The 113,027-nt window shown below is 65.6% G+C and carries 106 protein-coding genes and 2 pseudogenes (2 of these 108 cut by a window edge); 33 read left to right on the top strand and 75 right to left on the bottom strand.

Annotated elements, in window-relative coordinates; translation table 11 throughout:
- On the bottom strand, positions 1 to 18 hold the 5' portion of the coding sequence (locus C7H84_RS07560) for a hypothetical protein (RefSeq protein ID WP_121858212.1). Its footprint begins 351 nt before the window's first position; 18 of the gene's 369 nt are visible here — the first part of the coding sequence; its start codon is at positions 16 to 18; its stop codon lies beyond the left edge, outside the window.
- Between the two features lie 81 nt (positions 19 to 99).
- On the opposite strand from C7H84_RS07560, the gene C7H84_RS07555 reads away from it, so the two are divergent.
- On the top strand, positions 100 to 567 hold the full coding sequence (locus C7H84_RS07555) for a MarR family transcriptional regulator (protein ID WP_121858211.1): 468 nt from the start codon (positions 100 to 102) through the stop codon (positions 565 to 567).
- Positions 568 to 585: 18 nt separating this feature from the next.
- Here C7H84_RS07555 and C7H84_RS07550 read toward each other — a convergent pair whose 3' ends face one another.
- Positions 586 to 1,179 carry a TetR/AcrR family transcriptional regulator gene (locus tag C7H84_RS07550; RefSeq protein ID WP_121858210.1) on the bottom strand — a complete coding sequence of 198 codons (594 nt, stop codon included), beginning with the start codon at positions 1,177 to 1,179 and terminating at the stop codon, positions 586 to 588.
- Positions 1,180 to 1,297: 118 nt separating this feature from the next.
- Here C7H84_RS07550 and C7H84_RS07545 point away from each other — a divergent pair, with 118 nt between their 5' ends.
- A complete protein-coding gene (locus C7H84_RS07545; RefSeq protein WP_121858209.1) occupies positions 1,298 to 2,353 on the top strand; it encodes a saccharopine dehydrogenase NADP-binding domain-containing protein in 1,056 nt (351 codons plus the stop codon).
- Positions 2,340 to 3,107 (top strand): isocitrate lyase/phosphoenolpyruvate mutase family protein, encoded by a 768-nt coding sequence (locus C7H84_RS07540; protein WP_121858208.1) that lies wholly within the window; start codon positions 2,340 to 2,342, stop codon positions 3,105 to 3,107. The genes C7H84_RS07545 and C7H84_RS07540 overlap by 14 nt, the downstream gene beginning before the upstream one ends.
- Before the next feature lie 152 nt (positions 3,108 to 3,259).
- Here the strand turns inward: C7H84_RS07540 and C7H84_RS07535 are convergent, their stop codons facing one another.
- On the bottom strand, positions 3,260 to 4,471 hold the full coding sequence (locus C7H84_RS07535; RefSeq protein ID WP_121858207.1) for an MFS transporter: 1,212 nt from the start codon (positions 4,469 to 4,471) through the stop codon (positions 3,260 to 3,262).
- A gap of 70 nt (positions 4,472 to 4,541) precedes the next feature.
- Between C7H84_RS07535 and C7H84_RS07530 the strand changes: the two genes are divergently transcribed.
- Complete coding sequence (locus C7H84_RS07530; protein WP_121858206.1) at positions 4,542 to 5,576, top strand: AraC family transcriptional regulator; 1,035 nt, start codon at positions 4,542 to 4,544, stop codon at positions 5,574 to 5,576.
- 162 nt (positions 5,577 to 5,738) lie between these two features.
- On the opposite strand, the gene C7H84_RS07525 is transcribed toward C7H84_RS07530, so the two are convergent.
- The 3 genes and pseudogenes from C7H84_RS07525 to C7H84_RS37090 form a co-directional block, all read right to left on the bottom strand.
- A complete protein-coding gene (locus tag C7H84_RS07525) occupies positions 5,739 to 5,906 on the bottom strand; it encodes a hypothetical protein (RefSeq protein WP_162999231.1) in 168 nt (55 codons plus the stop codon).
- 74 nt (positions 5,907 to 5,980) lie between these two features.
- A complete protein-coding gene (locus tag C7H84_RS07520) occupies positions 5,981 to 7,894 on the bottom strand; it encodes a DUF3857 and transglutaminase domain-containing protein (RefSeq protein ID WP_121858304.1) in 1,914 nt (637 codons plus the stop codon).
- Between the two features lie 142 nt (positions 7,895 to 8,036).
- Positions 8,037 to 8,159, bottom strand: a pseudogene (locus tag C7H84_RS37090) (DUF1840 family protein); the annotation flags it as partial.
- A gap of 431 nt (positions 8,160 to 8,590) precedes the next feature.
- Between C7H84_RS37090 and C7H84_RS07510 the strand changes: the two are divergent.
- The gene (locus C7H84_RS07510; protein ID WP_121858204.1) at positions 8,591 to 9,454 is read left to right on the top strand and encodes a crotonase/enoyl-CoA hydratase family protein; all 864 of its coding nucleotides are present in this window, start codon (positions 8,591 to 8,593) and stop codon (positions 9,452 to 9,454) included.
- Between the two features lie 56 nt (positions 9,455 to 9,510).
- Here the strand turns inward: C7H84_RS07510 and pdeR are convergent, their stop codons facing one another.
- From pdeR to C7H84_RS07490, 4 genes are all read right to left on the bottom strand, one after another.
- Positions 9,511 to 11,514 (bottom strand): cyclic di-GMP phosphodiesterase, encoded by a 2,004-nt coding sequence (gene pdeR, locus C7H84_RS07505; RefSeq protein WP_121858203.1) that lies wholly within the window; start codon positions 11,512 to 11,514, stop codon positions 9,511 to 9,513.
- Between the two features lie 720 nt (positions 11,515 to 12,234).
- Positions 12,235 to 15,873 carry a hydantoinase B/oxoprolinase family protein gene (locus C7H84_RS07500; protein ID WP_121858202.1) on the bottom strand — a complete coding sequence of 1,213 codons (3,639 nt, stop codon included), beginning with the start codon at positions 15,871 to 15,873 and terminating at the stop codon, positions 12,235 to 12,237.
- 123 nt (positions 15,874 to 15,996) lie between these two features.
- The gene (locus C7H84_RS07495; protein WP_121858303.1) at positions 15,997 to 17,301 is read right to left on the bottom strand and encodes an MFS transporter; all 1,305 of its coding nucleotides are present in this window, start codon (positions 17,299 to 17,301) and stop codon (positions 15,997 to 15,999) included.
- A 216-nt stretch (positions 17,302 to 17,517) separates the two neighbouring features.
- A complete protein-coding gene (locus tag C7H84_RS07490) occupies positions 17,518 to 18,291 on the bottom strand; it encodes a putative hydro-lyase (RefSeq protein WP_121858302.1) in 774 nt (257 codons plus the stop codon).
- Between the two features lie 206 nt (positions 18,292 to 18,497).
- On the opposite strand from C7H84_RS07490, the gene C7H84_RS07485 reads away from it, so the two are divergent.
- Positions 18,498 to 19,430: a LysR family transcriptional regulator gene (locus tag C7H84_RS07485; protein WP_121858201.1), complete on the top strand. Its 933-nt coding sequence runs from the start codon at positions 18,498 to 18,500 to the stop codon at positions 19,428 to 19,430.
- Between the two features lie 136 nt (positions 19,431 to 19,566).
- On the opposite strand, the gene C7H84_RS07480 is transcribed toward C7H84_RS07485, so the two are convergent.
- The 5 genes from C7H84_RS07480 to C7H84_RS07460 all read right to left on the bottom strand — a co-directional run bounded on the left by C7H84_RS07480 (position 19,567) and on the right by C7H84_RS07460 (position 24,757).
- The gene (locus C7H84_RS07480) at positions 19,567 to 19,893 is read right to left on the bottom strand and encodes an antibiotic biosynthesis monooxygenase (protein WP_121858200.1); all 327 of its coding nucleotides are present in this window, start codon (positions 19,891 to 19,893) and stop codon (positions 19,567 to 19,569) included.
- A 65-nt stretch (positions 19,894 to 19,958) separates the two neighbouring features.
- Complete coding sequence (locus C7H84_RS07475; RefSeq protein ID WP_121858199.1) at positions 19,959 to 20,945, bottom strand: YkgJ family cysteine cluster protein; 987 nt, start codon at positions 20,943 to 20,945, stop codon at positions 19,959 to 19,961.
- A complete protein-coding gene (locus C7H84_RS07470; RefSeq protein WP_121858198.1) occupies positions 20,939 to 21,751 on the bottom strand; it encodes a MetQ/NlpA family lipoprotein in 813 nt (270 codons plus the stop codon). Before C7H84_RS07470 ends, C7H84_RS07475 begins: the two co-directional genes overlap by 7 nt.
- Positions 21,748 to 22,797 carry a formylglycine-generating enzyme family protein gene (locus C7H84_RS07465; protein ID WP_121858197.1) on the bottom strand — a complete coding sequence of 350 codons (1,050 nt, stop codon included), beginning with the start codon at positions 22,795 to 22,797 and terminating at the stop codon, positions 21,748 to 21,750. The genes C7H84_RS07470 and C7H84_RS07465 overlap by 4 nt, the downstream gene beginning before the upstream one ends.
- A gap of 10 nt (positions 22,798 to 22,807) precedes the next feature.
- Positions 22,808 to 24,757, bottom strand: coding sequence for an arylsulfatase (locus tag C7H84_RS07460; RefSeq protein ID WP_121858196.1), 1,950 nt, complete (start codon positions 24,755 to 24,757; stop codon positions 22,808 to 22,810).
- 307 nt (positions 24,758 to 25,064) lie between these two features.
- Here C7H84_RS07460 and C7H84_RS07455 point away from each other — a divergent pair, with 307 nt between their 5' ends.
- The 3 genes from C7H84_RS07455 (at position 25,065) to C7H84_RS07445 (ending at position 27,843) form a co-directional block, all read left to right on the top strand.
- On the top strand, positions 25,065 to 25,355 hold the full coding sequence (locus tag C7H84_RS07455; RefSeq protein WP_006760092.1) for a co-chaperone GroES: 291 nt from the start codon (positions 25,065 to 25,067) through the stop codon (positions 25,353 to 25,355).
- Between the two features lie 12 nt (positions 25,356 to 25,367).
- Positions 25,368 to 27,008, top strand: a complete 1,641-nt coding sequence (gene groL, locus C7H84_RS07450; RefSeq protein WP_121858195.1) for a chaperonin GroEL — start codon at positions 25,368 to 25,370, stop codon at positions 27,006 to 27,008.
- Between the two features lie 220 nt (positions 27,009 to 27,228).
- Positions 27,229 to 27,843: a LysE family transporter gene (locus C7H84_RS07445; protein WP_121858194.1), complete on the top strand. Its 615-nt coding sequence runs from the start codon at positions 27,229 to 27,231 to the stop codon at positions 27,841 to 27,843.
- 102 nt (positions 27,844 to 27,945) lie between these two features.
- On the opposite strand, the gene C7H84_RS07440 is transcribed toward C7H84_RS07445, so the two are convergent.
- The 32 genes from C7H84_RS07440 to C7H84_RS07290 all read right to left on the bottom strand — a co-directional run bounded on the left by C7H84_RS07440 (position 27,946) and on the right by C7H84_RS07290 (position 58,991).
- Positions 27,946 to 29,958, bottom strand: a complete 2,013-nt coding sequence (locus C7H84_RS07440) for a family 2A encapsulin nanocompartment cargo protein cysteine desulfurase (RefSeq protein ID WP_121858193.1) — start codon at positions 29,956 to 29,958, stop codon at positions 27,946 to 27,948.
- Positions 29,933 to 30,865: a family 2A encapsulin nanocompartment shell protein gene (locus tag C7H84_RS07435; protein ID WP_121858192.1), complete on the bottom strand. Its 933-nt coding sequence runs from the start codon at positions 30,863 to 30,865 to the stop codon at positions 29,933 to 29,935. The genes C7H84_RS07440 and C7H84_RS07435 overlap by 26 nt, the downstream gene beginning before the upstream one ends.
- A gap of 135 nt (positions 30,866 to 31,000) precedes the next feature.
- Positions 31,001 to 31,222: a helix-turn-helix transcriptional regulator gene (locus C7H84_RS07430; protein ID WP_121858191.1), complete on the bottom strand. Its 222-nt coding sequence runs from the start codon at positions 31,220 to 31,222 to the stop codon at positions 31,001 to 31,003.
- A complete protein-coding gene (gene epsC, locus C7H84_RS07425) occupies positions 31,219 to 32,196 on the bottom strand; it encodes a serine O-acetyltransferase EpsC (RefSeq protein WP_121858190.1) in 978 nt (325 codons plus the stop codon). The genes C7H84_RS07430 and epsC overlap by 4 nt, the downstream gene beginning before the upstream one ends.
- 28 nt (positions 32,197 to 32,224) lie before the next feature.
- Positions 32,225 to 32,695 carry a rhodanese-like domain-containing protein gene (locus C7H84_RS07420; RefSeq protein WP_121858189.1) on the bottom strand — a complete coding sequence of 157 codons (471 nt, stop codon included), beginning with the start codon at positions 32,693 to 32,695 and terminating at the stop codon, positions 32,225 to 32,227.
- A gap of 425 nt (positions 32,696 to 33,120) precedes the next feature.
- Complete coding sequence (locus C7H84_RS07415) at positions 33,121 to 34,524, bottom strand: amidase family protein (protein WP_121858188.1); 1,404 nt, start codon at positions 34,522 to 34,524, stop codon at positions 33,121 to 33,123.
- Between the two features lie 55 nt (positions 34,525 to 34,579).
- Positions 34,580 to 35,371, bottom strand: coding sequence for an alpha/beta hydrolase (locus C7H84_RS07410; RefSeq protein ID WP_121858187.1), 792 nt, complete (start codon positions 35,369 to 35,371; stop codon positions 34,580 to 34,582).
- Between the two features lie 82 nt (positions 35,372 to 35,453).
- A complete protein-coding gene (locus C7H84_RS07405) occupies positions 35,454 to 35,819 on the bottom strand; it encodes a DUF4148 domain-containing protein (protein ID WP_121858186.1) in 366 nt (121 codons plus the stop codon).
- Between the two features lie 283 nt (positions 35,820 to 36,102).
- Complete coding sequence (locus C7H84_RS07400; RefSeq protein WP_121858185.1) at positions 36,103 to 36,642, bottom strand: cytochrome P460 family protein; 540 nt, start codon at positions 36,640 to 36,642, stop codon at positions 36,103 to 36,105.
- On the bottom strand, positions 36,642 to 37,685 hold the full coding sequence (locus tag C7H84_RS07395; protein ID WP_121858184.1) for an alpha/beta hydrolase: 1,044 nt from the start codon (positions 37,683 to 37,685) through the stop codon (positions 36,642 to 36,644). Before C7H84_RS07395 ends, C7H84_RS07400 begins: the two co-directional genes overlap by 1 nt.
- A 50-nt stretch (positions 37,686 to 37,735) precedes the next feature.
- The gene (locus tag C7H84_RS36275; RefSeq protein WP_162999230.1) at positions 37,736 to 37,957 is read right to left on the bottom strand and encodes a hypothetical protein; all 222 of its coding nucleotides are present in this window, start codon (positions 37,955 to 37,957) and stop codon (positions 37,736 to 37,738) included.
- A 15-nt stretch (positions 37,958 to 37,972) separates the two neighbouring features.
- Positions 37,973 to 39,250, bottom strand: coding sequence for an epoxide hydrolase (locus C7H84_RS07390; RefSeq protein WP_121858183.1), 1,278 nt, complete (start codon positions 39,248 to 39,250; stop codon positions 37,973 to 37,975).
- Between the two features lie 169 nt (positions 39,251 to 39,419).
- On the bottom strand, positions 39,420 to 40,022 hold the full coding sequence (locus C7H84_RS07385; RefSeq protein WP_121858182.1) for a pyridoxamine 5'-phosphate oxidase family protein: 603 nt from the start codon (positions 40,020 to 40,022) through the stop codon (positions 39,420 to 39,422).
- Positions 40,023 to 40,109: 87 nt separating this feature from the next.
- Positions 40,110 to 40,307: a hypothetical protein gene (locus C7H84_RS07380; protein WP_121858181.1), complete on the bottom strand. Its 198-nt coding sequence runs from the start codon at positions 40,305 to 40,307 to the stop codon at positions 40,110 to 40,112.
- A 10-nt stretch (positions 40,308 to 40,317) separates the two neighbouring features.
- Complete coding sequence (locus tag C7H84_RS07375) at positions 40,318 to 41,517, bottom strand: PLP-dependent aminotransferase family protein (protein WP_121858180.1); 1,200 nt, start codon at positions 41,515 to 41,517, stop codon at positions 40,318 to 40,320.
- Between the two features lie 198 nt (positions 41,518 to 41,715).
- The gene (locus C7H84_RS07370) at positions 41,716 to 41,904 is read right to left on the bottom strand and encodes a hypothetical protein (protein ID WP_121858179.1); all 189 of its coding nucleotides are present in this window, start codon (positions 41,902 to 41,904) and stop codon (positions 41,716 to 41,718) included.
- A gap of 60 nt (positions 41,905 to 41,964) precedes the next feature.
- The gene (locus C7H84_RS07365) at positions 41,965 to 43,149 is read right to left on the bottom strand and encodes a thiolase family protein (protein ID WP_121858178.1); all 1,185 of its coding nucleotides are present in this window, start codon (positions 43,147 to 43,149) and stop codon (positions 41,965 to 41,967) included.
- Between the two features lie 167 nt (positions 43,150 to 43,316).
- The gene (locus C7H84_RS07360) at positions 43,317 to 43,502 is read right to left on the bottom strand and encodes a rubredoxin (RefSeq protein WP_121858177.1); all 186 of its coding nucleotides are present in this window, start codon (positions 43,500 to 43,502) and stop codon (positions 43,317 to 43,319) included.
- Positions 43,499 to 44,422, bottom strand: a complete 924-nt coding sequence (locus C7H84_RS07355; protein ID WP_121858176.1) for an alpha/beta fold hydrolase — start codon at positions 44,420 to 44,422, stop codon at positions 43,499 to 43,501. Before C7H84_RS07355 ends, C7H84_RS07360 begins: the two co-directional genes overlap by 4 nt.
- Complete coding sequence (locus tag C7H84_RS07350) at positions 44,422 to 45,519, bottom strand: fatty acid desaturase (RefSeq protein WP_121858175.1); 1,098 nt, start codon at positions 45,517 to 45,519, stop codon at positions 44,422 to 44,424. The genes C7H84_RS07355 and C7H84_RS07350 overlap by 1 nt, the downstream gene beginning before the upstream one ends.
- Positions 45,520 to 45,532: 13 nt before the next feature.
- The gene (locus C7H84_RS07345; RefSeq protein WP_121858174.1) at positions 45,533 to 45,853 is read right to left on the bottom strand and encodes an acyl carrier protein; all 321 of its coding nucleotides are present in this window, start codon (positions 45,851 to 45,853) and stop codon (positions 45,533 to 45,535) included.
- 55 nt (positions 45,854 to 45,908) lie between these two features.
- Positions 45,909 to 46,892, bottom strand: a complete 984-nt coding sequence (locus tag C7H84_RS07340; RefSeq protein ID WP_121858173.1) for an acyl-CoA desaturase — start codon at positions 46,890 to 46,892, stop codon at positions 45,909 to 45,911.
- Between the two features lie 25 nt (positions 46,893 to 46,917).
- On the bottom strand, positions 46,918 to 47,859 hold the full coding sequence (locus C7H84_RS07335; RefSeq protein WP_240461998.1) for an acyl-CoA desaturase: 942 nt from the start codon (positions 47,857 to 47,859) through the stop codon (positions 46,918 to 46,920).
- A 78-nt stretch (positions 47,860 to 47,937) separates the two neighbouring features.
- Positions 47,938 to 49,737 (bottom strand): fatty acyl-AMP ligase, encoded by a 1,800-nt coding sequence (locus tag C7H84_RS07330; RefSeq protein WP_240461997.1) that lies wholly within the window; start codon positions 49,735 to 49,737, stop codon positions 47,938 to 47,940.
- Between the two features lie 79 nt (positions 49,738 to 49,816).
- Positions 49,817 to 51,247 (bottom strand): MFS transporter, encoded by a 1,431-nt coding sequence (locus C7H84_RS07325; RefSeq protein WP_121858171.1) that lies wholly within the window; start codon positions 51,245 to 51,247, stop codon positions 49,817 to 49,819.
- Positions 51,248 to 51,251: 4 nt separating this feature from the next.
- A complete protein-coding gene (locus tag C7H84_RS07320) occupies positions 51,252 to 52,139 on the bottom strand; it encodes a hypothetical protein (RefSeq protein ID WP_121858170.1) in 888 nt (295 codons plus the stop codon).
- The gene (locus tag C7H84_RS07315; RefSeq protein WP_121858169.1) at positions 52,136 to 53,140 is read right to left on the bottom strand and encodes an aromatic ring-hydroxylating dioxygenase subunit alpha; all 1,005 of its coding nucleotides are present in this window, start codon (positions 53,138 to 53,140) and stop codon (positions 52,136 to 52,138) included. Before C7H84_RS07315 ends, C7H84_RS07320 begins: the two co-directional genes overlap by 4 nt.
- A gap of 79 nt (positions 53,141 to 53,219) precedes the next feature.
- Positions 53,220 to 54,302, bottom strand: coding sequence for a fatty acid desaturase (locus C7H84_RS07310; protein ID WP_121858168.1), 1,083 nt, complete (start codon positions 54,300 to 54,302; stop codon positions 53,220 to 53,222).
- A 108-nt stretch (positions 54,303 to 54,410) separates the two neighbouring features.
- A complete protein-coding gene (locus tag C7H84_RS07305; RefSeq protein ID WP_121858167.1) occupies positions 54,411 to 55,805 on the bottom strand; it encodes an NAD(P)/FAD-dependent oxidoreductase in 1,395 nt (464 codons plus the stop codon).
- Between the two features lie 170 nt (positions 55,806 to 55,975).
- Complete coding sequence (gene fabF / locus C7H84_RS07300; protein ID WP_121858166.1) at positions 55,976 to 57,268, bottom strand: beta-ketoacyl-ACP synthase II; 1,293 nt, start codon at positions 57,266 to 57,268, stop codon at positions 55,976 to 55,978.
- Positions 57,269 to 57,431: 163 nt separating this feature from the next.
- A complete protein-coding gene (locus tag C7H84_RS07295) occupies positions 57,432 to 58,091 on the bottom strand; it encodes an acyl-homoserine-lactone synthase (RefSeq protein ID WP_121858165.1) in 660 nt (219 codons plus the stop codon).
- Between the two features lie 396 nt (positions 58,092 to 58,487).
- Positions 58,488 to 58,991 carry a DUF4902 domain-containing protein gene (locus C7H84_RS07290; protein WP_240461996.1) on the bottom strand — a complete coding sequence of 168 codons (504 nt, stop codon included), beginning with the start codon at positions 58,989 to 58,991 and terminating at the stop codon, positions 58,488 to 58,490.
- 277 nt (positions 58,992 to 59,268) lie between these two features.
- On the opposite strand from C7H84_RS07290, the gene C7H84_RS07285 reads away from it, so the two are divergent.
- From C7H84_RS07285 to C7H84_RS07250, 7 genes are all read left to right on the top strand, one after another.
- Positions 59,269 to 60,012 (top strand): LuxR family transcriptional regulator, encoded by a 744-nt coding sequence (locus C7H84_RS07285; RefSeq protein WP_240461995.1) that lies wholly within the window; start codon positions 59,269 to 59,271, stop codon positions 60,010 to 60,012.
- 198 nt (positions 60,013 to 60,210) lie between these two features.
- On the top strand, positions 60,211 to 61,557 hold the full coding sequence (locus C7H84_RS07280; protein WP_121858163.1) for an MFS transporter: 1,347 nt from the start codon (positions 60,211 to 60,213) through the stop codon (positions 61,555 to 61,557).
- 258 nt (positions 61,558 to 61,815) lie between these two features.
- Positions 61,816 to 62,379 (top strand): PAS and helix-turn-helix domain-containing protein, encoded by a 564-nt coding sequence (locus C7H84_RS07270; RefSeq protein WP_240461994.1) that lies wholly within the window; start codon positions 61,816 to 61,818, stop codon positions 62,377 to 62,379.
- Between the two features lie 297 nt (positions 62,380 to 62,676).
- Positions 62,677 to 63,573 (top strand): LysR substrate-binding domain-containing protein, encoded by an 897-nt coding sequence (locus tag C7H84_RS07265; RefSeq protein ID WP_121858299.1) that lies wholly within the window; start codon positions 62,677 to 62,679, stop codon positions 63,571 to 63,573.
- Between the two features lie 195 nt (positions 63,574 to 63,768).
- Positions 63,769 to 65,100 (top strand): MFS transporter, encoded by a 1,332-nt coding sequence (locus C7H84_RS07260; protein WP_121858161.1) that lies wholly within the window; start codon positions 63,769 to 63,771, stop codon positions 65,098 to 65,100.
- Between the two features lie 90 nt (positions 65,101 to 65,190).
- Positions 65,191 to 66,399, top strand: a complete 1,209-nt coding sequence (locus C7H84_RS07255) for a CoA transferase (protein WP_240461993.1) — start codon at positions 65,191 to 65,193, stop codon at positions 66,397 to 66,399.
- Positions 66,396 to 67,367: a hydroxymethylglutaryl-CoA lyase gene (locus tag C7H84_RS07250; RefSeq protein WP_121858160.1), complete on the top strand. Its 972-nt coding sequence runs from the start codon at positions 66,396 to 66,398 to the stop codon at positions 67,365 to 67,367. The genes C7H84_RS07255 and C7H84_RS07250 overlap by 4 nt, the downstream gene beginning before the upstream one ends.
- Before the next feature lie 90 nt (positions 67,368 to 67,457).
- On the opposite strand, the gene C7H84_RS07245 is transcribed toward C7H84_RS07250, so the two are convergent.
- From C7H84_RS07245 to C7H84_RS07220, 5 genes are all read right to left on the bottom strand, one after another.
- Positions 67,458 to 67,859, bottom strand: coding sequence for a hypothetical protein (locus tag C7H84_RS07245; protein ID WP_121858159.1), 402 nt, complete (start codon positions 67,857 to 67,859; stop codon positions 67,458 to 67,460).
- A gap of 295 nt (positions 67,860 to 68,154) precedes the next feature.
- The gene (locus C7H84_RS07240) at positions 68,155 to 69,327 is read right to left on the bottom strand and encodes an FAD-binding oxidoreductase (protein WP_121858158.1); all 1,173 of its coding nucleotides are present in this window, start codon (positions 69,325 to 69,327) and stop codon (positions 68,155 to 68,157) included.
- Between the two features lie 210 nt (positions 69,328 to 69,537).
- Entirely contained in the window at positions 69,538 to 70,689 is a 1,152-nt protein-coding gene (locus C7H84_RS07235) for a branched-chain amino acid ABC transporter substrate-binding protein (RefSeq protein WP_121858157.1), read from the bottom strand.
- Between the two features lie 408 nt (positions 70,690 to 71,097).
- Complete coding sequence (locus C7H84_RS07225; protein ID WP_121858155.1) at positions 71,098 to 71,310, bottom strand: CsbD family protein; 213 nt, start codon at positions 71,308 to 71,310, stop codon at positions 71,098 to 71,100.
- A gap of 160 nt (positions 71,311 to 71,470) precedes the next feature.
- Positions 71,471 to 73,027 carry a helix-turn-helix transcriptional regulator gene (locus tag C7H84_RS07220; protein WP_121858154.1) on the bottom strand — a complete coding sequence of 519 codons (1,557 nt, stop codon included), beginning with the start codon at positions 73,025 to 73,027 and terminating at the stop codon, positions 71,471 to 71,473.
- Positions 73,028 to 73,430: 403 nt separating this feature from the next.
- Between C7H84_RS07220 and C7H84_RS36270 the strand changes: the two genes are divergently transcribed.
- The 3 genes from C7H84_RS36270 (at position 73,431) to C7H84_RS07210 (ending at position 74,278) form a co-directional block, all read left to right on the top strand.
- A complete protein-coding gene (locus tag C7H84_RS36270) occupies positions 73,431 to 73,595 on the top strand; it encodes a hypothetical protein (RefSeq protein WP_162999229.1) in 165 nt (54 codons plus the stop codon).
- A 72-nt stretch (positions 73,596 to 73,667) separates the two neighbouring features.
- Positions 73,668 to 74,027, top strand: a complete 360-nt coding sequence (locus C7H84_RS07215; RefSeq protein WP_121858153.1) for a BON domain-containing protein — start codon at positions 73,668 to 73,670, stop codon at positions 74,025 to 74,027.
- A 53-nt stretch (positions 74,028 to 74,080) separates the two neighbouring features.
- Entirely contained in the window at positions 74,081 to 74,278 is a 198-nt protein-coding gene (locus tag C7H84_RS07210) for a CsbD family protein (protein ID WP_121858152.1), read from the top strand.
- 231 nt (positions 74,279 to 74,509) lie between these two features.
- On the opposite strand, the gene C7H84_RS07205 is transcribed toward C7H84_RS07210, so the two are convergent.
- A complete protein-coding gene (locus C7H84_RS07205) occupies positions 74,510 to 75,538 on the bottom strand; it encodes a DUF1338 domain-containing protein (RefSeq protein ID WP_121858297.1) in 1,029 nt (342 codons plus the stop codon).
- Between the two features lie 230 nt (positions 75,539 to 75,768).
- Here C7H84_RS07205 and C7H84_RS07200 point away from each other — a divergent pair, with 230 nt between their 5' ends.
- Both C7H84_RS07200 and C7H84_RS07195 read left to right on the top strand, forming a co-directional pair.
- The gene (locus C7H84_RS07200; protein WP_121858151.1) at positions 75,769 to 76,722 is read left to right on the top strand and encodes a LysR family transcriptional regulator; all 954 of its coding nucleotides are present in this window, start codon (positions 75,769 to 75,771) and stop codon (positions 76,720 to 76,722) included.
- Between the two features lie 460 nt (positions 76,723 to 77,182).
- Positions 77,183 to 78,811 carry an NADP-dependent glyceraldehyde-3-phosphate dehydrogenase gene (locus C7H84_RS07195; RefSeq protein WP_121858150.1) on the top strand — a complete coding sequence of 543 codons (1,629 nt, stop codon included), beginning with the start codon at positions 77,183 to 77,185 and terminating at the stop codon, positions 78,809 to 78,811.
- A 94-nt stretch (positions 78,812 to 78,905) separates the two neighbouring features.
- Here C7H84_RS07195 and C7H84_RS07190 read toward each other — a convergent pair whose 3' ends face one another.
- Positions 78,906 to 79,538, bottom strand: coding sequence for a LysE family translocator (locus C7H84_RS07190; RefSeq protein ID WP_121858296.1), 633 nt, complete (start codon positions 79,536 to 79,538; stop codon positions 78,906 to 78,908).
- On the opposite strand from C7H84_RS07190, the gene C7H84_RS36265 reads away from it, so the two are divergent.
- Entirely contained in the window at positions 79,537 to 80,124 is a 588-nt protein-coding gene (locus C7H84_RS36265) for a hypothetical protein (protein WP_162999228.1), read from the top strand. The two genes, C7H84_RS07190 and C7H84_RS36265, sit on opposite strands and share 2 nt — an antisense overlap.
- Before the next feature lie 24 nt (positions 80,125 to 80,148).
- Complete coding sequence (locus C7H84_RS07185) at positions 80,149 to 80,472, top strand: DNA-binding protein (protein WP_121858149.1); 324 nt, start codon at positions 80,149 to 80,151, stop codon at positions 80,470 to 80,472.
- 36 nt (positions 80,473 to 80,508) lie between these two features.
- Here the strand turns inward: C7H84_RS07185 and C7H84_RS07180 are convergent, their stop codons facing one another.
- Complete coding sequence (locus tag C7H84_RS07180) at positions 80,509 to 81,744, bottom strand: NADH:flavin oxidoreductase/NADH oxidase family protein (RefSeq protein ID WP_121858148.1); 1,236 nt, start codon at positions 81,742 to 81,744, stop codon at positions 80,509 to 80,511.
- Between the two features lie 80 nt (positions 81,745 to 81,824).
- Here C7H84_RS07180 and C7H84_RS07175 point away from each other — a divergent pair, with 80 nt between their 5' ends.
- On the top strand, positions 81,825 to 82,304 hold the full coding sequence (locus tag C7H84_RS07175) for a MerR family transcriptional regulator (RefSeq protein ID WP_121858147.1): 480 nt from the start codon (positions 81,825 to 81,827) through the stop codon (positions 82,302 to 82,304).
- A gap of 335 nt (positions 82,305 to 82,639) precedes the next feature.
- Positions 82,640 to 82,960 carry a DUF1330 domain-containing protein gene (locus tag C7H84_RS07170; protein WP_121858146.1) on the top strand — a complete coding sequence of 107 codons (321 nt, stop codon included), beginning with the start codon at positions 82,640 to 82,642 and terminating at the stop codon, positions 82,958 to 82,960.
- Positions 82,961 to 82,994: 34 nt separating this feature from the next.
- Here the strand turns inward: C7H84_RS07170 and C7H84_RS07165 are convergent, their stop codons facing one another.
- Positions 82,995 to 83,831, bottom strand: coding sequence for an NAD(P)-dependent oxidoreductase (locus tag C7H84_RS07165; protein ID WP_121858145.1), 837 nt, complete (start codon positions 83,829 to 83,831; stop codon positions 82,995 to 82,997).
- A gap of 135 nt (positions 83,832 to 83,966) precedes the next feature.
- Here C7H84_RS07165 and C7H84_RS07160 point away from each other — a divergent pair.
- Positions 83,967 to 85,031, top strand: a pseudogene (locus C7H84_RS07160) (LacI family DNA-binding transcriptional regulator).
- A 119-nt stretch (positions 85,032 to 85,150) separates the two neighbouring features.
- Here the strand turns inward: C7H84_RS07160 and C7H84_RS07155 are convergent.
- Positions 85,151 to 86,443, bottom strand: coding sequence for an MFS transporter (locus C7H84_RS07155; RefSeq protein WP_121858144.1), 1,293 nt, complete (start codon positions 86,441 to 86,443; stop codon positions 85,151 to 85,153).
- Between the two features lie 404 nt (positions 86,444 to 86,847).
- Between C7H84_RS07155 and C7H84_RS07150 the strand changes: the two genes are divergently transcribed.
- Positions 86,848 to 87,387, top strand: coding sequence for a methylated-DNA--[protein]-cysteine S-methyltransferase (locus C7H84_RS07150; RefSeq protein ID WP_121858295.1), 540 nt, complete (start codon positions 86,848 to 86,850; stop codon positions 87,385 to 87,387).
- Between the two features lie 32 nt (positions 87,388 to 87,419).
- On the opposite strand, the gene C7H84_RS07145 is transcribed toward C7H84_RS07150, so the two are convergent.
- Positions 87,420 to 87,923, bottom strand: a complete 504-nt coding sequence (locus tag C7H84_RS07145; RefSeq protein ID WP_121858143.1) for an Lrp/AsnC family transcriptional regulator — start codon at positions 87,921 to 87,923, stop codon at positions 87,420 to 87,422.
- A gap of 156 nt (positions 87,924 to 88,079) precedes the next feature.
- Here C7H84_RS07145 and glmS point away from each other — a divergent pair, with 156 nt between their 5' ends.
- Entirely contained in the window at positions 88,080 to 89,909 is a 1,830-nt protein-coding gene (gene glmS, locus C7H84_RS07140; RefSeq protein ID WP_121858142.1) for a glutamine--fructose-6-phosphate transaminase (isomerizing), read from the top strand.
- A 319-nt stretch (positions 89,910 to 90,228) separates the two neighbouring features.
- Here the strand turns inward: glmS and C7H84_RS07135 are convergent, their stop codons facing one another.
- The 5 genes from C7H84_RS07135 to C7H84_RS07115 all read right to left on the bottom strand — a co-directional run bounded on the left by C7H84_RS07135 (position 90,229) and on the right by C7H84_RS07115 (position 95,177).
- Positions 90,229 to 92,619 carry a heavy metal translocating P-type ATPase gene (locus tag C7H84_RS07135; RefSeq protein WP_205611406.1) on the bottom strand — a complete coding sequence of 797 codons (2,391 nt, stop codon included), beginning with the start codon at positions 92,617 to 92,619 and terminating at the stop codon, positions 90,229 to 90,231.
- Between the two features lie 290 nt (positions 92,620 to 92,909).
- The gene (gene cueR, locus C7H84_RS07130; protein ID WP_121858294.1) at positions 92,910 to 93,311 is read right to left on the bottom strand and encodes a Cu(I)-responsive transcriptional regulator; all 402 of its coding nucleotides are present in this window, start codon (positions 93,309 to 93,311) and stop codon (positions 92,910 to 92,912) included.
- A 509-nt stretch (positions 93,312 to 93,820) separates the two neighbouring features.
- Entirely contained in the window at positions 93,821 to 94,477 is a 657-nt protein-coding gene (locus tag C7H84_RS07125; protein ID WP_121858140.1) for an isoprenylcysteine carboxylmethyltransferase family protein, read from the bottom strand.
- Positions 94,461 to 94,721 carry a DUF2933 domain-containing protein gene (locus tag C7H84_RS07120; RefSeq protein WP_121858139.1) on the bottom strand — a complete coding sequence of 87 codons (261 nt, stop codon included), beginning with the start codon at positions 94,719 to 94,721 and terminating at the stop codon, positions 94,461 to 94,463. Before C7H84_RS07120 ends, C7H84_RS07125 begins: the two co-directional genes overlap by 17 nt.
- A 24-nt stretch (positions 94,722 to 94,745) precedes the next feature.
- Positions 94,746 to 95,177 (bottom strand): hypothetical protein, encoded by a 432-nt coding sequence (locus C7H84_RS07115; RefSeq protein WP_121858138.1) that lies wholly within the window; start codon positions 95,175 to 95,177, stop codon positions 94,746 to 94,748.
- Positions 95,178 to 95,488: 311 nt separating this feature from the next.
- Here C7H84_RS07115 and C7H84_RS07110 point away from each other — a divergent pair, with 311 nt between their 5' ends.
- From C7H84_RS07110 to C7H84_RS07100, 3 genes are read left to right on the top strand one after another with little or no spacing between them, the layout of a single operon-like run.
- Positions 95,489 to 96,151, top strand: a complete 663-nt coding sequence (locus tag C7H84_RS07110) for a LemA family protein (RefSeq protein ID WP_121858137.1) — start codon at positions 95,489 to 95,491, stop codon at positions 96,149 to 96,151.
- A complete protein-coding gene (locus C7H84_RS07105; RefSeq protein ID WP_121858136.1) occupies positions 96,148 to 97,002 on the top strand; it encodes a YgcG family protein in 855 nt (284 codons plus the stop codon). Before C7H84_RS07110 ends, C7H84_RS07105 begins: the two co-directional genes overlap by 4 nt.
- A gap of 2 nt (positions 97,003 to 97,004) precedes the next feature.
- Positions 97,005 to 97,502 carry a TPM domain-containing protein gene (locus tag C7H84_RS07100; protein ID WP_121858135.1) on the top strand — a complete coding sequence of 166 codons (498 nt, stop codon included), beginning with the start codon at positions 97,005 to 97,007 and terminating at the stop codon, positions 97,500 to 97,502.
- Positions 97,503 to 97,655: 153 nt separating this feature from the next.
- Here the strand turns inward: C7H84_RS07100 and C7H84_RS07095 are convergent, their stop codons facing one another.
- Together C7H84_RS07095 and C7H84_RS07090 are read right to left on the bottom strand one after the other, a co-directional pair.
- Positions 97,656 to 98,450, bottom strand: coding sequence for a hypothetical protein (locus C7H84_RS07095; protein WP_346428374.1), 795 nt, complete (start codon positions 98,448 to 98,450; stop codon positions 97,656 to 97,658).
- 183 nt (positions 98,451 to 98,633) lie between these two features.
- On the bottom strand, positions 98,634 to 99,449 hold the full coding sequence (locus C7H84_RS07090) for a helix-turn-helix domain-containing protein (RefSeq protein WP_121858133.1): 816 nt from the start codon (positions 99,447 to 99,449) through the stop codon (positions 98,634 to 98,636).
- A gap of 120 nt (positions 99,450 to 99,569) precedes the next feature.
- Here C7H84_RS07090 and C7H84_RS07085 point away from each other — a divergent pair, with 120 nt between their 5' ends.
- Positions 99,570 to 100,232, top strand: coding sequence for a glutathione S-transferase family protein (locus C7H84_RS07085; protein WP_121858132.1), 663 nt, complete (start codon positions 99,570 to 99,572; stop codon positions 100,230 to 100,232).
- Between the two features lie 183 nt (positions 100,233 to 100,415).
- Here C7H84_RS07085 and C7H84_RS07080 read toward each other — a convergent pair whose 3' ends face one another.
- The 10 genes from C7H84_RS07080 to C7H84_RS07035 form a co-directional block, all read right to left on the bottom strand.
- Positions 100,416 to 101,504 carry a porin gene (locus tag C7H84_RS07080; protein ID WP_121858131.1) on the bottom strand — a complete coding sequence of 363 codons (1,089 nt, stop codon included), beginning with the start codon at positions 101,502 to 101,504 and terminating at the stop codon, positions 100,416 to 100,418.
- A 223-nt stretch (positions 101,505 to 101,727) separates the two neighbouring features.
- The gene (locus C7H84_RS07075) at positions 101,728 to 102,063 is read right to left on the bottom strand and encodes a Rieske 2Fe-2S domain-containing protein (protein ID WP_121858130.1); all 336 of its coding nucleotides are present in this window, start codon (positions 102,061 to 102,063) and stop codon (positions 101,728 to 101,730) included.
- Positions 102,064 to 102,065: 2 nt separating this feature from the next.
- The gene (locus tag C7H84_RS07070; RefSeq protein ID WP_121858129.1) at positions 102,066 to 102,377 is read right to left on the bottom strand and encodes a YciI family protein; all 312 of its coding nucleotides are present in this window, start codon (positions 102,375 to 102,377) and stop codon (positions 102,066 to 102,068) included.
- A gap of 5 nt (positions 102,378 to 102,382) precedes the next feature.
- Positions 102,383 to 103,255, bottom strand: a complete 873-nt coding sequence (locus C7H84_RS07065) for an intradiol ring-cleavage dioxygenase (protein ID WP_121858293.1) — start codon at positions 103,253 to 103,255, stop codon at positions 102,383 to 102,385.
- Between the two features lie 28 nt (positions 103,256 to 103,283).
- Positions 103,284 to 104,351, bottom strand: a complete 1,068-nt coding sequence (locus C7H84_RS07060; protein ID WP_121858128.1) for a maleylacetate reductase — start codon at positions 104,349 to 104,351, stop codon at positions 103,284 to 103,286.
- A gap of 7 nt (positions 104,352 to 104,358) precedes the next feature.
- A complete protein-coding gene (locus C7H84_RS07055; RefSeq protein ID WP_121858127.1) occupies positions 104,359 to 105,825 on the bottom strand; it encodes an aldehyde dehydrogenase family protein in 1,467 nt (488 codons plus the stop codon).
- A gap of 40 nt (positions 105,826 to 105,865) precedes the next feature.
- The gene (locus C7H84_RS07050) at positions 105,866 to 106,885 is read right to left on the bottom strand and encodes a hydroxyquinol 1,2-dioxygenase (RefSeq protein ID WP_121858126.1); all 1,020 of its coding nucleotides are present in this window, start codon (positions 106,883 to 106,885) and stop codon (positions 105,866 to 105,868) included.
- A gap of 41 nt (positions 106,886 to 106,926) precedes the next feature.
- Positions 106,927 to 107,421, bottom strand: coding sequence for a hydroxyquinol 1,2-dioxygenase (locus C7H84_RS07045; protein WP_121858125.1), 495 nt, complete (start codon positions 107,419 to 107,421; stop codon positions 106,927 to 106,929).
- Positions 107,422 to 107,535: 114 nt separating this feature from the next.
- A complete protein-coding gene (locus C7H84_RS07040; protein WP_121858124.1) occupies positions 107,536 to 108,465 on the bottom strand; it encodes a LysR family transcriptional regulator in 930 nt (309 codons plus the stop codon).
- A 138-nt stretch (positions 108,466 to 108,603) separates the two neighbouring features.
- Positions 108,604 to 109,854 carry an MFS transporter gene (locus C7H84_RS07035; RefSeq protein ID WP_121858123.1) on the bottom strand — a complete coding sequence of 417 codons (1,251 nt, stop codon included), beginning with the start codon at positions 109,852 to 109,854 and terminating at the stop codon, positions 108,604 to 108,606.
- A 789-nt stretch (positions 109,855 to 110,643) separates the two neighbouring features.
- Between C7H84_RS07035 and C7H84_RS07030 the strand changes: the two genes are divergently transcribed.
- A protein-coding gene (locus C7H84_RS07030; protein ID WP_121858292.1) for a type VI secretion system Vgr family protein crosses the window boundary here: on the top strand, positions 110,644 to 113,027 show its 5' portion. 385 nt of this gene lie beyond the right edge of the window; 2,384 of the gene's 2,769 nt are visible here — the first part of the coding sequence; it begins with the start codon at positions 110,644 to 110,646; the stop codon falls past the right edge of the window.

Below are 113,027 nucleotides of genomic sequence, written 5' to 3'. Positions count from 1 at the left end.
CTGCTGTTGAGCACTCATGCTTCCTCCGTCCGATGGCGGGAACGACGGGTGCCGTTCCCCGCCCTTGACACGATAGGTTGATATCAACACAATTGCAACATGGCACGCAAAGAAAAGCTCCCCTTCGAAACGACGCTGATGGTGCGCGATTGCTGCCTGTGCCTGCACATGCAGCGCGCGGCGCGCAATCTCGCGCGCATCTTCGACGATGTGCTGCGTCCGCTGGATCTCACCAACGGCCAGTTTTCGCTATTGATGTCGCTGAACCGGCCGCAGCCGGCCGCGATGAAATCGGTCGCGTCGCTGCTCGCGATGGACCGCACCACGCTCACCGCCGCGCTGAAGCCGCTCGAGCGGCGCGGGCTCGTCACCATCGCGCAGGATCCGGACGACAAGCGCAGCCGCCTGCTCGAACTCACGCCGGCCGGCCATCAGTTGCTCGCCGAAGCGTTTCCGCTGTGGCAGCAGACGCACGCCGAGATCGAACGGCCGTTCGCGGCGGGCGAAGTCGACGTGTTGCGCGGCCAGTTGCGCGCGCTGTCGGAAGATCCGGCTACGCGCCGGTGAAGCGGCTCGGCCCACGATTCACTTGCGGCCCTTCTTCGGCATCAGCAGTTGCGCGAACTCCTGCAGGAAGCGTGCGGGGCCGTGCGCGTGCAGCGCCTGCCCGCTGCTGAGCGCGCCGTCGATCACGGTCGCGAGCCGCAACGCATAGGTTTCCGGCTCGTCGATCCGCATCGCGGCGGCGAGCTCCGTGAGCCGGCGCCGCATCTCCTGCTTGTGCGCGACGGCGACCTTGCGGGCCGGATGATTGCCGTCCGCGTATTCGGCGGCGATGTTGATCTGCGGACAGCCGCGATAACCGGGGCGCTCGATGCGCTCGCCGATCCACTGCAACTGCGCGTCGAGTTCCTCGCGCGGCGTGCGCCGGTATTGCGCGGCCACCGCGTCCCAGTGCGCCCAGAAATCCGCATCCTCGCGCAACAGGAACGCCTCGATCAGGTCGTCCTTCGTCGCGAAGTGCCGGTACAGGCTCGTTTTTGCCACGCCTGCCTGCGCGACGATCAGATCCACGCCGACCGCCCGCGTACCCTCCCGATAGAACAGCGCGCTCGCCGTCTGCAGAATGCGTTCGCGCGTATCCAGCGCGCTCCCGTTCGTATCTGTTCCCTTTTTCATCGATGCCCGGCCATCGAGGGCCGCCTGTCCTGCAAAGTGGCTTCGATGATAGCACCGCGAGGTTGACGACGATACAGGTCTGTACTATAAAACAGACCGTTCTGTATCGGAGTGGATCATGGACGGTCAAATGACGGTTGCGGTGTATGGCGCCACGGGTCACACCGGGCGGTTTGTCCTGGCTGAGCTGGAACGGCGCGGCCTCGGCGCGATCCGCATCGGGCGTGATGCGGCCCGGCTTGCGCAAGGCGGCGACGACGCGGCGCGGTGGCACGTCGCATCGGTCGACGATCCGGCCGCGCTCGACGCCGCATTGCGCGGCGCGCACGCGGTGATCAACTGCGCGGGGCCGTACCTCGATACCACGCTGCCGCTCGCCGACGCGGCGGTGCGGGCCGGCATCCCGTATCTCGACCTGACGGCCGAGCAGCCGTCGGTCCAGGCGCTGACCGACCAGCGCGACGCCCGCGCGCGCGCCGCCGGCGTGACGCTCGTGCCGGCCGCCGCGTTCTACGGCGGGCTGGCCGACCTGCTCGTCACGGCCGTCGTCGACCCGCGCGAGCCGGTCGAACGCGTCGACGTCGCGACGGGCCTCGACAGCTGGCATCCGACCCGCGGCACGCGCGTGACCGGCGAGCGCAATCATGCGGTCCGGCTGATTCAGAAGGACGGCAAGCCGACCGCGGTGCCGTCGAGCGCACGCGAACGCACGTGGCCGTTCCCGGCGCCGCTCGGCAACGTCGACGTGACGCTGCTGCCGTTTTCCGAAGTGATGACGCTGACGCATCATCTGCGCATCGATACGATCGAGTCCTGGCTCGCGACGCTCGCGCTGCGCGAGTTACGCGATGCCGGCACGCCGCCGCCGCAACCGGTCGATGGGCTCGGCCGCTCGGCGCAGCAGTTCGCGATGGACGTCGTCGTCGCGCAGAACGGCGTCACGCATCGCGCGACCGCATCGGGGCGCGACATCTATGCGGTCAGCGCGCCGATCATCGTCGAGGCGACGGTGCGCCTGCTGAGCGGCAGGACGTTGACGTCAGGCGGCGTGCGCAGCCTCGGCGAACTGTTCGACGCGCGCGATTTCCTCGCGGCGCTCGACACGATCGACGTATCGTTCAGCAAGACTACCGATTCGAATTTCAACCGGAGGGACGAGCATGAGCAGCAATAACAAGGAAAAAGCCGCGTATTTCCGTTCGCTTCACCGTGCGGGACAGCCGCTCGCGCTGTTCAACGTGTGGGACGCAGGCAGCGCGCGCACGGTGGCGGATGCGGGCGGTGTCGCGCTGGCGACCGGCAGTTGGTCGGTCGCGGTCGCGAACGGTTTCGTCGACGGCGAGCAGATGCCGAAGGCGCTGGTGATGGAAGTGCTCGCGCGGATCGCGCAGGCGACCGACCTGCCCGTCACCGTCGATCTGGAAAGCGGCTATGGCGAGCGGCTGGAGGATGTCGCCGACACGATCGCGCGCAGCATCGAAGCCGGCGCGATCGGCTGCAACCTCGAGGACAGTTTTCCGGCGACGGGCGAATTGCGCGCGGTCGACGACGCGGCCGCGCGTCTCGCGGCGGCCCGGCAGGCGGCCGATCGCGCGGAAATCGGCTACTTCATCAACGCGCGCACCGACGTGTTCTTCAAGGCCGCGGCCGACACGCACGACGAGCGGCTGCTCGACGACGTGCTGACCCGCGCACGCGCTTACGCGGCGGCCGGCGCCGACGGCCTGTTCGTGCCCGGCCTGCGCTCGCCGGCGCTGATTCGCGCGCTGACGGCCGCGTCGCCGCTGCCCGTGAACATCATGCGCGTGTCGGAAACGCCGACGCTGGCCGAACTCGCCGACTACGGCGTGGCCCGCATCAGCCACGGACCGTACCCTTACCTGCAGGCAATGAAGGCGCTCGCGGCGGTGGTGAAGCACGGCGCCTGATCAACCGATGAAGGGCGCATGATGCAAAACGCGGGCACGCAGCATGAATGCAACGTGCCCGCGCCAAAACCCTCAGGAATCCACACCGCTGCCGGCTGCGCGGTGTATCGCATGGCAGGCCGAGGTATGTCGGCCGGCCCGCGCGCCGCGCCTCACTCGGCCAGCGCCGCCGCTCCGCCGACCCGCTTCGGCACGCCCGTCACGATCGTCGCGACCGCGACGGCCAGCACCGCAGCCGCACCCAGGAACACGCCGCCCGCGCCGTTCGCGTCGAACACGACGCCGCCCGCCGCCGCGCCCGTCGCGATGGCCAGTTGAATCGCCGCGACGATCAGCCCGCCCGCGCTTTCGGCTTCATCGGGCACGGTGCGCGTGACCCACGTCGACCACGCGACCGGCACGCCGCCGAACGCCATCCCCCACAACGCGACGAGCACTGCATCGAGCATCGGCGCGCGGCCCAGCACGACGAGCGCGATGCCGAGCACGACCATCAGCGCCGGCATCCCGATCAGCATCGGCCGCAGCCGGTGTTCGAGCACGCGGCCCGCGAGCGACGTGCCGACGAAGTTCGCGATCCCGTAGCCGAGCAGGATCGCCGACAGCCCGTTCACGCCGACGCCCGCGACCTGTTCGAGGAACGGCCGCAGATACGTGAAGAACGCGAAATGCCCGGTGAACACGAGGATCGTCGCGAACATCCCGGGGCCGACGGTCGGCCGGCGCAGCACGTCGACGAGCGTGCGCAGCCGCGTCGTGCCGCTCGGCGGCATCGACGGCAGCGTGATGACCTGCGACACGAACGCGATGCCGCCGAGTCCGGCCGCGATCAGGAACACGTTGCGCCAGCCGATCAGGTGCCCGAAGTAGCTGCCCATCGGCGCGGACGCGATCGTCGCGACCGCCACGCCGCTGAAGATGATCGACAGCGCGCGCGGCACCATCGCGGTCGGCACGAGCCGCATCGCGGTCGCCGTCGCCATCGTCCAGAAGCCGCCGAGCGCGACGCCCAGCACCACGCGGCCGATCAGCAGCAGCGCCAGGTTGGGCGCGAACGCGACGGCGAGATTCGATGCGACGAGCAGCACCGAGAACGCGAGCAGCACGCGGCGCCGGTCGATCGTGCGCGTGAGCGCCGAGATCAACAGGCTCGTGACGAGCGCGACCGTCGCGGTGGCCGTGACGGCCTGGCCGGCCACGCCTTCGGTCACGCCGAGGCTGTCGGCCATCGGCGTGAGCAGGCTTGCGGGCAGGAATTCAGCGGTGACGAGGCCGAACACGCCGAGCGTCATCGCGAAGACGGCGCCCCAGGCCGGTTCGCGGGGAGCCGCCGTGGTGGCGGCAGAGGAGATTCCGGGATTCATGCGTCGTTCCGAGTCGGATAGGGAAAATACTGATGACGGCCTATCGTAAGGACCGACAGCAGGACGGTCTATGACATACAATCCGCTCTTATTGATCGATCGTCCGAATCTCAATATGTCCGAACCCCTGCTTCCTCCCGTTCCCGACGTGCACGACCTCGTCAGCGAATTGCTGCTGGGCATGCGCCTGAGCGGCGTGCAGTACCGCCGGATCCAGGTGCCACGGCCGTTCGGGCTGAGTTTCGGCCATGCGCCGGGCCGCGCGCAGTTCCATTTCGTCGGGCGCGGGCCCGTGCTGCTGCGCGACGCGGACGGCACGACGGTCCGACTCGAGGCCGGCGACGCGATCCTGCTGCCGCACGGCCGCACGCACGCGCTGGTGTCCGATCCGGATGCGCCGTGCCGGGAGATCGGCGGGTTCGAGGTCGCGAAGATCTGCGATACGGTCGCGGCGGTCGGCGCGCCATCGTGCGCGGCGGCGGAGCCGGCCGCCGGCGACGCGCTGATCTTCAGCGCCTGCATGGAGCTCGATCTCGGCGGCATGCAGCCGCTCGTCGGCACGATGCCGGCGTTCATGCACGTCGGCACGCTGCTCGCGCGCTACCCGGAAATCCGCCCGATGCTCGACGCGATGGAGCGCGAATCGTGCTCGGAACGCGCGGGCTTCGCGGGCATCCTCGCGCGGCTCGCGGACGTGGTCGCCGCGTTCATCGTGCGCGGCTGGGTCGAGTGCGGGTGCGGCGACGCGACGGGCTGGGTGCAGGCGCTGCGCGAACCGAAGCTCGGCCGCGCGATCGTCGCGCTGCATCGCGAGCCGGGGCGCAACTGGAGCGTCGCGGAGCTCGCCGCGGAAGCGGGCGTGTCGCGCTCGGTGTTCGCGGAACGCTTTCTGGCAGCAACCGGGATGACCCCGGTGCGCTACCTGACCGAGCTGCGGATGCGGCTCGCCGCGCAGTGGATCGCGCGCGACCGCGAGACGATCGAAGCCGTCGCGTACCGGCTCGGCTACGGTTCGCTCGCCGCGTTCAGCCGTGCGTTCAAGCGCGTGGTCGGGCGGCCGCCGGGCGCAGTGCGCGCGGAAGGCGACACGCATGCCGAGGTTTGACGTGTAACGCTCGATGCCACACGCGACGCGAGGCGAGACACAAGGCGACGCGATGCGAACGCCGGTCGATCCCCGCTGGCGTCGCTCTCGCCGCTTCGCTCCCGCTGGCTTCGCTCCGCCGTCGTCCCGCGTCACGTTTCCGCTCAGTCGCTGCGATTCCGCTCAGTCGCTGCGCGCGTCGAGCCGGTCCACCAGCGCCGTCGCGCACTGCACGGCCAGCTCCGCGCACTGTTGCGCATCCACCGGCGCGCCGTTCATCATCGCGCCCTGCACGATCCGGCCCAGCAATTCCTTCGACAATTCCGCGATCTCGTGTTCCCGTTCAGTCATGTTCCTCTCCCGCGCGTCGGCCGAGTCGGCCCGCATTCGACCGTGCCGAGCACAGTTCATGCCGCGCTCCACGTTCAACGTCGCCGTGCCCGCACGACGATCTGTGCCTGCGTGTCGCGCTCGATGCGTTCGAGCGACGCGCGCAGCGCCGTGAACTCGTCCGGCGTGCAGACCTGCCGGCCGAACGCCGCCGTCATCCTGCGCGTAACCTGCACGACGTGCGCGTTCGGATCGAACACGTAATGCGACGTGAAGTCGACGAAGCGGTCGTGCACGGCCGTATCGGTCGGCAAGTCGGTTACCGCGGCATTGGCCGGCAGCGCGATCTGGCCGGTCTCGTCGAACGTGCCGCCGATGCACACCCACGGCTGCGTGCGCACGGGCTCGGCGAGCCAGCCTTCGACCTGCGTCGCGATTCCGCCCGTGAGGCTCGACAGCGCCGGCACCGCCGTCGTGCCGTCGGGCCACACGAAGTGATCGAGCGTGCCCGCATACGTGACGTCGAACGGCCCGTTCGTCGCCCGGCGCTCGCTCGTCGCGATCTGCGCGCGGCCGCGCAGCCCGCTTTGCCGCAGACGTTCGTTCGCGAGCTGCCGCACGCGCTCGGGCGGCGCACGCCGAAACAGCGTTCGTTCGAGCTCCGCGGTCCAGCCGTCGTCCTCGACGAGCGCCTGGACGCGCGCGGCGCCCGGCTGCGCGGCATCGATCGCCACGCGCGCGGTGCGGCGCTTCGGCTGCGTAACCGGTGTGCGCGACAGCACGCCGGTATCGACGAGTAGCGCCGGCCGGTCCATCACGATCGGCGGCAGGTAGCCGAACGCGATGCCGCTCGTGGTCGTGTCGGCGTAGAGGCCGAGATCGGGCAGCCACGTGATCGCGTGATTGATCGCACCGCCGCCGTAACCGGGCACCGACGGCAGCGTGTAGACGGAGCCGAGATTGATCAGCACCGGTTCGCTGCGGATCCCGATCGCCGCGAGCAACGCGCCGAAAAGCGCGACGTGGTCCTTGCAGTCGCCGTAGCGATTGCGCAGGATGTCCGTCACGCGATGCGGCGCGGCGGCCGTCTCGCCGAGAAAGAGCGCGACGTACCGCACGTTCGCCTGCACCCAGTCGTACAGGATGCGCGCCTTGTCATGCGGATCGGCGCTATCGGCCGTGAGCGCGCGCGCCAGTTGCACGACGGCCGGATCGTTGGCGCTCGGGTCCACGGCCGCGTTGCGGTAGCGCGCGGCGAACGCCGCATAGTCGGGCAACGTGGATACCACGAGGCGGTCGCCGTAGGTCGGATAACCGACCGCGCCGCTCTCGATGCGATCGTACGGGCCGTGCCGGTAATCGAACTCGTAGCGCGTGCGGCCGTTCGCGGTGACGGGCGGCAATGCGACGTAGCCGTGCGCATCGGCATGCAGCGGCAGGTCGGCCGGCACGTCGAAGATCAGCCGCTGGTTCTCCACCGGTTCGCGCGACGGTTCGACGGTGTAGCCGAAGTAACCGGCGTTGACCGGCCTCGTGCGCGACTTGTGGAACGCGATGCGCGTGCTGGACCCGGCCTCCACGCCAGGAAACACGACGGTGCGCAGCAGCCCGTCCTGGAAGGTCGGGGCGCCGGCCGAGCGCGGCTCCTGCACGTCGCGGATGCCTTCCGGGCCGACCGGATGCGCGACACCGTCGCGATCGATCGTCTCGGCGGCGACCAGCTCGACCTTCTCCAGGTTCTTGTCGAACCACACGTAGCGCTGCGCGATCGCATCGATCCCGTTCGCGTCGTTCGCGCGCACGGTCGAATCGTCGTGTTCATCGAGCGAACCGTCGTGCTGGAGCACGAATACGTGGACATCGCTGACGAGCGTGACGGGCGCGGCGTCGCCCGTGTCGGCGAGCGCGGGCCGTGCAAGCGCCAGCGCAACCGCGGCGGACACGCGGGCGAGTGCAGCGATGCGCGCCGGCACGCAGCCGGTCAATCGGAGGAACGGGAAACGCACCACGTCGAAGCTCTCCGCGCGTTCGTGTTCGGTCGGCCACGACGGACAGGCATCGACGCAAACCACACACGCACCCGCGCAGCCCTCGCCCGTCGCTCGGACCAGTGTGGGTGACGTGCCGGCGAGCGTCAAGCGACGCAGCAGCGGCCTGCGTCGAATGCGCGAGCGTACTTTCCCGCGCCGCGTCGTTCGTGATCGCCCGCTCGAGTCGCGCGATCGCGCCCGGCAATTCGTCGGTGGAAATCACACCGCGTACGTCGAGCGTCCGCAGGTCTCGTCCCGGCGCGTCGGGTGCGATCCGTCAAAGCTGGCCGACGCGCGGCCGCTGCACCCGTCCGCACAATCCATGCGACGCCGCCGACTGTGCGGCATCACTTTCAGCGCCTGGACGATCGGCCATCACGCAGTCCGATCGCCGTTGTCGCATACGCAAACGTTGGCGACCACGGATCCGGGCCACGCCTTTCCCGTCGCCGTCCTCCCGCCAGGCGATCACATCGATCGCGTCGTTCGCATGGCCCGCACGATTCGCGCCGCATGCGATGCGGACCGCGTCCCGGTCATGCGTTTTTCCCCGCAATTCGACATTAGTGTGCGCGCAACAATGGCGATGCCTCGCGGCCGGCGCCGTGCGGGGGCACGTTTTCCACGACGCCGGCCGCGATGCCTTTGGAAAACCACATCTCACGAGGACATACCATGCAACTCCAATCCCATCCGGCGTGCCGTCCGTTCTACGAAGCAGGAGAACTCTCGCAACTGACCGCGTTCTATGAGGAAGGGCGCAATGTCATGTGGATGATGCTGAGATCCGAGCCGCGGCCGTGCTTCAACCAGCAGCTCGTCACCGACATCATCCATCTCGCACGCGTCGCACGCGACTCGGGCCTGCGGTTCGACTTCTGGGTGACGGGCTCGCTCGTCCCCGAGCTGTTCAATGTCGGCGGCGACCTGAGCTTCTTCGTCGACGCGATCCGCAGCGGCCGCCGCGACCAGCTGATGGCCTACGCGCGTTCGTGCATCGACGGCGTCTACGAGATCTACACGGGCTTCGGCACCGGTGCGATCTCGATCGCGATGGTCGAGGGCAGCGCGCTGGGCGGCGGCTTCGAGGCTGCCCTAGCGCACCACTACATGCTCGCGCAGAAAGGCGTGAAGCTCGGCTTTCCCGAGATCGCGTTCAATCTGTTCCCGGGCATGGGCGGCTATTCGCTGGTCGCGCGCAAGGCGGACCGCGGGCTCGCGGAATCGCTGATCTCGACCGGCGAGCCGCATGCGGCAGAGTGGTACGAGGATCGCGGGCTCGTCGACGAGACGTTCGACGCGGGCGACGCGTATCTCGCGACACGCACCTTCATCGACGTGATGAAGCCGAAGCTGAACGGCATCCGCGCGATGCTGCGCGCACGCGAGCGCGTGTTCCAGCTCACGCGTTCCGAGCTGATGGACATCACCGAGGAATGGGTGCACGCGGCGTTCACGATCGAGCCGAAGGATCTCGCGTACATGGAACGTCTGGTGATGCTGCAGAACCGGCGCGTGTCGAAGCTGCGCACGGTGTGATGTGAACGGAGCGCGCCGCCGCTCGGCCGGCGGCGCGCTCCGTCATGCGGCGGCGCTCAGGCGATCAGCCTGAGCTTTCTCGTTTCCGCGAGCCAGGCCTCGAAGGCCTGCGCCGGCATCGGCCGCGCGAAGTAGTAGCCCTGCGCGTAATCGACGGCGATCTGCTTCAGGAATTCGGCTTCCGCGTGGGTCTCGACGCCTTCGGCGACCACCGAGAAACTCAGCGCCTTCGCGAGCGACACGACCGAGCGCACCAGCGCCTGCGAGCGCGGATTGCGGTCGATGCCCGTGATGAAGCTGCGATCGAGCTTGATCGAATCGAGCGGCAGGCGCGACAGCTGAGACAGCGACGAATAGCCGGTGCCGAAATCGTCGAGGTGAATCTCCGCGCCGAGCTGGCGGAACTCCTTCATCAACTCGTGCGCCGCTTCTTCGTCCTCGATGAAACTGCTTTCGGTGAGCTCGATATCGACGAGGCTCGGCTTCTGCCCCGCGCCGTCGAGAATCGACGCGAACTGCTGGACGATGTTCATGTCCTGCAATTGCCGTGCGGACACGTTCACCGCGATCCGCACGCCAAGCCCCTTCGCCTTCCACGCGGCGGCCTGCGCGGCGGCGGTGCGCATCACCCAGCGTCCGAGCGGCGCGATCAGCCCCGACTCTTCGGCGAACCGGATGAATTCGATCGGCGCGACGAGCCCGCGATCGGGGGACTGCCAGCGGATCAGCGCCTCGACGCTGTGCACGTCGCCGGTCGCGATGTCGACGACCGGCTGGTAGTGCAGCACGAACTGCTCTTCCTCGAGCGCCTTGCGCAGGTTCGTGTCGAGCCACATGTACTTCGCGACCTTCTGGTTCATCTCCTGCGAGAACACGCGGTACGTATGCTTGCCTTCTTCCTTCGCGACGTACATCGCGGTATCGGCGCTGCGGATCAGCGTCTCGAGCGAATCGCCGTGCTGCGGATACATCGCGATGCCGATCGAGCAGCTCGTGTAGATCTCCACCAGCCCGAGATGAATCGGCGTGCGCATCCGTTCGAGGATGATCTGCGCGGTCGCCTCCAGCAGTGGCCGCGTGCCGTGCTCGAACAGCACCAGGAACTCGTCGCCGCCGAGTCGCGCGAGCGTCGCGCCGGACGGCAGGCAGCCGCTGATGATCGCGGACACGTCCTTCAGCAGGCGGTCGCCGGTGATGTGCCCGTAGTGATCGTTGACGCGCTTGAAGTTGTCGAGATCGAGGAACAGGATGCCGACCTGGCCTCGCATGTCGGTACGGTCCGCGGCCAGCGCCGCGCCGATGCGCTCGCTGATCGCATGACGGTTCGGCAGGCCGGTCAGCACGTCGGTGTTCGCGAGCTCGGTGAGCCGCTGCTGCGCGTTGCGCTCCTCGGTGACGTCGACGCCCGAGCAGATCAGGTATTGCTCGTCGACGCCGCTGCCGCTCTGCACGAACTTGTTGCGGAACTGGAACAGGCGCGGCCCGTTAACTGTGTTGATGTAGCGCTCGACCGCGAACGAGTGGTTGCTCGCGAAAAAGCCGGTGATGTTGCTGCGCGACTGCGCGCCCTGCTCGGGGCTCATGAACAGCTCGAACGCGCTGCGGCCGATCACGTCGACTTCACGCTTGCCCGTCACTTCCTCGCACAGGCGGTTGAAGCGCTGCACCATGCCGTTGCGGTCGAGGATCACGACGAGCGAATTCACTTCGGACACGACCTGCTCGGCGAACGCGAGCCCATGCGCGAGGTCGCTCGCGACGGACGCGGTATCGGAATAGGCGGAGGCCGTGCCGGCCCAGTTCGACGTGTCGACCTTCCTGCCGACCAGATGGAGGCTGACCGGATCGCCGAACAGCGCGAGTTCGAGCACGAGATGAGACGTGACGCCGGTGAGCGCGCGGATCCGCGCGGCCTGCTCGCCGGTCAGGGCCACCGCGACATTGGTCAGGCCGCGAACGGCGGCCAGCTCCAGCGCGTTGCTGTCGCTGCCGAGACGCCAGCAGGGGCTGCGCGTACCGACGTGCGCTTCGAGCACCGCGCTATCGTTTTCGTCATCCATGGACACGCCCCGATCCAGAAAAAACGCACAGTGTAGACGGAGCCGAAGTGGCCGCCGACCGCCGGGCGCGCCACGCGCGTACCCGGCCGGATTGTCGTGATGGCCGTGATGGCCCCGACAACGAGCCTCGTTCCGTATTTGTTTGCAACTAATCCGACCCGGCGTTCGCGCTTCCCGTGCGCAGGTTTTCCAAACGAATGAATGGAAGCCATCTTATCAAATGAAGATGAGGATTGACACTCACATTCGGAACGGAGTGTCAAGGAACCGGAACTCAATTGGCAGCGGGGATTTTCCGTGGTTGCGGGCTGCGCGCTTGCGGCCCGGCAGCGGCCCGCGAGCGTCGGCGCAATACCGGCGCTCTGCCCCGCCGGACGGGCGTTTGCGCGGAATCGCAGGGGCGCGGCATCGATCGGCTGTGGGTGCCGTCAAGCCGGGGTCGGATCGCATCGGGACGGGCGCGAAATGGGGTTATTGCCATTTCGCCCTATGCGGGAATACGGGTCTTTATTCCTCCAATGCGTCGCAATATCGCATCGATCAATCGGAATGGATATATCGCGGCGTCGTGCTCGCCGTGACGCAATTCGAATGGAACCGGTACGAACGCGCCGCCCCGGCCGCGACTGCGCGCCAAAACCGGGCGTCGGGTGAACCTCCGCACGGTTTTCGCGCATTGCGCCGCATTGCGATGCGTTGCGGCGCGCTCCGTCGCGCCGGTCAGCCCGCCGCGCCGTACCCGCCGCCGCCCGGCGTTTCGACGACGAACACGTCGCCGGCCGCCATCTGCGCGCGGCCGATATGGTCGAGCATCTCGATCGTGCCGTCCGCCCGCTCGATCGTGTTGCGGCCGAGCGCGCCGGCCTCGCCGCCCGCCGCGCCGAACGGCGCGTGGATCCGGTTGTTCGACAGGATCGACGCGGTCATCGGCTCGAGGAAGCGGATCCGCCGCACCGCGCCGTCGCCGCCGCGCCAGCGCCCGCCGCCGCCCGACCCGGCGCGCAGCCGATGCGAGTCGAGCCGCACCGGGTAGCGCCATTCGAGCACCTCCGGATCGGTCAGCCGCGAGTTGGTCATGTGCGTCTGCACCGCGCCGACGCCCGCGAAGCCGTCGCCCGCGCCGCTGCCGCCGGCGATGGTCTCGTAGTACTGATAGCGATCGTTGCCGAATGTGAAGTTGTTCATCGTTCCCTGGCTCGACGCGACGCAGCCGAGCGCGCCGTACAGCGCGTTGGTGATCGCCGACGACGTCTCGACGTTGCCCGACACCACGGCCGCCGGATACTCGGGATTCAGCATCGAGCGCGCCGGCACGATCACCGTCAGCGGTTTCAGGCAGCCGGCGTTCAGCGGGATGTCGTCGCCGACCAGCGTACGGAACACGTACAGCACGGCGGCCATGCAGACGGCCTTCGGCGCGTTGAAGTTGTTGTCGAGCTGCGCGGACGTGCCGGTGAAATCGATCTCCGCGCGCCGCGCCGCGCGGTCGACGCGGATCGCGACCCGGATCTCCGCGCCGTTGTCGAGCGGATACCGGTATGCGCCGTCCTGCAGCGCGCCGATCACGCGCCGCACCGCTTCTTCCGCGTTGTCCTGCACGTGCCCCATGAACGCGAGCACGACGTCGCGGCCGAACAGCTCGACCATCCGCCGCAACTCGTCGACGCCCTTCTGGTTCGCGGCGATCTGCGCGCGCAGGTCGGCCATGTTCTGCTCGACGTTGCGCGCCGGGTAGCGGCCCGACGCGAGCAGCGCGCGCGTGTCCGCATCGCGCAGCACGCCGGCCGATACGAGCTGCCAGTTATCGATCAGCACGCCCTCTTCGTCGATGTGCGTCGAATCGGGCGGCATCGAGCCCGGCGTCGTGCCGCCGATGTCCGCATGGTGGCCGCGCGAGCCGACGTAGAACAGCGGCGTGTCCGAGCCGTCCGCGAACACCGGCGTGATCACGGTGACGTCCGGCAGGTGCGTGCCGCCGTGATACGGATCGTTCAGCATGAACACGTCGCCGTCGCGCATGCGGCCGCGGTTGCGCTCGATCACCGTGCGGATGCTCTCGCCCATCGAACCGAGGTGCACGGGCATGTGCGGCGCGTTCGCGATCAGGTTGCCGTCGCCGTCGAAGATCGCGCACGAGAAGTCGAGCCGCTCCTTGATGTTGACCGAGTACGCGGTGTTCTGCAGCCGCAGCCCCATCTGCTCGGCGATCGACATGAACAGGTTGTTGAAGATCTCGAGGCGCACCGGATCGGCGTCGGTGCCGAGCGAGCGGCGTGTCGGCAGCGGCGTGGTGCGGGTCAGCACGAGGTTGCCCTGCGCGGTCATCTGCGCGCGCCAGCCGGGCTCGACCACGGTCGTGCCGTTCTTCTCCGCGACGATCGCCGGGCCGTCGATCGTATCGCCGGCCAGCAGCGTGTCACGCACGTACAGCGCGGCGTCGTGCCATTGGCCGGCCGAGTAGAACCGCACCGCGCTGTGCGCGTGCGGCGCCGCGCCTGCGTCGCGCGGCACGAGCGGCGCGATTTCGACCGGCGCATCCGAGCGGCCGATCGCCTCGACCGACGCCAGTTCGGCGACGAGCGGCGTGCCCGGCATCAGGAATGCGTAGCGCTGCCGGTACGCGGTTTCGAACGCCTGCTGCATCGCCGCGACCGAGCCCGCCGGCACGTCGAGTGCGGAATCGGTGCCCTGGTAGCGCAGGTGCACGCGCCGCTCCGTCGCGATGCGCTCCGGCGGCACGCCCTGTTCGAGCAGCGCGCCGACCGCATCGTCGGTCAGCCGGTCGAGCGCCGCGTTCAGCGCCGGCAGCGATTCGTCGGACAACACGGCTTCCACCGCGCGCTCGCGCATCGCGGTCTGGTCGGCCAGGCCCATTCCGTACGCGGACAGCACGCCCGCGAGAGGATGCGCGAACACCTGCGTCATCCCGAGCGCGTCGGCCACGCCGCACGCATGCTGGCCGCCCGCGCCGCCGAACGTCGTCAGCACGTAGCGCGACACGTCGTGACCGCGCTGCACCGAGATCTTCTTGATCGCGTTCGCCATGCTGCCGATCGCGATTTCCAGGAACCCTTCGGCGAGCGCCTCGGGTGTGTCGCGCCGCCCGGTCGCCGCGTGGATCTCGTCGGCGAGCGCCTGGAACTTCGCGACCACGCCGTCGCGGTCGAGCGGTTCGTCCGCATGCGGGCCGAACACGCGCGGGAAATGATCGGGCTGGATCTTGCCGAGCATCACGTTGCAGTCGGTCACCGTCAGCGGGCCGCCGCGCCGGTAGGCGGCCGGCCCCGGGTTCGCGCCGGCCGATTCGGGCCCGACGCGCAGCCGCGCGCCGTCGAAGCCGAGCACCGAGCCGCCGCCGGCCGCGACCGTGTGGATGCTCATCATCGGCGCACGCATCCGCACGCCGGCCACCTGCGTCTCGAACACGCGCTCGAATTCGCCGTTGTAGTGCGACACGTCGGTCGACGTGCCGCCCATGTCGAAGCCGATCACGCGCTCGAAGCCGGCCGCGCGCGCGGCCCGCACCATCCCGACGATGCCACCGGCCGGTCCGGACAGGATCGCGTCCTTGCCCTGGAACGCGTCGGCACGCGTCAAGCCGCCGCTGCTCTGCATGAACTGCAGGTTCACGCCCGGCATCTCGTGCGCGACCTGCTCGACGTAGCGGCGCAGGATCGGTGACAGGTACGCGTCGACCACGGTCGTGTCGCCGCGCGACACCATCTTCATCAACGGCGACACTTCGTGCGACACCGATACCTGCGTGAAGCCGATCCGGCGCGCCAGCTCGGCCAGCGCGCGTTCGTGCGCGGTGTAGCGATAGCCGTGGATCAGCACGATCGCCAGTGCCTGCACGCCCGAGTCGAACACGCGGCGCAGCGCCGCTTCCGCGCCGCGCAGGTCGAGCGGCACGACGACGTCGCCGTGCGCGCCGATCCGTTCATCGACTTCGACGACGGTCTCGTACAGCGCATCGGGCAGCACGATGTCGAGATCGAACAGGCGCGGCCGGTTCTGGTACGCGATGCGCAGCACGTCGCGAAAGCCGCGCGTCGTCGCGAGCGCGGTGCGTTCGCCCTTGCGCTCGAGCAGCGCGTTGGTCGCGACCGTCGTGCCCATCTTCACCATGTCGACGCGTTCGGGCGTGATCGGCTCGCCGTCGGCGAGGCCGAGCAGGTGCCGAATTCCGGCGACGGCCGCATCGCGATACTGTTCGGGGTTCTCCGACAGCAGCTTGTGCGTGACGAGCGAACCGTCCGGCCGGCGCGCGACGATGTCGGTGAAGGTGCCGCCGCGGTCGATCCAGAATTGCCAGCGGGCGGCGTCGGAGGAAACGGGGAAGGTGTGTCGGTCAGTCATGGCGATGAACTCGATGCGTCGTTGATTCGAAGGACGAGCGCCGCCGCACGGCGCGCGTCGCGCGCCGCGTCAGGGGCTTCGATGAACAGGGAGAGGTAAGGCGGCGGCCGGTTTGACGCTCGCTTACGCGGCGTCGAGTTCGCGTCCGCGCGTTTCGGGCAGCGTCAGCGCGGCGACGATCAGCACGCCGTACGCGGCCACCGCGAAGATGCCGATGCTCGCGCCGAGCCCGTAGTGCTTCGACAGCGCGCCGATCAGGAACGGGAACAACGCACCGACCGCGCGGCCCACGTTGTAGCAGAAGCCCTGCCCCGAGCCGCGCACGCGCGTCGGGAACAGCTCGGTGAGGAACGCGCCCATCCCCGAGAAGATGCCCGATGCGAAGAAGCCGAGCGGGAAGCCGAGCCACAGCATCGAAGCGTTCGTGAGGTGCAGCACCGGTGACGTGTAGGCGAACGCGATCACCATCGAGCCGAGCGCGAACAGGATGAAGTTCGGCTTGCGGCCGAGGCGGTCGGTGAGATATGCGCTCGTCAGGTAGCCGATCCACGAGCCGATGATGATCGTCGCGAGATAGCCGCCGGTGCCCATCACGGTCAGATGCCGCTCGGTCTTCAGGAAGGTCGGCAGCCAGGTCGTGATCGCGTAGTAGCCGCCCTGCGCGCCGGTGGTCAGCAGCGCCGCGCGCAGCGTCGTCGACAGCAGCTTCGGCGCGAAGATTTCGGTGAAGCGCGGTGCGTCGGCGCCCTTCGCCTGCGTGGCCTTCTCCTTCTCGTAGACGTCCGGCTCCTTCACGTAGCGGCGGATCACGACCACCAGCAGCGCGGGCGCGAGGCCGATGAGGAACAGCGCGCGCCACGCCTGCTCGGCCGGCAGCACCGAGAACAGCAGCGCATAGAGCAGCGCCGACAGCCCCCAGCCGATCGCCCAGCCCGACTGCACGAGGCCGACCGCCTTGCCGCGATCGCGCGCGCGGATCACTTCGCCGATCAGCACCGCGCCGGCCGTCCATTCGCCGCCGAAGCCGAAGCCCATCAGCGCGCGCGCCGCGAGCAGCTGGTGATAGTTCTGCGCGAGCCCGCACAGCGCGGTGAACACCGCGAACCACAGCACCGTCAGCTGCAGCGTGCGCACACGACCGATCCGGTCCGACAGGATGCCCGCGAGCCAGCCGCCGAGCGCCGACGCGAGCAGCGTCATCGTGCCGATGAAGCCGGCGTCCGCGAGCGAGATGCCCCAGGTCGCGACGAGCGTCGGGATCACGAACGACAGCATCTGCGTGTCCATCCCGTCGAGCATGTAGCCGACCTTGCAGCTCCAGAACGCGCGGCGCTCGCGCGGCTGCGCGTCCGCATACCATCCGAACAGGCCGTTGCGCGCGGGATCCGCCGGGTCGGCGGCGGGTGCCGCGAGGGTCTTGCTTTCCATGGTGAAGCTCCTGTCGAAATGTGCGGTCGAGACCGGCACGTTCTGCGTGTGGTGTGTGTGCTTCGTATGTGTGCTGCGTACGTGTGCCGCTTGCGTCGCGCTTGCGAGCGTCAAGTCGCGGCGCAGCCCTCCAGCCGGGCGGATCGTCACCGGCCGCGGCGGGCTACCGCGACCGAGCCAAACCGGCGGCCGCGCGGGCCGCCGGCATTCGTCGGATCAGAACACGGCCAGCGACGCGTTCGTGATGTCGGTCATCAGCATGTAGCCCGGCGTATGCGCGATCGCGAGCGGCAGCTTCGCTTCCATCAGCGCGGTTTGCGGCGTCACGCCGCACGCCCAGAACACCGGCAGCTCGCCGTCGCGCACCGTCACCGCGTCGCCGAAATCGGGCGCGCCGAGATCGGCAATCCCCAGTTCCTCCGGATGGCCGATATGAACCGGCGCGCCGTGCACGCCGGGGAACCGGCTCGTGATCTGCACCGCGCGGATCGCGTCGGCGCCGCGCAACGGGCGCATCGACACGACCAGCTGGCCGCCGAAGATGCCCGCGCGGCGGTTCGGGATCGACGTGCGGTACATCGGCACGTTGCGCCCTTCGTCGATGTGGCGCAGCCGGATCCCTTCGCGCGCCAGCATGTCCTCGAACGAGAACGAGCAGCCGATCGCGAACACGACGAAATCGTCGCGCCACAGCGCTTCGAGCGAATCGACGCGCTCCGTCAGCACGCCATCCCTGTATACGTTGTAGCTCGGCACGTCGGTGCGGATATCGAGATCTTCGCCGAGCACGTCGAGCCGGAACGCACCCGCTTCGCCGACGCCCAGCAGCGGGCACGCCTTCGGATTCGCCTGACAGAAGCGCAGGAAATCGTGCGCATACGCGTTCGGCAGGATCGCGAGATTCGCTTGCGCGAACGGGCCGCACTGGCCGGCGGTCGGGTTGCGGAACGCGCCGCTGCGTACGGACTGGCGGAATTCGGAAGGCGTCATGATGTCGGGTAGCGGATCGATGTTGTCGGGCCGACGATGTCGTTGCGTCAGCGGATACGGCGAAGAATAGAAAAGAAAAAATTTTGTCGCCAACGAGTTTTTTTGCGCCCGCTGTATAGAATTCCTTAACGGATCTCCGGGTTTTCCCCGGTCCCGTTCATTTTTCTTCACGGGCAAGCTGCGCGTCCACCGTCCGCCCGATCGCCATGAACACGCGTTTTCTCGAAACCTTCGTCACGCTCGCGAAGCTGCGCAACTTCCGCACCACGGCCACCGCGCTGCACGCGACGCCGGCCGCGATCTCGCAGCGCCTGAAGGCACTCGAGGACGAACTGCACACCGTGCTCGTCGATCGCGACAGCCGCGAGTTCCGGCTCACGCCGAACGGCGAATACCTGCTCGGCTATGCGAAGGCCGTCGTCGAGGCGACGCACGAGCTGCAGGCCGCCGCGGCCGGCGAAAGCGCGCTGCGCGGCAAGCTGCGGCTCGGCGTGATCGAGACGGTCGTGCACAGCTGGCTGCCGCATTACCTGCGCCGCCTCGCCGCCGACTATCCGCAACTGGAGATCGACCTGACCGTCGACGTCAGCGTCGTGCTGCAGCGCCGGCTGATGGCCGGCGAGCTCGATCTGATCATTCGGGTGGAAGGCAGCGACGAGGCGTCGGTCGTCTGCGACGCGCTCGCGAACTATCCGGTGCGCTGGATCGCGCGCGCGGGGCTGCTGCCGAACACGCGCACGGGCCTCGCGCGGCAGGTGCTGCGCCAGCCGATCCTGACCTACGGACGCGGCACCGCACCGCATCGCGCGCTCGAGGATATTGTTCGCACGCTAGCGCATGCGCATGGCGTGCCGTTGTCGGAGACGCGGATTACCGGTTCACCGTCGATCTCGGTGATCGTGCAGCTGGTGCGCGACGGCTTCGGCGTGGCCGCGATTCCGGTGCTGTTCGTGGATGCGCTGATCGAGAGCGGCGAGGTCGTCGAGCTGCCGCTGCAGCCGTCGCCGCCGTCGATCGTCGTGTCGATGTCGCGGCGCGCCGATGCGCCGAAGTTCGTGCACGGCGCGTCGATCGCCGCGCGGGCGGCGTGTCACGAGTATTGCGAGAAGAGCAACCGGTTGCTGGTCGAGGCGCTTTGACGCGGGGTGAGGATAGCGAGCGGCAGTTCGCCGCGGCGTTCGCGCATCCGGCCGCTCGCGTCGGAGTCGGCGAGCAGCGCGAGCCCGAACGGTTTGCGCAAGGCCGAATGTCGGAGGCTCCGATGCGGCAATCCGCTCACGCCGACTGCCCCGCATGCGGCTGCGCAAGCTTGCCGTCGCCATACTCGCGCAACACCTGCGAGATCACCACGCGATAGCCGTCGAGCCAGCGCGCCTGCTTCACCTTCGCTTCCCGATGCGCGGGATGCTGGATCAGCTGCTGCAAAGCCGCCTCGGATTCCCAGTAGTAGACGTTCTGGATCAGCCCCGCGTCCGCGTTCTCCCAGGTCTCCTCACCGAGATAACCGGGCGTCGCGCGCGCCATGTCGGCGATCTGCCGGTCGAGCCGATGGAATTCGTCGTCGTACTGCCCGGCGCGAAAAATGAAGGTCGATGCGTACATGCGCGCTCCGTCGGAGACGATGGAAGGAGCGCCAAGTGTAAGGCACGCTGCGCGTGCCTTCGGTGTCACGCGATGGGCTGGACGGAAACGTGCCGATCGTCGAGCCACGCGTCGATGCGTAGGGCGTCGGCGCGCGTGTTCGGCGTGGCCACCGGTATGGCGGCGAGTGCGTGACGTGCGCGTTCGAGCGCCTCTGCAAAGCCGCGCAGTTCGCGTGTGGCCGGCCGGTCGTCGAGACGCCTGCGCGCGAGTGCCGCTTCGACATACGCATCGATCAACGTGCGCTGCGCGTCGATGAAGTCGATGCACAACGCGCGACAATGCGGGGAAACCGATGCGACGGCGAGCAGCACCGGCACGATCGACATCGTCAGGTAATCGCCGGGCGCAAGCCGCGACAGCGCCGCGCGTACCTGCGGTCCGCCGTCGATCAGCGATGTGAACACCGCATCACGCCACACCGCGCGCTCGAAAGAAAGCGCGTTGCGAAACGTGTCGAGCGCCGCGCGATCCGCAATCTGGCCTGCCTTCATCAGCGGGATCGTCAGCGACGCATCGACCGAAGCCGTTTCGAGTTCCGAATCGACGATGCAGTTCGAATCGAGCCACACCGTATCTTCGCGCCGCCCGGCGAGCACGCGCGACTGCAAGCGGTCCGGCAGCATCGGATCGAGCGGCACCGCACTGCAGATCGAAGGCTTGTCCACATGCACGCTGCAGCGGCCGTCGTCGGCCAGCGCCGGGCATCGGCCGAGCGACGGATAGTCGTAGCCTTGCAGCGTTAGTGCGATCCAATCGTCGCCCGCGCCGCTTGCACGATGGAACAACGTGCTCGCAAGCGCCTCCGTCGCGGCGACGTCGTCCGCGTCGAGCACGTACTCGTTGCGCCCGATGCGCGATCGTTCGCCGATCCGCCGCTTCGGCACGCGCCGAATCGTCAACGCCCCGACGAACCGATGACGATGCCGGAACAGCTCGCGCAACGACAACGTCGGCGCGCTGTTGCAGCAGCGTCCGCACGCATTGCAGGCGAGGCGGTAGTCGTCTACCACGGCCGCCGCACCGAATCCTGATAACGCGTGAGGATGAAATGCGCGACGTCGTCCGAGTGATACGCACCGACGAGTTGCGCGACCCACGGCTTCGTGCGATCGGCGTCGCGCACGGTCAGCACGTTCGCGTAAGGCGAACGCGCGTCCTCGAGATTGATGCTGTCGCGCGCCGGTTGCAGTCCCGCGCGTGCCGCATCGTCACTGTCGATCGCGACGAATGCGGCCGAGTCGAGCGCCGCATGCAGCCGATCGCGGCGCAGTGCGACGAATTTCAGCGCGAGCCGGTTGCCGGTCACGTCGCGCAGCGTCGCGTGCAGGCCAGCCTTTTCGCGCAGCGTCACCAGCGTGTCGTTCTGCAACAGCACGAGTGCACGCGCCATCCCGCGCGGGTCGGCGGGAATCGCGACCGTCGCGCCGGGCTGCAGTTCGTTCAAGCTCTTCAGCTTGCGCGAATAGAGCGCCATCGGCAGCGTGACGGTCGGGGCGACGGCGGTCAATGCGTAGCCTTTCGCCGCGCGTGTGGCAGCGAGGCGCTGTGCGTCCTCGAAACTCGCGGCGTCGATCCTGCCATCCGCGAGTGCGGTATCGATGCGCGATGCATCGTCGAATTCGATGACGTCGATACCGACTCCGCGCGCGGCGGCGACGCGCTTCACCTCGTCGAGAATGTCCGCATGCACGCCGCGCGTCACTCCGACGCGTATCGTCGGCGTCACCGCTTCCGCGGCAACGGCCGAACCCGAATGGGCGAAGCCGCACGCAACGACCAGCGACGCGGCAACGCAATGCATCATCATCCGCTTCATGACGCATCCCTCAGAATCGTGCGAAACCCGATATGCGACGCGCCGAGATCGGCTTCCTGCTGTTCGCGCGACGATGCACGGTAGCGCACGCAGTAATCTCGCGAGCACAGGAACGAGCCGCCCTTGATCACCATCGGCGTATCGTGCCGGCGCGTCGGCGGTGCGACGGCGGCAGTGTCGCCATTCGTGTGCGACTGATGCGGGCCCGTGTACGCGTCCTTCGTCCATTCCCATGCGTTGCCGATCATGTCGTACAACTGAAAGCCGTTCGCCGCGTAGCAGCCGACCGGCGCGAGGCCCGCATGACCATCCTCCGCGGTATCGAGCACCGGAAACGCGCCCTGCCAGTAGTTCGCGGCCGGCTTGCCCTGCGCGTCGCGCGGCGCCGCATCGAGCGACGCGTCGTCGCGGCCGGCCTTGCCCGCGTATTCCCATTCGGCCTCGGTCGGCAGATCGCGGCCGAGCCAGTGCGCATACGCGAGCGCGTCGCGCTGCGTGACGAGCGTCACCGGCAGGTTGCCGAGCCCGGCGACATTGCTGCCGGGGCCGCGCGGCTGCCGCCACGATGCGCCCTTCACCCACGTCCACCACGCAAGGTCGCGCGCATTCAGCTCGTCGCGCGTCGGCACATGAAACACCGCCGCGCCGCCCTGCTGCTCGGCTTCGGTCACGTAGCCGGTCGCGTTCACGAATGCCGCGAACTGCGCGATCGTCACGTCGGTCTGGTCGATCCAGAACCCGCCGACGCGCGTCTTGCCGTCGCCGACCGGACGCTCGTCCGCATAGCCGCGCGTGCTGCCGAACACAAACGCGCCGCCGCTCAGATGCACCATGCCGGCCTTCGGGTCGTCGCGCCACTTCGCGGGCAGCCCCGAATAGCGCTCGCACTGCCGCTCCGAACCGAGCGGCACGAGCGCGCGGCCGCGATTCGCGTCATCGAAGCCGCGCGCCGGCGACGCCGACGGGCTCGCATAACCGGCGGCGAACGCAGCAGCGAACAGCATGGCCGCGAGCGCGGCGCCGAGCGTCAGAAAGCGCAACCGCATCGTGCCGACCTCAGTAGTAGCCGCGCGGGCGCAGCGGCTCGACGCCGCCGACGTTGCTCATGTAGCTCTTCCATTGGTCGACCAGCGTGCTGATCACCGACGGATTCTGCGCGGACACGTCGGTCGTCTCGCCGCGGTCCGCCGCGAGGTCGTACAGCTGCCAGTGACCGTCGAGCGGCCCGAGCGGCGGCTCCGTCCACAACGCCTTCCAGCGGCCGTCGGCGCTGCGCAGGTACGCGCGGCCGTAGGCTTCGTCGCCGAACGGCGTCGTGTGCACTTCACCCGTCGCCGAGCCGGTCAGCGCCGGCAGCAGCGACTGGCCCGTCACCGGATACACGTAGCGGTTGTTGTAGACGACCTTGCCCTTGTTCTGGTCGACGCCCGTCAGCGTGTTCACGAGCGGCGGCGCCGGCTGCGACGGCGGCGTGACGCCCGCGATCGCGAGGAAGGTCGCCGTGTTGTCGGTCACATGCGTGAACGCGCGCAGCGTCGGCAACTGCTGCGTCTGGCCCGGCAGGCGCACGATCGTCGGCGTCGACACGCCGCCTTCGGCCGAATAACCCTTCGTGAGCCGGAACGGCGTCGCGCTCACTTCGGCCCAGCGCAGCCCGTATTGCAGCCGCTGCGCGTTCTGCTTGCCGTTGTCGGTGCCCAGCGCCGAATAGGTCGGCTCCTGCCCGTTCGCGGTGTCGGTCGCCGTCGGGTCCGCGCCCGAGTCGATCGGCCAGCCTTCCGCGCCGTTGTCCGACTGGAACATGATGAAGGTGTTGTCGTATTCGCCGATGTCCTTCAGGTGCTGGATCAGCAGGCCGATGTTGTAGTCGAGGTTCTCGACCATCCCCGCGTAGATCTCCATGTAGCGTGCCTGCGCACGGCGCTCCGCCGGGCTCAGGCTCGCCCACAGCTTGTCGACCTTGCCGGTGCCGTAATCGCTGTAGCCATCGACGGCCGAATGCACGGCGCTGATGTACTTCGCGTTCGCGGTGCCGTTGTTCGCCGTCGCGGGCGACGCCGACGTCGTTTCCGGCAGGCCGTCGAACGGCTTGAAGTCGGCCGGAATCAGGCCGAGCGCCTTCTGCCGCGCGATGCGTGCGTCGCGGATCGCGTCGTAGCCGGCGTCGTATACGCCTGCGTACTTGTGCAGCCACGGGTCCGGCACCTGCAGCGGCCAGTGCGGCGACGTGTACGCCGCGTACGCGAAGAACGGCTTGCCGTCCTGCTTGTTCGCATCGATGTACGAGATCAGCTTCTGCGTATAGAAGTTCGTCGAATAGAACACCGCCGGGCTACCGCCCGTGCCGCCCGGTTGCCCCGGCTGGCCAGGCTGCACGTAGCTGCCGTCTTCCGTGTAGTTCGACGAACCGGCCGGCTCGTGCGCGAAGTGGTTCGTCGCCGCGCCGCCGAGCAGCACGTAGCTGCGCTCGAAGCCCCACTGGTCCGGCGTCTGTCCGCTGCCTGTCGCGCTGCCGACGATTCCCGAGCCGATGTGCCACTTGCCCGCGATGTACGTGTGATAGCCGGCGTCCTTCAACAGTTGTGCGAACGACAGCGCACGATCGTTCAGGTAGCCCTCGTAGCCGGGCAGCCCGCGTCGCTCGTCGGTCGGCACGCCCATCGTGCCTTCGCCGACGAGATGGTGATCGGTGCCGGAAATCAGCATCGCGCGCGTGATCGCGCAGACGGTGCCGGTGTGATGATTCGACAGGATGCGACCCGACGCGACGAGCGCATCGAGATTCGGCGTGTTGATCTCGCCGCCGAACGCATGGATGTCGGAGTAGCCGAGATCGTCGGCCATGATGTACAGGATGTTCGGGCGCTTGGCCGCGGGCGTTGCATTGGCCTGCGGCGGCGGATTGCTGTCGACGCCGCCGCACGATGCGAGCGACAGCGCGCCGGCGATCGAGGCGCAGACCGCACGGAAACGGAAGGCAAGCAAGGGCGAAGCGGACTTTTTCATTGTTGTGGATCGCTCGATCTACGGGATCGGCGATCTTAGCGTTGGCCGTGAGCGGGCCAAAGTCGGATTCGTCACATGCTAACGGGGCGGGGGAATATGTGACCTGCCCGTGTTTTACGACTCGTGCGGCGGTGGTTGCGCTGCGTCAGGTTGCATCGCGTATACGAAGCCGCTCATCCATAGCGCATTCACGCAAATGCTTTGCCGAATCCGTTATTGGATCGCACCGCCGCGCGTTTTTATACTCGTCAGCACTCTCTGATGAAGAGTGCCAGCCAACTTCGACGCAACATAACAGGACGAAAAGATGAGCCTACGCCCCTTGCACGACCGGGTCATCGTGAAGCGACTCGACCAGGAAACCACCACCGCCTCGGGCATCGTGATCCCCGACAGCGCCGCCGAAAAGCCCGACCAGGGCGAAGTGATCGCCGTCGGCCCCGGCCGCAAGGACACGGACGGCCAGCGCATCGTGCCCGACCTGCAGGTCGGCGAGCGCGTGCTGTTCGGCAAGTACGCGGGCCAGGCCGTCAAGGTGAACGGCAACGAATTCCTCGTGCTGCGCGAGGAAGACATCGTCGCGGTCGTCAATCAATAACGGAGTGCAATCATGGCAGCGAAAGAAATCATTTTCAGCGACGTCGCACGTGCGAAGCTGACCGAAGGCGTCAACATTCTCGCGAACGCGGTGAAGGTCACGCTCGGGCCGAAGGGCCGCAACGTCGTGCTCGAACGCAGCTTCGGCGCGCCCGTCGTCACGAAGGACGGCGTGTCGGTCGCGAAGGAAATCGAATTCGCGGACAAGCTTCAGAACATCGGCGCGCAGCTCGTGAAGGAAGTCGCATCGCGCACCAGCGACGCAGCCGGCGACGGCACGACCACGGCCACCGTGCTCGCCCAGGCGATCGTGCGTGAAGGCCAGAAATACGTCGCGGCCGGGCTCAACCCGCTCGACCTGAAGCGCGGGATCGACAAGGCCGTGGCCGCGGCCGTCGACGAGCTGAAGAAGATCAGCAAGCCGACCACCACCAGCAAGGAAATCGCGCAGGTCGCGACGATCTCGGCGAACGGCGAGGAATCGATCGGCCAGCGCATCGCGGAAGCGATCGACCGCGTCGGCAAGGAAGGCGTGATCACCGTCGAGGACGGCAAGTCGCTCGCCGACGAGCTCGACGTGGTCGAAGGGCTGCAGTTCGATCGCGGCTACCTGTCGCCGTATTTCATCAACAATCCCGACAAGCAGATCGCCGAGCTCGAGAACCCGTACATCCTGCTGCACGACAAGAAAGTCTCGAACATCCGCGACCTGCTGCCGGTGCTCGAGCAGGTGGCGAAATCGGGCCGGCCGCTGCTGATCATCGCGGAAGACGTCGAAGGCGAAGCTCTCGCGACGCTCGTCGTGAACAACATTCGCGGGATCCTGAAGACGGTCGCGGTCAAGGCGCCGGGCTTCGGCGATCGCCGCAAGGCGCTGCTCGAAGACATCGCGATCCTCACCGGCGGGCAAGTCGTCGCGGAAGAAACCGGCCTGACGCTCGAGAAGGCAACGCTGGCAGAACTGGGCCAGGCGAAGCGCATCGAGGTCGGCAAGGAAAACACGACCGTGATCGACGGCGCGGGCGACGCGAAGAACATCGAGGCGCGCGTGAAGCAGATTCGCGTGCAGATCGAGGAAGCGACGTCCGACTACGACCGTGAAAAGCTGCAGGAACGCGTGGCGAAGCTCGCCGGCGGTGTCGCGGTGATCAAGGTCGGCGGCGCGACCGAGATCGAGGTGAAGGAGAAGAAGGACCGCGTCGACGACGCGCTGCACGCGACGCGCGCAGCCGTCGAGGAAGGCATCGTGCCGGGCGGCGGCGTCGCGCTGATCCGCGTGCGGCAGGCGATCCGCGAGCTCAACGGCGCGAACGCCGACCAGCATGCAGGCATCAAGATCGTGCTGCGTGCGCTCGAGGAACCGCTGCGCCAGATCGTCACGAATGCGGGCGAGGAAGCGAGCGTGGTCGTCGCGAAGGTCGCGGAAGGCACGGGCAACTTCGACTACAACGCGCAGACCGGTGAATACGGCGACCTCGTCGAATCCGGCGTGCTCGATCCGACCAAGGTCACGCGCACCGCGCTGCAGAACGCGGCGTCGGTCGCCGGGCTGCTGCTGACGACCGATGCGACCGTGTTCGAAGCGCCGAAGGATGCGGCGCCGTCCGCGGCGCCGGGCGGCCCGGGTGCCGGCGGGCCGGGGTTCGATTTCTGACGGCCTGACGATCTGACGGTCTCGGATGACCTGACGATGTACCGCGGCGTGCCGGTTCGCCGGCATTCGCGGTAATGGCGCAGTGCTTGCGCAGCAAGGCAACGCGTGGCGACGAAAGTCGTCGCGCGTTTTTTTATGCGTTCGATTCGATCGCGCGCAGGCCCGGCCCGGCGTCCGGCGTAAGATGAAGGCCCATTCCGCTTCGCCGCACTCCACAACCATGTCGACCACCGTCAACACCTTGCTGCCGCTCGCCGGCGTCCTGCTGCTGAGCGTCGCCAGCCCGGGCCCGAACTTCGTGATCGTCACGTCGACCGCGGTCGCGCAGCGACGTGCCGGCGTGATGACCGGGCTCGGGCTCGCCGCCGCATCCGGCACCTGGGCCGCGATCGCGATCGCCGGCCTCAGCGTGCTCGTGACGCATGTCGCGTGGGTGCACACCGCGCTGCGGCTGGCAGGCGCCGCGTACCTGATCTGGCTTGGCCTGAAGATGGTGCTGACCGCGCGCAACCCGCTGCCGGTGTCCGCGCCCGCGGTGTCCGCCGGCTGGCACGCCGCGAAGAAGGGCTATGTCGCCAGCATGACGAACCCGAAGGCCGTCGCGTTCTATGGCAGTATCTTCGCGTTGATGGTCCCGGCCCATGCGCCGGCATGGTTCAATTTCACGGTCGTTGCGCTGTCGATCGCGATTTCGGGTGCGTGGTACTGCACGATGGCGCTGCTCGCATCGCACCCGTCGGTGCGGCGGCTGCTGATTCGCCGCAAGGCCGTGCTCGATACGACGGCCGGGCTGCTGCTGATGGGGCTCGGCGGACGGATGCTGGCGGGGCGTTGAGCGGCATCGCGTTCTTTCACGCTTTCATGCATCGACAAAAAAGGCCGCTTGCGACACGTCACCGACGACGCGCGCAAGCGGCCCTGTAGCCAACGGTGCGACTCAGCGCCGCGTCGCCAGCCGCTTCACCACACTCACCAGCGCATCGACTTCATCGCACGTGTTGTAGAACGCCAGCGACGGCCGCACCGTCGCCTCGAGCCCGAAGCGCCGCAGGATCGGTTGCGCGCAGTGATGCCCGGAGCGCACCGCGATGCCCTCTTCGTTCAACGCACGCCCGACTTCCTCGGTCTCGTAGCCCTTCAGCACGAACGACAGCACGCTCGCCTTGTCGCGCGCGGTGCCGACGAGCCGCACGCCCGGCACCGGCGCGAGCACGCTCGTTGCGTACGCAAGCAAATCGTGCTCGTAGCGCGCGATGTTCTCGATGCCGACCCGGCTCACGTAGTCGAGCGCCGCACCGAGCCCCACCGCGTCCGCGATGTTGCCGGTGCCGGCCTCGAAGCGGTTCGGCGGCGGCTGGAACACGGTGCGCTCGAACGTCACGTCCGCGATCATGTTGCCGCCACCCTGCCACGGCGGCATGTCGTCGAGGATCGCGCGCTTGCCGTACACGACGCCGATCCCGGTCGGCCCGTAGATCTTGTGCCCGGAGAACACGAAGAAATCCGCATCGAGCGCCTGCACGTCGACGCGCATGTGCGAGATCGACTGCGCGCCGTCGACGAGCGCCTTCGCGCCCGCGCGATGTGCAAGGTCGACGATCTCCTTCACCGGCACCACCGTGCCGAGCGCGTTCGACACCTGCGTGACGGACACGATCTTCGTGCGGTCGTTGAGCAGCTTCCGGTATTCGTCGAGCAGCACCTGCCCCGAGTCGTCGACCGGAATCACGCGCAGCTTCGCGCCCTTTTGCGCCGCGAGCTGCTGCCACGGCACGATGTTCGCGTGATGCTCGAGATGCGACACGACGATCTCGTCGCCTTCGCCGACGTTCTGCACGCCCCACGTCTTCGCGATCAGGTTGATCGCCTCGGTGGTGCCGCGCACGAACACGATCTCGTCCGATGACGATGCGCCGATGAAACGCCGCACGGTGTCGCGCGCGTTTTCGTACGCATCCGTCGCGCGGCCCGCCAGCGCATGCGCGGCCCGGTGGATGTTCGAGTTCTCGTGCGCATAGAAATACGCGAGGCGGTCGATCACGGCCTGCGGCTTGTGCGTCGTCGCCGCGTTGTCGAACCAGACGAGCTGCTTGCCGTTCACGCGCTCCTGCAGGATCGGGAAATCGCGGCGGATCGCGTTCACGTCGAACGGCGGGTGTGCACCGCGATGCAGGTTGCCCTGCGGCTCTGCCGCATGCGCATCGTCGATGAAATAGCGCGGCACGTCCGCACCCGATGCACGCGCCGCCGGCACGTCGCGACGCACGGCGAGCAGGTCGCGCAGCGCGTCGTCGCCCGGCAGCCCGAACGCTTCCGGCGACGCCAGGCCGTTCGACGGCACGACGATGTCCTGAGGCGTCGCATGCCAGCCCTGCAGCGAGCCGTCGGTGAAGTAGTACGGCGACGCGGTGGGCGCAGTTTTCACCGCGCCTTCCGACACCGCCGCATTCGCCTGCGGCACGCCAAGCGCCGCGCCGCCGACACGCGGCTCGAACGCGGGCGCGATCGACACTGCGTTGTCGGGCAATCCGTTCTGCGCGGCCGCATGCGGCGCGAGCGCCGGCACGCGATTGCCGAGCGACAGCACGTGCGTCGGCGCGGACGGTGCGAGATTCGCGCCCGGCGCCTTGCCTTGCGGCAAACCGAAGCCCGGCACGCCGGTGCCCGTGCCGCCCGGCCCCGCGAGCGGCGAGCCGGCCGGCGCGGGATTGCTCACCGACGCGAGGATCGGTGCGGCAGCCGGCAACGCCGACGGCACGCCGCCGACCGCGCCGCTGCCCGCCGACAACCCGGGCGCGGTCGCCTGCCCGGGCGGCGTCGCGAAGAACTCGGACGCGAGCCGCGCGAGAGTAGCCGGGTCCGGCAAACCGGCCGGCAGCGACGCGTGCGGCAGCGCGAGCGCGTCGCGGCCGGTCGAGCCGGGATTAACGGTAGGTGTCGGGATAGTCATGGTACTTGCCGATTTCGACGTCATCGAGGACAGCCAGCGCATCCGGCGAATGGACCGCGAGCGAGCAGTACAGCGAGATCAGGTACGACGCGATCGCCTGATCGTTGATCCCCATGAAGCGCACCGACAGGCCCGGCCCCTGCTCGCCCGCGACGCCCGGCTGATAGAGGCCGACCACGCCCTGGCGCTTGTCGCCGACGCGCAGCAGCAGGATCTTGGTCTTGCCGTCCGCGATGGGCACCTTGTCCGACGGGATCAGCGGAATGCCGCGCCACGTCAGGAACTGCGAGCCGAACAGGCTGACGGTCGGCGGCGGCACGCCGCGTCGCGTGCATTCGCGGCCGAACGCGGCGATCGCGAGCGGATGCGCGAGGAAGAACGCCGGTTCCTTCCACACCTTGGTCAGCAGTTCGTCGAGATCGTCCGGCGTGGGCGCGCCGGTCAGCGGGAAGATCCGCTGTTCGTCGGTCACGTTCGCGAGCAGCCCGTAGTCGGGGTTGTTGATCAGCTGGCTTTCCTGCAGCTCCTTGATCGTCTCGATCGTCAGGCGCAGCTGTTCCTTGATCTGGTCATGAGGACTGCTGTAGAGATCGGAGATCCGCGTATGCACGTCGAGCACCGTGCTCACCGCGTTCAGGAAATACTCGCGCGGTTGTTCTTCGTACGGCACGAAGGTGCGCGGCAGCACGCTTTCGTCCTCGAGCTGCGTGCACGCGGCGCGCACGGCTTCCGGGTTCTTCACCTGGTTCAGGCGATAGATGCCAGCCTCGACCGGCACCCACTGCAGCAGATGGGTCAGCCAGCGCGGCGTAATCGTGGAAAGCTGCGGGACGGTCTTGGTAGCGTTCGCTAGTTGGCGGGCGGCGTGATCGCTCAGCGCGGCCGTGCCGCTTGCAACGGTCGACATGTGTGTGGCTCCGGGTTCTTAAGATGAAAAACGGGATTGCTTATGACGCTGGGTGATTATCGGAAGCACGCACCTGCCGGCTCAACATGCTATAGCCGTCATAGGGCACCACCGAACGGGAAAAGCAGCGATGCGTCAGGCGACGGACACGCCGGGCAGGAGTGTCGAGATCGACACGTCGAACGCGCGCGCGATCTTGTCGGCGGTGACGATCGACGCGATCGCCTCGCCGCGCTCGATCTCGCCGACGTACGAGCGGTTCAGCCCCGCGTGTTCGGCGAGCTGTTCCTGCGACCACGTGCGCGCTTCGCGCAGCCGGCGCACGTTGGCGCCGAAGTGCTGGATCAGGTCGCTCATGTCGTCACCTGCGCGGCGGGTACCGGCTCGGCAGGCTCGACCGGCTGGGCCGGTTCGGTGCGCGCGCGCGGCGCGGTGTTCGCTTCGCTGCGCAGCACCGCCTGCGTGACGTTCGCGCCGGCCGGCACGTCCTGCGTGAGCCACACGTTGCCGCCGATCACCGCACCGCGGCCGATCGTCACGCGGCCGAGGATCGTTGCGCCCGCATAGATCACGACGTCGTCCTCGACGATCGGATGGCGTGCGAGCCCTTTCTCCAGATGGCCCGCCGAATCGCGCGGGAAGCGCTTCGCGCCGAGCGTGACGGCCTGGTACACGCGCACGCGCTCGCCGATGATCGCGGTTTCGCCGATCACGACGCCCGTGCCGTGGTCGATGAAGAAGCCGCCGCCGATGCGCGCGCCCGGATGAATGTCGATGCCGGTTTCCGCGTGCGCCTGCTCGGCGATGATCCGCGCGAGCAGCGGCAGCCCGAGCCGGTACAGCTCGTGTGCGAGCCGGTGGTGGATCATCGCGAGGATGCCGGGATAGCAGAGCAGCACTTCGTCGACGCTGCCCGCCGCCGGATCGCCATGGAACGCCGCCAGCACGTCGCTGTCGAGCAGCCGGCGAATGTCGGGCAAGCGTGTCGCGAAGGCCTGCACGGCGGTGGACGCCACTTCATCGATCTGCGCGTCGGCGTTGCGTTGGCGCGCCGCGTAGCGCAGCTCGAGCGTCACCTGTGCGAGCAGCGCGTTCAGCGCCGCGTCGAGCGCGTGGGCGACGTAGAAGTTCTCGCTCTCCTGCCGCAGGTCGGGCGGCCCGAGTCGCATCGGGAACAGCACGCCTTTCAGCGCGCCGACGATCTGTGCGAGTGCCTCGCGCGCCGGCAGGTCGCGCCCGCCCGGTTCGAGCGAGCGCCGCTGCTTCTCGCGCCATGCGCGGCGCTCGGCCTGGAGCGACTGGACGATGTTGTCGATTTCGAATGCGGCCATGCTGACTTCTCCCCGTAACGGCCGTGATTCAGTCCTGCGCCCACGGCAGGCCGCGATGGCGCCAGCCGTTGCGGCCGCCGCGATGCTGCTGTTCGTCGAGGTCGCCCTCGAACCCTTCGAGCACGTTGAATACTTGCGTGAAGCCGGCCTTGGCCGCCGCTTCGGCCGCCTGAGCAGAGCGGTTGCCGCTGCGGCAGAGCAGCAGCACCACCGCGTCCTTGCCGGTTTTCGCTTCCAGCTCGCGCACGAAGCGCGGGTTGCGCGTCAGGCTCGTGCCGGTTGCCCACGGCACGTGCAGCGACTCCGGCACGTGGCCGACGAATTTCCGTTCTTCCGCGGTGCGCACGTCGACCAGCAATGCGTCGCCGGCGGAAAACAATGCCCACGCCGCTTCGGGCGCGACGCCGCCCGCGTAGGGCGTGCCTGCTGCAACTGCCGCCGCGCGGGCGTCTTCGAGCGCCTGCTGGGCGGCCGTTCGTTCTTCCAATGCAAACGTCATCACGCTTCCTTGTTCTCGCAGATTCGTATGATCAAAACCCTGGGAATGCGGCCGGTGCAGCTTGCGTGCTGTCGCGTGCTGTCTATAGCCGTCAGCCCCACTATGCGAGCGCGGTCGGGGAAGCAGAACCAATAAAATTTCATTTCCTAATCAGCAGCGCGCGAAATGCAATAGCAGACGCGCGCTATCGGGGCGGGTTCGGGCGGGAGAGATGAGCGATGGCCGTTCGATGTCACGCATCGAAGGTTTTTGAAAGGAACAGCGGTAGTAACGTGCGGTGCAGTACACGCGGCGCTGCACGTTGTCAGGGAATCCGAAATGGAAACGCGCGGCGGGCGGAATGGCGCGCTGCGATGGAACGATGAGTCGAAGCACGACAATCGGCGGGCGCGGTGCATCGTCGACGCACCGTGCCCGTCGTCACGTCAAACTTCGGGATCGACCGCCGCAATCGGCGCACCGCGCGCCTCGATATCGCGCCCGGCGAGCAGACACAGATCCTCGCGATGATGTGCGGCGACCACCTGCACGCCAACCGGCACGTTACCGACGAGCCCCGTCGTCACCGCGAGCCCCGGCAATCCCATCGCCGGCAGTGCACGCAGCGTGAGCTGCGCTTCCCATACGCGCTCGAACCCTTCCGGCCCTTGCCGATCGATATCGTCGGGGAACGGCAGTTCCGACGACACGGGCAGCAACAGCACCGCATAGTCGTCGAGGAACAGCCGCCACTGCCGCGTCAGTGTCGTGCGCCGCACGAGCGCGCGGCTGATCACGTCGGCCGGCAGATCGCGCACCTTGCCGCGCACGGCGGCGATCACCGCGGCCGCGCCCGGATCGCCGTCGCTGGCGACCGCGTTCGCCAACGCATCGAATCCGTCGCCAAGCCAGAGCTGCTCCTGTAACAGCGCGGCCTCGCGCATCGGCGGCGTGTCGTCGATCTCGTCGACGAGCCAGCCCGCGTCGACGAGCCGGCGCGCGGCATCGCGCAACGCAGCCTCGACTTCGGGCACGACCTGCAGGCCGCCCGGACGCACGCACAATGCCGCGCGCTTCGGCACGTCACGACCTTCGAGCGGCACAGGCACGTACCACGGGTCGCGCGGATCCGGCTTGGCGAATGCGCGCAGCGCGAGCGCGAGATCGTCGATCGTGCGCGCGATCGGCCCCGTCGTCGACATCAGTTGCGCACCGATCGCACGCTCGGGCGACGATGCATTGAACGCCGGCACGCGTCCAAGAGACGGGCGGATGCCATGTACGCCGCACGCATAGGCCGGATAGCGCACCGAACCGCCGATGTCGGTGCCGACCGCGATCGCGCCGATCCCGGCGGCTACCGCGGCCGCCGCGCCGCCGCTCGATCCGCCTGGCGTCAGCGACCGATTGCGCGGATTGTACGTATGGCCGTGCACGAGATTCGACGTGAACCAGCGCAGCGCGAAGGTCGGCGAATTGGTGCGGCCGAGCAGGACCGCACCGGCCTTTCGCAGGTTCGAGACCGACGGACTGTCGGCGTTCGCGATCAGGTGCGCCTGCAGCCGCGTGCCGTTGGTCGTCGCGAATTCCGCGACATCGACGTTGATCTTGACGGTCACCGGCACCCCGGCAAGCGGGCCGGGATCGTCGCCGCGCGCGATCGCGCGATCGACTTCGTCGGCCTGCCGCCGCACGTCATCGGGGCGATGCTCGACCACCGCGTTGATCGCCGGGTTCACCGCGTCGAGGCGGGCGAGCGCGGCATCCGCCACTTCCCGCGCGGATACTTCGCGTTGCCGCACCCGCTTCGCGATTTCGGTCGCCGACAGTTGCCAGAGTTGCTGCGTCATGACTTCCCCTCGTGAAAGGACATCACAATCACCCACGGCGTCGCGCCGCATTCACTCACTGCGCATCCTGCTTCGCACGTTCCGCGGCCGCGATGATCGCATCGGCCACCGCCTTCGGCTGGCTCAGCATCGCGACGTGGCTGCCGTTCACGTGCGTGACCGTCGCGCCGATCCGCTTCGCCATCGCGTCCTGCAGCTTCGGATCGATCATCTTGTCCTGCGTCGCGACGACGAACGACGACGGCTTCGCATGCCACGCGGCCTGCGTCACCTTCTCCGAAATGCAGCCACCGTACCACGGCCCTTGCGTCGCCGCGACGATGCGCTGCTGCACGGGCGGCAGGTCCGGCGCGAAATCCTGCGCGATCGCCTTGTCCGACAGCGTCGTGAAGCCGCCTGCGTCCTTGCGCAGCTCGCCTGCCCAAGCCGGTGCCGGCAGCCCTTGCGTGACGTCGGCGATCGACTGGCCGTTGTCGGGCGCGAACGCGGCGACGTAGACGAGCGACTTCACCTTGTCGTCGTTGCCCGCGTCGCTGATCACGACGCCGGCCCACGAATGGCCGACCAGCACGACCGGCCCCTTCTGCTCGTCGATTGCACGCTTCGTCGCGGCCGTGTCGTCGGCGAGCGAGCTCAGCGGGTTCTGCACCGCGACCACGTGCAGGCCGCGCGCTTCGAGCAGCGGAATCACGCGATTCCAGCTCGACCCGTCGGCGAATGCGCCGTGCACGAGCACGACGTTCGTGCCCTTCAGGTCTTCCTTCGGCGCGGCCTGTGCCGCGACCGCACCGAACAGTCCGCCGAGTACCGCCGCGGACACCAGAAACCGTTTCGTCAAACCGGCCATCGTCATGCTCCTTGCTGTCGTGTCGTTCATGTGAGGTGCTTGTGAAGCGGCCGCGCCGGCGTGCGCCGCGCGCGGCTGTCGATCACGAATGTGCGTACAGGTCGTCGGCATCCGAGCGTGCCTGGCGGGCGTGCGCTGCAGCGTGCGTATCGGCCGTGACGTAGCGCGCGGCCGGCGCAGACGTGGCGGCCACGTTGTCGCCCTGCGACTTCGACGGGCCGTTCTGGTCCGAGCGCGCAAGCTGCTGCGCGGCGGCAATGGCGTTTTCTGCGGCGGCGACGTCGTCCGGGTAATGCGCTTCGCTGCCGCCCGGGTTGTAGCCGGCCTTCTCGAGCCGGATGAGGTCGGCGCGCACGTCGGCACGCGTGAGACCGTGGCCGGTATCGGCGAACGACAACGCGGGGATTGCGGCGAGTACGGCAACTGCGAGGATTCGAGCGGCTTTCATGACATTTCTCCTTGGCGGAAGTTGGGGTATCGATCGGTCGTCATCCGATGCGAACCTTGTGGCACCGAACGTTTGCTGCATGTCGACAGTAGAACCCCGCTCACGTATCCGGCATGTTTCCGAAACCGGAGGTTATGCAAGCCGATGTTTCCGCAACGGTTGCGGATACAGTGCGATACACACCCGCCACGTAACGCACCGCTCGCCGCGCATTCCCCACCATGAAAAAAGGCGCGCCTCGCGCGGCACGCCCTGGTTCGTCGACCCTGCCTCATCCATCAAATCAAGGCGCCAGCCGCGTGAACACGTAGTCGTGATTCTTCACGCGCGCCTCGTGACACGCGAAGCATGTCTGGTGCTGCCCGATATCGGCCGGCACGCCATTGATGAAGCGCCCGAAGCCCCAGCCGCCCGTCGACGCATAGCGACGCGAATCCTTCACCATCACCTGCACGGTCGTCGCCTGCCCGGGCACCGTCGCCGGCGCGAACTCGTCGGACTGCTTGCGCTTGTACGCGAGCTTCACGAGGATCGTGCCGTCCGGAAACGGCAGCGTCGATTGTTCGAGCGCGCGGATCGCGACGGGGTTGCCGAGCACCACGCGCAATTCATCGAGCGGCGCCGCCTCCTCGGCCGGCGCGACCATTTCCCACTTGCGGTAGCCGGGCGGGATCGTCACGCCGTAGATCGGCGACGCGGCCGGTTTCGGCTGCTCCGCCAACGCGGCCGGCCCGTTCGCCGCCAGCGCGCCGGCCAGCAGCACGCCCGCGACGAGCGCACGTCGTGCGCCGCGATGCACGGCGCCAGCAGTACGTGCCCGCATCACAGATGCTCCACTTGCAGGATCGCATCGGCGAACGCCTGCGGGGCTTCCTGCGGCAGGTTGTGACCGATGCCGCCGGTGATCGTCCGGTGCTGGTACTTGCCCGTGAACTTCTTTGCATATGCAGCCGGTTGCGGATGCGGCGCGCCGTTCGCGTCGCCTTCCATCGTAATGGTCGGCACGGTGATCGCCGGGCCGGCCGCGAGCCGCCGCTCGATGTCGTCGTATTGCGCTTCGCCCTTCGCGAGCCCGAGGCGCCAGCGATAGTTGTGGATCACGACGGCCACGTGGTCGGGGTTCTGGAACGACGCGGCAGTGCGCGCGAATGTTTCGTCGGAGAACTGCCACTTCGGCGAAGCAAGCTGCCAGATCAGCTTGTTGAACGCATCGCGATTCTCCGCGTAGCCGAGCGCGCCGCGCTCCGTCGTGAAGTAGAACTGATACCACCACTGCAATTCGGCCTGCGGCGGCAGCGGCTTGGCGTTCGCCGCCTGGCTGCCGATCAGGTAGCCGCTGACGGACACCAGCGCCTTCACGCGTTGCGGCCACAGCGCCGCGATGACGTCCGCCGTGCGCGCGCCCCAGTCGTAACCGCCGAACACCGCGCGGTCGATCTTCAGCGCATCCATCAGCGCGACGATGTCGACGGCCGTCACCGCCTGCTGGCCGTTGCGCACCGTGTCGGCCGAGCGGAACGTCGTCGATCCGTAGCCGCGCAGGTACGGCACGATCACGCGATAGCCGGCCGCCGTGAGCAGCGGCGCGACTTCCGCGTAGCTGTAGATGTCGTACGGCCAGCCGTGCAGCAAAAATACGACGGGGCCGTTCTTCGGGCCGAGATCCGCGTACCCGACGTTCAGCACGCCCGCGTCGATCTGGTGGATCGTGCCGAGCGACGCGGCGGCGGTCGCGCCCTTCGACGTCGAGGCAGCGGGCGCCGACTGCGCATTCGCAAGCGCGCTGAAGCCGAGGTCGGCTAGGCTCAGGCTCGCGAGTGTCGTACCCAGGATCAGGCGGCGGCGGGTGTTCACGGTATCAGGCATGACTCGTTCTCCATTGTCGATCGCTAAGGAAGGGATTCCGGTATCGCCGTTCACGTCGGCGGCGCCGGGCTGCGCGCCGCCGCGTGAAACGCGTCACCGGTTTTATAGCCGAACCATCCGGATGCTTTGTATCTCAACGTATCTGTGTTCGAGTCCGACACACGGCGATTCAAAATCGTCCGTGAAACGGCCGGTTCGCGGCTGGTTTGCGGCTGGTTTGCGGCCGGCGCAGGTTCCCGTGCCGTCACCCGCGCCGGTTCGTCAAGCATCATTCGATCCTTTCGGGCTCACACGCGCCGCAGCGGCCGGAACCCCGCACGCACTTCGCGGGCAAACAGTTCCGGCTCCTCCCATGCCGCGAAATGCCCGCCCTTGTCGACTTCGTTGAAGTAGATCAGGTTGTGATAGCTGCGCTCGGCCCAGCTGCGCGGCGCCTGATAGATCTCGCCGGGGAACACCGTGATCGCCGCCGGCAGCGAGATGTCCACCGCGTTGAAGTTGTTCGAGTGGTCCTCCCAGTAGATCTGCGCGGCAGACGTCGCGGTGTCCGTCAGCCAGTACAACGAAATATCGTCGAGGATCTCGTCGCGCGGGATCGAGCGCTCGGGCACGCCGCCGCTGTAGGTCCACTGCGAGATCTTGTCGTACATCCACGCGGCCTGCCCCGACGGCGAATCGGCGAGCGCGTAGCCGACCGTCTGCGGGCGCGTGACCATCATCGCCGAGTATCCGCAGTTGTCGCGATAGAACGTCGCGAGCTTCTCGTACGCGGCCTTCTCCTTCGGCGACAGCGAGGCCGGCGCCGGCGCGTCGGTCTGCAGCAGCGTCGCGATGTCCGGCGGCACCGTCGCCGGCATGTTCACGTGAATCCCGGCCAGGCCCTGCACGCGCTGCATCGCCATCCGGTGCGAGATCACCGACCCGCAGTCACCGCCTTGCGACACGAAGCGCGTATAGCCGAGGCGCGCCATCAGCTCGCCCCACGCGCGCGCGATGTGGTCGGAGCCCCAACCCGTCTTCGTCGGACGGCCCGAGAAGCCGAAACCCGGCAGCGACGGCACGACGACGTGGAACGCATCGTCGGCACTCGCACCGTGCGCGGTCGGGTCGGTCAGCGGGCCGATCGCCTTCAGCAGCTCGAAGACCGAGCCGGGCCAGCCGTGCGTCATGATCATCGGCAGCGCGTTCGCGTGGCGCGAGCGCACGTGGATGAAGTGAATGTCGAGCCCGTCGATTTCGGTGATGAACATCGGGAAACCGTTCAGGCGCGCCTCGCCCTTGCGCCAGTCGTAGTCGGTGCCCCAGTAGCGCAGCAGCGCCTGCATGCGTGCGAGCCGCACGCCCTGCGATTCGTCGGCGACCGTCTCGCGGCCCGGCCAGCGCGTCGCGGCGATGCGGCGGCGCAGATCGGTCAGGGCTTCATCGGGTATGTGGGCGGTAAACGGACGTATGCCGCTGTCGCCGGTAGCCGCGTGCAGCGCGGTGGGCAGCATCGCGGATACCCCGGCAGCCACGGAAGTGGCCAGCAGGTGGCGACGCATCGGGGAAAACGGTGTGGTAGACATCGTTCGGCATCTCCTTTCGTGAAGTGGAAAGTGGACATGCCGCGCGCCGGAGCGCCTTCGCTTTCATCGGGCGCGCGCAGGTCACGCGGTGTCGCCCATTTGAAAGGTCTGATGTATCCCCGATGTGTCTGGTTTGTACGCGTTTGTAGCAGGCGGGCGGACGTCGCCGTCAGGGGGCGATCCAGCGGCCTTCGTAGCCATCGTCGTTCACGTCGAAGATCGCGCGGCGATGGCCGCTGCGGGCAAGTTCGAGCCAATCGATGCGCGTGACTTTTACGTGGAGCAGGCAGAAGTTCTGATAGCCGTCGTCGATGGGCGCTGTGCCCTGGGTTTGACTCGCCGTGACGTGTGCTTCTTCAGGCGACTCGATCGGTGTGCCTGGGCGCAACGGAGCGCGATACAGCAACAGCGTATGCGGGCGGCTCGATTGCCAGATCGCCCGACGTTGCGCTTCGTCGTCGCAAATCGACGCAACGCCTTCCGCGCGAATCTGCACGAGCGAATCGAGATCGTTCGCGACGATTGCGATGCGCGGATCGCGGCGCAGCTCCGCCACCTTCTCCGAACGTGCATCGGTATGGAACGACAGCAGGCTATCGGCGCGGCTTACCTGGCGCAACACGATCGTGCGCACCTTCGGCGCGCCGTCGAGCCCGAGCGTCGCGGCCTGCAGCATCGTGAACGGCGAGCGCTGCGTGCCGACACCGGATTCGAGGCAGGACCACAGACGGTCGTAGGTTTGCGTGAGCGATTCGGCGTTGATTCCGGACATGATGGCGCGGCCAGCCTGCGTGATTCGATTGCGCCAGCTTACCCGTTTCGGCGACGGATTTTCGTTGCGCACCCGCCGCCGCGCGGTTCAGTTGTAGCCGAGGACGACCGATGCGGCGTCGGTCGCCTCAGTCGCGTCGGTCGATTCGGCACCGAAACGGCCGAGCACGTCGGCGACATATTGCGGCCCGGCGCCGATCTGCGACGACTTGTGCTCGACGGGACGGATGTCGGCCATGCCCGGCGCTTCATCCATCCATGCGGTGTTGTCGATGACGATGTTCATGTGTGTCTCCTCACGCGGCCAGCGCCGCACCATACGCGCGCACGAGGCGCGCGACGCCTTCCCGGATCGCGTCGACGTCGGGCGCGGCGAACGACAGGCGCAGCGATGCGGCGTCGACGTTGTCCGCGAAGAATGCCTTGCCCGGTACGAACACGACCTTGTTTGCGATCGCCTGTTGCAGCAGCACGTCCGACGATACCGCGCCGATGCGCGCCCACACGAACATCCCGCCTTCAGGGCGATGGAACGCGATCGCATCGCCGAAGCCGTCGCGCAGTGCGTCGCACATCGCGTCGCATTTGCGCTGGTAGGCCGCCGTGATGCGCGGCAGGTGGCGCTCGAGTGCACCGTCGGCGAGGTATTCGGCGGCGGTGGCTTGCGTCCACGGCGTGCTGCACAGGTCGACCGTCTGTTTCGCGATCACGCAGCGGCGTGCGATTTCGGCCGGCGCGATCGTCCAGCCCACCCGCAGCCCCGGCGCGACGATTTTCGACAGGCTCGCGAAGTGCACGATCCAGTCGCGTGCGCCTTCGACTTCGCTCGCGAGCGCGAGCATCGACGGCACCGGTTCGCCCGCGAAACGCAGGTCGCCGTAGGGGTCGTCCTCGACGATCAGGAAACGGTATTGCACCGCGAGACGCAGCAGCTTCAGCCGGCGTTCGCGCGTGAGCGTCGCGCCGGTCGGGTTCGCGAAGGTCGGCACCGTATAGAGCAGCTTCGGCTGCACGATCGTGCCGGACGCGAGTTGCGATGCGAGGCGATCGACGTCGAGGCCTGCGCCGTCGACGGGAATCGTCACGATCCGCGCCTGCTGCAGACGCATGGCCGACAGCGTCGCTGGATACGCCGGTTGTTCGGTCAGCACGACGTCGCCTGGCGCGACCATCACGCGCAGCAGCAGGTCGAGGCCCTGTTGCGAGCCGGTCGTGACGAGTAGTTCAGCCGGCGTGCACGTCACGCTACGGCGCGCCATCAGTGCGATCAGCTGCTGCTTCAGTTCGGCGAGGCCGTCGGTCGGGCCGTATTGCAGGCAGCGCACCGGCTGCGCGTATGCGCGTTCGGCGGCCGTGTTCAGGCCGTCGACGTCGAACAGGTCGCTGGCCGGATAGCCGCCGGCGAAGGAAATCATCCCCGGTTCGGAGAGGTATTTGAACAGCTCGCGGATCGGCGAACCGGCGGGATTCTGGAATGAGGGCGTGAACGCGTACATGTCGTCGTGAGCTGGATGGCGCAGGCGGCCGGGATGGCCGACAGGTGCCGCCCGCCAAGGCGCTTCTGGCGCCAAGGGCGGGAATTCGAGCCACGATTGTCGATAGTCATTAACGCCGCCGCAAACGATATCTATGCACTAGGTCTTGCGGTTTGGTCATCAATTGGTGCGCGACGAGCGCCCGGAATAAATAGCGAGCTATTCATTCGGAGGCGATATTCCCTTCCGGACATAGCAGGCAATCGCCTCCAGTATGCCGAGATCGAGATCCTGCACGCGGTCGGCCCCGAAATGGGACAACCACCTGCGCGCAAGCTCGGCCTGCGTGGTCGTATGCCGGGTCGCGGCAAGCGCACTCAGGTCTTCCAGTGCTGAACGCTGGTCCATGTCTTCTCCGTGGTTGCTGATGACGCGAAGTTGTCGTCCATTGTCGGGACCGAGATGCCGTTAGACGGCTTCCAGCGCGAGGGCGATGCCCTGCCCACCGCCGATGCACAAAGTCACCATGCCGCGCTTGATGCCGTCACGGCGCATCGAATGCGCGAGACGGGTCGTCAAAACAGCACCGGTCGCGCCTATCGCGTGACCGTGCGCGATCGCTCCGCCGTCGACATTGACCAACTCTTCAGCTATGCCGAGTTCTCGAAGGACCGCGATCGGCACGGCGGCAAAGGCCTCGTTGATCTCGAAACGCTCCACGTCCTTCACCGACCAGCCGGCACGGGCGAGCGCCATCCTTACCGCCGGCACGGGCCCGAGCCCGAACATGCCCGGCTCAACCGCCCCCACGCCGCAGGAAACAAGCGTGGCGATCGGCTCGATGCCACGCGTCTCGGCATATCGCCGCTCCGCCACGATCATCGCCGCCGCACCGCTGTTCAATCCGGGTGCATTGCCCGCGGTGATGGTGCCGTCGGATCGAAACGCGGGCTTCAATTTGGCAAGCGACTCGAGCGTCGTATCCGGACGCGGCTGCTCGTCGCGCTCGAATCTGACGGCCTGTTTCCGCCCCTCGATTTCGACCGCGACCAGCTCGGCGTCGAACGCGCCCCGTGCTTGTGCGTCCGCGAAGCGCCTTTGCGACCGTTCCGCCCAGCGGTCCTGCTGCTCGCGCGTTATTCCCATCGTTGAAACGAGATCTTCCGTGTGCCATCCGGAATGCCGGTTGGAGAACGCGTCGACGAGACCATCCCCAAGCATGCTGTCGACGATCTCGGCATTCCCCATCCGATGGCCCCATCGGCCGCTTTCCAGCAGATACGGGGCGCGGTCCATGCTCTCCATTCCGCCCGCCACCGCAACCTCACCGAACCCGAGCCAGATTTCCTGGGCCGCGTTCACGATGGCCTGAGCACCGGAGCCGCACACGCGATTCACGGTAAACGCCGGCACGGTCACGGGAATACCTCCCGCGACGGCTGCCTGACGCGCGGGATTCATCTTGTTTCCAGCCTGCACGACGTTGCCCATCACGACCGACGCCAGCTCGGCCGGATCGACCTTGCTGCGATGTACCGCTTCGCGCACCGCGACTGCACCCAGCGCCGTCGCCGCAACGTCCTTCAACGTGCCGCCAAACGCACCAATAGGGGTCCTTACGGGACTGCAGATCACTACTTGTCGAGCAACCATTTCAACACTCCATTCAAGGCCCGGTGCTTGCGGCGCGGATGCCGCCGCAACGTCACGAGCCGCTTGCGGGAAGAGGATCCTGCTTCGCATGCGACGCACGCTCGCAAAATCCTCTCTTATGCTTGCGGACGCAAGGATGGGGGGACGACGCGCGCCCCTCCATCGCGTCAGATCGAGACCATTTCGAAATCCTCCTTGCCGACGCCGCACTCCGGACACTTCCATTTGGGCGGAATGTCTTCCCAGCGCGTGCCCGGTGCAATGCCTTCTTCCGGCGCACCCTGTTGTTCCGAGTAAATCCAGCCGCACACCAGACACATCAATGTGCGCATCTCCACCGCTGTCGTGCTCATCTCGCCAACTCTCCAAAATTCGACGTCTGTCGCGTCACGAATTCGCGCACCTGCTCGCGTACCCTCGCATCCGACAGGATTCTCCCGTGGCCCGTGCCCGGCGCCGGCCACAGTGTCGCCTCCTGCAGGCCGGCCACGACGCGCTGCGCCTCGCAGTACGGCACCACCGCATCAGCCGGGTCGTGCACGACCAGTACCGGGACGTCGAGCGATGCGCCGCGCGCGAGAATGTCCCAGTGGCTGACCGGCACACCGTTGCGTAGCCGCAGCTCCGCATAGATGCGCTCGACCACCGGGCGCGGGAATGCCATGTCGCGGCTGGCCCAGCGCTCCAGCACCTCGGTCAACCCGCTCGTCGGGGCGATCAGCACGATGCAGCGCAACGATGCGCGGCGCGAGCGCTCCGCCAGCGCCGAGACTGCCGCGATCGAGCCGAGCGAATGCGCAATCACCACTTGCGCACCTTCGATCGCGTCCAGCACGGCGCCCGTCGCGCGGGTGAACTGGGTCATCGTCGTATGCTTGCCCGGTGAACGGCCGTGCGCCGGCGCGTCGAATGCCGCCACCGAGAAGCCCAGCGTCTGCATCGGCTTCACGAAGCCCAGCATGCTGCTGCTGTCGGTGCCCCAACCGTGCACGAGCAGCACCCGCGACGCGCCGCCCTCCCAGCAATAGGCCCGGTCGATGTCCGGATTGCCGTCGATGAACGCCTCCTTCGCACCAAGCGGCACCCGATCGCTGACAGGCAGCCCATAGCCGCGCGTGAAGCCGAACGCGTCGGCCGCCCGCCGCCCCGCCGCGTGCGGCGCGAAGGTATTCAGCACCCGGAACGCGCGGCGGCCGAGCCGAACCCGCAACGATGGCGCCTTCGCCCTGCGCCGCGTGATCGGCGAGACATCGGTATGGTTCGCTGACACCATCACCGCCCCTCCGTCGCCGCACGGGCGCCGACGGGCACGGCCTCCCGCGACAGGGTCCGGTAGTAACCGGACTCGACGTCGTAGAAGTGGCAGTGACGAATCACGTGCCACAGATCGCCGAACGAGAAGTCTTTCTCGCGGATCATTCCCGGAAATGCTTCCTTGAGCGCCGCCTGTGCCTTCGGCAGGTTGTAGAACGGCACGATCGGCGCAACGTGGTGCGCCGTATGCACCGAGATGTTGTGCGTCATGAAGTGTAGCCACTTCGGATACCGGTAGTCGGTCGTCACCAGCAGACGGCTGGCGTTCGGCGTCCAGTGCTGCGACGGCAGGAACGGGATCTCGTCCGACGTGTGGTGCATCAGCGTCGTGGCGCTGAACCACGCATGAATCATGAGCCACGGAACGACGAAGTACAGGAACAGGCCCGTGATGCCGGTGAAATAGATCAACGCCGGGAAATAGAGCGCGGACACGAACAGCACGAAGGCGATCGAGCGTTTCACGTCGCGCCGCATCTCGCGCTTCGGATAGAAACCCGGACGGAAGCCCGACTCCTTCCAGTAGCTCACCGTACCTGCCCAGAACAGCCACTTTCGGGTGCCGGCGTACTCGAGGCGCTTGAGAAGCGGCATGCGATCGTAAAGCGGCGCCGGAATCGGCCGCCAGTCGGTGTCGAGCTCAAGGTTGTTGGTATTCGCGTGGTGCAGGTTGTGCGTGTGGCGCCAAGCGTGAAACGGATACAGCAGCGGCAGAAGCGACAAGTGCCCGATTGTCAGGTTGAACCATCGAGAGCGGGAAAACGAGTTATGCCCGCAATCGTGCGCGATGCAATGCAGCCCCCAGCCGCCCATACCTGCAAGCAGCCACAGCGGAATGTAGAACAGCCAGTGCGGTGCGTACGCGATGCCGACAATCGCGCCGATGTACGCCGCATAGCTCACCACGAAGCCGAGAACGCCGCGCCACGCGCGAGGTTCGTATAGCGATTTCGGAATCGCATCGGTCAGCCGCACGCCCTCGAGCGACTTCGACTTCTGCAGGAATTCGTCGAAACGCGCCGGCGGCGCGCTCGGAACAGTGTAGGTGTTCGCCATGTCGATCTCCCGCTTACGCCGCTTGCAGACCGAGCTCGGTCGACAGGTGGCGCGCCAGGTCGTCGATGCTGTTGTGTTCGAACAGCAACGCCGGGGACAGCCGCTGCTCGACGACCTTTTCCAGATCGCCCGACACCTGCACGGCAACGATCGAATCGAGCCCGTACTCGTCAAAGCGTTTGGCGGGATCGATGGCAGCCCGGTCCACCTTCAGCTGCTTGGCGAGCCGATCGACCAGCCAGTTGCGGATCGAAGCTTCCGTCAGCGGGCCGACATCGGCAGCAACCGCTTTCTTGCGGCCGAACAGGCCGCCCAGGATTCCAGCTTGAGACATGATGAATAACCTTTCCTTACGAGGGAAATGAACGAAACTACGACGGCAACTTGCTTCAATACGGTTGCTTGGCGAGCTTGCGGATCGCCGCCGGGGTCGGCTGGCGCAGATCCCACACGACGCGCAGCTTGCCGAGCGTCCAGAGCACCCACGCGCTGAGATCCGGCTCGTACCACTTCACCGAGTGGCGGTATGACGCGGGGAACGCGTGGTGGTTGTTCTGCAGACCTTCGCCGAACGTGAGCACGGCGACCGTCCAGTTGTTCGCGCTGTTGTCGTCGGTCTTGAACGGCCTTCCGCCGAACATGTGGCAAACGGAACCCACGCACCAGGCGGCCTGATTGGCCAGGAAAATCCGCGCGAATCCGCCGAACAGCAGGCCGTTCCACGCGCCCTGCCAGGAGCCGGCAATGGCGCCGCCGATCACGGCGGGCAGCACGAGGCCGAACACGACCCACCACGCGTAGGTACGGTGATAGAAAAACAGGCGGCGGTCGCGCAACACATCGGGGGCGAAGAACGTCCAGCCCGATACGTCCGGGGCCAGCATCCACGGCATATGCGCATACCAGAGGCCGCGCAGTTTCGCGAACAGGCCCTTGCCGACCAGGTTCGGCGAATGCGGATCGCCTTGCTGGTCGCTGTACAGGTGATGACGGCGGTGCGTCGTCACCCAGAACATGATCGGTCCTTGCGCAGCCATCGACCCGCAGATCAGCAGCAGTCCTTCGAACCACTTCGAGGTCCGGAACGTCTTGTGCGCAAGGTACCGATGGAAGCCCATCGTGATTCCGCCCATGTGCAGAAAATAGAACACCGCGAACAGCACCAGATCAGTGACGGCGAAGTCACCCAGCACGAGCTGGCGTACCGCCAGCGCGAAGCCGGCAAGCGGCACCAGCATCACGGCCAGGGCGGTATAGCGTTTGACGCGCGCCCCACTGCCCTTTAGCGGCGAAACACCGGGGATCTGCCCGTCGGCGGCCGACAGCCCGCCGGCGGCAGTCACGCCGGGTGCAACCTGAATCGACGAATTCATAAGATTCTCCAAACGCTAATTAGGATTACGGCGAAGTTGACGGAGCCGCCGCGCCGCGCTTCGGGGCATAGCGCACCTCCGTGACGAGACCCAGCGCGTCGAGCAAGCGGATCAGCCAGGCGGACGGATCGAGTTGCCAGAACGCGTGATCGTTGTTGGCGAAGGCTGGCTGCGCGTGATGGTTGTTGTGCCACGCGCCGCCCACCGAAACGATCGCCAGCAGACCCAGATTGCGACTGTGGTCGCGCGTCGCGTGCGGACGGGTGCCGATGGTGTGGCACAGCGAATTGACGGCCCAGGTCGACTGATCGAGCAGGAAGATTCGTGCGAGCCCGCCCCACAGGAAACCGCCGACGGCCCCGAGCAACGCCTGTCCGACGGGCGCGAGCAACGCGCCCGCCAGCGCGGGAATCGCGAGGCCGAGCAGCACCCACCACCCGTAACGCAGATTGAGATTGACGACCAGGCGGTCGCGCAGCAGATCCGCGGCATACGCGCTCCAGTTCTCGCGGCGCACGGTGAACAGCCAGCCCACGTGGCCGTGCCAGAGGCCCGCGAGCCGGCTCGGCTTGCCGTGCCGGTTCGCGCGCGGGCGCGGCGAATGAGGATCGCCGTCCTGATCGGTGAACGCGTGATGCATCCGATGCGTGGCGGCCCAGAACAGGATCGGCCCCTGGGCGGCCATGCTGCCGAGCACGCCGAGCATCACGGTGACGATCGGCCGTCCCTTGAACGAGCGGTGCGAGAAATATCGGTGCATGCCGGTTTCGACGCCGATCGCGGTCGAGAAATACATCACCGCCAGCAGCACGAAGTCGGTGGTGCGCACCCCGTACATCGACGTGTATGCAATCGCAAGCGCGAATCCGAGCGCGGGGATGCCCACGGTCAGATAAGCGAGCCGGCGTGCGCGCAAGTCGGTGTCGGCTTCAGCCGCACGGGCGGCCGCGGGTGTTCGCGAAGACAAGGAATCTGCTTCAGCCATGACTGGCTCCGAGGAAAGACAGCGACAATGGAAATCGAAAACGAAGCGTGTGCGAACGACTTACGCGCGGGCTTCGAGCGTGCTCAAGCTGCCTTGCTGGAACGCCTGCTTGCACGCTTGCCGGCGCACCTTGCCGCTAGTCGTCAGCGGAATCGCACCCGTCGGCCCAAGGTGCACCACCGCCGGCGCAACCCCGTGATCGCGCGTGACCGCCAACGTGATCGCCGCTCGCACCTCGCGCATTTGCTCCGGACTCAGACGGCGCGAGCGCTTGAGTTCCGCAACGATGACGAGCGACTCCCCGGGACCGCCGTCGATCGAAAACGCCGCCACGCCGTTCGTTCGAATCGCGTCGTGCGCAGACTGCACCGATCCCTCGATGTCGGTCGGATAGAGGTTGCGACCGGCGACAATCACCACATCCTTGATCCGGCCCGTCACGAACAGCTCGCCGTGGTTCAGAAAGCCGAGGTCGCCCGTGCGGAGGTAACGAATCGAATCGTCCTCACCGTCTGCGTCGCTGATCTCCGCCGCGAAGACATCGTCGCTGTCCGCACGGCCGAGATAGCCTGCTGCGACGTTCGGACCACTGAACCAGATTTCTCCGATGGTCCCTTCCGGCAGCACGCGCTTCGTCGCAGGATCGACGATCAGCAGCCGATGGCCGACTGCCACCGGCCCGCAGCCGACCAGCGTGGTGCGCCCGCGCACATCGGATGCCGGGTCGTGCGGCTCGCACACGCCCCGAGCGAGCGCTTCCTTGTCGACGTCGATCAGCGTGATCGGCGAACGGCCCACCTTGCCGGATACATAGAGCGTCGCCTCGGCCATTCCGTAGCAGGGCACTACGGCGCGGCGCTCGAAGCCATGCCGGCCGAAGCGCGCGAAGAAACGTTCGAGCGTCGCATGGCTCACCGGCTCCGCGCCGCAGAATACGTGCTGCAGCGAGCCGAGATCGAGCGTGGCGGCTTCTTCGTCGTTGATGTGGTCGACGCACAGGTCGAACGCGAAATTCGGTGCGACGCTCGTGGTCACGCGGTAGTCAGTGATCGCCTTGAGCCAGCGATACGGACGCTGAACGAAATGCTGCGGCGACAGGATCACGAGCGGAAAGCCGCTGAACACGGCGAGCAGCAGTGCGCCCATCAGGCCCATGTCGTGATACGGCGGCAGCCACGTGCAGCCGACACGGTCCGGATCGGCGCCGAGCCGTTCGGCGATCACAGCGCAGTTGCTGACGAGATTCTCGTGCGTGACGACCACGCCCTTGGGGTCGCCCGTCGATCCCGACGTGTACTGGAGCAGCGCCGGCCGATCCAGATCGACACGCTGCGCCAGCACGCTGCGGACGTCATACGCCGATGCGTCGATATCGTCGAACGCATGTTCGTCGAACGTCAGCAACGCAGGCGCGGCGCGCCGGCCGTCGTGGAGCCCGTCGAGTTCCTGTTGCAGCGATCGGTGATGCTTGCCGGCGATGACCACATCAGGATGAGCGTCGCGGCAAATCGATGCGAAGCGTGCCACTGCGCGAGAGCCGGCCGGCGGAAACGAAGGCACCGCGGTGGCACCCGCCAGCAGGATGCCGAACAGCGCTGCAACGTAACCCAGGCCGGGTTCCAGCAGCAGCAATACGCGCCGTTCGTGCAACGCGTGCTGCAGCACCCTGTCGCGTACATGGACCGCAGCCGCGGCGAACTGGCCGTATGACCAGCTCACGACGTCGTCCTCGCCGTCGCGAAGAAAATGGAAGGCGATTCGCTCGGGTGTGTGCTCGGCACGCTCTCGAAGGATATCGAGCAGAGACGAGATCGTGCGCTCCGCCAGCAGAGCGGAGGGGGGAATACTACCGGCCATCATGAGACCCTCGGATTATCGGTTTTGTTTTGTTTTTGTTGAAAACGTCATGCCTGACTCCGTGTCGAACGACACGTGGCCATCAATGTGCCGCCGCGGACGCAAGTGCTCGAGGTCGCGTATCCACCGGTGCGCACAGGATCGCGGTGGCCAGGCCGAGCGCAATCTGCAGGTAACAGAGCGTGCGGAATTCGGCGAGGCGCACGATCGCATTGCCGGTGATGGCGACCGTCAGCGCCACGCCGAGCACCGATCCCATCTGGCGTATCGCCTGGTTCACGGCCGAGCCCACGCCGAACCTCGCCGGCGGCAGATGCGCAACGGCGGCAGCCGACAATGAAGGCATGACCATGCCCACCCCCAGTCCGGTCAGCAGCGCCCCCGGCAGCCATGCATGCAGATAGTCGGGCGTGACGCCGGGCACCAGCGCGAACCATATGCTTGCCGCCGTGGATACCAGGCTCCCGGTCACCAGCAGACGCCGGTGCCCCGCGCGCGCCGCGAACCGGCCGCACACGATCGCCGTCGGAACGACGAGCAGCGGCCCCGGGCTGCCGGCCAGTCCCGCACGCGTCAGCGAATACGACCAGACTCCGGTGGTGAACAGGAACGTCTGGAAAAACATCATCGCGAAGCCGATCGCAAAGCACAGCGAAGCCAGATTGATGTAGCGGTAGGTCCGATCCTGGAACAGCGAGAGATCGATCGCCGGCGCACGTGCCGTGCGCGCCCATGCAACGAACGCTGCCAGCATCGCCAGCCCGCCCGCGATCGCCAGCGTTACCTTCGGCGAAGTCCAGCCAACCGCCTCTGACTGCACCAGTCCGAACGCGATCGAGCCGACGCCGAGAATCAGCAGGACGACGCCCATCAGATCGAGCGGCGCGCCGCGCTCGGGATCACGCGACTCGTCGAGCAGGCGCCACCCTTGCCATAGCGCGATCGCACCGAGCGGCAGATTGAGAAAGAAGGCCCACGGCCAGCCGAAGCGATCGACCAGGAACGAGCCGAGGCTCGGCCCCAATGCACCTGCCACCCCGCTGACCGCGCCCCACAAGCTCACGACGATCGCCCGTTTGCTGACGGGGAACGCCGCCAGCAGAATCGACAGCGATGCCGGCAGCAACAGTGCCGCGCCCGCCCCCTGCACGGCGCGCATCGCCCAGAGCATCTCGACTCGCGCGGCGATCCCGCAGCCGAACGATCCGCCCAGGAACATTGCGAGTCCGAGCAGGAACGTACGCCTGCGCCCCCACAGGTCGGCCAGGCGGCCGGCCGGCACGAGCAACGCGGCGAAGACCAGCGTGTACGCGTTCAGCACCCACGACAGGCTGCCCGAATCCGCATCAGGAAACGCCCGTCGCAACGCGGGAAATGCCGCGTAGAGCACGGTGACGTCGATCGAAACGAGGAACACCGCCACGCTTGCGATACAGAAAATCGGCCACGGCGAAATCGAGTTCGAATTCGAGTTCGACTGCGCCTGCGAAGCGGGCACGCTGGGTCCGTTCATGGACTTATACCTCGCGAAACTGGGGCGGCGTCACGCCGTCGCGCGATTCGGATTCGGCGTCCGATTCGAAATAAGACGGGTCGAGAAACGACAGTGTCCGCGCCTGCATCCGCGCTTGAAACAGCGCAACGACCGGCCAGGGGCGCATCGCCATTGCCATGCCCTTGGCATTCCGGGCGTCTTCCCAGCAGATGACATTGGCCACTTCCAGCGGCAGCCCGCCGACCTCGCCTGTCCACAGGCTCAGTGTCGTGGCGCCTGCCGACAGACGCGGCCCGCTCGCGCGCCCGCCGTAGACCGCGATCGAATGACCGCAAACACGCTCGACATCGGCACGCCCGCGAATCGGCTTACAAGCCACCGGACTGGTCAAAAACATCTCGTCGGTGATGCCGAACGGCAACTTGGCGTCCAGCACTTCGTCGTCGGGTATCGGCGGCAATGCGGTGCTGATCCCCGCGGGCAATACCCACGCATCGGCGTCGACGAGATCCCGGCTCGCGTCATACAGGGCCCGGCGGACCGGCGCCGGAAACGAGCCGAGGAAGATGTCGACCTGGATGCACGTGCCGGACCTGCGCGCCACCGTCACGCCGCGAATCACGCGGTCCTGGAAGCGACCGTGCCATTCACGCCCGCCGATGTCCGCACCGCTCCACGCGTGTTGCGGCTCGATCTCGGCAAACACGCTCTCGGCGGCTGCCGCGAGGCGCTCGACTCGATCGCGACCGACGATTTCTCCAAACATCATGGGATGACGCAAGCTGACCTCGTCCTGCGCCGACATTCCGAGTTCGTGCAGCAACTCGCACACATAGAGCGCGCGTCCTTGCTCATTCATCGTCGTTTGTTCCGCTGCGCGCACCAGGCGCGCCGTCGTCGCGTTCGTCATACGGCCGCTCGAATGGATGCGTTCGCGCCCATTCGGTCCAAGATGCGCCGCGCGGCAAACGCGGGGCGATCGAGCTGGATGTCGATCATCGGCGCGGTGGGGTTCCAGTTCGCCTGCAGGCTCTCCGCGACGTCCTTGTCCTCCATCACGGTGGCGAACACTTCCTTCGCGGTGAACTCGGTAAACCGCGCGTTGTCGACGTCGAAATCGCGGTGCATGCCCACGAACACATGGGTCGTGGTGTCCGTGGCAGGCGTGAAGATCGTCGTCGTATAGACGTGGAACACCTGACCGCTGGCATCGTCGCAGGCATGGGCTCGTGTCTCGACCCGCGTGTTGCCGATGGGCCAGTAAAGCACCTCCTGGAAGCGGTCGATGTAGTCGAGCTTCAGGATATGGGTATAGAGCGGCGGTGTCTTCTCGCGGCGCAGGTAACGGCGCACGCGGACTTCGTCATCGTTGACCACGATTTCGGGCGGCGTCTCGACGATGTCGAGCGAGCCGAGCGTCTTCGCGTGCACGAAGGCCGCGTGCGAAATGTCGAGGATGTTGTCGATACCGAACAGGTAGCTGCAGGCGATCGTGCAATAGCTCATCGTTCCGGCAAGCTCGGGCGCCGAACAGACCCAATGGTTCGGAATCGCCGCCTCGTCGGCCTTGTCGGGCTCCCCGGTCCACAGCCAGATGAAGCCGTATTTCTCGACGGCGGGAAACGTCCGCACGCGCGCCCCCTTCGGAATCGTGTTCTGGCTCGGAATGCTGACGCATGCACCGGAGCAGTCGTACCGGAGGCCGTGGTACCAGCACTGGATTTCGTCGCCGACGATGCGTCCACGCGACAACGGAACCTGCCGGTGCGGGCATCGATCCTCGAGCGCGACGACCTGGTTCGCCGACGTGCGATACATGACGACCTTCTGGTTCAGGATCGTCCGGGCAAAGGGCTCCCGCTGGACTTCCGCGGAAAGTGCTGCTGCATACCACGCATTCTGGATAAACATTGATTCCTCACTTTGCTACATGGGCGGCGTTTCGGCACACCCGACGCGCTCGAGTCGGCGTGCGCCTTCCGGATCGTTTCTACTTGCGCATGACAGCGACCAGCGCGTCGCCGTCCGCAGCGTCCATCGCTGCCGCGTCCCGATCGAGACGCCCGTCGGCCATCCGCTCGAGGAAATCGTCGGTCGCGGACTGCAGGTTGACGCAGGGATACTGGAAACGTCCCGTCGTATAGCGAAGCGCACCAAGGAAGGACGGCTCGACCGGCGCGCCTGCCGCCGCGAGCAGCCCGTGCGACGCCAGGTACGCGTGGAGCGCGGGCAACCGGTAACACGGGACAGCCGGATACTGATGGTGTTCGAGATGGAAATTGCTGCCGAAGAACAGCGCGGTGTAGATCGGCGACGTATAGCTGCGGCTATCGCGATAACGCCCCGGCACGGTATCCGTGTGCTCGATGTACGCGCGGATGGTGCTGAACACGTATACGCCGATATATGGAATCAGCATGACCGTGAAACCGAGCCACAACGAGCGATGCCAGATGAACCCGTAAGCCGTCACCGCGCACAGGTTCAGTGCGATGTTGATCCGGGCGATCCAGCGCATTTCGCGCTGGCTGAACGGCAGCCGCGTGTTTTCCGGCCAGGGAAGACCGGCCGCCATGCGCACGGCGTTCTTCGTGTAGATCCGCACGCCCTTGGAGCGCGCGAGAAAGAAGCGCGACCAGAAGGTGCGGTACTGCGAATAGATCTGCACATCCGGGTCGATGTCCTGACCGGTGAAGCGATGGTGCTTCCAGTGGGTCATGCTGAAGCCCACGATCAGGAAGCCCGGCACCAGCGACGAGCAGATGAGCGCCAGCGCGGCGCTCACGTACTTGTTGCGATGCAGGTTCGTGTGCATCCCCTCATGCCCGACGAAGGTCAGCAGGTGCATGCCGTGCCCGGCGATCACGCCGAGGACGATCGCCATCGCAATGCGGGCCGGTGTCGACGCAGGGATATCGACGACGGCGAACGCCACTGCGGCCGGAATCAGGAAGAATGCGAGCGCGTGCGCCACATAGAGGATCGTCGCGACGGAACTGATCCGGTGGAAGTGTCGTGGCAGCTTGAGCCGCGAAAATGCGGCATTGCCGTCCAACGTTGCTGCGATGGTCATGGGCTTTCTCCTCGGTTTACTCGACGCTGGGCCGGCGACAGGCACTGGCGCCCCGCCACGGCGTGCAATCGCGTGATCGCAACGACCACGCGCCGGTGTTCCGCGCGCTCATAGCGGCGCCCTGACGCGAACGTCGCGAACGTCTCGATCACCGCCCGCGGTCACCGGCTGGATATCGTCCAGCTCGCACACCTGCGCCCGCCTGACATGCGCGTCCTCTGCCAGACGCTGGCGCAACGCCATCTCGGCGCGGATCGCCTCGCCTCGCCGGGACATGTCGAGCAGCGGCTGGATGACGTCCGTTTCGCCGCGAGCAACGGCCTCGTCTGCCCATTTCTTGATATCGCTGGGATCGAACACCGCAAACGGCGAACAACGGCGATTCTGCGAAGCGAGCAAGCGTGCCTGCAGCACCGGGTCGGCCGTCAGCTTGGCGTACAGGATCCGGCTGAGCGGATTGTTGTGGCCGAGCGCGCCGCGGCCGCGCGAGTATTCGAACAGGTCGATCGAGGTCGCGTCGCGCTGGCGCCAGTAGCACTCCAGCGCATGGTCGTCGTCCTCGACGATTGCCTGGCCGAGCGCGCGCGCATCGCGCAGTGCGTCGGTAATTCCGAATCCGGGGGAGGGGTCCATGAAGAGGCCCGCGTCGCCGACCAGGGCCCAGCCGCGCCCTGCCGCCTGACGGAAGAAAAAGTGCAGCTTCAATGCGCCGAGCACCTTGCTCGCGGGCTCACCGGTAATCAGCGGGGCCGTGTGAGGGTTGGCCTTCAGCGTTTCCGTGAGCTTCTCGAGCGGGCGGCCTTTCCACTCCGGCAACTGCGTTTTCGGGAATGCCACCCCGATCAGCAGCAGGTCTCGGTTGGTTGGAAAGACGAAGACGATGTCGTCGTCGAAGGTGCAGTTCATCGCCCCGCCTTGATAGCGCGGATCCGTGTCGTACCAGTCCGGACGCGGCCAGTACGCCCAGTACATCGCGCGGGGGCTGTCGTAGCCGTGGTACTCCTCGGCATCGACGAGCGCTGCCATCGTCGAGTGCGCACCGTCCGCTCCCACCACGACCCGCGCCCGGATCTCCTCGCGCGCGCCGTCATGTTCCACCACGGCGCCCGTCACCCGCTCGCCGTCACGCAACAGGCCGACCAATCTGGTCCGTGTCCGGACTTCAGCCCCCGACGCGCGTGCCTCCTCCAGCAACAGTGCATCGAGATCCATGCGACGCGGGCACGAGCAGCGTGCGCCGACGGGAAACTCGATGCGGCCCGTCACGTCGTCGTTGCCATACATCATGCTTGGCACCGGTGGCGCGAAACGGCGTACCTTGTCGCCAAGCTCGAGCTCGTCCAGCAACGCCATCCCGTAGGGCGAAATCCAGTGCGTGGACAACGGTTGATCGCTCGGCAGATTGTTTGCATCGATCGCCAGAACGCGCTTGCCGGCGCGCGCCAGATGAATCGCGAGCGTGGCGCCCGCACAGCGGGCACCGATGATGAGGGTGTCTAACACGGAAAATTCCCTTGGATAACGACCGGAATCCGGATTGCACGAGACGTGACCCGCCATCACCGGCACCATCGACTGGATGGCGAACCGGCGAACCGCGGTGCAGCGTCAAATACAAACGCTTTGATGTACTGATGGAATCAGGAATCGTGCACGAACGACGTGAGCGTCACTCAATGCGCCGCTGCGGCCCGATCCGGCGGATATCGCTTGAACAGTACCGACGCATTCACCCCGCCAAATCCGAACCCGTTGGACAGTGCGATCTCGACCGGCACGTGCCGTGCGGCAGGCCCGATCAGATCCAGTCCGTCGGCGGCCGCGTCAGGGTGCTCGAGATTCAGCGTTCCGGGCAGCACACCATCGCGGAGGGCAAGAATGGAGAACGCCGCTTCGATGGCGCCTGCCGCCCCGAGCAGATGCCCGGTGGCCGACTTGGTCGACGAAATCGCCGGGCCGGCACCCACGCCGAAGACAGTCTTCAGCGCCTCGATTTCTCCGGAGTCGCCGACGGGCGTCGATGTCGCGTGTGCGTTGACGTAGTCCACCTGCTCCGGGGCGATGTCGCCCATCGCGAGGGCCAGCTTCATCGCCCGCATCGCGCCCGATCCGTCGTCGGGTCCGGCGGTCATGTGATAGGCGTCCGCCGTGGTGCCGTACCCGATGACTTCCGCGATCGGCCGCGCGCCACGCGCAAGGGCATGGTCCAGCGACTCGACCACCAGCATTGCGGCCCCCTCGCCCATGACGAATCCGTCACGATCGCGATCGAACGGACGCGACGCGCGAACCGGCTGATCGCTAAAGCCGGTCGACAACGCTCGAGCCGCCGCGAAGCCGCCCAGGCTGACCTTGTCGAATGCCGCTTCGGCGCCGCCTGCCAGGACGACGTCGGCCTCGCCGGCCCTGATCATGCGCATCGCATCGCCGATTGCCTGCACGCTGGCCGCACAGGCCGTGACGGGGCAGCCGAGCGGCCCGCGAAACTGGTGCTTGATCGAAATCTGGCCGGCTGCCAGATTCGACAGAAAGAACGGAATGGTGAACGGCGACAACCGCCGCACGCCACGGGTCTCGCCGATCCGCACCGCCTCCGCCAGGCCGGGAAATCCGCCGATGCCGGATGCGACGACGGTAGCGGTCCGTTCGCGCTGACGTTCTGCTTCCGGAGCCCATCCGGCTTCAGCGAGCGCCTCGTCTGCGGCAACCATCGCCATCTGGATGAAGCGGTCCATCTTCCTCAGTTCCTTGTTCGGTACCGAGCGCTCCGGATCGAAACCGCCGTCGGGATCGTCGGCCGTCCCCAGGACGGTCCCGCCGACCTTGGCGGACAGTTCACCGGCAATATCGTCGCCGAGGCGGCGAAGCCCCGAGCATCCGCCGATCAGGCGCTGCCACGCCAATTCCTTGCCACAACCCAGTGGGGACACAATGCCGATACCGGTTACCACCACTCGAACCGTCATTTCACATTCCTCTCGCGGACCAGGACTCGCCGAGCCACATCGTTAAAGCCGTTCATCTTCAGGCACACCTCTTGAAATACCGCATTGCACGCACCGCTTCGGGCCGCGCCGCGGCCGCCCGACGCGCGGCGGAGCGCAAACGTTCACGACGCGCATCGCACACTCATGTCGCTCGCTCGAACGCGTGCGGCGCATCCAGGCTGCGCAACATGTCGAGCGGCACGCCGCCGCTGCATTCCACCCCGTCGAGGTTCAGCGCCGCGCGCGTCTGTTCATCGATCTCGATCCAGAACGGCAAGGTCGGCTTGCCTTCGATCATTTGAGGCGGCGCAGCGCGGTGCACATTGACGCCCATGCGCTTCAGGAGCCGTTCGTTGCCGAGCACGGAGAAAGCAATGAGGCGATTGGCACCATTTGCGTGCGCGACGCGAACGATTTCGGACATCATGGCGCGCGTGTTTTGCCACGACTCTTCAGCAGTCAACGACTCGCCGCGCGGCATGCTCATCGCGAAGCGGGACAGTTCCCAGACATTGCGCGCATGGGGAAGGGAAGCGTCGCCCATCAAATCCGCAAAAACCTCGCCAAGCAGATAAGGCTCGTCGGTCGGCAACAACCGGCCGCAGCCGACGACTTCGCCGTTGCGATCGCAAGCGACAACGTAAAGGGTGTCAGCGTGATCGAAATTGTCGAATTCGATGCCATTGTCGGTAGGCAATGACCATCCAAGTTCCTGTATGAAGACCTTATGCCGAAACTTCGCAAGTCGATACATCGTTTCGCGACTCAAATCAGCGCGCCTGCCGGACAATAGCGTCAGCATCTGAATGCCCTCTCTCTCTTCTCAGAATTGTTAGCGCGATTGAACCCGAAAATGCGAGGACGAAATAGCTGCCCGAATGGGCAGGTTCGGGCGTTGTGGACGCGACTCGTCGCGCCGAATGCGCCGAAGCACTGCGACAGAAAATCGGTTTCAGGATTTAACCGACCATGGCTCGCGAAGCGGTCGCACCGACCGCCCCCGAGCCCGCTGGGTCATCGGCGATTCGACGCAGGCATCTGGAGGTACGTCATCGCGGCATGGATGATTGCAGCCGCGATCGAATCATCGCCATGCCGATCAGGAAAATCGGCGGGAAAGTGCGCGTTGTACGCATGCGCGGCGCAGTCGCGAAAACCACGGCCTTTCGAAGAAATAGTCCTATGCATCGGACATAGATCAGTGATCGGCGACGACAGCCGATTCAAGCTCACGTTGACGCGCTCCCGAGCACAGCCAGTTCTGGATTAACGCTCGGCTGTATCGCGCGCCGTAATCGTCACCGTCCGTATCGAGGAGCATGACATTGCTGCTGACGTCACCTTGCCCCACTTTCACGTCAGACTGGCCCACTGCCACATACCATGCGCAGCCGACGCTCGCGGCCGGCTGCGTGTCGGTGCACACCAGCTCGTAGTAGCCGGCATTGACTGCGCTGATTCCCTCGCCCCACAGATCATGGAGCAGGTCCGGAGCTTGTTGACACATATGCTGACGGAAGCGCAGCGCGTAGAACGCCGGCAAAGTCATTCGTACGTATCCATCGTTCCATCTTTTTGGCATATCCGTTGTCCCGACGTGACACCTGTTAAAATCGCTTCCGAATAGTTCGGCAAGATTCGCGCTGATCGGCCACGCGAGGGCCATTGCAACGCTCGCAGCGCGCGCGTTGTGATTCTTCATAGCCGGCTCGATCGTGCACATGTGATTTACGATTATTACAGATCACCTGAAGAATGCCACCGCGTTATCGGCGTGTACAAAGGGCAAGCCTGCATGAAAAATCCACTACTCGATCTACCCATCGCGGGCGCAGAAAGCCCCGAAATTCGCTCACCAAGAAAAAAATCATCACGCGACACCGTGCCGGTCACTGGATACCGGGAAGTTTTAACCGTCCCCTTGAACGGCTTTTAAAAAGAATCGGTCAACGCATCAACCATACGATATAGCTCCCTTCATGGGTACGATTGACCGCAAAGGTAATGATATGCATGCCTGGAGAGAAAAGTATCTGAACGGATACGCAGCGGCAAAATCCGAGGCCGACGTGTTTCTGGAGTTTTCGGCGGACGTGCGAGCCCTTGGTTTCGAGCACTGTTCGTTCGGTCTGCGCGTGCCGTTGCCGATCAGCAAGCCGCAGTTCATGCTGCAGTCCAACTATCCGCAGACCTGGGTCGAACGCTATGTCAGCCAGAACTATTTCGCCGTGGACCCGACGGTCCGGCATGGGCTCAGTCAGATGGGCCCGTTGATCTGGCGCGCCGATAGCCAGACACAGTGCGTCGAGTTTTGGGAGGAAGCGGACCACCACGGCTTGCGCCACGGCTGGTGCATGCCGTCCGTCAGCCGCACCGGGGCGATCGGACTCGTGACCATGGTCCGCTCAGGCGAGCCGATCGACGAGCGCGAACTCGCGGAAAAGGGATACCAGATGTCATGGCTTGCGAACACAGCCAACTATGCGATGAGCATGCATCTGCTCCCGCGGTTCGTGCCCGAATATACCGTCGAGTTGACTGCCCGCGAGCGCGAGACGCTGCAATGGTCTGCCGCGGGAAAAACCTATGCCGAGATTGGCAAGATCATGAATGTCGACGAACGCACCGTCAAATTTCACCTCGTCAATGCGATGCGCAAGTTGAACGCGACCAACAAGACCGAAGCCGCGGTCAAGGCGACCATGCTCGGGCTTTTATTCTGAGGCGAGTCCGTTCATGGAGCATTGCCGGCTTTTGGCAAACCAGCGTCATGGTCACCAAATCGTGAAACAGTACAGGCAAGGATTCGTAACCCGCCCCCGATTACCTAGGTAATTGACACCTATCGACCTAGGTAATTGTCCTCCCTACCATGGTTTTCGCCGCAAACCCACGCGCCCACACGTAGAGAGGACACGACCATGACCACCCAGGACGTCGACACCAAAACACTCCGGCGCGTGATCGCCGCAGCGTCCATCGGCAATTTCGTCGAATGGTTCGATTTCGCCGCATACGGCTTTCTCGCCACCATCCTGACGCGTGAATTCTTCCCCAGCGGCGACCCGACGATCGGCCTCCTGAAGACCTTCGCCGTCTTCGCGGTGGCCTTCGCATTCCGTCCGCTGGGCGGCCTGATCTTCGGCGTCATCGGCGACCGGATCGGCCGCAAGCGCACGCTCGCATTGACGATCCTGATGATGGCCGGCTCGACGACGCTGATCGGCCTGCTCCCGACCTACGCGAGCATCGGCTACTGGGCGCCGTTGCTGCTCACGATCATTCGTTGCGTGCAAGGCTTCTCGGCCGGCGGCGAATACGCCGGCGCATGCGCATACGTGATGGAGCACGCGCCGCGCGGCCGCCGCGCGTTCTTCGGCAGCTTCGTGCCGGTGTCGACCTTCTCGTCGTTCGCCTGCGCGGCGGTGGTCGCCTATCTGCTCGAAGCGTCGCTGTCGTCGCAGGCAATGATCGACTGGGGCTGGCGCGTGCCGTTCCTGATCGCCGCGCCGGTCGGCCTCATCGGCGTCTACCTGCGTGTGAACCTGAACGAAACGCCCGCGTTCCAGGCGCTCGAAGGCAAGCACGACATCGCCCATGCGCCGCTGATGGAAACGCTGCATTCGCAGTCGTGGAATATCCTGAAGCTCGGGGCGTTCGTGTCCGTGACGGCACTGTCGTTCTACACGTTCACCACCTACTTCGCGACGTACCTGCAAGTGGCCGGCCACCTGTCGCGCGGCACGTCGCTGCTCGTGACGGTGCTCGCCCTGTTCTTCGCAGCAGCGTTGTGCCCGGTCGCCGGCTTCTTCTCCGACCTCGTCGGCCGTCGCGCGACGATCGCCACGACCGGCATCTTCATCATCGTGTCCGTGTATCCGGCGTTCTCGCTCGGCGGCTCGGGCGTGCTGTCGCATTCGTTGATCGGCGTCGCGCTGCTTGCGATCGGCGCAGTGTTTTCGGGCGTGGTGACGGCACCGCTGATGTCGGAAGTATTCGCGACGAAGACTCGCTACACGGCTTCCGCGATCACGTACAACCTCGCGTACACGATCTTCGGCGGTACCGCGCCGCTCGTCGCCACGTGGCTGATCTCGGCAACCGGCACCAACCTGTCGCCGGCGTACTACCTGATCGCCGTGGCGATCCTCGCGATGATCGGTGGCCTGGCACTGCCGGAAACGTCGAAGACGGCGCTCGAAGATGCAGGCCCGGCAACCGCGAGAACCGGCCAGTCCGCGAAGCGCGGCGTCGAAGGCGCGGTCTGAACCGCGCTTCGGCAATGAGCGCCCGCAATATCAACGCAGGGAGAGACGCCATGACGAGCCTTCACGATTCCCCATGTGGCCGTCAAGGGCCCGCGCACGCATTCGGCGGAAGTCCAGTGCGCGGGCGAAGGACACGACTGCTGTGTCTTTCGCGTCGAATGATCTGCTTGCCCGCGCTGCCGCTACAATCGGACGGGAGCCAACCCGCCCGATAGCGTTGGTCCGGACACGGTTCGGACCGTCGACAAGATGCCGAACATGACCGACACGATGCCCGCCCTCGACTACGAAGATCTCTTCAGGCACCTGCCTGTCGCGGCGATCGTGGCGAAGGAGCGGATCATGATCGATTGCAACGAGAAGGCGCTGCAGTTGTTCAGGGCGACGCGCGACGACATCATCGACCGGTCGTTCGCGACGCTCTATCCGCAGCAGAAGGACTTCGCGACGACGGGCCGGCGCCTCGCGCCGCTGCTCGCGAAACATGCCGGGTTCAGCGACGACCGCATCATGCGGCGCGTCGACGGCAGTCACTTCTGGGTCACGGTCAGCGGCTTCGGTTACAACCCGAAGCGGCCGTTCGAGCTGGCGATCTGGACGTTCACCGATCGGTCGGAGAACGTGAAGCTTCCCGACGTCACGAGTACGCTGACGGATCGGGAGCGCGACGTCGCGGCACTTCTCGTTCATGGCCTCACCAGCAAGGAAATCGGCAAGGAGCTGAGCATCAGCCCGCGGACTGTCGATATTCATCGTGCGAGTCTGTTGCGGAAGTATGAGGTGCGGACGACGCATGATTTGATCGCGTGTCTGCTGGCGTGAGGGGCGCGTGTGTCAACAGCATCTCGTGCATCCACGCGCCAATCGAAAGGTTGTTCGTGAATTTCCGCGGACGCCTCTCGCCGCTCCCAAGCCGCCCGTCGCCCCCCCACGACTTCAATGTCGCTTTTCGGCGTATCAAGCGCCAGCTGCGACTGTGCAACCTCCTCGGGGCGGAGCGGCCACGATGGAGATGGAGCGACGATCCTCGCTCACGAAACCGCAAAAGCGGAGTCGGGCGAGCTTCATGGATCCGGATTTTCGATTAGCGACGAGCTGAGGAGCCCCACGATGAACCCGATGAACCTGCACCGCCTCGATCTGGTCTCCCTGTCGCTTTTCAATCTGGTCGTGCGCGCCGGCAGCATCAGCAAGGGCGCGGCGCTGGCGAATCTTGCTGTCGGCGCCGCTAGCAAGCGCATCTCCGATCTGGAAGCAGCCGTTGGCTCCAGCCTGCTGGAGCGGCACTCGCGCGGTGTGACCCTGAGCGTTGCGGGACAGGCGCTGTATGACCACGCGCAACGCATCCTGCACGACATCGACCGCCTCGCCGCCGATCTGTCCGACTACGCGTCGGGGATGGTCGGCATCGTTCGGTTGTGGGCGAATACATCGGCGATCACGCAGTTCCTGCCGTCGGAGATCGCGGCGTTCACCGAAGCCAATCCTGGCATTCGGATCGAGCTGGAAGAGCAGAACAGCCGAGAAGTTGTGCTGGCCTTGCTGGATGGCCGCGCCGATCTCGGCATCCTCGCGGACCGCACGCCGGCTCTGGGCATCCACCTGACGGACTATCACGTAGACCGGCTGGTGCTCGTGATGCCCCGGACACACCCGCTCGCCACGCGACGTTCGGTCTGCTTCGAGGAAGCGCTCGAGTACGACTTCGTCAGCCTTTCGAAGGGCACGTCGCTCGCCGAGCGCATGCAGATGGAGGCCGAAACGCTCGGGCGCCACTTGAAGCTGCGGATTCGAGTTCGGAGCTTCGACGCGATGTGCCAGATGGTAGCCGCCGGCATGGGCGTGGCGGTGCTGCCATCGCTGGCCGTGCATGCGCTGGTCCGGTCGCTGAATCTGCGGCAGGTCGCGTTGAAGGACGCATGGGCCGAGCGTCGGCTCTTGCTCGGGGTGCGCGATCCGGCCGCAGTGCCACGCCATGCTCGGCTGCTCGTCGAGCATCTCTGCAACGGAAACTAGACGGTCGTTCATCTCAAAGGCCCGCACAGCTTTCGCCAAACGCGAAGGCTCGTTTCGCCTCTTTGCGCTTTTTTATTAACGAGCGCGCAATCAGTATGTCTCCACGCGCCGCAAGAAGCGCCCAAAACCTGAATGGCCGCCGGACCTTGTCGCTCTGCATCGACGGCAAAGGTAAGGTGCGAACCGGAGACAACCATGAACAAAGCCCTGTCCGCCAGCATCGACCTGGCGCCGCCCGACGAAGCCCGCACCGTCCGCAAGGTCGCGTGGCGAATCATGCCCCTCATCATGGTTTGCTACCTGTTTGCGTTCTTCGACCGCATCAACATCAGCTTCGCCAAGTTCGCGCTGCAGAGCGATCTCGCACTGACCGACACCGCCTATGGTCTCGGCGCTGGCCTGTTCGTGGTCGGCTACGTGCTCTTCGAAGTGCCCAGCAACCTGATGCTCTATAAGGTGGGCGCGCGCCGCTGGATCTGCCGCATCATGATCTCCTGGGGCGTCGCGACCGCACTGATGGCGCTCGTCCAGACCGAGTGGCAGTTCTACACGTTGCGCTTTCTCATCGGCGCGATGGAAGCCGGTTTCGCGCCCGGCGTGCTGTTCTACCTGACGCTATGGTTCCCAGTCGCCTATCGCGGCCGCATTACGTCGACGCTCTTTCTCGCTTCCGCGTTCGCGGGCATTCTCGGCGCGCCTGCCGCGGGCCTCGTGCTCTCGCAGATGGAAGGGCTCTTCGGCATGCGCGGCTGGCACTGGCTGTTTCTCGTGGGCGGCCTGCCCTGCGTCGCGCTCGGCTATCTGGTCTTCAAGGTGCTGAAAGACCGCATCGAAGATGCGCCGTGGCTCACGTCGGCCGAGCAGGCCTTGCTGTCGCGGCGTATCGCGGATCAGAACCGGCACATCGGCGGACACTCGCTGCTCGGCGCATTGAAAACGCCCGGCTTTCTCAAACTCGGCCTCATCTACTTCATGATCCAGGTGTGCTCCTACGGCCTGAATTTCTGGGCGCCGCACCTGATTCGCACGTCGGGCATCACGCATCCGACCACCATCGGCTTCCTGACCGCCGTGCCGTACTTCTGCGGCGCGGTCACGATGGTCGTGGTCGGCCGGGTGTCCGATGCGAGCGGGCATCGCAGCCGCTTTGTCGCCGGCCTCATGCTGCTCGCGGCCGCGGGCTTCCTGTGCGCGGGCATCTTCGACAAGCACACGACCCTTCTGATCGCCGCGCTCGCGGTGATGGGCGCAGGCATCATCGCTTCAATTCCGGCTTTCTGGGCCCTGCCGCCGAAGCTGATGACCGGGGCGGGTGCCGCCGGCGGCATCGCACTCATCAATACGCTCGGCCAGTTGGGTGGCATCGTCAGTCCGGTGATGGTCGGACGCATCAAGGACGTCACCGGCAGCACGACACCGGCGCTTTACGTGATCGGCGGGCTGGCCATCGCCTGCGCAGGGATTCTGATTTTCGCGCTGCCCGCAAAGCTGCGTGCAAGAGAGGAACATGCGGCCGGCGCTCACTGACGCAGCTCATCGCCGAATCAATACGGACTTTGGAATGAACGACACAACCGACGCACTGTCCCGCCTGCACGCGTCATTCGAAGGAGCACGATGATGAACCACGACATAGCCGCCGCCGCGCTGCAAGGGCTGCGCGTCGTCGAGATGGGGCAACTGATTGCGGGCCCGTTCGCCGGCAAGACGCTCGGTGAATTCGGCGCCGATGTGATCAAGATCGAAGCGCCCGGCAGCGGTGATCCGTTGCGCAACTGGCGTCTGCTCAAGGACGGCACATCTGTCTGGTGGCAGGTGCAGTCGCGCAACAAGCGGTCCATCGCGCTGGACTTGCGCAGCGTCGAGGGGCAGGACATCGCCCGCAAGCTGATCGCCGAGGCCGATGTGCTGATCGAGAATTTCCGCCCGGGCACGCTCGAAAGATGGGGCTTGGGGTGGGAGGAACTGTCCCGCGTCAATCCCGGACTCGTGATGCTGCGCATCTCCGGTTATGGGCAGACCGGGCCGTATCGCGATTTGCCGGGCTTCGGCGCCATCGGCGAGGCGATGGGCGGGCTGCGTCACGTGACCGGCGAACCGGGCCGCGTGCCGGTGCGTTGCGGAGTTTCCATCGGCGACACGCTCGCGGCACTGCACGGCACCATTGGAATTCTGACGGCGCTTTACCATCGCAAGGTGAACGGGGGGCTGGGGCAAGTCATCGATGTCGCGTTGAACGAGGCCGTGTTCAACGTGATGGAGAGCCTGATTCCCGAGTACAGCGCGTTCGGCGTAGCCCGCGAAGCCGCCGGAAGCGCGCTGCCGGGAATCGCGCCATCGAACGCCTATCGGTGTACGGATGGCTTCGTATTGATCGCCGGAAACGGCGATAGCATCTTCAAACGCCTGATGCAGACCATCGGACGCGACGATCTCGGCAATGCACCCGATCTCGCCGACAACGCGGGACGTGTCGCGCGGGCAGGCGAACTCGATCAGGCGATCGAGGCGTGGACGTTGATGCAATCCGTGCAGCAGGTGCTGGACGTCCTCGGCGCTGCGGGCGTGCCTGCGGGCAAGGTCTACACGGCAAAGGACATCGCCGAAGACCCTCATTATCGAGCGCGAAACATGATCCTCTCGCAGACCACGCGCGACGGTTACGAACTGGAGGTGCCCGGCGTGGTGCCTAAATTGATGGGCACGCCGGGCACGGTCCGCAATTCGGCTCCGGGTCTCGGCGACGACACCGACGAAGTGCTGCAGGAACTCGGCTATTCGACGCAAGACATCGCCGCCTTGCGCGGCCGAAAGGTGGTCGCATGACTCTCTGGAACGGCGCCGGACGGCGCATCCATATGCAGGAAGTGGGCACGCGCGACGGTCTCCAGGCGGAATCGGCCTTCGTCGCGACCGAGGACAAGATCGCGCTGGTCGACGCGTTGTCGGATTCCGGCATTGCCAAGATTGAAGTCACCGCCTTCGTCTCGCCCAAGGTAATCCCCGCTTTGAGCGACGCAGAAGCCGTGCTGCGCGGCATCGAACGCCGCGCCGGCGTCGTGTACAGCGCGCTGGTGCCGAACGTGCGCGGGGCCGAGCGTGCAATCGACGCGCGGGCGGACGAACTGAACCTCGTCATGTCCGCCAGCGAGACGCACAATCTCTCCAACCTGAGGATGACGCGCAAGCAATCGTTCAGTGCGCTCTCCGCGGTGGCCTCGATCGCTCATAACGCGGGCGTGCCCGTCAATATTTCACTATCCTGCACGTTCGGCTGTCCGATGGAAGGCGACGTATCCGAGAATGTGGTGATGGACCGGTGCAGCGCATTCGTCGACGATATCGGTGCGCGCGGCATCACGCTATGCGACACGACCGGCATGGCTTATCCGACGCAAGTCGCATCTCTGACGAAAGCCTTCCGCGAGCGATGGCCCAACACGGAACTGACGCTGCACTTTCACAACACGCGCGGTCTTGGGTTCGCGAACGTGATAGCCGCCATCGACGCCGGTGCCGATCGTTTTGATGCATCTCTCGGGGGCATCGGCGGTTGTCCTTACGCACCTGGCGCGACTGGCAACGTGTGCACCGAAGAGATCGTCCACGGCCTCGAACTCATGGGTTACGACACGGCAATTGATCTCGCCGGTCTCATCAATGCCGCGCGGCGCTTGCCGGCGCTCATCGGCCACGATATCCCGAGTCAGATCGTCAAAGCGGGCCGCCGTCTCGATCTGCATCGCTCGCCGGCAGACTTCGATGCCATCCGGCAACGCGCGTACAGCCGCTAATGTCGCGCGAGATATAGCGGGCTTCGTCCGTCTGGTTCCGAGCTATCGCCGACCTTCGAATGACAGCAGTTCAGAAAGTTAGCGGATACGCTACCCAAAAACCCGAGCCCATACCGCGCGAACGCGTCGCGCGCGGTCTTCGAGCAGATATGAAGCCGCGAGGGTCAAGAGACCTGAAATCGCCCCCGTCACGAAGTGTTCGACATAGGGGATACGGTAGTGACTCGTGTGTGAGTACGCGTCGCCCAACGTTGTCAGGACGCCGACGATCAACGCATTGCCGTATCGATGCGCGTAGAGTTTCGCCGCGGGCGTGAAAGTCAGAAGTACAGCCAGGAGTGCGGTGAGCAGCCCTGTCTGAAATGCAATGGTCCAGTGGGCAACGCTCATGATGTTTCCCCAGCTCCCCGGCATGCACGTCATGCATGCACTGGTCGGCTGCCAGAAACGCTGGACAAACAGTCTGACGCGGTGCTTCCACTGGGTTGACATGATGCATTCCCATCAATGCCGTCGTCACGGCCGGCGCCGCACGGATCCTTGAATCAGCGTCCAAACCGTCTAACGAACTGGCGGCCCTCGCGGATGGCTTGACTGTGCATCGTAGCGGCCGAGCAATGACTTGGACATCGGGGAATACTACTCCACGACCGGACGGCCACTGTTGTCCGAAGGCCGCCGACCCTCCCGCCCCCAACAAACAAAAAAAGCCCGGCAAAGCCGGGCCAACCAGATTGAGAACACAAGGAGAATCCCGCCCAGCGCACAACCGGGCGGTCACGCCGCGCTACACGACGTTCTTTTCGACGATCGGCCGGTTTTCCAGCACACGCTCCCAGCCGAGCGACGACAGGTCGAGCGATTCATACCGCCCGCCCAGAATCAGTTCACTCACTCCACGCCCGGTCGCGGGCCCTTGCTGCAGCCCGTGCCCGCTATACCCGTTCGCGAACACGACGTTGTCGAGCTCGGGGTGATATCCGATGATCGCGTTGTGATCGAACACGTTGTACTCGTAGTACCCGGACCAGCAGTTCTCCACGCGCAGCGCCTCGAACTCCGGCACGCGATTCGCGAGCGTCGGCCAGATCACTTCGTCGAACAGGTCGTGATCGACCTCGTCGAGCGGCAGGTCGTCGGGATCGCGATCGGGGCTCGGCGACGTCCCGCAGATATACGTGCGCCCTTCCGGCCGGAAATACACGCCGGTCGGATCGATCAGCAGCGGACAATCGGTAAGCTTCGCCGGCGACGACACGTTGAAGATGCTGCGGCGTCGCGCATACACGGGAATGTCGATGCCCATCATCGACGACAGCGTGCGCGTCCACGCACCTGCCGCATTGACGAGCGTGTCGCATGCGTAGCGCTCACCGTCGCTCGTCGCCACATGGGTGATTTTGCGACCGTCGCGCACGACGCCGGTCACGTCGGCCGGCACGTAGCGCGCGCCGAGCGCCTGCGCCTTCTTGCGCAATGCCTGCACGAGCCCGTAACCGTCGAACCACCCTTCGCCGCTCACGCCGTACGCGCCCGACACGAGATCGTCGACGTTCAGCCACGGAAACTTCGCGCGCAGCGCATCGCGATCCATCAAGCGAATATCGGCGCCGAGCTTGGTCTGCAGCGCATGGTTCTCGCGCAGCGTCGCATCGCCGGCCGGCGTCGCGAGGAACAGGTAACCGCCTTCATGCAGATCGATCGATGGCCGCGTGCCGTCGACTTCGAGCCGCTCGCCGATATTGCGCAGGAACTCGATCCCGAACAGCGACATCTCGATCGACAGCGGCGTCGAGAACTGCTGGCGAATCGATGCGGCCGACAGCGCCGACGACGACTTCGCATAGGTGGGATCGCGTTCGATGACGGTCACGGAAACCGTCGGATCGGTGGCACGCAGGAAATAGGCGATCGAGCTGCCGATCACACCACCGCCGACGATGACGACTTGAGAACTCACGACTGACTCCAGTTGCACGTGAAAGGCGCGGCCAGCCGGCCGTGCCCGAAGGTTGTTCGTGCCGCGTCGCGCGCGGCGCCGTGCGCGGCAGACCATCGCCAACCGGCGAAGCGCCCCGACGTGCGCCGCGATCGCATTCGATCGCTTCGGCTATTTCAGCACGTCCGGGCTCGCCGCGATAGTCCGCGCGCGTTCGGGTAATTCGGGTATTCAGTCCGCCGTTTGCGTGGTGACGGGCTGCCACGCGGCGTTCTTCACTTCATACAGCGTCGAGCTCGGGTTCTTCAGGTCGCCCGTGTTCGTGAACGCGATCGTGCCGGTGATGCCGTCGTAGCGCGTGCTCTTCAGCGCGCCGTTGAAATCGGCCGGCTTCGTCGAGTTTGCCTTCTGCATCGCGTTGATCGCGATCCACGTCGCGTCGTACGCGAACGGCGCATACGCGAGCATGTCGACGCCGTACTTCTGCTTGAATTTCGTCTCGAACTGCTTGCCCTTCGCGAGACGCGCGAGCGGCTGCCCGTATTCCCACACGGCCGCGCCTTCGGCGGCGCCGCCGGCGAGCCTGATGAAGTTCGCGTTCATCACGCCGCCGCCGGCCAGAAACTGCGCGCGGATGCCGAGCTGGCGCATGCGCTTGACGAGCATTGCAGACTGCGCGTCGAGGCCGCCGAAGAACACGAGGTCGGCGTTGGTGCTCTTGATCTTCGTGAGTTGCGCGCTGAAATCGACGGCCTTGTCGTTGGTGAATTCGCGCGCGACGATCGTGCCGCCGTTCGCCTTCGCGGCCTTCTCGAACTCGTCGGCTTCGCCCTGCCCGAACGCGGTGCGGTCGTCGATGATCGCGATGCGCTTCGCCTTGGTCACGCTCGCCGCATACGCACCGGCATTGCCGGCGTTCTGCGCGTCGGTCGCGATCACGCGGTACACGGTGCCGAGCCCGGCGCGCGTGATGTCCGGATTGGTCGCCGACGGCGTGATCATCGGAATGCCGGCCTTCGCGTAGATCTTCGATGCGGGCAGCGTCGTGCCCGAGTTGAAGTGGCCGACCACGACGGCCACCTGCGCGTCGGTCAGCTGCTGCGCGGCCTGCACGCCGATGCGCGGATCGCTCTGGTCGTCCTGCGACGCGACGACGAATTTCACCGGCTTGCCGCCGATCGTCGTGTGCGCGGCGTTCGCCTCGTCGACGGCCATGCGCACGCCGTTCTCGATGTCCTTGCCGTACGCGGCACCGCCGCCGGTGAGCGGCACGGCGACGCCGACCTTGACGACCGTCTCCTGCGCGTGAACCGCGCCCGTCTGGAACGCGAAGATCGCGGCGGTCAGCGCCATGCCGGAAAGCGAGCGAATGCGGAACGTCATCGGCCAATCCTTCTTCTGTGGGTCGGAATGCGACGCGCGACCATCGCGCGCCGGCGACCTCCCGCGTGCCGGTGGATTTTTCCATCGCCGGGGCATCGCGCATGCGCGACGCCTGCCGGTCGATCACCGCGGCTCCGTCTCCGGGGAACCTGTCAGCGCGAAAGAGGTGAACCGATTGTGGGTAGCCAATACGCGTGCAGCAAACGAAATATCGGAACTATGTAGTGAGGAATTGTCATCAAGTGCCGATACTGCGGAGGGGATCGGCCCGCGCGACGGCGGGCCGGAAGGGCGAAATCTCAGGCGCGATGCGGACGAGTGCCGGGGCCCCCGCCCTGGGCCCGGTAATGCCGATCGAGCATCATCGCCGTGCGATGCAGCGCATCGCGCGCGGGCAGTCAATCGCGGTCAATGACGGTCCCGGGGATCGATATGAGTGTCGGGCCCAGTATGGTGGCGCACTGCATCGGCCGCCTCGCCGGCCTTCTCCTGCAGCTTGCCGGCCTGCTGTTCCGCCACACCTTCCGCTTCCGTCGCACGGTCGCCCGTCACCTTGCCGAGTGCTTCCTTGACCGAACCTTTCACTTGTTTGAGCTTGCCTTCGATACGATTCCTGTCCATGGTCGTCTCCTGCGATGAGTTGGGGAGAGAGCCGACGGGACGGCAGCGTGCGCCGCACCGCCGAGGGGACAGGATCGCAGGCGCGCGCCGCGGGCGGCAGATGCGGATGCACCAGCCGGCATGGTGCATTCGCACCGATCGCCGGAATCCGGCGTCAGCGTCAGTCCTCGTCGTTCGCGCCGCCCGTGTCGGGGCCTTTGTCCGTGCCCTTCTCGCCGCGCGCGCCGCTCGCTTCGGCCGCGCCGACGATCCCGCGCTCGCGCGCCCACACGATCGCCTCGCCGCGGCTATGCACGTCGAGCTTCGCGTAGATCGTCGCGACGTGATTGCGGACCGTGTTCGGCGCGAGCCCGAGGCGCCCGGCGATCTCCTTGTCGGCGAGACCGTGGCACAGGAGGTCGAACACGTCGCGTTCGCGCGCGGTGAGATCCGACAGCTGCGCGCCCGCATCCGGCGCATTCGCACGCCGCACGTTCGCCAGCTTTTCGATCAGCGTGCGGCTGAACCATGACGCATCCTGCATCGCGGTCTCGATCGCGTAGACGAGTTCCATCTCGGTGCGCTTGCGGTCGCTGATGTCGAGCAGCGCTATCAGCAGGCAATCCTGCCCGTGGATCGCGACCGGCTCGGCCGACATCACGCAATCGCGCACGTCGCCGTCGTGCGTGCGGATCTGCACGTCCGCGTTGCGCACGTTGCCGTCGCGCGCGAGCTCGCTGTCGATGCGCTGGCGCGCGCCGCGCTCGGCCCACAAGCCGATCTCGTCCGCGGACTTGCCGAGCAGCGCGTCGCGCGGATGGCCGGCCATCGCGACGAACGCGTCGTTCACGTCGAGCAGTTCGAAACCGCCGGCAGTGACGATCGCGGTCGGGACCGGCGCCATCCGGAACGCCTTCGCGAAGCACTCCTCGCTCTGCCGCAGCGCGAGTTCCGCCTGCTTGCGCGGCTCGAGATCCATGAAGGTGAACAGCATGCACGCTTCGCCGTTCATGTCGATCGGCTGTCCGGCGACGACCACCGCGTTCGTGCCGCCGTCCGCGCGCTTGAGCACAGCCTCCATCTGCGGGATCGTCATGCCCTCGCCGAGCCGCTCGATCGCGAGTTCGCGCCGGTCGGCCTGTTCGAGCACGTCGATCTCATACACGGAGCGGCCGAGCACGCCGTCGCGCGCGTGGCCGGTCATGTCGAGGAAGCCTTGATTGACCTTCACGTAGCGCAGGTCGTCGAGCCGGCAGATCACGGCCGGCGCCGGGTTCGCGTTGAAGGTGCGCTCGAAGCGGTCCTCGGCGCTCGCCCATTCGGTCGCGTCGTGCAGCACGAGCGCGAGGCAGTCCGGCTCGCCGGCCGCGTTCGTCAGCACGAGGCTGCGGATCCGATGGACCCAGCTCACGTTCTCGTCGGCGGCCGATTCGACTTCGACCGTCACGTCGCTGAACTCTTCGCCGGCGATCACGCGGTCCATCGGATAGTGGCCGTCGCGCACCGGGCGGTTGTTCCGATAGCGCAGGCGGAAGCGCTCGCGATACTCGGTGACGTCCGCGCCGAGCGCCTCGAGCTCGGTCACGCCGTGCATCGCGAGCGCGGCCTCGTTCGCCCACACGATGCGCTGGTCGGGCTCGATCAGGATCACGCCCTCGGTGAGCCCCGCGATGATCTGATGCAGCTGGCGCCGGTCGGTATGCGACTTGAGCACCAGTTCGTTTACTCGTTCGTCCATTGAGTGGAGTCCACGTGGTCAACAGGGGGTTGCCGGGTTGGCCGTTTCGCGCCCGCGCTGCCAGCCTGTGTCGGCGGCTCCCGCCGCGATGATCGCGTGCCGTCGCTGCGCTCGACAGGCGCGAATTGCACTATGTGCACCATGCGCGATAGTACATTCGCGCGCCGCGCCCGCTGCGTGCGCTATCCCGCCGAGCGCCGCGCAGCGCGGCACGCGCGCCTGCCGTCGCGCGTTGCGCGGGTCCCGACGCATTTCCCGTTCCCGCTCTGTCGTTCCGTCCCCGTGCAAACGCACTAGGCAATCCGGTGAATTTGCGCGATGTCCGCGTGCGTTCGCGCCGGTACGCTGGTACTGCATCGGCGCTCACGCGCTGCCCTTCCATACCGCAGAGGAGGACCACCTGATGAAGCTCGATCAGACACCCGATCCGACGCGGCCCGAGCCGGCTCCGGACAATCCGCCCGAACCGGCGCCCGGCACCGATCCCCCCGTGCCGCTGCCGCCCGACGTACCCCGCCCCGACATGCCGCCGCGCGAGCCCGGCTACGACACGCCAATCGCACGTTGACGTGGCGGGAACGCGAACTGCTTCACATCCCAGGTTTCATCCATTCATCAAGCCAATCGAAGGAGAACATCAATGAACAAGATCTCGCACCTTTCGAAGCTGCTCGCCGTCAGCGCGACCTTCCTGCTCGCCGCCGCGCCGCTGACGAACGCACAGGCCCAGACACAATCGGCGTCGTCGAGCGAGAGCACGATGACGCACGGATCGGACCAACCCGTGACCGACACGTGGATCACGACCAAGGTGAAGAGCGAACTCGCGACGACCAAAGGCGTGAAGAGCACCGACATCGACGTGAAGACGGTCGACGGTGTCGTCACGCTGACGGGCGTACTGCCGTCGAGGGTCGCCGTGAAGAAGGCCGTCGCCGTGACGCGCTCGATCAAGGGCGTGAAGCACGTCGACTCATCCGGCCTGAAGGCGAAGGCCTGAGCCGCTACGCGGCCGAGCGCCGCACTTTTCTCACCCAAGGACAGGAGCATGCGATGAACGAGGACAAGATCAAGGGTCAATGGAAGCAGTTGACGGGCAAGCTGAAGACCAAGTGGGGCAAGCTCACCGACGACGATCTGGCAGTCGCCGAGGGCAACCGCGACTACCTGGTCGGCAGGATTCAGGAGCGCTACGGGATCGCGCGTGACGAGGCCGAGCGCCAACTGAAGGACTTCGATCGCGAGCTGTAACGTACCGGTCGTCTCACCCCGCCGCGACGCATCCCGCGTCGCGGGCCACGCGGAGGACAACGACATGGGCAAGTATCTGCTTGCATGGGTACTCGGCGTACCGATCGGCGTGCTGGTGTTGATCTATCTGATCATGCACGTGTTCTGACGATCGCGCCGACTACTCAGCGCAAACGGGCCGATGGCTGGTTTCAGCCATCGGCCCGTTTTTCTTCGTTGGTGCGCCGCGCGTTACTTCGCCGCGTTCGCCGTCATCTTGAAGATGCCCTGCGCGTTGCCCGCATCGAACCGCAGGTCCGTCACCCAGCGGCGTGTCGTCTGATCGAACGTGCGACGGCGCGTGATGAACTCGTAGAAGGAGCCCGGCACGTTGCGCTTCACCGTGCCGCCGTCGCGCGTGCGGAATTCGCGCTCGACGATGTCCGCGCGGTACGCGGTCTGGAACACGCGGCCCGAGCGCGAGCGCTCGACTTCCGGCTTCATCGGCCGGCCCTTCGCCTTTTCGTCGTCGGACAGCTTGAACACGTCAACCACGCGATCGGTCGCATGGTTGAACGCGTTGCCTTCGGTCGCGATCCACGCCATCTCGGCCGATTCGAGCAGCAGCGTCTCGTAGTCGAGCTCGGTCGGCACGTCGTGCTGGCGCGCGAATGCGCCAACGATCTCGGGCAGCAGCGCATGCGCGGCGTCGAGCGACAGCCAGCCTTCGCGCTCGATTTCCCACAGCAGCGCGACGGCCGCCGGCGACAGCGGATCGCGCGACGAGCTCACGACGTTCGTCACGGCCTGCTGGAATTCCTTCGAGAAGCGCTCCGGATGCAGTTCGCTGACGAAGAACTGCGCGATCTCGTCCGGTGCGTCTTCATGCGCATACGCGCGGCCGGTCATGCCGAGCTTGTCGAGCGGATAACGGCCGTTCAGGCGGAAGCCGAGCGGACGCAGGATCCGCGTGAACGCGGCCTCGCCCGGCGGCAGCGCGCCCGTGTGCGGCCAGCGCACCGTGCGCAGCGCGCCGTGGTCGAAGTACACCGACCCGCCGTTCTCGATCGCGTCGGCCGTGTACGCGCGGCCGTTCGCCGACCGTTCGAGCAGCCCTTCGAACAGCGCCATGTTCATCGCCTGCGCGATTTCCGCGCGCGTGACGACGTCGGTTTCCCATTCGTCGAGGATGGCCGGCATGTTCAGGGTCGCGAACAGGGCGTCGGTTTTCGCCTGTCCCAGCAGCTTCGTCAGCAAGCTCTCGATATTCGGATTGCGCATCAGGATTCTCGTGTCGGGGGCAGCGCCGGCAAACGTGCCGGCAATTCGATCGGCCGGCCGCCACAGCGGGCGCGCCTGGCCTTGCGTGGGATGCATTATTCAAAGGGTTGCAGCGGGGCGTAAAGCGAGATTAAATTGATACGTGATGAGTTTTTGGAATTATTCACGTTCACCGCACCCGCCCGCCGGCCCGCTTCGCGCGGGTGCGTTCGTCAGACGATACGAGCATCATGCGCAAATTCAAGATCCCCAACATGGGTGCGCTCGTGGCCTTCGAAGCCGCGGCGCGCCACGAGAGCTTCACGCACGCGGCCAAGGAGCTGTTCCTGACCGAAAGCGCGGTGTCGCGGCAGATCGCGACGCTGGAAGCGAGCCTCGGCGTGCGGCTGTTCGCGCGCGTGAAGCAGCGCGTCGTGCTGACGCGCGCCGGCAAGCTGTACGGCACACAGGTGCGGCGCGCGCTCGAGGCGCTCGACCGCGACACGCTGTCGATCATCGCGCATGGCAGCGGCGGCGGCTATCTGGAGCTGGCGGTGCTGCCGACCTTCGCGTCGCACTGGCTGATCCCGCGCATCAAGAGCTTCTACGACCGCACGCCGGACGTGCGCGTGAACATGGGCAGCCGCACCGACCTGTTCTCGTTCGAGGACACGCACTTCGAGGCCGCGATCCACTACGGCAAGCCGACCTGGCCCGGCACGTCGTCCGACTATCTGTTCGGCGAGGAAGTCGTGCCGATCTGCTCGCCTGCGCTGCTGAACGGGCCCGTCGAGCGCGTCGAGGATCTGCTCGCGTATCCGCTGCTGCACTCCACCACGCGGCCGGGCGCGTGGGCGCAATGGTTCGAGACGCACGGCGTCGAGGACATCCGCACGATGCAGGGCGTGCGCTACGAGCTGCACACGATGCTGATCAGCGCGGCCGCGGCCGGCCTCGGGATCGCGCTGGTGCCGAAGTTCTTCGTCGAGGAACAACTGCAGCAGCTCGGCCTTGTCGTGCCGTGCGACGCGGCGACGGTCGGCGATTCCGCGTACTACCTCGTGTATCCGACGGAGTTCAGCCACAGCAAGCCGCTGGAGTCGTTTCGTGCGTGGTTGCTGGAACAGGCGAGCGCGTATGCAGCGCCGGGGCAGGACAGGGAGGGCGATGACATCGATGCGGAGGATGACGAAGACGTCGAGTGAGCGCGCCGGCTCATGGAGAGTCCGGTGCGCGCCGGGCGGGCAACCCCGACCCGGCGCTCCGGGCAGCCGACCTCGCATCGGCAGCGCGGCGGACCTTCTTTCCGTTCTTCACGACGTATGTTCTCTCAGGTTCAGCGGTATTTTTAACTTCGCCGCGCCGAGCCATTATCCGCTCAAACCAGGCAAAGTGAAACGTTTGCGCAGCCCCTGACCGGCGTATTCCCGGCATTCGGACACAGTCTTTCTACTTTCTTACACGGAAGGCGATCACGTCCGGCAAATCTTGCAATCGGCGCGGCGTTCCTTTTTAATGGAACTGGTTCCATCCTGCATATCGGCCACCCGGTTGCGTGACGCTTCGCCGTCCGCGCGTCATGATGGCGATTCAGGATCGACGAACCTTCAGCTCAGGATTCCGCATCGCCCGTCCCTTCCCGGACACCTGTCAAACGAGACCGTCATGCCCGATTCCGCCTCCCTGCAGCAGCTGTTTCCCGCCTATCAAGACATCCCCGCCGAGTTCCGGCTCGCCGCGCCCATTCACCAGCGCGTGTCGCTGGTCGACGGCGAGTTGCGCCCGTGGGACGGCACGACCAAGACCGTGCTGTCGCCGGTGTGCGTGCGCCAGCCGGACGGCAGCGTCGCGCAGATGGAGATCGGCAGCTATCCGGTGATGGGCGAGACGGAAAGCGACGCGGCGCTCGACGCCGCGGTGCGCGCGTACGACTCGGGCCGCGGCGAGTGGCCGACGATGAAGGTCGAGCAGCGCATCGCGTGCATGCAGGACTTCATCAGGCGGATGGTCGCGCAGCGCGAGCTGGTCGTGAACCTGATCATGTGGGAGATCGGCAAGAGCCTCGCCGATTCGCAGAAGGAGTTCGACCGCACCGTCACGTACATGACGCAGACGATCGATGCGCTGAAGGAACTCGACAACGCGAACTCGCGCTTCGTGATCGCGGAAGGCACGATCGGCCAGATCCGCCGCACGCCGCTCGGCGTCGTGCTGTGCATGGGGCCGTACAACTATCCGCTGAACGAAACCTTCGCGACGCTGATCCCCGCGCTGCTGATGGGCAACACCGTGGTATTCAAACCGCCTCAGTACGGCACGCTGCTGTTCGAGCCGCTGCTCGAGGCGTTCCGCGACGCGTTCCCGAAGGGCGTGATCAACACGATCTATGCGCCGGGCGCGGTGGTCGTGCCGCACATGCTCGCATCGGGCAAGATCAACGTGCTCGCGCTGATCGGGTCGAGCAAGGTCGCCGATCACTTGAAGAAGCAGCATCCGAAATCGCACCGGCTGCGCGCGATCCTCGGCCTCGACGCGAAGAACGCGGCGATCGTGCTGCCCGACGCCGATCTCGACCTCACCGTGAAGGAGTGCCTGCTCGGTGCACTGTCGTTCAACGGCCAGCGCTGTACCGCGCTGAAGATGCTGCTCGTGCACCGCACGATCGTCGACGAGTTCCTCAAGCGCTTCACCGCCGCGCTCGAGCAGTTGAAGATCGGCATGCCGTGGGAAAAAGGCGTGAGCATCACGCCGCTTCCGGGCATGCATCGCACCGCCTACATGACCGACGCGATCGACGACGCGAAGGCGCGGGGCGCGCAGGTCGTCAACCATCAGGGCGGCGAGTTCAGCAAGACGCTGTTCTACCCGGCCGTCGTCTATCCGGTGTCCGAAGGGATGAAGCTGTATCGCGAGGAGCAGTTCGGGCCGATCATTCCGGTCGCGCCGTTCGACGACGTCGAAACCGCGCTCGACTACGTGACGACGTCCGACCACGGCCAGCAGGTCAGCATCTTCGGCTCGGATCCGGCGCAGATCGGCGCGCTCGTCGATCCGCTCGTGAACCAGGTGTGCCGCGTGAACATCAACTGCCAGTGCCAGCGCGGGCCGGACGTGTTCCCGTTCGCCGGGCGCAAGGATTCGGCGGAAGGCACGCTGTCGGTGACCGACGCGCTGCGCGCGTTCTCGATCCGGTCGATGGTCGCGGCGAAGCAGACCGACAGCAGCAAGCAACTGCTCGATACGATCGTGTCGGACCACCACTCGAAGTTCATCAACACGGGCTTCATTTTCTGAAGCACTGACGCGCAGCAGCAACGGCGCTGCGATGAACGATCCGCCGCGTGTTCGCGTGGCGGATCGCTTGTTCAGAGCAGCACGGGTGGCCCGTTCACACGTTCGACGCCAGCAACCGGATCCCCGCCACACCGAACACGATCGCGAGACACGCGTCCATCGCGCGCCGGCCGCGCACGTACAGCCGGCGCGCGCGATCCGTCGAGAACACCAGCGCATAGCCGCCGAACACCACGCAGCCGATCGCAAGGCAGCCCGGCACGACGGCGCCATGCGCCGCACTCGCGCCGTTCGACGACAGCGCGACGATCGACACCCACACCAGGATGGCTTTCGGATTCGTCAGGTGCAGCATCGCGCCGCGTGCATAGAAACGCGACAGCCGTTGCTCGGACGCCGTGTTCTGCGTAGCGGCCGGCTTCGCCGACCACGCGGTGCGGCCCGACTTGAACGCGAGCCACAGCAGATACGCGCCGCCGAACAGCTTGATCGCGACCAGCAGTTTCGACCACGCGAGCAACGCCGCCGACACGCCCAGCGCGGCCACCGTCGCCCAGAACATCGAGCCCGAGATCACGCCGAGCGCGAACACGAGCGCCGCCTTGCGGCCATGGTTCGCGGCAACGGACATGATCGCGAGATTGCTCGGGCCGGGGCTCGCCGTACCGACGAAGTAGGCCGTGTAGGCCAGCAGAAGGTTGGCCGAGAAGAAGGCGTGGACGCTCATGTCGAACCTCGCGGGAATGATGCGGAGATTGTTCGCAAACACGGCGCGGGTGCCCATGGACAATTGTCCCGGTATTCGCTGGGCCAGTTGGATCGCGCCCGTGGCATACGTTGCGCATGCATCGGAATCGCCGCGCACGAAACGTCTCGGATATGAAACATCCGGCGCATCGGGCAGGCCTTCGTGCGTGAGACAAATGTCGTCGCGGCGCACCTCATGCCACCGCCCGGAGGCCGACGGCACGCCGACACCGCTGCGCCGCGGCCTTCCGGCGCTGCGTCGATCGAAACACGCCGCCGCTTTTAATCCGGCGTTACGTTACATCGCTGAAGCATTTCATCCGTCGGGGGCCTGCGTGGCAGTTGAGCGCGACCGTGCGCGGCGTATGGACGCCGCCCTCGATTTTCCGTGCAAGCCAGTATCGGCGGGACCGGATGACCGCTGCCGTGCGCCGCGTCAATCTTGCTCGACGATCGGATCGCGACGCTGGTACGAAAACTGCATTCGCATTGCAGTGACAGCCGCGCCGCCGATCGGCGCGGACATGAACCCGGATCGGGCCCGTCCAACGGATACGCCCGGATGATCCGCGCAAGCAACGAGGCTCGTCATGAATGCGCTGCCCAACTCGTCCGATACGTCGTTCCAGAACTTCCTCGCGAAGCTGCTCGAACAGCCGCAGCCGGAATGGACGGAAAAACAGCAGATGGAGCTGGAGATGGCGCGCTCGCTGTCGACCCAGATGGTCCACTTCGCCGAAGGCATGCGCGGCGGCAACGCGGACCTCGCACGCTGTCTCGTGCTGCTGCGCTACGCGAAGGTCCTCGACTTCATGCTGACGTCGCTCGCCGCGCGCCGCGACATTCATCCGCAAACGCTGCGCACGCTGTTCCGGCTCGCGAACCTGAAGGTCGACGACGCGTATCCGGTCTGAGCCGGCAGCAGGCCGCGCCACGCGCGGCCTTCCCGACTAGCGCACCGCCCGCCCCGCCATCCACTTCCGGTAACGCCGCGTCTGGCACTGCGCGGCCATCTGCTGCGACACCAGCGCGCGCAACGGCGACACACCCGGATGCGTGCGCCGCCCGACGCTCAGGCGCGCGAGCTGAAACTTCACGACGGCCATGTTCGCGAGCGCGCCCAGCGTCTTGTTCTTCCACCGGATCGGCTGCAGTGCCGGCGCGCTGTCCTTGCCGGCCTGCCAGTCGCGCGGCAGATTCGGATCGATCGACAGCGCGGTCGCGATGCCGACCATCGCCACGCCGCTCGCGACCACCTGCTCGGCCACCGCGCGACGCCGGATCCCGCCGGTGACCATCAGCGGCATCGCGGCGACAGCCGTGATGTCCCGCGCGAATTCGAGGAAGTACGCTTCGCGCGCCAGCGTGCGTCCGTCGCGCGCCTCGCCCTGCATCGCCGGCACTTCGTAGCTGCCGCCCGACAATTCGACGAGATCGACGCCGAGCGGGTTCAGCAATTCGACGACACGCTTCGCATCGTCCGCGCTGAAGCCGCCGCGCTGGAAATCGGCCGAATTCAGCTTGACCGATACGACGAATGCGGGCGATACCGTCGCGCGCACGTCGCGCACGATGTCGAGCAGCAGCTTCGCGCGATGCTCGATGCTGCCGCCCCATGCGTCCTGCCGGCGGTTGGTCAGCGGCGACAGGAACTGGCTCAGCAAGTAACCGTGCGCCGCGTGGATCTGCACGCCGGTGAAGCCGCTCAGTTCGGCGAGCTGCGCGGCGCGCACGAAGCGCTGCCGCACGTCGGCGATGTCGGCTTCCGTCATCTCCTTCGGCACCGGGAACTGCTTCGACATCGCGCCGAGCGCGAGCGGCACGGCCGACGGCGCGAGCGTCGTCTGGCCGAGCGCCGCCTGCATCTGGCGCCCCGGATGGTTGATCTGCATCCACACGTGCGCGCCGCGCGCCCGCGCGACCTGCGCCCAGCGCCGGAAGCGTCCGAGATGGGCGTCGCCGTCGAGCACGACGCCGTTCGGCCCCGTCATCGCGCGACCGTCCACCATCACGTTGCCGGTCAGGATCAGGCCGACCCCGCCGTCGGCCCACGCCTGGTACAGGCGCAGCAACGCGTCGGACGGCGCGTGATCCGCATCGGCCATGTTCTCTTCCATCGCGGCCTTCGCAAGCCGGTTCGGGATCACCGCGCCATTGGGCAGTGGGAGGTGCGCAAACAGGTTCATGGTGGTGGACATCCTCGATTGACGATGCCCAACCATAACTTTAAAGTCAACTTCAAGGTCAAGCCCCTGAGGAGCTCAAAATGAAAATCGGCGAGTTGGCGCGCGCCAGCGGCATCGCGGCGTCGCGGATCCGGTTCTACGAAGCAAGCGGCCTGCTCGAACCGGCGCGCCGTCAGGCGAACGGTTATCGGGAATACGGGCCGGAAGCGCTGACGCGGCTCGCGATCATCGATCGCGCGCAATGCGCGGGCTTCGCGCTCGACGAGATCCGCGCGGTGCTGCCGCCCGATCTCGGCGCGTGGCCGCACGACGAACTGCTGGTCGCGCTGCGGCACAAGGTCGACGAAATCGCGCTGCTCGAACAGCGGCTCGCGCAGAACCGGCGACACCTGGAAGTGCTGATCGACGAGATTGCCAACAAGCCCGCCGGCGAGGATTGCGCTGGCGCCGCGCAACGCATGCTCGACAGGCTGTGCCAGGAAACGGGGGACGTGGTGCCGGCGCCTGCGCCGGTGCAAGTACCGCGGCCGCGGCCGCGGCCGATCCGCAAGCGCGCGTGAGCGTATTGCGGGTGCGGGTGCGGGTGCGGGTGCGGGTGCGGGTGCGGGTGCGGGTGCGGGTGCGGTGCACGTGCGGTGCACGTGCGCGTGCACGTAGGGGGCCGGGTCCGGGTCCGGTCCAGATGCAGGTACAGGTACAGGTCCGGTCCGCGTCCGCGCTCGCGCTCGCGCCCGCAACGCGCGGCATGGGCGCCTGCCATCGAGCCACCGCGCGCGGCCGGCATTGCGCACGGCCTCGTCAATCTGCTTACGTCACAGGTAATCGACGCGCGCCGCCCGCGCGCCGATCATGGCTTCACCGATCAACACATCGCGTCGACACCCTGGAGCCCACCATGACCGCCTACGCCATCGCCCACCTGCACGACGTCGAAATGTGCGACGACATCGTCGAATACCTCGAACGCATCGACGGCACGCTCGCACCGTTCGACGGCCATTTCATCATTCACGGCGCGCGGCCCGACGTGCGCGAAGGCGTGTGGCGCGGCGACCTGATCGCGATCGCGTTTCCCGATCTCGCGACGGCACGCGCGTGGTACGAATCGGATGCGTACCGGCAGATTCAGCCGCTGCGCGCGCGGCACGCGAGCGGCCCGTTGATCCTGCTCGACGGCGTGGACGAACGGCACAAGGCGACGGACATCCTGCGCTGATCGCCGATGCCTGCCGCGCGGGCCACGCTTGCGCTTACTTCGCGTTGCGCTCCAGCGGCTCGCCGACGACGAAACCGCCGCCCTGGTAGCGCTGCGTCGGATCGTCGTAGTCGGCGGTCGGCGCCGTCACCGGAAACAGCCCGGCGAACTGCTCGGAGCTGTCCTGCGGCCGGAAGCCGAGGAAGCCCGCCTTCGTGTTGTCCCACCACTTCACCGGATTGTCCGACGCGCCGTAGACGATCGCGTGCCCGACCCGGTTCGTCAGCAGCGAGCACCGCACGAGTTCGATGAAGTCGCGATAGCTGAGGTACGTGACCAGCATGCGTGGATTCTTCGGGACTTCGAACGACGAGCCGATCCGCAGGCACACCGTCTCGATCCCGAAGCGGTCGAAGTAGTAGCGCGACAGCGATTCGCCGAAACATTTCGTCACGCCGTACAGGCTGTCCGGACGCAGCGGCGCATCCGCATCGAGCACTTCCGTCACCGGATGGAAGCCGATCGCATGGTTCGAACTCGCGAACACGACCCGCTTCACGCCATGCTTGCGCGCGGCTTCGTACAGGTTGTACGTGCCGGTGATGTTCGCATCGACGAGATCGTCGAACGGCGCATCGACCGAAATGCCGCCGAGGTGGACGATCGCGTCGACGCCGTCGACGAGGTCCATCACCGCCGGCCGGTCGGCGAGATCGACGACGCGGGTTTCTTCGTGCGGGGCCGCGTCGTCCAGCGCGGCGATGTCGCTCACGCGCACGACATCGGCCCAGTTCGCCAGCGCGCCGCGCAGCTGGCGGCCGAGGTTGCCGGCCGCGCCGGTCAGCAGCAGGCGCCCGAACGGCTTGCGTGCACCGGTGGATGTGGCGTTCATCGGATAAATCTCCTTGCATCTGTCGTGGGGTTACCGAAAGATCCCGAAAATTGGAAAACGTTTTCCAACTATACGCGGGACAAAAGCCGCACGTCAATGGCCGTACCCCATTGCGGCCATCCGCACTTTCCCGATATGGCCCAGTGGCCGGATGCCGGCTTTTTCTGCCACAATCCGGCGTAAGCTAACGAAAACGTTACCCTTCCGATGAAAAAAGTTTCCCCGACGATCCGCGATGTTGCCGCGGAAGCCGGTGTGTCGGTCGCGACGGTGTCCAAGTACGTGAACGGCACGCAGCGCTTTTCGCCGGCCGTCGAAGCGCGGCTCAAGGAAGCGATCGAGCGGCTCGGCTATCGATCGAACCCGCTCGCGCGCTCGATGATCACCGGGCGCACACGCACGATCGGCCTCGTGATCCTCGACATCAGCAATCCGTACTTCACGAACATCGTCAAAGGCGCGAACCGCGTCGCGCTCCAGCACGACTACACGCTGCTGCTGGTCGATACCGAAGAGAGCCAGGCGCGCGAACGCTCGCTGATCGAGGCGCTCGCGCAGCGCGTCGACGGGCTGATCGTCAGCACGCGGATGCCCGCCGAGGAAGCCGGCTGGATGCTCGACCTGCACAAGCCGCTCGTGCTGCTGCGACGCAGCCCCGGCCTGCCGATTCCGAGCGTCGGCATCGACAACCGGCTCGCCACCTACATGCTCGCGCGTCACCTGCTCAACCTCGGCCATACGCGCATCGCGTATCTCGGCTTCGGGCCCGCGCGCGTGAACGACGAACGGATCCAGGGCGCGCGCGACTGCCTCGCCGAAGCCGGGCTCACGCTCGACGTGCATGACGCGCATGCGCCGACCGCCGAAGCCGGCGAACGCGCGTGCTCGCGCGTGATGCTCGGGCCGCAGCGCCCGCAGGCCGTGATCTGCTACAACGACCTGATCGCGCTCGGCTTCATGAAGGAAGCCGCGTCGCTCGGGTTCCGGCTACCGCAGGACGTGTCCGTCGCCGGCATCGACAACGTGCCGTACGGCGAATACGCGGCGCCCGCGCTGACCACCGTCGACATCCAGAGCGAAAACATGGGCGAGCTCGCGATGCAGAAGCTCATCGACGCGCTCGCCGGACGCGAAGATGCGAGCTATTCGACGTTCGAGCCGCGGCTGATCATGCGGGCGTCGACGGCCGCGGCGAGTTGAGCCGGGCGACGCGCGCGCCCATCGCCCACACCCGCCAACGAATCAGCACCGCTGCCCTGCGTTGCAAATAAAAAACGCGCCGCCTTCGTTCAGGCGGCGCGTTCGTTTGCCGGCAGCGCTTACGCGTCGAGTTTCGCCGGCTTCATCTTCGGCGTGAGCACGTGCATCACCGCCAGCGCGAGCAGGTACGCCAGTGCGCCGATCGCGAACAGCACCCAGTAGTGACCCGTGCGTTGCAGCACCTGGCCGACCACTTCCGAGAACAGCACGCCGCCGATCGAGCCGGCCATCCCGCCGATCCCGACCACCGACGCGACCGCGCGGCGCGGGAACAGGTCGGACGCCGTCGTGAACAGGTTTGCCGACCAGCCCTGGTGCGCGGCGGCGGCGAGGCCGACGATCAGCACCGCGATCCACAGGCTCTGCACCTGCGACACGAACGCGATCGGCAGCACGCAGCACGCGCAGATCAGCATCGCCGTCTTGCGTGCGCCGTTCACGCTCCAGCCCGCGCGCAGCAGCGCCGACGACAGCCAGCCGCCGCCGATGCTGCCGACCGTCGTCAGCGCATAGATGCACACGAGCGGCAGGCCGATATGCTGCATGTCCATCCCGCGCGACTCGTTCAGCCACTTCGGCAGCCAGAACAGGTAGAACCACCACACCGGGTCCGTCAGGAACTTGCCGATCAGGAACGCCCACGTTTCGCGCTTGCGCATCAATTCGCCCCAGCGCGGCGCGCCGGCGTCCGCGTTCGCCGCGTCGAGCGCTTCGACCTCGTCGCGCGGCTCGTTGTATTCCGCGGCGAGTGCCCGCGTGTCGGCCGTGCGATACATCACCAGCCACACGACCAGCCACACGAGGCCGATCGCGCCGATGATCACGAACGCCGCGCGCCAGCCGTAGGCCACCGCGATCGCCGGGATGATCGCCGGCGCGAACACCGCGCCGATGTTCGCGCCCGAGTTGAAGATGCCCGTCGCGAGCGCGCGTTCGCGGCGCGGAAACCATTCGGCCGTCGTCTTGATCGCGGCCGGGAAGTTGCCGCCCTCGCCGATCCCGAGCAGCGCACGCACGGCCGCGAAGCCCATCACCGAGCCCACCGCCGCGTGCAGCATCGCGGCGATGCTCCACACCAGCATCGCGACCGCGTACGAGATGCGCGTGCCGAGCCAGTCGACGATGCGCCCGAAGCCGAGCAGGCCGATCGCATAGAACGCGGAAAACGCCATCACGATCCGTCCATACTGCACCTGGCTCCAGCCGATGTCGTGCTGGAGCATCGGCGCGAGCAGGCCGAGGATCTGTCGATCCATGTAGTTGATGACGGTCGCGAAGAACAGCAGCGCACAGACGGTCCAGCGGTAGCGACTGGCGGCGGCCCGCACCGCGCCGACGACGGCAGATTGCATGAATGTCTCCGAAGCGCGGTCGCGCCCGTCGCGCCGCTGAATGATGCGTGTCCGTGACCGGCGACGGGCGCCGGGGCGGGTCGTGGCCTGCCCTTGCGTGGCGCGGCCGGTTGCCCGTCGAGTTCTGGAAAACGTTTTTTCAAAGGATAGGGCGTGGCCCGGTGCCGTGTCAGTCGGGGATTTCGATGAGTCATCTCAAATTTGGCCGAGCAAAAAGAGATGACCGTTTCGCCAATTGGTATTAATCGTTTTTCCGGGATTTTTCTTCCGTAAAACGGGGCCACGACGCGAGGCTCAGGCCGCCGATTCACATGTCCGATTTCGGGCAGAATCGGTGACGCGGATCGATTACAGTCGGCGCATGCGCCTCGGTCATGTGCGGCGCTTTCATGGAGAACTTCGCGATGACTCTCGCTCATCTGATTGCGAGCCCGCTGGGCGACATCGCCATCCGCATCGAGGACGATGCGCTGACCGGCCTTTTCTTCGTCGGCCAGAAATACTATCCGGCGCTGGCGATCGCGCCGGACGCGAATGCGGACGCACGCAACGTATCGCCGCTCGCGAGCAAGGTCGCTGAAGAAGTCGCCGAGTATTTCATCGGCACGCGCGAGACCTTCTCGGTACCGATTCACCTGCGCGGCACCGCGTTTCAGCGCAGCGTGTGGAAGGAACTGCTCGCGATTCCGTTCGGCGAGCTCGTGTCGTATGGCGACATCACCGAACGCGTCGGGCTGCCGATGAGCGCCGCACGTGCCGTCGGCGGCGCGGTCGGCCGCAATCCCGTGTCGATCATGGTGCCGTGCCATCGCGTGATCGGCGCGTCGGGCAGCCTGACCGGATACGCGGGCGGGATTGAACGGAAACGCGCGTTGCTGTCGCTCGAAGGGGCCGGGTTCGTGCGTGGCGAACGTCACCCGATGCAGCAGTCGCTCGCGTTCTGATGTCGGCGACGCGTGCGCGTTCGGCGTGCGTCTTACGGCCTAACTGCCGCCCGCTTGCGCATCGCATGCGCAACCCGCGCGTTTGCCTCGAACTTCGCTCGATGCGTCGAGAAGAACGTCCGCACGTTGCGCACGTTCGACGCGCCGGTGAACAGGCGCCGCGCAAATTCGTCGTATTCGGCGACGTCGGCCAGATCGGCCACCACCACGAAATCCGGCCCCGGCGATACGCGATAGCACTGCGTGACCGCCGGCTCCGCGCACACGTAGGCTTCGAACGCGTCGTAGTCTTCGGCCGTCTGACGATCCAGGCTGATCTCGATCAACGCCGTGACGGCCGTGCCGATCGCGACCGGATCGAGCACCGCGACCTGGCGGCGGATCACGCCCGCCTCCGTCAGCCGACGCACGCGGCGCATGCAGGTCGGCGGCGACGACAGCGCGCGTTCCGCGAGTTGCAGGTTCGACACCGATGCGTCGTCCTGCAGGATCGCGAGAATGCGCAGGTCGAGATCGTCGAGGGTGATGCCGGCCATCGGCGGCTCCTTTCGGTCAAAGCGTGAAATTTAATTTCAGCATGATAACCGACCGCCTTGGTGTTTCATTTATTTCTCTATTTTGAAATTTAATTCCATTCACGCGCCTCTACCATCGCTGTCACGGGTCCGGACAGGACATTTACGGAGTGCGCTATGTGTGGAATTGTCGGGGCGGTTGCCCAGCGGGACATCCTCCCGAATCTCGTCGACGGGCTGAAGCGGCTCGAATACCGCGGCTACGACTCGTGCGGCGTCGTGGTCTATCGCGACCGTGCGCTGGCACGCGCGCGCAGCGTCGACCGCGTCGCGAACCTGCAGCGCGAGATCAGCGAGCATGCGTTGTCGGGCTATACCGGTATCGCGCATACGCGCTGGGCCACGCACGGCGCGCCCGTCACGCTCAACGCGCATCCGCACTTCTCGCCAAGCGACGACAACGCGCGCATCGCGCTGTCGCACAACGGGATCATCGAGAACTGCGATCAACTGCGCGCGGAACTGCAGGCGCACGGCTACGTGTTCGCGAGCCAGACCGACAGCGAGGCGATCGCGCATCTGATCGACCATCTGTACGACGGCGACCTGTTCGACGCGGTGCGGCGCGCGGTCGCGCGACTGCGCGGCAGCTACGCGATCGCGGTGATGTGCCGCGACGAGCCGCACCGGATCGTCGGCGCGCGCGACGGGATGCCGCTCGTCGTCGGGGTTGGGGAAGGTGAGAATTTTCTGGCGTCGGATGCGATCGCGCTGTCGGGCATCACCGATCGCATCGCCTACCTCGAGAACGGCGACGTCGCCGATATCCAGCTGCATCGCTACTGGATCGTCGATGCGGCCGGCCAGCGTGTCGAGCGCGCGGTGCAGCGCGTGGCCGCGCATAGCGGCGCGGCCGACCTCGGGTCGTATCGCTACTACATGCAGAAGGAAATCTTCGAGCAGCCGCAGGCGGTGGCCGACACGCTGCTCGATGTCGGGTCGATCATGCCGGAGCTGTTCGGCGACGGCGCGTGGCGCGCGTTCAACGACGTCGATTCGGTGTTGCTGCTCGCGTGCGGCGGCAGTTATCACGCGGCGCTTACCGCGAAGTACTGGATCGAAAGCATCGCGAAGCTGCCGGCGAGTGTCGAGATCGCGAGCGAGTTTCGCTATCGCGATAGTGTGGCGAATCCGCGTACGCTCGTCGTCGCGGTGTCGCAGAGTGGCGAGACTGCCGATGTGCTCGGGGCCGTGCACGTCGCGAAGCAGCGCGGGATGCTGCATACGCTCGCGATCTGCAACGTCGCGACGAGTGCGCTGATGCGCGAATGCGCGCTGCAGTTCGTCACGCGTGCGGGGATCGAGATCGGGGTGGCGTCGACGAAGGCTTTTACGACGCAGCTCGTTGCGTTGTTCTTGCTGACGTTGTCATTGGCGCAGGTGCGCGGGCGGTTGAGCGATGACGAGGAGAAGGAGCATTTGCGTGCGCTGCGGCATCTGCCCGACGCGATGTCGAAGGTGCTCGCGCTCGAGCCGCAGATCATGGGCTGGTCGGAGATGCTCGCGCGACGCGACAACATGCTGTTTCTAGGGCGCGGGATGCATTATCCGATCGCGCTCGAAGGCGCGCTGAAGATGAAGGAGATTTCTTATATTCATGCAGAGGCTTATCCCGCCGGGGAGTTAAAGCATGGGCCGCTGGCGTTGGTCAGCAATGAGATGCCTGTTATTGCGGTGGCGCCGAATGATGTGCTTCTGGAAAAGCTCAAGTCGAACATGCATGAAGTCAGTGCGCGAAACGGCAGGCTTTTCGTGTTCGCGGATGTGGACTGTGGGCTGGTGCCGGGTGACGGGATCGAGGTGATTCGGCTCAATGAGTACTACGGGCCGCTGTCGCCGATTCTGCATACGGTGCCGATGCAGTTGCTCGCTTATCACGCTGCGCTGGCACGGGGGACGGATATTGATAAGCCGAGGAATCTGGCTAAGTCGGTGACGGTGGAGTAGTAGGTGGCGATGTCGGGCCATCTTTTTGCAAATAAGAGGCCGGTCCCCGTCGCCCCCTCGGCGCCCATCACCTTACGAAGGCTCAGCTATCGAGTGAACTCAACCCGGGCAGAGGACGAGCAATTCTAGCGAAGAGAAGAAGTGGGATAGCGACTTCTTGCTACGTATCCACTGTGTTTCCGCACGGTGCGCTTCGCCAGGGGATACCCTTCGAATATTGCGAACCTCGTATTTGATGTGGTCTTAGGTAGTGGCTGCAGCACAGCATGTGGCTCTAGCTGTACGGTCGCTTATGCGGTAGCCGCATATGAACGACAGCCTAAATCTTCGTGTTGCGCAATCGCAGTGCGTTCGTGATGACCGAGGCTGAGCTTAGGCTCATCGCCAGCGCCGCAATCATCGGCGAGAGCAGCAATCCGGTGAACGGGTAAAGCACCCCGGCCGCCAACGGAACCCCGAGCGCGTTGTACACGAACGCGAAGCCGAGGTTCTGCTTCATGTTCCCGACCGTTGCCTCGGACAGCTCGCGCGCCCGTGCGATGCCACGCAAGTCGCCTTTGACGAGCGTTACTTGCGCGCTGCTCATCGCCACGTCCGTGCCTGTTCCCATGGCAACGCCGACATCGGCTTTCGCGAGCGCCGGGGCGTCGTTGATACCGTCGCCAGCCATCGCCACAACATGCTGGGCCTGCTGGAGCTTCGTCACCAAGTCGAGCTTGTCGGCCGGCTTGACCTCTCCGTGATATTCGTCGATGCCGAGTCTCTCGGCCACGGCCCTGGCAGTTACCACGCCATCGCCGGTCGCCATAACGACTCGGATGCCGTTCTCCTTCAACGTCGCGAGCGCCTCCGGCGTGGTGGTCTTGATGGGGTCAGCGACCGCAAGCAAACCAGCCAAACGGCCATCGACTGACAGGTACATGACACTCGCACCTTGCGCTCGCATACGGTCTGCTTCATTGGCGAGCGACTCGACGGACACCTGGTCAGTCTGCATGAGCGCGGTATTGCCAAGCGCCAGCTGTCGACCGGCGACCAGCCCGCGCACGCCGATGCCCGTCGCGGATTCGAATTTTTCCGCTCGGTCCAGCTGCAACCCTTTCTCGCGTGCCGCAGCGACGATTGCGGCCGCGAGCGGATGTTCGCTGCCTTGGTCCAGACTGGCGGCCAGGCGAAGCACTTCATCGGCCGAGTGTCCGTTCGTTCCGACGGCCCGCTCGAACGCAGGACGCCCTTCGGTCAGCGTCCCGGTCTTGTCCACAATCAGGACATCGACCTTTCGTAAATTCTCGATGGCAGCGGCGTCCCGAAAGAGAACCCCGGTGGTAGCGCCTTTGCCACTCGCCACCATGATGGACATCGGCGTCGCGAGGCCCAATGCGCATGGACACGCGATGATGAGCACAGCGACAGCGTTGATAAGGCCGAACACCCAGCTGGGCTCCGGCCCGAATATGCCCCACAGGAGGAATGTGAGAAAAGCGACGCTCACGACCCCGACGACGAATACGCCCGCCACCTTATCCGCCATTCGCTGCATGGGCGCGCGAGACCGCTGAGCCTGCGCGACCATCTGCACGATTTGCGACAGCACGGTCTGCGAGCCGACCTTCTCCGAGCGAATGACCAGACTGCCCGTTGCGTTCATCGTCGCGCCAATGACGTGGTCGCCGACACGCTTCGTGACCGGAATGGGCTCGCCTGTAATCATGGACTCGTCCAACGAACTCGTGCCATCGGTCACGACACCGTCAACAGGGACTTTTTCGCCCGGCCGACCCCGAAGCGACTCGCCTGCATGCACGTGGGACAACGGAATGTCTTCCTCTGAGCCGTCCGGATTGATGCGGCGCGCCGTCTTCGGGGCAAGGCCCAGAAGTGCCTTGATTGCCGCGGACGTCTGCGAGCGCGCCTTCAGCTCGAGCAATTGACCAAGCAGCGTGAGCGAGATGATGACCGCTGCGGCTTCGAAATACACGCTGACCCGACCGTGGGCGCGATACGTCTCAGGAAACACGCCAGGAAAGACTGTCGCGATGACGCTATATACGTACGCAGCTCCGGTCCCGAGCCCGATGAGCGTCCACATGTTCGGGCTGCGATGGATGAACGAACGTACACACCGCGCAAAGAACGGGAAGCCGGCCCATAGGATGACGGGCGACGCAAGGACGAATTCGACCCAACTCTCGGTCGACGACGGCATCAGCTGGAACTGATGGCCGAACATCGCCAGGACGAAGACGATGGCAGTCAGCGGCAGCGTCCACCAGAATCGATGGCGGAAATCGACGAGTTCGGGATTTTCACCTTCTTCAATCGTTGGAAGCACCGGCTCGAGCGTCATGCCGCACTTCGGGCATTGCCCCGGATGGTCTTGACGGATTTCCGGATGCATCGGGCACGTGTAGATCGTGCCGTCCGGCACGGTAGGCAACGACTCCGAAGTCGATGGTTCGACGTATTTCGACGGTGCGGCCTGAAACTTCGTCAGGCAGGCTTGGCTGCAAAAGAAGTACGGCTTGCCGTTGTGTTCGCTATGGAAGCGCGACGTCTTCGTGACCGGCATCCCGCAGACCGGGTCGCGCAACGGTGCTTCCGCACCACCGTTGCCGACGTGGCCGTCGCGGTGATGTGCATGCGCGTCATGCTCGTGCTCGACGGAATGGTGGTGCTGATTCGCGTCAGGAACATGATGCGCATCTGGCATCGAATGTTCGGAAACCGGCTGCTGTTGTGGCCCGTGGTCGGCATGCGGCCCTCTCATCTTGACGCTCCTTCGCTGTCGGTAACGACTCCCCCGACACGACAATTCGCTCGAATGTCACGTGTACGTCAACCGCAATCCGGATGGCTTCGTGCTCGTCGTAAATCGAGCGTAACCGGTCCACCCAATCACAGTGGCGCCATTTCCTTTGTGATTGGTCGTGCTTCCGCCCTCGGGCCCCGTAAGGCCAGAATCATTGGGACACGGCTTTAGGGCGCGGCTTATGTTCCAAGTCAACCGCACCGCGATTGACCAGCCAACTCCTCCAATATCGGGCAGTCGGGACGTGCGTCCCCCTTGCAGTGGTCAGCCAGGTATTGGAGCGTGTCCCTCATCTCGACGAGTTCCCGTATGCGCACATTGAGGTCGTCGACGTGCTGCATGACCATTTGCTTGACCTCGCTGCTGGGCCGTTCACGGTCTCCCCAAAGTGCCAACAAGGTAGAGATTTGCTTGGTTGAAAACCCAAGATGGCGTGCCCGCCGTACGAAGCGCAGGACCTCGACATCCTTTGCCGTATACACGCGGTAATTCGAATCCGTCCGTGTCGCCGGCCGGATAAGGCCCGACTCCTCATAGTGTCGAATCATCTTGGCCGACACGCCCGACGACTTTGCCACCTCACCGATATTCATGACATCCCCTGGTAGCCAGGTCCGAAACCCGATGAAGCCTATTTTTGACCTTCCCATCATGGGAAGGTCAAGGGATTGTGCACACTCGATTTCCCATAGTCATGACGGCAATGGCCATGGTGGCGCCAGTGAGAACCGGCTGGCGCCTCGTCAGCGGCAGCATCGAGCGGGTGCGCCAATGTGCAATGGCAACGTTGGTGTGCGCATCATCGACGAACAGGCGTCATGGTGCTGATTCGGCGACCCTCCGTACGCGCCAGAAGCGCTCACATCGCGCGACTCCGTTGAGCCGCATTCTGGAGAGTCGGCCCTGATAGAGCCGTGACATGAAGACGACCTTTTGGTCACGCCGCATTCATCATCGATTGCACCACGCAAGCACGCGAAGCGCGCTCAAAAAAGAGCCCGGCTGTTGGGCGGGGCTTGCAAGGGATGGCGCCGCTCGAGGATAGAGGGTTACAGGCCCGCCAATCGCACAAGCGTGAAGACGCTGGACGCGCGTCTCGAATTCAATGTACTTGAGCCGGGCGCTTACCAAACAGATTGGGCACGAATCGTGGCGTGTGCGCCGCATATTCGCGCCACGCGTTGCCGAATTGCTGCTCTGAGTCCCGCTCCTCCTGTATCGCCAGCCGCACGTACATGATGACCAGGACCGGAAACATTACCAAGGTAACGAGAGTGGGCCATTGAAGCAGAAAACCCAGCATGATGACGACGAACCCCACATACTGAGGATGTCGAATCCTGGAGTACGGCCCGGTGGTGGCCAGCTCTTTGCCGCGCTGAGCTTCGTACAAGACATGCCACGCCGTGGACAGGATGTAGAAGCCGCCCAAAATCAGAAAGAAGCTGAGGAGATGCGGAAGTCCCGCGTGCGGATCGCCGTGCCTTCCGGTGATGGTCCACCAGAGGTGCCCCGAATCATGTGCGAACAGGTTCGTCTGCGGGAAGCGCGTTTGCAGCCATCCTGACAGCAGGTAGATGGTGAGCGGAAAGCCATACATTTCGGCAAACAACGCTACGATAAAGGCCGAAAATCCGCCGAAAGTTCGCCAGTCGCGTTTCGTCGTCGGCTTGAAGAAGCTGAACGCAAAGATGATGAAAACCAGCGCATTGATGATGGCAAGGCTCCACAGCCCGTAGCCGTTATCGTGGTTGCTCATGGCCGTCTCCCGCGCCCGAGTGATCGGATTTCGTGTTCGATCGTCGGTGCCCATGTCCGTGGCCGTGGTGCATGAAAAGGTGCATCAGCGGGCACGACAGCAGCAACAGAAACGGCAGCACGCCAAGAAAATCGGCCCGGTGTTCTGAAAGCATGAGGAAGGCTGCAATTGCACCGAAAGCCAAGAGCCCGATGGCGGCTCGGGACCGCCAGAACGGGCGAGCAGCATGCGACTGGTCATCCATCGTCAGACTCCATGTGTGGCTGGGTTACTTGTCAGTAGGGTGGTCCTGAGCCGATTGTCGGTCCATCATGGCCTGCATCATCATTTGCATCATGTCCATCCGCCTCTCCATCTCGTCGTGTCGCGACGACATCGGCATGCGAGACGTGTCCTTTCCCATCATGTCCATCATGCTCATGCCTTTTTGCATGACCTTCATCTGCTCGTCCATGAGCGCCGCACGCTCCTGCGGGGTCTTGGCGCTCATCATTTTTTCGTGCATGTCGTGCATGCGTTGCACCTGTTCATCCATCTCCCGTGGCGACTTGCTCTTTGAGCTGGCGGTAGCCTTGTCAGCGTGATGCGAAGTGTGCGCAGCACTGTCCGCTGCCCCCTGCGTGCCGGCAACCGCCATGGCACCCGTAGTTGCCAGCGTCGTGCATGCGAGTGCGAGTAAAAGTCGTTTGAGAAGAAACATGCGGGCCTCCGCAAGCGAAGTACTCGGCCGTTCGTGAGGCCTCGCATACGACTCTATTGCTCGTACCCGGAGAGCTTTTGACGTGGCTCAACGGGTTTTAATGTTATTTCGTCATACATAAGCTGCGTCAGCCCATTTGGTCTTCACCCCGCGTGGATACGTGAGATGACCGGGGCGTGATGCACTTGACGTATATCAAGGGTGCGCGCTCGGCTGATACATACGATGGGACCATCGCTACAGTGCTTCCGGGACGCCCCCTGTCGCCGTCTAACCGGAAAGTACGCAGCAAAACGGATGGGGGCCTGTCAATGTCGGAAAACGCAACCATCGCTTCGCCGCGATACAGCTGGATTCGCGCAATCTGGGCGGCTGTTTTCACCTCAATCCTGCTGAACCTCGCAGGATGCGGCTATAACGTTATCCAGACAGAGGATGAGCAGGTCAAGGCGAGCTGGTCCGAGGTACTGAATCAATATCAGCGTAGAGCAGACCTCGTTCCGAACCTTGTCAATACGGTCAAGGGGTATGCGAATCAAGAGCGGGACGTGCTCACGAGTGTGACCCAGGCCCGCGCTCAGGTCGGCTCGGTTCGCGCGACCCCCGAACTCATCTCCGACCCGCAGGCATTTGCCAAGTTCGAAGCGGCGCAAGGGCAGCTTACCTCCACGCTTTCGCGACTGCTCGTGGTGACCGAGAACTACCCGCAGCTCAAATCCGACGCGAACTTCAGGGACTTGCAGGTCCAGTTGGAAGGCACCGAAAATCGCATCACTGTCGCGAGGAACAGATACATTCGCTCCGTCCAGGCATACAACACGACGGTGCGCTCGTTTCCAAACAACCTGACGGCAAAGGCCTTTGGCTACCAGGAGAGACCGAATTTCTCGGTGAGCAACGAAGCCGAGATTTCGAAGCCGCCGCAGGTTGATTTCGGCTCAGCACCGGCATCTGCCGGCAGGGTGACCAATTGAGCATTTTCAGATTGGCGATAGTAATCGTCGTCGCTTTTTTCGTCCTTGGCGGAGCGTGTGCTCGAGCGGATGTACGAGTTCCATCCTTGGAAGAGAGGATAACCGATGAAACCGGCACGCTGACTGGCGAGCAGAAGGCTGCACTCGAGCAGAGCCTCAAGGGGTTCGAGACTCAAAAAGGGACGCAGATTTCTGTTCTCATCGTTCCGACGACCGAGCCGGAATCCATCGAGCAATATTCAATGCGGGTCGTCGAACAATGGAAACTCGGGCGCAAGAACGTTGACGACGGCGTGCTGTTGATTGTCGCCAAAAATGACCATGCGCTACGCATTGAAGTGGGATACGGTCTCGAGGGCGTGCTGACCGACGCGACGAGCAATCGAATCATCAACGACGTGATAGTTCCTCGATTCAAAGCCGGCGACTTCTATGGTGGCATCTCGGCCGGCACTGACGCCATCATGCGGGTCGTCAATGGCGAACCATTACCCCTACCGCCGAAACAGCACCAAACATCGGACGGGGCCGGTCGGCTGCTACCCATCCTCTTTCTGGCGACGGTCATGGCTGGCCGCTTCCTGCGCGCCATATTCGGCAGACTACCCGGCGCATTGGTCACCGGCGGCATCATCGGGGCACTCGCATGGATGCTGTCCGGTGCTCTGTTTGTCGCCGCGGCAGCAGGTGCGATGGCGTTGTTATTCACGCTCCTGGGAAGTGGAATGGGGGCCGTCGGAGGCCGATTCATTGGCGGCAGAAATGGCGGAATCACCGGCGGTTCTGACCGGGACATCTTTCGTGGCGGCGGCGGTGGGTTCGGCGGCGGCGGTGCGTCGGGCAGGTGGTAGCCATGGACCTGAGACGACTTGTTCGGCATCTCTCCACGACGCACTGGCGCGTCAATGCCGCGTTCCCTCGCCGGTCCCTTCTGGCCATCGAACGGGCCGTTCATGCCAGTCATGATGCACACGTCGGTCAAGTCAGATTCGCCGTCGAGGGCGCGCTCCATACCGCTGCCCTGCTGAAGGGAACGTCCGCCCGAGCGCGCGCGATAGACGTGTTCTCTCAGCTCCGGGTCTGGGACACCGAACACAACAATGGTGTTCTCATCTACTTGTTGCTGGCGGACCGCGATGTCGAAATTGTCGCGGACCGCGGTATCCACGCCAAGGTCGATAGCAACGAGTGGGAAGCAATTTGCCGGACGATGGAAGCCGATTTCCGGCGCGGTGATTATCAATCCGGTGTTTTGCAGGGTATCGCGCGGGTGACCGAGCTGTTGAAGACGCATTTTCCAGCCAGCCGCCCGCCTGTCGACGAGTTTCCGAGCGCGCCGGTGGTGATGTGATGCGAGGGCGCAGCGTGGGATTTTCAGGGATTCCCGATTGAACGACGAGCAGGAATTCCACCAATCGCTGCGTCGGTCGCGTCAGGCCGCCTGTGCGGTGTACATCGACGCTGCTGACCCGCGCATGGCGTGCCGACCATCCTCGCGCCCCGCCTACTTCGACAACCGCAACTTCTTCGCCAACACAACCCCGCTCGACGGACTCACCAGCGAGATGTTCTCCAGATCCAAGTGCAACGTGGAGACCCTGGTCGTAATGTCCGTCGGCTCGTCGATGCTCGGATCGGCATGCTCGGTCTGTTCGGTCAAATAAGGCCGAAGCAGGCGCCCGCTAAACACCAATGCGAAATCGCCATTCGCTTGCGCGTACACGGCCGGCGAAATCCGCATGCTGCTACGAACCGTGGTCTTTTTCCCTAGCCCCGGCTCGAGCTCGATGATATCGACCTGCTGTATATACCCCTTCGCCTTCGCTTCGGGCGCAATCACGAGCCCTCGCCCTCGCGGTCCCGTTATGACCTTTCTCAGCACGATGCCTGTCCGGTCGTTGCGCTCTGCGTCGAACAGGTCGACATCGACGGTCAACAGCTGCCGCTTCGATTGGTACCTCACTCCGTACCGCACCGGCACCACGAACCTCACGTCACGATCCAGGCCGACGGCCGCCAGCTCGGGATTCGGGCCGTGCCGATCGGTAGCATCGGAGACCAGCCCGCGAACCCGGTCGCGCAACGACGGTGACGAGGCGGCGCTGATGTGCAGCTTCTTCAGCGCATCCCGAACGGCAGCCGGGTCGTCGCCGACAATCGGTCGTGCGGGTGACGTGTCGGAACCGACAGCGGGCGCGATGGCCTTCGTGCCGTCGACAGCCTCCGTCTCCGCATGCGCCACAACGGGCGCCAGCATCATCGTCAGCGCGATGGCGCGCACGAAGTTCGAACGACCCAACCTGGATATCCGTTGAAGCACGACGAGCTCCTGAGTTTCTTGCAGATCGGTTAACGACGAGCACTATAGGGCGGAATGATCGGCAATGCATCCCCCGTGCGACATGTCCCGATGGCCGCAGCGCCCCATCGCAGGTTCATCGTCGACGCGACAGCAGGTCAACCGCCACACCAATCCGTAACTTCACCCGCGCCCATCCTCCCGCCGATACTCCGCCGGCGCCTTCCCCACCAGCTTCCGGAAATCGCGCGTGAAGTGCGCCTGATCGAAGTACCCCAACGACTGAGCCAGTTCCGCGAGATCGACCGGCTCGCCGCCTGCGAGCTTGTCGGCGGCCTCGTGCAGGCGATAACGACAGATCACCCACTTCGGCGTCACACCCACATGGTTCGAAAAAAGCTGCTGCAACGTGCGCTCGCTCAAGCCCGCACGCTCGGCCAGGTCGCGCACCTGCGTGAGCCCGATATCCTGCTGCAGCATCTGCAAGATCGCATGAATGCGCTCGACCTGCGGATCGGGCGGCGGCAACACGCGCAACAACAGAGCCTCGGCTGCCGCGACCATCCCGGCGTCATCCTCGGCACCGAGCACAGCGTTTTCGGCTTCGGCATCGCCACAGTCGAGCAGCGTCGACACCGGCAGCACCTTGTCGGTCGACAAATGCACCGGCTTGCCGAAGAACGCCCGAAACGCCCCCGGTCGAAACCGCAATCCGATCGCGCGCCCGGCCCCGGCCAGCGTCGTCTCGAACGCCCCCGACACCACGCCGAAAATCCCCGTCTGCCGCCGGTCGAACACCAGATTCACGCACGGATACGGCAGCGTGCGCTGCACAAACGGCGGCTGGTCGCGCAGATCCCATTCGACGATCCAGTGATGATCCAGCACGCCGGCCAGCTCGGCACGCGGGTAATAGCGATTCAGGCGAAAGCGCTGATTGATGGCTTTCGGGCCGACGACGCCTTTGGGCGTGTCGGTCACGTTACGCAAGTCGGCCATGGTGACGAACCGTTGAGGTGACAGCGTGATGATGCACCGCCACAGCGGATTTTTCCAAGACGGCGCTCCGCAACCGTCCTACATTGGAATCCTTGTCCTGACCGAACAACGGAGCCCGCAATGCCGCAAGACCGTCACCTGACCCTGTTCCACTGCCCGCGCAGCCGCTCGGCCGGTGCCCGCATGCTGCTCGAGGAACTGGCCGCCGACTATGAACTCCACACGTTCGACCTCTCCACCGGCAAACACCACGAAGCCGAATACCTCGCCATCAACCCGATGGGCAAGGTTCCCGCACTGCGTCACGGCGACGTGATCGTCACGGAGCAGGCCGCCGTCTACATGTACGCGGCGGAGCTGTATTCCGAAGCCGGCCTGTCGCCGGCGCCGGGCGATGCGCTGCGCGGTCCGTATCTGCGCTGGATGGTGTTTTATGGCTCATGTTTCGAGCCGGCCATCGTCGACCGTTCGATGAATCGTCCGTCCGCGGCGTACTCGACGTCTCCCTACGGCGACTTCGATACGGTCGTCAACGCGATCGGTACGCAACTGGCCAAGGGCCCCTATCTGCTGGGCGAACGCTTCACGGCGGCGGACGTCCTGTGGGGCGCGGCACTGAACTGGATCACGATGTTCAAGCTGATGCCGGAGACGCCCGTCGTGCGCGCCTATATCGACCGCATTCTGGCTCGTCCGGCCATTCAGCGCGCGCAGGCGGCAGATGCAGCGCTGGCGGCGGAACAGGACAAGGCCAAAGAGGCAGCCGCAGCGGCAAGGCAATAATTCCAACGGTGGCAGGTCCAGATGCAAGGTCTGCCTGCCACCTCCCGGGCCCGGGCAACGCAGCGCGCCGCCGGGGAAACACCGTTCGAGCCGAACGACGACGCTGACTATTTCCGCGAAGCGAAGCGAAGCGAAGCGAAGCGAAGCGAAGCGAAGCAAAGCTAAGCGCAACGCTATGGCCCGTCAAAACATCGTATGCAACCCGATCCGGGCCACCGCCTGACTCGCTGAACTCGACGCACCGTTCGGATCGAGCACGCCGTTGATCTGCGCGTTCGCGCCGCTGTTCGCGCGTTGATAATCGCCGGAGACATACACCATCGTCCGCTTCGACAACAGGTACTGAAACGCGACGCTGACCTGATGCGCATGGTTGTCGTTCACGGCTTCGTTGCCCTTCATGTACATGTACTTCGCGCCGAGAAACACGTCCGGCCTGACGCGCCAGACGCCGCCGGCTTCGGCCATCCACACGCCGGCATCGTTGAACGAATTGTGTACGGTGGTCAGCAGCGCCTTCGCGGTCACCGCACCGAAGTCGTAGTGCATCCCGACGCCCCAGTTGCGCACGCTGGTCGACGGCGTACCGGGCGCCGGGCCGTACTTCTCGTTCGTATAGGCCGCGCCAATCCCGAACGCGCCGACGTCGTAGTTCAACCCGGCGCTCACGGTATTGTCCGCACCGACAGAACCGGCCACGCCGCCAAACGCATACATCACGCCCCCGGAAAACCCGGCAATTGTCGGCGAGCTGTATTTGACGGAATTCGCGACCCGCTTGCTGCCGGCCGTGCGGTCCCAGTCGAACGCGCCGGTCGGATTATTCGGCAGCGCGAGGCGCTGGAACGGGCCGTTCCTGAACCCGTACAACCCCGTCAGATCCATGGAGATCGCGTTTCCCTTCGCGAACAGCGAATCCACCATGAAGTCGTATTGATTCCCGAGCCTGATGCTGCCGAATCGATCGCTCTCGATACCGACGTACGCATTGCGCCCGAAGATCCCGGTCCCGATGATGCTGCCGTTCGCCATCGAGAACTGATTGACGAGCGCGAAGATCGCACGATATCCGCCGCCGAGGTCTTCCGTGCCGCGCAAGCCGAAGAGGTTCGGCGTAAAGATGCCGTCGTCGAACTTGACGTTCTTCCCGCCGCCTTCGTTGCTGACATACGAGATGCCGCTGTCGATCAGACCGAACAGGGTCACGCTGCTTTGCGCATACGCGCCCGGCGCGATAGCGAACATCGCGAATACGCCAAACCTGAGCTTCATTGTGTCTCCGTCCTTTTTTTAAATTCGAGCCGGTCACCCGCTACGTCGTGAACCCATCGCCCGATGCTTCTCGAAACAACACCTTCCCCTGCCTGAATCAGACATTCATTCAGGCATAAAAACCGTCTTTAGTTAGTGATACTGATTCAATGGAACGGATGAAGTACCGTGAGTTTCCGATTTCATCCAGGCCGATGCGACCGAGCCATCTATTGGAATTGAATCAAGCGCTTCGACAAACCACCCACGCCGCCGCATCCACCTCGACGGCCACGGCTTCGAGCGCCGCACCCGAACACGGTCCGTCGATACACACGCCATCGTCGAACCGGAACAGCGCACTGTGATGCGCACACATCAGCACCTGCGACCGATAACAGGAAACATTGCCCGGCACGAAATCGAGCGGCACCGAGAAATGCGGGCAGCGGTTCACATACGCCCACACCTGCTCCGCGCGCCGCACGACGATCACCGGCCGGCCGATGCACGCTTCATCGACGACGCGTGCGCCCCCGTCGGGCACTTCGGAGAAGCGGCAGAGTTGCGTGGCGCCCATGCTCACACTCTCCGCTCGGGGTTCCCCAGGCTCCAGTCCCACGGCCGCACCTCGACCCGCGAGAACAGCCCTTCCTTCACATACGGATCGTTGCCGACGAACCGCATCACCGCATCGATGTCGTCCGCCTCGATGACGAGCAGCGTGCCGTTCATCGCGTCGCCCTGCGGATCGAGCGTCGGCCCGCCGAGCCGCACGACGAGGCCGTGCTGCGCGGCGGAACGCAGGTAAGTCCGATGCGTGGGCCGCACGCGGTCGCGCACTTCACGCATCCCCGGCTGGTCCGTCGCGAACACTGCAAAGAATCGCGCCATGTCGGTCAGCTCCGGTCGAGCACGAAGTCGTACGTCGCTTCGCGGTACGCGCCGCTCAATCCGACCCGGCGCGCGAGTTCGTCACCCGCCGCACGCGGCCGATAGGCGACCATCAGCGACGGCTTCACGCCGAACACGGCATCCGACTTCAGATATTCGTCTTCCTCGTCGAACAGGTGCGTGACGAGCTTGCGATAGCCGGGCGCATCGATCATGAAGTGCAGATGCGCGGGCCGCCACGGGTGACGGCCGGTGGCATCGAGCATCTTGCCGACCGGGCCGTCGGTCGGAATCGGATAGCTGACCGGCAGAATCGACGTGATCGCATAGCGGCCTTCGGCGTCGGTCCGATAACGGCCGCGCAGGTTGCCGTGCGGCTGTTCCTTGTCCTGCCCGGAATACATGCCGTTGTCGGCGGTCTGCCACACGTCGAGCACGGCGTCCGCCACCGGCGTGCCGTCGGTGGCCAGCACGCGGCCATGCACGACGACCGGCGTGCCCGGCGTGAACGCCATGTTCTCGCCATACGCGCGCTCGGGCATGCCTTCGATGTAGAACGGGCCGAATACGGTCGTTTCCGTCGCGCCGGTCGCGAAGCGATGGTTGATCGCATCGACGAGCATCGACACGCCCAGCGTGTCCGACAACAGGATGAACTCCTGGCGCACGACGTCGTCGCACATCTGTCCGGTTTCGGTCAGGAAGCGGATCGCGGCCATCCACTCGGCCTCGGTCAGCTCCGTCTCGCGGACGAACGCATGCAGATGCCGCACGAGGCTCTGCATCAGCACGCGCAAGCGCGGGTTCGGCGTCCCGTCGAAGCTGGCGACGACCTGCTCGGTCAGCCGCGTGTCGCCGTCTTGATGATCATTCGTCACGTTCGTCTCCTTGAATGCAGCCGGCCGCTCAATGCGGCTCGCGGCCTTCCCACGCATGCTGAAGCAGTTCGCGAATCGGCGCGCGTTCGATCGGCCGCGGATTCGCATACGGATTCCGGCACGCGAGATCGGCAGCTTCGTCGAGGCCCGCCTCCGGCATCCCGATGTCGGCAAGCGCCGCGGCCAGGCCGAGCCGCCGGTTCAGCTCGAACAACAGCGGGCCGGCGTCGGCCGCGTCGGCACCGCCCAGGGCCCGCGCGACACGTCGCAGCGCGTCGGGCGCCGCCGCATGGTTGTAGTGCGCGGTATGCGGCAACATCGCGGCGTGCGTCTGCGCGTGCGGCAGGTTGAAGGTGCCGCCGAGCGTATGGCAGAGCTTGTGGTGCAGCGCCATGCCGACCGCGCCCAGGCACGTGCCGGCGAGCCATGCGCCGTACAGCGCGCGGCTGCGCGCTTCCCGGTCATCCGGCGCGCGCACGATCGAAGGCAACGCTTCGCCAAGCGCGCGAATCGATTCCTCCGCCATCAGGCTGATCACCGGGTTCGCATCGTCCGCATAGAGCGCTTCGACCGCATGCGCCATCGCATTGACGCCCGACGCCGCCGAAATCTCCGGCGGCAGCGACAAGGTCAGCGACGGGTCGTACAGCACCGTACGCGGCAGCACGCGGGCATCGCGCCCGGTACGCTTCAGCCGGCCTTCGGTGAGCCCGTAGATCGGCGTCATCTCCGAGCCCGCGTACGTGGTCGGCACGGCGAGAATCGGCAGCGATGACTCGAGCGCGATCGCCTTGCCGAGCCCGATCGTCGAGCCGCCGCCGATCGCGATGCAGCAGTCCGCGCCCAGCTCGGCGGCCATCTCGCGCGCGGCACGCGCGACTTCGACCGGCACGTGCATCACGGCCTGCGCGCACACGCCTGCCGCACGCTTGCCGAGCACGTCCCGGACCCGTTCCGCGAGCGGCTGCTGCTCGGGCGTCGACAGAATCAGCGCCCGCTGCGCGCCGAGCGCGGTCAGCTCGTCAGGCAAGCGTGCGAGCGCGCCCCATTCGAACACGACGCGCGACGGCGTCCCCTGATAGACGAAGCGCTCCATCGCAACCTCAACGCTTGAAGTGCGGCGGCACCTTGCCGTCGACGTTGACCCACACCGAGCGCGCTTCCGTGTAGTCGTGCATCGCCTCGAAACCCATCTCGCGGCCGTAGCCCGACTTGCCGATGCCGCCGAACGGGCTGCCCGGATTGACGCGCTTGTAGCAGTTGATCCAGCACATGCCCGCGTCGATCTGCGACGCCATCCTGTGCGCGCGGGACAGATCGTTCGTCCACAGGCCGCTGCCGAGCCCGTATTCGGTCGCGTTGGCGATCGACAGCGCTTCGTCGTCACTGCCGAAGCGCAGCACGGTGACGAACGGCCCGAACACTTCCTCCTGCGCGACGCGATCATCCGCACGCTTCGCTTCGATGACGGTCGGCCGCACGTAGTAGCCGTTCGCGAGTGCGGCATCCTGCGGCGCAATGCCGCCCGCGAGCACGCGGCCGCCCTGCTCGCGCGCGACGTCGACGAACGACAGCACGCGATCGAGGTGCTGCTTCGACGTCAGCGGGCCCATCTCGGTGTCCGGGTCCAGCGGATTGCCGACGCGGATCGACGACGCCAGCGACACGAAGCGCTCGAGGAACTCGTCGGCAATGCGCTCATGCAGCACGAGACGCGAGCCGGCGATGCACGCCTGCCCCTGGTTGTGGAAGATCGCCCATGCAGCGCCGTTGATGGCCGCGTCGAGGTTCGCATCGTCGAACACGATGTTCGCGCCCTTGCCGCCCAGTTCCAGCTGCACGCGCTTCAGGTTGCCCTGCGACGCATCGACGATCCGCCGGCCCGTCGCCGTCGAGCCGGTGAACGCGATCTTCCCGACGCCGGGATGCTCGGCGAGCCGCTGGCCGGCCGTATGACCGTAGCCGGGAACGATGTTGACGACACCGGCCGGGAACCCGACCTCGGCCATCAGCTCGACGATCCGCAGCGTCGACAGCGGCGTGATTTCCGACGGCTTGAGCACGACCGTATTGCCCGCGGCCAGCGCCGGGCCCATCTTCCAGCTCGTGAACATCAGCGGGAAATTCCACGGCACGATCTGGCCGACCACGCCGATCGGCGCGCGCTGCACGTAGTTCAGGAAGCCGGTTTCGACGGGAATCACCGAGCCCTGCAGCTTGTCGGCCATCCCGCCGAAGTAGCGGAAGCAAGCGGCCGTGCGCGGCACGTCGAGCGCGCGCGAATCACGGATTGGATGGCCGGTATCCAGCGACTCGAGCTGTGCGAGCTCCTCGGCGTTGGCTTCGATCGCATCGGCCAGGCGCAGCAGCAGTCGGCCACGTTCGGCCGCCGGCAGCGCCGACCACTTCGGAAACGCGCGGGTCGCGGCTTCGACGGCCAGGTCGACGTCCGCCGCGGTGGCGGCGGCGATCTTCGTGATCAGCGAGCCGTCGTGCGGATTGAGCACGTCGATGGTGCCGCGGTCGACGGCGTCAACGAAGCGCCCGTCGATGAAGAGTTGGGTTTGCATGAATCGTCCTCGATGGTGTGCGTGTGCGCGCAAGCGCGGCTCAGAATTCGATCGGGTACGGCGCGAGCTCGCCGCTCTCGTATCGCTGCGGCAAGTCCGGCGTCGCGTTTTCCCAGACCAGCAGCATCGAGCGCTTCGTCGAGTAACCCTGGTGCCGGATGTCGGCGGGCATCGCGCAGATATCGCCGGCGCGCATGGTGATGCGCGCACGCGGCGCGCCGGTGTTCTTGTCGCCGATGTCCCACACGATTTCGTCGGACAGTTGCAGGAACCATTCGACGCGGTCGTTGCCGTGGAACACCGGCAGGATGAATTCCTCGGTCGTCGGGCAGAACAGGCTGCGCCCGCACACGGAGGTGACCGACGGATTCCACGTCACGTCCGAGCGCGACAGGTACTTGAACAGGTTGAACGCGTGCAGTTCGCCTTCGAAGCCCGGCTTCACGTGCACTTCCGGCTCGTCCTGGGCGACGTCGACGAACGCGCGGTTGACCGGCAGTTCGTCGCGCAGCGGCGAGTCGCCTTCGAGGCCCGGCATGCGGCGCGTCGCGATGCGCGTGCGCTCGATCGCCGCGCCGTTCTCGCCGTGCTTGCGCCCGAATGCGGTGCCGGTTTCCTCCGGCGCGGCAAACGGATCGAAGCCTTCGTTGGTCCAGTCGTGCAGCATGGCCTTGAAGGTCGCCATGATGGTCGGCGTGTCGAACGTCTCGGTGTAGTCGACGCCGGCTTCCTTCAGGATGCCGTTGAAAGTTCCCGCATACATGTCGACCTTGCCGTAGTGATTGCGCGTGCCGAACACGTGATCGAAATTGACCCAGCCGTAGAAAAAGCCCCATGCGACGTCGCGCATCATCGCGCGCAGGAATGCGTCGGCGGGCATCGCATGCGTGCGCGTCTGGCCTTTGGCCGGCCAGCTGATCTTCACGAAATACTCGTCACGCTGGAATGCGAATTCACCGAGGTGGAAGCGGCGGTAACCGGTGACGGCATCGGCTTCCGTGGCCTGCACCAGATCGGCGGCGAAGCCTGCGGAAAGATCGAGGGTCTCGAGGGAGGCCATGAAGTGTCTCCAGGAATATTTGAATGGGGCGCTTGGATCGGTCAGTGCAGGCAGATATCGGCCCACTTCTCGACGGACAGCTCGCCGAGCACGGTCTGCACGAGCGCAACGCCCGGCTTGCTGGCGGCGAAGCGATACGCGCAGCCGGCCGGCAGCAATGCCTGGTGCCCCTTGCGCAGCACGACGTAACCCATCTCGCGGCCCGCCGGCTGCGTGCCGGCGCTGACGGTGCCGCGGCCGGTGGTCGGCGGGTTGTCGAGCTTGATGAATTCGATGCGGACTTCGCCATCCATCTGGATCGCGAACTCGTCGTGCGCGCACGCGAACCACGGCGACTGGCCGTCGGTGCGCAGCACTTCGATCACGTATTCGAGGTTCTTGCCGGCGACGACTTTCTCGTACGGGGCCGACTTCGATGCGATATCGAAGACGTTCGAGAACGCGTAGTGCTTCGCGCTGCCGCTGGTGATTTCGATCTCGCCCCGGGTGTAGCCGTCGAGCGAGCCAAAGACGGTGTGGAATGCCGTGTCGGTCATTGCTGTCTCCTGAGTTGAACCGCTTGTTGGATTCAACTTTAGGGGCGAGGGCGCCCGTCAACAAGGCAACGGACCGCGATTACGGCATTTGCGTTTCGCGAATAATCGCCGCGCTCAGCGGACCCAGCCGCGCTCCAGCAGCGGACGGTCCCACGGCGATTCATCGCCGATGTATTCGGCGAGGAATTCGACCAGCGCCTTCACCTTCAATGCCTGTCGCTGCGTTGCGGGATAAACGGCCGCGAAGCTCAGCGGCGCGATCTCGAACTCCGTAAGAATCGGCACCAGGCGGCCGGCGACGAGCGCATCGCTCGCGACCAGCGTGGGCAGGCACACGACGCCGCCGCCCGTTAGCGCGTACTCGCGCAGCAGGTGCACGGAGTTCGAGCGGATCATGCCGGGCAGCTCCATTTCGACGACTTCGTCGCCACGCGTCAGCGTCCAGCGATTGCGTGATGGATAACCCGAATAAAGCGCCGTGGTGTGCTGCAGCAATTCGCGCGGATGTTGTGGCGCACCATGCGCTTCGAGGTACGCGGGCGACGCGCAGAACAGGCGCCGCACCACGAACAGGCGCCGCTCGATCAGCGACTCGGAAATCGGCGGGAAGATCTGGAACGCGATGTCGAACCCTTCTTCGACAGGGTCGACGACGCGATCATTGACGATGATGTCGAGCTGGATGCCCGGGTAGCGGCGGTTGAATTCGGCGAGCGGCACGCCGAAGTGATCGAGCGCGAAGCCGGGCAGCATCTGGATGCGCAGCCGCCCGGTGGGCGTCGCGCGCAGCTCGCGCATCTGGTCGGTCAGCTCGTTGACGCGCCCGACCACTTCCGCGCATTCGCGGTAGAAGGTCTCGCCCACTTCGGACAGCCGAACGTGGCGCGTGCTGCGATGGAACAGCGGCGCGTTGACGAACTTCTCCAGCTGCTGGATGCGGTTCGTCACGACCGAACTGGTGACCCCAAGCTGCCGCGCCGCTTCCGCGAAACTGCTCGCTTCCGCTACCCTGACGAATGCCTCGATGCTCAGAAACCGGTCCATACCGCACCCTTCCTGAATGGGAAACCGGCAGTCTAACCGGAGCCGCCGGCCGGTTGGGTCATGCGAAAGCGGTCACTCTGTCACCGGACAGGTGTCAATCGCGCAGGCGGCCCGGCGCCGGGAACACCGGCCCGCACGTCACGGCTGCTTGCCGGCCGTCAGCTCCGGCTGCACACCTACGCGGCGCTGCAGCACGGCCGGCGCCGTTTCCCGCAGCAGCATGCTGACCACGATACCGAGCAGCACCGCGCACATCGGCAGCCACAGAATGTTCTGGATCCCGAAGTGCGCGGCAACGTAGCCGCCCAGCGCCGGCGCGATGCCGCCGCCGAAGATCTCGCCGCAGCCGACCACCACGCCGATGGACGTCGACACGAGACCGATTGGCGCGGCTTCGGTCGCGACCGGCCCCGATAGCAGCGATACGAGCCCGAGCGTGAAGAACGATGCGACGAACAGCACGACGAACAGCGTGACCGGCTGCGGGCCGAGGCCGCGGAAAATGTAGAGCATCACGGCCGTGCCCGCGAAGCCGACGATGCTCGCGAGGCGGCGGCCCACCAGGTCGGAGAGACCCGGCAGCCCGAACTGCCCGAGAAAACCGCCGAAGCCGATCGCCGACACGACGAGCCCCATCTTCTGCGTATCGAGCGCCAGGTAATCCGTCAGGTACAGCGGCAGCAGCGCGCCGAGCACAAACACGCCCGTCATCGCGCAGCACAATGCCGCCATCGCGACGAGGATGTTGCGGCTCTTGAGCACATGACCGAGCGACGCCGGCGCGTGTTCCGACACGATGTCTTTCGCGCGCTTCGGTTCGCGGATCACGAAGAACATGATCGCGCCGAGGATCAGCCCGGGAACGGCCACGAGCGCGAACACCCAGCGCCACGACACGTAGTTGAGCAACTGCGTCGCGATGATCGGCGACAGCGCGAGCCCGAACAGCGCGAAGCCGCTTTGCTGCAGCCCGAGGTTCAGGCCGCGCCGCCGCGGATGCGATGCGTCGGCGGTGGCCGCGAAGCTGGTCGGGCAGAACGAGCCTTCGGCGACGCCCATCAGCCCGCGGATCGCGATCAGGCCGAGCAACCCGCCCGCGAGGCCCGAGAAGCCGGACAGCAGCGAGAACAACACGATGGCGGGAATCAGCACCTTGCGACGGCCAATCTTGTCCGAGATGCCGCCCATCAGCGCCGCGAAGATGCCCCACGACAGGCCGAGCACGCCGATGCAGTTGCCCACGTCCTGCGCGGTCAGGTGCAGGTCCTTCATGATCGAAGGGAACAGCGGCGCGATGAGCCAGCGGTCAAGGCCGACCAGCCCGAAACCGAGCGCCAGCAGCGTCACCGCCTTCCACTCGTAGGCGGTATCCCACTCGTTTGCTTTCATGTCTGTCTCCGTGTCTCCGTGGACTGGTCTGCCTGCGCGCGCCGGAGCGTTCGTGGATCAGCCAGGTCCGTTGTGTTGGGGGTGCGACGCGACGTGAGTCGCGGGGAAGTGGCGGCCGCCGTTCCGGTTGCAGGCGTCGAATTCAATCAGCCGACGCCCGAACGATAGGTGCGCCGATGCGGATCGGGTATGGAACAACCGGCGAACGCGACATTCGCGAAATGCAAATAATCGGGGGCGGCAGGCGCGAGTATCGACAGAGAAGCGCTGTGCGGACGGGCGCAGCTTTGTAGTGGCGCTTATTCACGCGGTACGGGGGAATCCCTCATAGACATCGCGATTTCCGGTGCGTGGCGACACGCGCACAGCAACGACCCGGCCCTTTTTCTCGTGGGAGCTCGTCACGTGTCCGCCGTAGGTTCGCATCTTTTCCGAAAACGCAATGTGCCGCGATTCGCGTCGATATAAGACAGATCCTATTCAAAATAATCGTGACCTAGTTAAATTCGATGAAAACAACGCCACCACATCCCCACGTCCAGCAGAGTGAGCGCTTAATAGCTGCCACCAGCATTCGACATATAGGTTTTCAAAAATCAATCTGATTACCAACAAAGCAAAATACTGTTTCCAATAGCTCGCCACATCATCTCAAAATAAAAATTCATTTATCGAGACAGACAGACTTGATATTCTCGACCCGGGTTTTCGAGTCGACTGCCTTTGATTGCATCGACCTTCCATTTCGAACTAATCCAAATCCAATACAACAACAATGAGATTACGACGATGTCGATAGCACGAACATTCCGGGAATTTGCGTCTGGTCTGATAAGCGGAACCGCGCGGCCAGTCGATCTCCATTTCGGCCGGGCCCAACGCGAAGTCGGCCACCTGCTTGCGCTCCATCATGCCGATATCCGCGAAGGGCTGATATCGGGTATCGATGGGCAATTGACCTGCGTATCGACCTACGATCATCTGACGCCCACGCTGTTTCTCGGCCTGCCCGTTTCGCTCCGGCTGACGACCGATCGGGGCAGCATCCGGACGATCAATGCGATCGTGAGCGAAGTGCGGACCGGTCAATCCGATGGCGAACTGACCGTCTATCAATTGCACGTGTGCGACGCGCTGTCGTTGATGGACCGCCGCACGAACGCTCGCCTGTTCCGATCGCGCACCGTCGTGGAAATCCTGGCGACGCTGATGAACGAGTGGAAGTTGCGCAGCCACGCGCTCGTGCGCGCCTTCGACTTCGACCTGTCCGCATTGCAGACCGATCGCTATCCGGTGCGCGAACTCACGCGGCAGGTCAACGAGTCGGACGCCCGCTTCATCCGGCGCTTGCTGCGTCGGGAAGGCATGACGTTCTTCGCGAAGGTCGCGCCGACGAACTCGGCGCGCAGCATGCCCGACGAGTGGCCGATTCATACGCTCGTGTTTTGCGACGATCCGCATCGACTGGAGGAAGCACCGGCCGGCATCCTGCGTCTTCATCCGCGCGATGCCGGCGTCGAACTCCGCGACACGGTAACGCTTTTCGCGCACGCCCAGCGCCTGTCGTCCGGCAAGGTCCGCCGCCCGTCGTGGGATTACAAGTCGGCCCGTATGGACGATTCCACGGCAGTCACCGGCATCGAGCAGGGTGAATCCGGAAACGATCTTGCACGGTTGCTGACCGACGTCGCGATCGACATCCCGCATGTCGGCGATTCGTGGAACGACCACAACCGCATCACGCACGACCGGATACTGGCTCATCAGTTCGAAGCCGAACATTACGACGGGATCAGCAGCGTTCGTGATCTGCCGGTCGGCCACTGGTTCACGCTGACGGGCGACCCGGAGCTCGACATGAAGCCGGTCGATCATCGTCAGTTCGTCGTCACGTCGGTTCGACACGATATCTGGAACAACCTGCCGAAGCAGCTGGCGGGGCGCGTGCACGGGCTGTTAGCGGCGAGCCAGAACCTGACGCGAACCGTCGGACCAACACCTGCCGATCTATCGGAGCAAACCGACACGCGCTACGAGAATCGCTTCACCTGCGTGCGACGCGGCGTGCCGCTCAAGCCCGCCTACGATCCGAAGGTCGATGTGCCGCCGGTTCACCTGCTGACCGGCACGATCGTCGGCACACAGGGCGAGGAAGTATTTTGCGACGAAGCCGGCCGCGTACGCGTGCAAATTCACGGCTACGATCCGGCCGATCACGCGCACGCGCACGGCGTCGGAACGAATGGTCGAGCCGGCGACAGTGCGCCGATTCGCGTCGGGACAAGTCTCGCGGGCGGCAATTTCGGCGCGCTGTTCCTGCCGCGCGTCGGTATGGAAGTGCTGTTGGGATGCCTGTCAGGCGACCCTGACCGGCTGATCATCATCGGGGTATTGAGCAACGGGGCGAATCCGCCCGTGGCGTTCAGCCATACCGGCGCACTCCCCGGCAACCGCTTCCTGTCGGGCATCAAGACCAAGGAAATCAACGGTCGGCGTTATAACCAGCTTCGTCTCGACGATACTCCGTCGCAAATTTCGGTGCAGCTGGCTAGCGAACATGCGCATACCCAACTGAATCTCGGGCATCTGACGCATCCGCGGGAAAACGGACACGGGACGGATCGCGGTGAAGGCGCGGAATTGCGCACCGATGCCGCTGCGGCGTTGCGCGCTGCCCGGGGCATCCTGTTGTCCACCTATGCGCGCACACAGGCCAAGGGCGGTCAGCTCGATCGAGAAGAACTGATTCGGCTGCTCGATCAATGCACGGAGCTCTTCAAATCTCTCGGCGACTATGCCGGCCAGCACGGCGGGCAATCTGCCGATACCGCAGGTCAGGACAACGTTGCGGATGCCTTCCGGAACTGGACGCCGGGCGATACGCACCCCGGTTCGACCAACGCCGCGCCGGCATTGCTCGCGTTCGGCGCGCAGTCGGGATCGCTCAACGTCACGCCCAAGACGCACGTCATGTATGCGGGCGAGAACATCGATCAGATCGCGCAGCAGCACGTGCAGGTCACCAGCGGCGAGCGCATCAATCTGCATGCCGGTCGCGGCGTCGCGATGTTCGCGCACGGCGAAGGCGTGTCGGCAATTGCGAACCAGGGGATGGTCACGCTCCAGTCGCAAAACGACGACACGCGTATCGATTCGGCGAAGAACATTCAATT

Origin of the sequence: Burkholderia sp. Nafp2/4-1b, from assembly GCF_003635165.1 — a bacterium.
Taxonomy (GTDB): Bacteria; Pseudomonadota; Gammaproteobacteria; order Burkholderiales; family Burkholderiaceae; genus Burkholderia.
The sequence above is the reverse complement of the archived record's forward strand: the minus strand, read 5'-3'. Positions and strand labels throughout refer to the sequence as shown.

Excerpts from the sequence above, each read along its gene's own strand:
- C7H84_RS07465 (WP_121858197.1), bottom strand. The coding sequence starts at position 22,797 with ATGCGGTTGCGCTTTCTGACGCTCGGCGCCGCGCTCGCGGCCATGCTG.
- C7H84_RS07375 (WP_121858180.1), bottom strand. The coding sequence starts at position 41,517 with ATGTACGCGTTCACGCCCTCATTCCAGAATCCCGCCGGTTCGCCGATC.
- C7H84_RS07040 (WP_121858124.1), bottom strand. The coding sequence starts at position 108,465 with ATGGACCGGTTTCTGAGCATCGAGGCATTCGTCAGGGTAGCGGAAGCG.
- C7H84_RS07490 (WP_121858302.1), bottom strand. The coding sequence starts at position 18,291 with ATGACGCCTTCCGAATTCCGCCAGTCCGTACGCAGCGGCGCGTTCCGC.
- C7H84_RS07530 (WP_121858206.1), top strand. The coding sequence starts at position 4,542 with ATGACATACAATCCGCTCTTATTGATCGATCGTCCGAATCTCAATATG.
- C7H84_RS07085 (WP_121858132.1), top strand. The coding sequence starts at position 99,570 with ATGCCGCAAGACCGTCACCTGACCCTGTTCCACTGCCCGCGCAGCCGC.
- C7H84_RS07380 (WP_121858181.1), bottom strand. The coding sequence starts at position 40,307 with ATGAACATCGTCATCGACAACACCGCATGGATGGATGAAGCGCCGGGC.
- C7H84_RS07035 (WP_121858123.1), bottom strand. The coding sequence starts at position 109,854 with ATGAAAGCAAACGAGTGGGATACCGCCTACGAGTGGAAGGCGGTGACG.
- fabF (WP_121858166.1), bottom strand. The coding sequence starts at position 57,268 with ATGACGGTTCGAGTGGTGGTAACCGGTATCGGCATTGTGTCCCCACTG.
- C7H84_RS07270 (WP_240461994.1), top strand. The coding sequence starts at position 61,816 with ATGACCGACACGATGCCCGCCCTCGACTACGAAGATCTCTTCAGGCAC.
- glmS (WP_121858142.1), top strand. The coding sequence starts at position 88,080 with ATGTGTGGAATTGTCGGGGCGGTTGCCCAGCGGGACATCCTCCCGAAT.
- C7H84_RS07045 (WP_121858125.1), bottom strand. The coding sequence starts at position 107,421 with ATGACCGACACGGCATTCCACACCGTCTTTGGCTCGCTCGACGGCTAC.
- C7H84_RS07280 (WP_121858163.1), top strand. The coding sequence starts at position 60,211 with ATGACCACCCAGGACGTCGACACCAAAACACTCCGGCGCGTGATCGCC.
- C7H84_RS07350 (WP_121858175.1), bottom strand. The coding sequence starts at position 45,519 with ATGGCGAACACCTACACTGTTCCGAGCGCGCCGCCGGCGCGTTTCGAC.
- C7H84_RS07330 (WP_240461997.1), bottom strand. The coding sequence starts at position 49,737 with ATGATGGCCGGTAGTATTCCCCCCTCCGCTCTGCTGGCGGAGCGCACG.
- C7H84_RS36265 (WP_162999228.1), top strand. The coding sequence starts at position 79,537 with ATGTCGAACCTCGCGGGAATGATGCGGAGATTGTTCGCAAACACGGCG.
- C7H84_RS07455 (WP_006760092.1), top strand. The coding sequence starts at position 25,065 with ATGAGCCTACGCCCCTTGCACGACCGGGTCATCGTGAAGCGACTCGAC.
- C7H84_RS07075 (WP_121858130.1), bottom strand. The coding sequence starts at position 102,063 with ATGGGCGCCACGCAACTCTGCCGCTTCTCCGAAGTGCCCGACGGGGGC.
- C7H84_RS07205 (WP_121858297.1), bottom strand. The coding sequence starts at position 75,538 with ATGCGCAATCCGAATATCGAGAGCTTGCTGACGAAGCTGCTGGGACAG.
- C7H84_RS36270 (WP_162999229.1), top strand. The coding sequence starts at position 73,431 with ATGAAGCTCGATCAGACACCCGATCCGACGCGGCCCGAGCCGGCTCCG.
- C7H84_RS07540 (WP_121858208.1), top strand. The coding sequence starts at position 2,340 with ATGAGCAGCAATAACAAGGAAAAAGCCGCGTATTTCCGTTCGCTTCAC.
- C7H84_RS07430 (WP_121858191.1), bottom strand. The coding sequence starts at position 31,222 with ATGAGCGACCTGATCCAGCACTTCGGCGCCAACGTGCGCCGGCTGCGC.
- C7H84_RS07325 (WP_121858171.1), bottom strand. The coding sequence starts at position 51,247 with ATGAACGGACCCAGCGTGCCCGCTTCGCAGGCGCAGTCGAACTCGAAT.
- C7H84_RS07460 (WP_121858196.1), bottom strand. The coding sequence starts at position 24,757 with ATGAAAAAGTCCGCTTCGCCCTTGCTTGCCTTCCGTTTCCGTGCGGTC.
- C7H84_RS07495 (WP_121858303.1), bottom strand. The coding sequence starts at position 17,301 with ATGGAAAGCAAGACCCTCGCGGCACCCGCCGCCGACCCGGCGGATCCC.
- C7H84_RS07110 (WP_121858137.1), top strand. The coding sequence starts at position 95,489 with ATGTCGGAAAACGCAACCATCGCTTCGCCGCGATACAGCTGGATTCGC.
- C7H84_RS07550 (WP_121858210.1), bottom strand. The coding sequence starts at position 1,179 with ATGAAAAAGGGAACAGATACGAACGGGAGCGCGCTGGATACGCGCGAA.
- C7H84_RS07370 (WP_121858179.1), bottom strand. The coding sequence starts at position 41,904 with ATGGACCAGCGTTCAGCACTGGAAGACCTGAGTGCGCTTGCCGCGACC.
- C7H84_RS07080 (WP_121858131.1), bottom strand. The coding sequence starts at position 101,504 with ATGAAGCTCAGGTTTGGCGTATTCGCGATGTTCGCTATCGCGCCGGGC.
- C7H84_RS07500 (WP_121858202.1), bottom strand. The coding sequence starts at position 15,873 with ATGACTGACCGACACACCTTCCCCGTTTCCTCCGACGCCGCCCGCTGG.
- C7H84_RS07360 (WP_121858177.1), bottom strand. The coding sequence starts at position 43,502 with ATGAGCACGACAGCGGTGGAGATGCGCACATTGATGTGTCTGGTGTGC.
- C7H84_RS07255 (WP_240461993.1), top strand. The coding sequence starts at position 65,191 with ATGATGAACCACGACATAGCCGCCGCCGCGCTGCAAGGGCTGCGCGTC.
- C7H84_RS07175 (WP_121858147.1), top strand. The coding sequence starts at position 81,825 with ATGAAAATCGGCGAGTTGGCGCGCGCCAGCGGCATCGCGGCGTCGCGG.
- C7H84_RS07155 (WP_121858144.1), bottom strand. The coding sequence starts at position 86,443 with ATGCAATCTGCCGTCGTCGGCGCGGTGCGGGCCGCCGCCAGTCGCTAC.
- C7H84_RS07405 (WP_121858186.1), bottom strand. The coding sequence starts at position 35,819 with ATGAAAGCCGCTCGAATCCTCGCAGTTGCCGTACTCGCCGCAATCCCC.
- C7H84_RS07285 (WP_240461995.1), top strand. The coding sequence starts at position 59,269 with ATGGGTACGATTGACCGCAAAGGTAATGATATGCATGCCTGGAGAGAA.
- C7H84_RS07415 (WP_121858188.1), bottom strand. The coding sequence starts at position 34,524 with ATGACGCAGCAACTCTGGCAACTGTCGGCGACCGAAATCGCGAAGCGG.
- C7H84_RS07120 (WP_121858139.1), bottom strand. The coding sequence starts at position 94,721 with ATGGATGACCAGTCGCATGCTGCTCGCCCGTTCTGGCGGTCCCGAGCC.
- C7H84_RS07060 (WP_121858128.1), bottom strand. The coding sequence starts at position 104,351 with ATGGAGCGCTTCGTCTATCAGGGGACGCCGTCGCGCGTCGTGTTCGAA.
- C7H84_RS07055 (WP_121858127.1), bottom strand. The coding sequence starts at position 105,825 with ATGCAAACCCAACTCTTCATCGACGGGCGCTTCGTTGACGCCGTCGAC.
- C7H84_RS07135 (WP_205611406.1), bottom strand. The coding sequence starts at position 92,619 with ATGCCAGATGCGCATCATGTTCCTGACGCGAATCAGCACCACCATTCC.
- pdeR (WP_121858203.1), bottom strand. The coding sequence starts at position 11,514 with ATGGATGACGAAAACGATAGCGCGGTGCTCGAAGCGCACGTCGGTACG.
- C7H84_RS07125 (WP_121858140.1), bottom strand. The coding sequence starts at position 94,477 with ATGAGCAACCACGATAACGGCTACGGGCTGTGGAGCCTTGCCATCATC.
- C7H84_RS07185 (WP_121858149.1), top strand. The coding sequence starts at position 80,149 with ATGAATGCGCTGCCCAACTCGTCCGATACGTCGTTCCAGAACTTCCTC.
- C7H84_RS07555 (WP_121858211.1), top strand. The coding sequence starts at position 100 with ATGGCACGCAAAGAAAAGCTCCCCTTCGAAACGACGCTGATGGTGCGC.
- C7H84_RS07535 (WP_121858207.1), bottom strand. The coding sequence starts at position 4,471 with ATGAATCCCGGAATCTCCTCTGCCGCCACCACGGCGGCTCCCCGCGAA.
- epsC (WP_121858190.1), bottom strand. The coding sequence starts at position 32,196 with ATGGCCGCATTCGAAATCGACAACATCGTCCAGTCGCTCCAGGCCGAG.
- C7H84_RS07400 (WP_121858185.1), bottom strand. The coding sequence starts at position 36,642 with ATGCGGGCACGTACTGCTGGCGCCGTGCATCGCGGCGCACGACGTGCG.
- C7H84_RS07200 (WP_121858151.1), top strand. The coding sequence starts at position 75,769 with ATGCGCAAATTCAAGATCCCCAACATGGGTGCGCTCGTGGCCTTCGAA.
- C7H84_RS07195 (WP_121858150.1), top strand. The coding sequence starts at position 77,183 with ATGCCCGATTCCGCCTCCCTGCAGCAGCTGTTTCCCGCCTATCAAGAC.
- C7H84_RS07165 (WP_121858145.1), bottom strand. The coding sequence starts at position 83,831 with ATGAACGCCACATCCACCGGTGCACGCAAGCCGTTCGGGCGCCTGCTG.
- C7H84_RS07245 (WP_121858159.1), bottom strand. The coding sequence starts at position 67,859 with ATGTCAACCCAGTGGAAGCACCGCGTCAGACTGTTTGTCCAGCGTTTC.
- C7H84_RS36275 (WP_162999230.1), bottom strand. The coding sequence starts at position 37,957 with ATGATGCTTGACGAACCGGCGCGGGTGACGGCACGGGAACCTGCGCCG.
- C7H84_RS07310 (WP_121858168.1), bottom strand. The coding sequence starts at position 54,302 with ATGACCATCGCAGCAACGTTGGACGGCAATGCCGCATTTTCGCGGCTC.
- C7H84_RS07355 (WP_121858176.1), bottom strand. The coding sequence starts at position 44,422 with ATGGTGTCAGCGAACCATACCGATGTCTCGCCGATCACGCGGCGCAGG.
- C7H84_RS07320 (WP_121858170.1), bottom strand. The coding sequence starts at position 52,139 with ATGACGAACGCGACGACGGCGCGCCTGGTGCGCGCAGCGGAACAAACG.
- C7H84_RS07420 (WP_121858189.1), bottom strand. The coding sequence starts at position 32,695 with ATGACGTTTGCATTGGAAGAACGAACGGCCGCCCAGCAGGCGCTCGAA.
- groL (WP_121858195.1), top strand. The coding sequence starts at position 25,368 with ATGGCAGCGAAAGAAATCATTTTCAGCGACGTCGCACGTGCGAAGCTG.
- C7H84_RS07210 (WP_121858152.1), top strand. The coding sequence starts at position 74,081 with ATGAACGAGGACAAGATCAAGGGTCAATGGAAGCAGTTGACGGGCAAG.
- C7H84_RS07445 (WP_121858194.1), top strand. The coding sequence starts at position 27,229 with ATGTCGACCACCGTCAACACCTTGCTGCCGCTCGCCGGCGTCCTGCTG.
- C7H84_RS07100 (WP_121858135.1), top strand. The coding sequence starts at position 97,005 with ATGGACCTGAGACGACTTGTTCGGCATCTCTCCACGACGCACTGGCGC.
- C7H84_RS07090 (WP_121858133.1), bottom strand. The coding sequence starts at position 99,449 with ATGGCCGACTTGCGTAACGTGACCGACACGCCCAAAGGCGTCGTCGGC.
- C7H84_RS07485 (WP_121858201.1), top strand. The coding sequence starts at position 18,498 with ATGAACACGCGTTTTCTCGAAACCTTCGTCACGCTCGCGAAGCTGCGC.
- C7H84_RS07340 (WP_121858173.1), bottom strand. The coding sequence starts at position 46,892 with ATGAATTCGTCGATTCAGGTTGCACCCGGCGTGACTGCCGCCGGCGGG.
- C7H84_RS07315 (WP_121858169.1), bottom strand. The coding sequence starts at position 53,140 with ATGTTTATCCAGAATGCGTGGTATGCAGCAGCACTTTCCGCGGAAGTC.
- C7H84_RS07410 (WP_121858187.1), bottom strand. The coding sequence starts at position 35,371 with ATGGCCGGTTTGACGAAACGGTTTCTGGTGTCCGCGGCGGTACTCGGC.
- C7H84_RS07480 (WP_121858200.1), bottom strand. The coding sequence starts at position 19,893 with ATGTACGCATCGACCTTCATTTTTCGCGCCGGGCAGTACGACGACGAA.
- C7H84_RS07470 (WP_121858198.1), bottom strand. The coding sequence starts at position 21,751 with ATGAAGCGGATGATGATGCATTGCGTTGCCGCGTCGCTGGTCGTTGCG.
- C7H84_RS07510 (WP_121858204.1), top strand. The coding sequence starts at position 8,591 with ATGCAACTCCAATCCCATCCGGCGTGCCGTCCGTTCTACGAAGCAGGA.
- C7H84_RS07250 (WP_121858160.1), top strand. The coding sequence starts at position 66,396 with ATGACTCTCTGGAACGGCGCCGGACGGCGCATCCATATGCAGGAAGTG.
- C7H84_RS07390 (WP_121858183.1), bottom strand. The coding sequence starts at position 39,250 with ATGTCTACCACACCGTTTTCCCCGATGCGTCGCCACCTGCTGGCCACT.
- C7H84_RS07050 (WP_121858126.1), bottom strand. The coding sequence starts at position 106,885 with ATGGCCTCCCTCGAGACCCTCGATCTTTCCGCAGGCTTCGCCGCCGAT.
- C7H84_RS07215 (WP_121858153.1), top strand. The coding sequence starts at position 73,668 with ATGAACAAGATCTCGCACCTTTCGAAGCTGCTCGCCGTCAGCGCGACC.
- C7H84_RS07525 (WP_162999231.1), bottom strand. The coding sequence starts at position 5,906 with ATGACTGAACGGGAACACGAGATCGCGGAATTGTCGAAGGAATTGCTG.
- C7H84_RS07545 (WP_121858209.1), top strand. The coding sequence starts at position 1,298 with ATGGACGGTCAAATGACGGTTGCGGTGTATGGCGCCACGGGTCACACC.
- cueR (WP_121858294.1), bottom strand. The coding sequence starts at position 93,311 with ATGAATATCGGTGAGGTGGCAAAGTCGTCGGGCGTGTCGGCCAAGATG.
- C7H84_RS07170 (WP_121858146.1), top strand. The coding sequence starts at position 82,640 with ATGACCGCCTACGCCATCGCCCACCTGCACGACGTCGAAATGTGCGAC.
- C7H84_RS07365 (WP_121858178.1), bottom strand. The coding sequence starts at position 43,149 with ATGGTTGCTCGACAAGTAGTGATCTGCAGTCCCGTAAGGACCCCTATT.
- C7H84_RS07260 (WP_121858161.1), top strand. The coding sequence starts at position 63,769 with ATGAACAAAGCCCTGTCCGCCAGCATCGACCTGGCGCCGCCCGACGAA.
- C7H84_RS07190 (WP_121858296.1), bottom strand. The coding sequence starts at position 79,538 with ATGAGCGTCCACGCCTTCTTCTCGGCCAACCTTCTGCTGGCCTACACG.
- C7H84_RS07070 (WP_121858129.1), bottom strand. The coding sequence starts at position 102,377 with ATGGCGCGATTCTTTGCAGTGTTCGCGACGGACCAGCCGGGGATGCGT.
- C7H84_RS07395 (WP_121858184.1), bottom strand. The coding sequence starts at position 37,685 with ATGCCTGATACCGTGAACACCCGCCGCCGCCTGATCCTGGGTACGACA.
- C7H84_RS07295 (WP_121858165.1), bottom strand. The coding sequence starts at position 58,091 with ATGCTGACGCTATTGTCCGGCAGGCGCGCTGATTTGAGTCGCGAAACG.
- C7H84_RS07435 (WP_121858192.1), bottom strand. The coding sequence starts at position 30,865 with ATGTCGACCGTTGCAAGCGGCACGGCCGCGCTGAGCGATCACGCCGCC.
- C7H84_RS07385 (WP_121858182.1), bottom strand. The coding sequence starts at position 40,022 with ATGTCCGGAATCAACGCCGAATCGCTCACGCAAACCTACGACCGTCTG.
- C7H84_RS07265 (WP_121858299.1), top strand. The coding sequence starts at position 62,677 with ATGAACCTGCACCGCCTCGATCTGGTCTCCCTGTCGCTTTTCAATCTG.
- C7H84_RS07145 (WP_121858143.1), bottom strand. The coding sequence starts at position 87,923 with ATGGCCGGCATCACCCTCGACGATCTCGACCTGCGCATTCTCGCGATC.
- C7H84_RS07290 (WP_240461996.1), bottom strand. The coding sequence starts at position 58,991 with ATGAAGAATCACAACGCGCGCGCTGCGAGCGTTGCAATGGCCCTCGCG.
- C7H84_RS07235 (WP_121858157.1), bottom strand. The coding sequence starts at position 70,689 with ATGACGTTCCGCATTCGCTCGCTTTCCGGCATGGCGCTGACCGCCGCG.
- C7H84_RS07225 (WP_121858155.1), bottom strand. The coding sequence starts at position 71,310 with ATGGACAGGAATCGTATCGAAGGCAAGCTCAAACAAGTGAAAGGTTCG.
- C7H84_RS07180 (WP_121858148.1), bottom strand. The coding sequence starts at position 81,744 with ATGAACCTGTTTGCGCACCTCCCACTGCCCAATGGCGCGGTGATCCCG.
- C7H84_RS07150 (WP_121858295.1), top strand. The coding sequence starts at position 86,848 with ATGACTCTCGCTCATCTGATTGCGAGCCCGCTGGGCGACATCGCCATC.
- C7H84_RS07220 (WP_121858154.1), bottom strand. The coding sequence starts at position 73,027 with ATGGACGAACGAGTAAACGAACTGGTGCTCAAGTCGCATACCGACCGG.
- C7H84_RS07115 (WP_121858138.1), bottom strand. The coding sequence starts at position 95,177 with ATGTTTCTTCTCAAACGACTTTTACTCGCACTCGCATGCACGACGCTG.
- C7H84_RS07440 (WP_121858193.1), bottom strand. The coding sequence starts at position 29,958 with ATGACTATCCCGACACCTACCGTTAATCCCGGCTCGACCGGCCGCGAC.
- C7H84_RS07345 (WP_121858174.1), bottom strand. The coding sequence starts at position 45,853 with ATGTCTCAAGCTGGAATCCTGGGCGGCCTGTTCGGCCGCAAGAAAGCG.